General features: G+C 56.2%; 80 protein-coding genes, 1 tRNA gene and 1 pseudogene (1 of these 82 running past the window's edge). 49 read left to right on the top strand and 33 right to left on the bottom strand.

Annotated elements, in window-relative coordinates:
• The 5 genes from LC417_RS16340 to hisP all read left to right on the top strand — a co-directional run.
• Positions 1-383 carry the 3' portion of a UbiX family flavin prenyltransferase gene (locus LC417_RS16340; protein ID WP_010258003.1) on the top strand. Its footprint begins 187 nt before the window's first position, so the window shows 383 of its 570 coding nt (coding positions 188-570); the start codon falls outside the window, past its left edge; the stop codon is at positions 381-383.
• 259 nt (positions 384-642) lie between these two features.
• A complete protein-coding gene (argT, locus tag LC417_RS16335) occupies positions 643-1425 on the top strand; it encodes a lysine/arginine/ornithine ABC transporter substrate-binding protein ArgT (RefSeq protein ID WP_010258004.1) in 783 nt (260 codons plus the stop codon).
• Between the two features lie 179 nt (positions 1426-1604).
• A complete protein-coding gene (locus LC417_RS16330; protein WP_010258006.1) occupies positions 1605-2294 on the top strand; it encodes a histidine ABC transporter permease HisQ in 690 nt (229 codons plus the stop codon).
• The gene (locus tag LC417_RS16325) at positions 2287-3003 is read left to right on the top strand and encodes an ABC transporter permease (protein WP_010258010.1); all 717 of its coding nucleotides are present in this window, start codon (positions 2287-2289) and stop codon (positions 3001-3003) included. The genes LC417_RS16330 and LC417_RS16325 overlap by 8 nt, the downstream gene beginning before the upstream one ends.
• Before the next feature lie 8 nt (positions 3004-3011).
• Positions 3012-3785 carry a histidine ABC transporter ATP-binding protein HisP gene (gene hisP, locus LC417_RS16320; RefSeq protein ID WP_010258014.1) on the top strand — a complete coding sequence of 258 codons (774 nt, stop codon included), beginning with the start codon at positions 3012-3014 and terminating at the stop codon, positions 3783-3785.
• Positions 3786-3920: 135 nt separating this feature from the next.
• Here hisP and LC417_RS16315 read toward each other — a convergent pair whose 3' ends face one another.
• The gene (locus LC417_RS16315) at positions 3921-4868 is read right to left on the bottom strand and encodes a sugar-binding transcriptional regulator (RefSeq protein ID WP_010258017.1); all 948 of its coding nucleotides are present in this window, start codon (positions 4866-4868) and stop codon (positions 3921-3923) included.
• A 195-nt stretch (positions 4869-5063) separates the two neighbouring features.
• Between LC417_RS16315 and dalD the strand changes: the two genes are divergently transcribed.
• Genes dalD through LC417_RS16300 form a run of 3 tightly spaced genes read left to right on the top strand, consistent with a single transcriptional unit; the run spans position 5064 to position 9232 of the window.
• A complete protein-coding gene (gene dalD, locus LC417_RS16310) occupies positions 5064-6452 on the top strand; it encodes a D-arabinitol 4-dehydrogenase (protein ID WP_010671449.1) in 1389 nt (462 codons plus the stop codon).
• A 2-nt stretch (positions 6453-6454) separates the two neighbouring features.
• Positions 6455-7924 (top strand): xylulokinase, encoded by a 1470-nt coding sequence (gene xylB / locus LC417_RS16305; protein WP_033758495.1) that lies wholly within the window; start codon positions 6455-6457, stop codon positions 7922-7924.
• Positions 7925-7951: 27 nt separating this feature from the next.
• Positions 7952-9232 (top strand): MFS transporter, encoded by a 1281-nt coding sequence (locus tag LC417_RS16300; RefSeq protein ID WP_010258025.1) that lies wholly within the window; start codon positions 7952-7954, stop codon positions 9230-9232.
• A 33-nt stretch (positions 9233-9265) separates the two neighbouring features.
• Here LC417_RS16300 and LC417_RS16295 read toward each other — a convergent pair whose 3' ends face one another.
• On the bottom strand, positions 9266-10162 hold the full coding sequence (locus LC417_RS16295) for a TIGR01777 family oxidoreductase (protein WP_060680640.1): 897 nt from the start codon (positions 10160-10162) through the stop codon (positions 9266-9268).
• A 182-nt stretch (positions 10163-10344) separates the two neighbouring features.
• Here LC417_RS16295 and yfcF point away from each other — a divergent pair, with 182 nt between their 5' ends.
• Positions 10345-10986 carry a glutathione transferase gene (yfcF, locus tag LC417_RS16290; protein ID WP_010258032.1) on the top strand — a complete coding sequence of 214 codons (642 nt, stop codon included), beginning with the start codon at positions 10345-10347 and terminating at the stop codon, positions 10984-10986.
• A 108-nt stretch (positions 10987-11094) separates the two neighbouring features.
• The gene (yfcD, locus tag LC417_RS16285; protein ID WP_010258035.1) at positions 11095-11619 is read left to right on the top strand and encodes an NUDIX hydrolase YfcD; all 525 of its coding nucleotides are present in this window, start codon (positions 11095-11097) and stop codon (positions 11617-11619) included.
• A gap of 109 nt (positions 11620-11728) precedes the next feature.
• On the opposite strand, the gene pta is transcribed toward yfcD, so the two are convergent.
• Both pta and ackA read right to left on the bottom strand, forming a co-directional pair.
• The gene (gene pta, locus LC417_RS16280) at positions 11729-13861 is read right to left on the bottom strand and encodes a phosphate acetyltransferase (RefSeq protein ID WP_031292718.1); all 2133 of its coding nucleotides are present in this window, start codon (positions 13859-13861) and stop codon (positions 11729-11731) included.
• Between the two features lie 85 nt (positions 13862-13946).
• A complete protein-coding gene (ackA, locus tag LC417_RS16275; RefSeq protein ID WP_010258040.1) occupies positions 13947-15149 on the bottom strand; it encodes an acetate kinase in 1203 nt (400 codons plus the stop codon).
• Positions 15150-15486: 337 nt separating this feature from the next.
• Between ackA and yfbV the strand changes: the two genes are divergently transcribed.
• The 3 genes from yfbV to LC417_RS16260 all read left to right on the top strand — a co-directional run bounded on the left by yfbV (position 15487) and on the right by LC417_RS16260 (position 17252).
• A complete protein-coding gene (gene yfbV, locus LC417_RS16270) occupies positions 15487-15939 on the top strand; it encodes a terminus macrodomain insulation protein YfbV (RefSeq protein WP_010258042.1) in 453 nt (150 codons plus the stop codon).
• Positions 15940-16084: 145 nt separating this feature from the next.
• The gene (locus LC417_RS16265) at positions 16085-16579 is read left to right on the top strand and encodes a YfbU family protein (protein WP_010671451.1); all 495 of its coding nucleotides are present in this window, start codon (positions 16085-16087) and stop codon (positions 16577-16579) included.
• A 13-nt stretch (positions 16580-16592) separates the two neighbouring features.
• Entirely contained in the window at positions 16593-17252 is a 660-nt protein-coding gene (locus LC417_RS16260) for a sugar phosphatase (RefSeq protein WP_045139799.1), read from the top strand.
• A gap of 29 nt (positions 17253-17281) precedes the next feature.
• On the opposite strand, the gene yfbR is transcribed toward LC417_RS16260, so the two are convergent.
• A complete protein-coding gene (gene yfbR / locus LC417_RS16255) occupies positions 17282-17881 on the bottom strand; it encodes a 5'-deoxynucleotidase (protein ID WP_010258048.1) in 600 nt (199 codons plus the stop codon).
• 75 nt (positions 17882-17956) lie between these two features.
• Positions 17957-19174, bottom strand: coding sequence for a pyridoxal phosphate-dependent aminotransferase (locus LC417_RS16250; RefSeq protein ID WP_010258051.1), 1218 nt, complete (start codon positions 19172-19174; stop codon positions 17957-17959).
• Positions 19175-20152: 978 nt separating this feature from the next.
• Here LC417_RS16250 and lrhA point away from each other — a divergent pair.
• From lrhA to LC417_RS16175, 15 genes are all read left to right on the top strand, one after another.
• Positions 20153-21076 carry a transcriptional regulator LrhA gene (gene lrhA / locus LC417_RS16245; protein ID WP_010258055.1) on the top strand — a complete coding sequence of 308 codons (924 nt, stop codon included), beginning with the start codon at positions 20153-20155 and terminating at the stop codon, positions 21074-21076.
• Between the two features lie 639 nt (positions 21077-21715).
• A complete protein-coding gene (locus LC417_RS16240) occupies positions 21716-22159 on the top strand; it encodes an NADH-quinone oxidoreductase subunit A (RefSeq protein ID WP_010258058.1) in 444 nt (147 codons plus the stop codon).
• 15 nt (positions 22160-22174) lie between these two features.
• Positions 22175-22852, top strand: coding sequence for an NADH-quinone oxidoreductase subunit B family protein (locus LC417_RS16235; RefSeq protein ID WP_003854245.1), 678 nt, complete (start codon positions 22175-22177; stop codon positions 22850-22852).
• 113 nt (positions 22853-22965) lie between these two features.
• Positions 22966-24765, top strand: coding sequence for an NADH-quinone oxidoreductase subunit C/D (nuoC, locus tag LC417_RS16230; RefSeq protein WP_010258063.1), 1800 nt, complete (start codon positions 22966-22968; stop codon positions 24763-24765).
• Positions 24766-24767: 2 nt separating this feature from the next.
• A complete protein-coding gene (gene nuoE, locus LC417_RS16225) occupies positions 24768-25283 on the top strand; it encodes an NADH-quinone oxidoreductase subunit NuoE (protein WP_010258066.1) in 516 nt (171 codons plus the stop codon).
• Positions 25284-25285: 2 nt separating this feature from the next.
• Positions 25286-26626 carry an NADH-quinone oxidoreductase subunit NuoF gene (nuoF, locus tag LC417_RS16220; protein ID WP_029519446.1) on the top strand — a complete coding sequence of 447 codons (1341 nt, stop codon included), beginning with the start codon at positions 25286-25288 and terminating at the stop codon, positions 26624-26626.
• A 112-nt stretch (positions 26627-26738) separates the two neighbouring features.
• A complete protein-coding gene (nuoG, locus tag LC417_RS16215; RefSeq protein WP_010258072.1) occupies positions 26739-29462 on the top strand; it encodes an NADH-quinone oxidoreductase subunit NuoG in 2724 nt (907 codons plus the stop codon).
• On the top strand, positions 29459-30436 hold the full coding sequence (gene nuoH / locus LC417_RS16210; RefSeq protein WP_003854240.1) for an NADH-quinone oxidoreductase subunit NuoH: 978 nt from the start codon (positions 29459-29461) through the stop codon (positions 30434-30436). The genes nuoG and nuoH overlap by 4 nt, the downstream gene beginning before the upstream one ends.
• A gap of 11 nt (positions 30437-30447) precedes the next feature.
• Entirely contained in the window at positions 30448-30990 is a 543-nt protein-coding gene (gene nuoI, locus LC417_RS16205; RefSeq protein WP_003854239.1) for an NADH-quinone oxidoreductase subunit NuoI, read from the top strand.
• Between the two features lie 10 nt (positions 30991-31000).
• Positions 31001-31552 carry an NADH-quinone oxidoreductase subunit J gene (gene nuoJ, locus LC417_RS16200; protein WP_010258075.1) on the top strand — a complete coding sequence of 184 codons (552 nt, stop codon included), beginning with the start codon at positions 31001-31003 and terminating at the stop codon, positions 31550-31552.
• Positions 31549-31851 carry an NADH-quinone oxidoreductase subunit NuoK gene (gene nuoK / locus LC417_RS16195; RefSeq protein WP_003854236.1) on the top strand — a complete coding sequence of 101 codons (303 nt, stop codon included), beginning with the start codon at positions 31549-31551 and terminating at the stop codon, positions 31849-31851. The genes nuoJ and nuoK overlap by 4 nt, the downstream gene beginning before the upstream one ends.
• A complete protein-coding gene (gene nuoL / locus LC417_RS16190; RefSeq protein WP_010258078.1) occupies positions 31848-33683 on the top strand; it encodes an NADH-quinone oxidoreductase subunit L in 1836 nt (611 codons plus the stop codon). The genes nuoK and nuoL overlap by 4 nt, the downstream gene beginning before the upstream one ends.
• Positions 33684-33893: 210 nt before the next feature.
• On the top strand, positions 33894-35414 hold the full coding sequence (nuoM, locus tag LC417_RS16185) for an NADH-quinone oxidoreductase subunit M (protein ID WP_010258081.1): 1521 nt from the start codon (positions 33894-33896) through the stop codon (positions 35412-35414).
• A gap of 6 nt (positions 35415-35420) precedes the next feature.
• Positions 35421-36878, top strand: coding sequence for an NADH-quinone oxidoreductase subunit NuoN (gene nuoN / locus LC417_RS16180; RefSeq protein WP_010258083.1), 1458 nt, complete (start codon positions 35421-35423; stop codon positions 36876-36878).
• A gap of 123 nt (positions 36879-37001) precedes the next feature.
• The gene (locus LC417_RS16175) at positions 37002-37460 is read left to right on the top strand and encodes a GNAT family N-acetyltransferase (protein ID WP_010258085.1); all 459 of its coding nucleotides are present in this window, start codon (positions 37002-37004) and stop codon (positions 37458-37460) included.
• A gap of 33 nt (positions 37461-37493) precedes the next feature.
• Here LC417_RS16175 and LC417_RS16170 read toward each other — a convergent pair whose 3' ends face one another.
• Positions 37494-39152, bottom strand: coding sequence for a glucan biosynthesis protein D (locus tag LC417_RS16170; protein ID WP_029519710.1), 1659 nt, complete (start codon positions 39150-39152; stop codon positions 37494-37496).
• 335 nt (positions 39153-39487) lie between these two features.
• Between LC417_RS16170 and elaB the strand changes: the two genes are divergently transcribed.
• Entirely contained in the window at positions 39488-39799 is a 312-nt protein-coding gene (gene elaB, locus LC417_RS16165) for a stress response protein ElaB (RefSeq protein WP_010258091.1), read from the top strand.
• A 239-nt stretch (positions 39800-40038) separates the two neighbouring features.
• The gene (locus LC417_RS16160; protein ID WP_010671458.1) at positions 40039-41235 is read left to right on the top strand and encodes a nicotinamide mononucleotide deamidase-related protein YfaY; all 1197 of its coding nucleotides are present in this window, start codon (positions 40039-40041) and stop codon (positions 41233-41235) included.
• Positions 41236-41570: 335 nt separating this feature from the next.
• Here LC417_RS16160 and yfaE read toward each other — a convergent pair whose 3' ends face one another.
• From yfaE to ubiG, 4 genes are all read right to left on the bottom strand, one after another.
• A complete protein-coding gene (gene yfaE, locus LC417_RS16155) occupies positions 41571-41831 on the bottom strand; it encodes a class I ribonucleotide reductase maintenance protein YfaE (RefSeq protein WP_010258095.1) in 261 nt (86 codons plus the stop codon).
• 2 nt (positions 41832-41833) lie between these two features.
• Entirely contained in the window at positions 41834-42964 is a 1131-nt protein-coding gene (nrdB, locus tag LC417_RS16150) for a class Ia ribonucleoside-diphosphate reductase subunit beta (protein WP_010258096.1), read from the bottom strand.
• Between the two features lie 72 nt (positions 42965-43036).
• Positions 43037-45322: a class 1a ribonucleoside-diphosphate reductase subunit alpha gene (gene nrdA, locus LC417_RS16145; protein ID WP_010258098.1), complete on the bottom strand. Its 2286-nt coding sequence runs from the start codon at positions 45320-45322 to the stop codon at positions 43037-43039.
• A gap of 526 nt (positions 45323-45848) precedes the next feature.
• Entirely contained in the window at positions 45849-46574 is a 726-nt protein-coding gene (ubiG, locus tag LC417_RS16140; protein WP_010671459.1) for a bifunctional 2-polyprenyl-6-hydroxyphenol methylase/3-demethylubiquinol 3-O-methyltransferase UbiG, read from the bottom strand.
• Positions 46575-46751: 177 nt separating this feature from the next.
• Between ubiG and gyrA the strand changes: the two genes are divergently transcribed.
• Positions 46752-49424, top strand: coding sequence for a DNA topoisomerase (ATP-hydrolyzing) subunit A (gene gyrA, locus LC417_RS16135; RefSeq protein WP_022625068.1), 2673 nt, complete (start codon positions 46752-46754; stop codon positions 49422-49424).
• Between the two features lie 477 nt (positions 49425-49901).
• Positions 49902-52754 carry a two-component system sensor histidine kinase RcsC gene (rcsC, locus tag LC417_RS16130; protein ID WP_022625067.1) on the top strand — a complete coding sequence of 951 codons (2853 nt, stop codon included), beginning with the start codon at positions 49902-49904 and terminating at the stop codon, positions 52752-52754.
• 54 nt (positions 52755-52808) lie between these two features.
• Here the strand turns inward: rcsC and rcsB are convergent, their stop codons facing one another.
• The 3 genes from rcsB to LC417_RS16115 are packed head-to-tail and all read right to left on the bottom strand — an operon-like array spanning position 52809 to position 57292.
• Entirely contained in the window at positions 52809-53459 is a 651-nt protein-coding gene (gene rcsB / locus LC417_RS16125) for a response regulator transcription factor RcsB (RefSeq protein WP_009089068.1), read from the bottom strand.
• Position 53460: 1 nt separating this feature from the next.
• Positions 53461-56118: a phosphotransferase RcsD gene (gene rcsD, locus LC417_RS16120; protein ID WP_010248389.1), complete on the bottom strand. Its 2658-nt coding sequence runs from the start codon at positions 56116-56118 to the stop codon at positions 53461-53463.
• A gap of 19 nt (positions 56119-56137) precedes the next feature.
• Entirely contained in the window at positions 56138-57292 is a 1155-nt protein-coding gene (locus tag LC417_RS16115; protein WP_050680391.1) for an MFS transporter, read from the bottom strand.
• 738 nt (positions 57293-58030) lie between these two features.
• On the opposite strand from LC417_RS16115, the gene LC417_RS16110 reads away from it, so the two are divergent.
• From LC417_RS16110 to ompC, 6 genes are all read left to right on the top strand, one after another.
• Positions 58031-76033, top strand: coding sequence for an Ig-like domain-containing protein (locus tag LC417_RS16110; RefSeq protein WP_223566142.1), 18003 nt, complete (start codon positions 58031-58033; stop codon positions 76031-76033).
• 347 nt (positions 76034-76380) lie between these two features.
• Positions 76381-78324 carry an Ig-like domain-containing protein gene (locus LC417_RS16105; protein WP_223566141.1) on the top strand — a complete coding sequence of 648 codons (1944 nt, stop codon included), beginning with the start codon at positions 76381-76383 and terminating at the stop codon, positions 78322-78324.
• Positions 78325-78628: 304 nt separating this feature from the next.
• Positions 78629-79984, top strand: a complete 1356-nt coding sequence (locus LC417_RS16100) for a TolC family outer membrane protein (RefSeq protein WP_010671027.1) — start codon at positions 78629-78631, stop codon at positions 79982-79984.
• 16 nt (positions 79985-80000) lie between these two features.
• Positions 80001-82154: a type I secretion system permease/ATPase gene (locus LC417_RS16095; protein ID WP_010248371.1), complete on the top strand. Its 2154-nt coding sequence runs from the start codon at positions 80001-80003 to the stop codon at positions 82152-82154.
• Entirely contained in the window at positions 82151-83320 is a 1170-nt protein-coding gene (locus LC417_RS16090) for an HlyD family efflux transporter periplasmic adaptor subunit (RefSeq protein ID WP_010248368.1), read from the top strand. Before LC417_RS16095 ends, LC417_RS16090 begins: the two co-directional genes overlap by 4 nt.
• A 598-nt stretch (positions 83321-83918) precedes the next feature.
• Positions 83919-85037 (top strand): porin OmpC, encoded by a 1119-nt coding sequence (ompC, locus tag LC417_RS16085; RefSeq protein ID WP_010248366.1) that lies wholly within the window; start codon positions 83919-83921, stop codon positions 85035-85037.
• A gap of 17 nt (positions 85038-85054) precedes the next feature.
• Here the strand turns inward: ompC and LC417_RS16080 are convergent, their stop codons facing one another.
• Both LC417_RS16080 and LC417_RS16075 read right to left on the bottom strand, forming a co-directional pair.
• A complete protein-coding gene (locus LC417_RS16080) occupies positions 85055-85249 on the bottom strand; it encodes a hypothetical protein (RefSeq protein ID WP_223566140.1) in 195 nt (64 codons plus the stop codon).
• 149 nt (positions 85250-85398) lie between these two features.
• A complete protein-coding gene (locus tag LC417_RS16075) occupies positions 85399-85509 on the bottom strand; it encodes a hypothetical protein (protein WP_010248361.1) in 111 nt (36 codons plus the stop codon).
• A 171-nt stretch (positions 85510-85680) separates the two neighbouring features.
• Here LC417_RS16075 and apbE point away from each other — a divergent pair, with 171 nt between their 5' ends.
• The 3 genes from apbE (at position 85681) to LC417_RS16060 (ending at position 89117) form a co-directional block, all read left to right on the top strand.
• The gene (gene apbE, locus LC417_RS16070; protein WP_223566139.1) at positions 85681-86727 is read left to right on the top strand and encodes an FAD:protein FMN transferase ApbE; all 1047 of its coding nucleotides are present in this window, start codon (positions 85681-85683) and stop codon (positions 86725-86727) included.
• Positions 86727-87368 (top strand): DNA oxidative demethylase AlkB, encoded by a 642-nt coding sequence (alkB, locus tag LC417_RS16065; RefSeq protein WP_223566138.1) that lies wholly within the window; start codon positions 86727-86729, stop codon positions 87366-87368. The genes apbE and alkB overlap by 1 nt, the downstream gene beginning before the upstream one ends.
• A 96-nt stretch (positions 87369-87464) precedes the next feature.
• On the top strand, positions 87465-89117 hold the full coding sequence (locus LC417_RS16060; RefSeq protein ID WP_223566137.1) for a multidrug ABC transporter permease/ATP-binding protein: 1653 nt from the start codon (positions 87465-87467) through the stop codon (positions 89115-89117).
• Between the two features lie 170 nt (positions 89118-89287).
• Here LC417_RS16060 and LC417_RS16055 read toward each other — a convergent pair whose 3' ends face one another.
• From LC417_RS16055 to LC417_RS16030, 5 genes are all read right to left on the bottom strand, one after another.
• Positions 89288-90004 (bottom strand): 4'-phosphopantetheinyl transferase, encoded by a 717-nt coding sequence (locus LC417_RS16055; protein ID WP_033767435.1) that lies wholly within the window; start codon positions 90002-90004, stop codon positions 89288-89290.
• A gap of 71 nt (positions 90005-90075) precedes the next feature.
• On the bottom strand, positions 90076-90279 hold the full coding sequence (locus LC417_RS16050; RefSeq protein WP_003854174.1) for a hypothetical protein: 204 nt from the start codon (positions 90277-90279) through the stop codon (positions 90076-90078).
• 440 nt (positions 90280-90719) lie between these two features.
• Positions 90720-90796: transfer RNA gene (locus LC417_RS16040), tRNA-Pro, on the bottom strand.
• 73 nt (positions 90797-90869) lie between these two features.
• Positions 90870-92624, bottom strand: a complete 1755-nt coding sequence (yejM, locus tag LC417_RS16035; protein ID WP_022625056.1) for an LPS biosynthesis-modulating metalloenzyme YejM — start codon at positions 92622-92624, stop codon at positions 90870-90872.
• Positions 92625-92646: 22 nt separating this feature from the next.
• Positions 92647-92874, bottom strand: coding sequence for a YejL family protein (locus LC417_RS16030; RefSeq protein WP_010248348.1), 228 nt, complete (start codon positions 92872-92874; stop codon positions 92647-92649).
• Between the two features lie 158 nt (positions 92875-93032).
• Between LC417_RS16030 and yejK the strand changes: the two genes are divergently transcribed.
• Complete coding sequence (yejK, locus tag LC417_RS16025) at positions 93033-94037, top strand: nucleoid-associated protein YejK (RefSeq protein ID WP_010248346.1); 1005 nt, start codon at positions 93033-93035, stop codon at positions 94035-94037.
• A gap of 118 nt (positions 94038-94155) precedes the next feature.
• Here the strand turns inward: yejK and rplY are convergent, their stop codons facing one another.
• On the bottom strand, positions 94156-94440 hold the full coding sequence (rplY, locus tag LC417_RS16020; protein ID WP_003854168.1) for a 50S ribosomal protein L25: 285 nt from the start codon (positions 94438-94440) through the stop codon (positions 94156-94158).
• 176 nt (positions 94441-94616) lie between these two features.
• The gene (locus LC417_RS16015) at positions 94617-96371 is read right to left on the bottom strand and encodes a DEAD/DEAH box helicase (RefSeq protein ID WP_031292692.1); all 1755 of its coding nucleotides are present in this window, start codon (positions 96369-96371) and stop codon (positions 94617-94619) included.
• A 155-nt stretch (positions 96372-96526) separates the two neighbouring features.
• On the opposite strand from LC417_RS16015, the gene rsuA reads away from it, so the two are divergent.
• From rsuA to LC417_RS16000, 3 genes are all read left to right on the top strand, one after another.
• Positions 96527-97246, top strand: coding sequence for a 16S rRNA pseudouridine(516) synthase RsuA (rsuA, locus tag LC417_RS16010; protein WP_010248342.1), 720 nt, complete (start codon positions 96527-96529; stop codon positions 97244-97246).
• Positions 97247-97295: 49 nt separating this feature from the next.
• A complete protein-coding gene (locus tag LC417_RS16005; protein WP_010248339.1) occupies positions 97296-98492 on the top strand; it encodes a Bcr/CflA family multidrug efflux MFS transporter in 1197 nt (398 codons plus the stop codon).
• Between the two features lie 294 nt (positions 98493-98786).
• Complete coding sequence (locus tag LC417_RS16000) at positions 98787-99107, top strand: hypothetical protein (RefSeq protein ID WP_010248336.1); 321 nt, start codon at positions 98787-98789, stop codon at positions 99105-99107.
• Here the strand turns inward: LC417_RS16000 and yejF are convergent.
• The 9 genes from yejF to yeiP form a co-directional block, all read right to left on the bottom strand.
• Entirely contained in the window at positions 99094-100698 is a 1605-nt protein-coding gene (gene yejF, locus LC417_RS15995) for a microcin C ABC transporter ATP-binding protein YejF (RefSeq protein ID WP_223566136.1), read from the bottom strand. The two genes, LC417_RS16000 and yejF, sit on opposite strands and share 14 nt — an antisense overlap.
• Positions 100699-101721, bottom strand: a complete 1023-nt coding sequence (locus LC417_RS15990) for an ABC transporter permease (RefSeq protein ID WP_010248329.1) — start codon at positions 101719-101721, stop codon at positions 100699-100701.
• Positions 101718-102812, bottom strand: coding sequence for a microcin C ABC transporter permease YejB (locus LC417_RS15985; protein WP_223566135.1), 1095 nt, complete (start codon positions 102810-102812; stop codon positions 101718-101720). The genes LC417_RS15990 and LC417_RS15985 overlap by 4 nt, the downstream gene beginning before the upstream one ends.
• 11 nt (positions 102813-102823) lie before the next feature.
• A complete protein-coding gene (locus LC417_RS15980; RefSeq protein ID WP_223566134.1) occupies positions 102824-104632 on the bottom strand; it encodes an extracellular solute-binding protein in 1809 nt (602 codons plus the stop codon).
• 44 nt (positions 104633-104676) lie between these two features.
• Complete coding sequence (locus tag LC417_RS15975; RefSeq protein WP_223566133.1) at positions 104677-106239, bottom strand: cyclic di-GMP phosphodiesterase; 1563 nt, start codon at positions 106237-106239, stop codon at positions 104677-104679.
• 222 nt (positions 106240-106461) lie between these two features.
• Entirely contained in the window at positions 106462-107037 is a 576-nt protein-coding gene (gene mepS, locus LC417_RS15970; RefSeq protein WP_010248316.1) for a bifunctional murein DD-endopeptidase/murein LD-carboxypeptidase, read from the bottom strand.
• A gap of 512 nt (positions 107038-107549) precedes the next feature.
• The gene (locus LC417_RS15965) at positions 107550-108257 is read right to left on the bottom strand and encodes a phosphatase PAP2 family protein (protein WP_010671014.1); all 708 of its coding nucleotides are present in this window, start codon (positions 108255-108257) and stop codon (positions 107550-107552) included.
• Positions 108258-108302: 45 nt separating this feature from the next.
• Positions 108303-109271, bottom strand: a complete 969-nt coding sequence (locus LC417_RS15960; RefSeq protein ID WP_223566132.1) for a GTP-binding protein — start codon at positions 109269-109271, stop codon at positions 108303-108305.
• Positions 109272-109347: 76 nt separating this feature from the next.
• A complete protein-coding gene (gene yeiP, locus LC417_RS15955) occupies positions 109348-109920 on the bottom strand; it encodes an elongation factor P-like protein YeiP (RefSeq protein ID WP_003854146.1) in 573 nt (190 codons plus the stop codon).
• A 343-nt stretch (positions 109921-110263) separates the two neighbouring features.
• Here yeiP and LC417_RS15950 point away from each other — a divergent pair, with 343 nt between their 5' ends.
• Positions 110264-110518: a YkgJ family cysteine cluster protein gene (locus LC417_RS15950; protein ID WP_031292689.1), complete on the top strand. Its 255-nt coding sequence runs from the start codon at positions 110264-110266 to the stop codon at positions 110516-110518.
• Between the two features lie 39 nt (positions 110519-110557).
• On the opposite strand, the pseudogene LC417_RS15945 reads toward LC417_RS15950, so the two are convergent.
• Positions 110558-110794 (bottom strand): annotated as a pseudogene (locus LC417_RS15945) (type II toxin-antitoxin system VapC family toxin); the annotation flags it as partial.
• Between the two features lie 312 nt (positions 110795-111106).
• On the opposite strand from LC417_RS15945, the gene fruB reads away from it, so the two are divergent.
• The 3 genes from fruB to fruA are packed head-to-tail and all read left to right on the top strand — an operon-like array spanning position 111107 to position 114901.
• The gene (gene fruB, locus LC417_RS15940) at positions 111107-112237 is read left to right on the top strand and encodes a fused PTS fructose transporter subunit IIA/HPr protein (protein WP_089413992.1); all 1131 of its coding nucleotides are present in this window, start codon (positions 111107-111109) and stop codon (positions 112235-112237) included.
• The gene (gene fruK, locus LC417_RS15935) at positions 112234-113172 is read left to right on the top strand and encodes a 1-phosphofructokinase (RefSeq protein ID WP_010248301.1); all 939 of its coding nucleotides are present in this window, start codon (positions 112234-112236) and stop codon (positions 113170-113172) included. Before fruB ends, fruK begins: the two co-directional genes overlap by 4 nt.
• Before the next feature lie 16 nt (positions 113173-113188).
• Positions 113189-114901 carry a PTS fructose transporter subunit IIBC gene (fruA, locus tag LC417_RS15930; RefSeq protein WP_159226595.1) on the top strand — a complete coding sequence of 571 codons (1713 nt, stop codon included), beginning with the start codon at positions 113189-113191 and terminating at the stop codon, positions 114899-114901.
• The last annotated feature ends 442 nt before the right edge of the window (positions 114902-115343 follow it).

Here is a 115343-nt window from a genome sequence, read left to right as displayed (position 1 = left end):
ATGACGTGCGCGATATTGCAGCAAATATCTCATCTGGATCGTTTAAAACGCTGGGCATGGCGATTTTACCCTGCTCAATGAAAACGCTCTCTGGCATCGTCCACAGTTACAGTGACTCGTTGCTGACCCGTGCGGCTGACGTGGTGTTAAAAGAGCAGCGTAAGCTGGTGCTGTGCGTGCGCGAAACCCCGCTGCATGTTGGCCATCTGCGAATGATGACCACTGCCGCAGAGCTGGGTGCCATTATTATGCCACCCGTGCCGGCATTCTATCATCGGCCTGAAACGATCGATCAGCTGATCGATCAGACCGTTAACCGGGTGATCGACCAGTTTGATATCGAATTATCGGAAGATCTCTTCACGCGCTGGCAGGGTGCATAAAGTTCCGCTGGCGCACTTATTTAGTGCATAAGCGCGCCTCGGATCACTCTTCGTGCATTTGACGCACCAAAAGTTAACAACGTCGCTTTTTCTCTTTTACTTCACTGCTATATTCCCCTCACAAACACAGCGTTTTCGCCTGTCTGACATCACGCTAACAGCGTGGTTAACTTGCAGAACTGGCATGAAACATGCTAATTACTTTGCGCAAACACATCACGAACCACATAACAAAAAGCACTTCACTTGAGGGTAATCTATGAAAAAGCGTGTTCTGGCTCTTTCCCTGATGCTGGGCTTATCCAGTGCTGCCAGCGTCTTCGCGGCGGTTCCGGGTTCAATCCGTATCGGCACAGATCCAACTTACCCACCGTTTGAGTCGAAAAACGCGCAAGGCAAGTTAGTGGGCTTCGATATCGACCTCGCTAACGAAATCTGTAAACGTATTCATACCCAATGTACCTATGTTGAGAGCGACTTTGATGCGCTGATCCCTTCGCTGAAAGCGAAGAAAATTGATGCCATCATCTCCTCACTTTCCATCACAGCGAAACGTCAGGAAGAGATCGCCTTCTCGGAAAAACTCTACGCCGCTAACGCGCGTTTAGTCGCGCCGAAGGGGTCGAAAATTGAGCCGACCATTGAGTCCCTGAAAGGCAAAAACATCGGTCTGCTGCAGGGCACCACCCAGGAAACTTACGCCAATCAGAACTGGCGGCCAAAAGGGGTGAACGTCACACCTTATGCAAACCAGGATCTGGTCTATCAGGATCTGAATGCCGGTCGTATTGATGCTGCCTTCCAGGATGAAGTGCAGGCCAGCGAAGGGTTCCTGAAGCAGCCGGTCGGTAAAAATTACGCCTTCGCCGGTCCGGCCGTGAAAGATGACAAGATTTTTGGCGTCGGTACCGGCATGGGACTGCGTAAAGATGACAGCGAACTGAAAGCCGCCATCGACAAAGCCTTTGCTGACATGCGTAAAGATGGCACCTACGACAAGATTGCGAAGAAATACTTCGATTTCAACGTGTACGGCGACTAACCATCCTGTCGCTTTACCCTCTGTGTCCGTTTTGCCGGGTCTGAGCCGGTTCTGCCAGGTGCAGAATCGGGTTCTTTTCCGCTAATGGCGGATGGCATCTGCAACAGAGAGGTAAAGCTAAACTGCCCGTCTCGCTTGCGGGCAGCGTTTCGTTTTCACCCCACGACAGGACCCTCTCGATGCTGTATGGCTATTCTGATGTAATTCTTCGGGGCACGCTGGTGACGCTGGAACTGGCGCTCACTTCCGTCGTGCTGGCAGTGCTGCTGGGCCTGATTGGCGCAGGCGCGAAACTGTCGCGCAGCCGGCCACTGGCGATGATTTTTGAAGGCTACACCACGCTGATTCGTGGCGTGCCAGACCTTGTACTGATGCTGCTGATCTTCTACGGTCTGCAGATTGTCCTCAACCAGATAACCGATGCGCTGGGTATGGCGCAGTTTGATATCGACCCGATGGTCGCCGGTATCATCACGCTCGGCTTTATCTATGGTGCCTACTTCACCGAAACGTTCCGCGGCGCCTTTATGGCCGTGCCTCAGGGGCAGATTGAAGCAGCAACCGCGTTTGGCTTTACCGGCGCGCAGGTGTTCCGCCGCATTCTGTTTCCGGCCATGATGCGCTACGCGCTGCCAGGCATCGGCAACAACTGGCAGGTGATTCTGAAAGCCACTGCGCTGGTCTCGCTGCTGGGGCTGGAAGATGTGGTGAAGGCGACGCAGCTGGCAGGAAAAAGTACCTGGCAGCCGTTCTACTTCGCCATTGTGGCCGGTGTGATTTATCTGGTATTTACCACGCTGTCAAACGGTGTGCTGTGGTGGCTCAACCGGCGCTATACGGTAGGTGTAAAGAGGGCGAGTTATGATTGATATTATTCAGGAATACTGGAAATCGCTGCTCTGGACTGACGGTTATCGTTTTACCGGTGTAGCTATCACCCTGTGGCTGCTGATCCTCTCGGTCACCATTGGCGGATGTCTGGCAATCCTGCTGGCGATAGCGCGGGTTTCCCCTAACCGGTTTATCAGCTTTCCGGTCTGGCTCTTCACCTACGTCTTTCGCGGCACGCCGCTCTATGTGCAGCTGCTGGTGTTCTACTCCGGCATGTACACGCTGGAGATTGTGAAAGGCACTGAACTGCTGAATGCCTTTTTCCGCAGTGGTCTGAACTGTACGCTGCTCGCCTTTACCCTCAACACCTGCGCCTACACCACGGAAATTTTTGCCGGTGCGATTCGCTCGGTGCCACACGGTGAAATTGAGGCGGCACGGGCGTACGGCTTCTCTACTTTTAAACTCTATCGCTGCATTATCCTGCCATCGGCGCTGCGAACGGCACTGCCGGCCTACAGCAACGAAGTGATTCTGATGCTGCACTCCACGGCGCTGGCCTTCACCGCCACCGTGCCGGATCTGCTGAAAATCGCGCGGGATATTAACTCGGCGACCTATCAGCCGTTTACCGCCTTTGGTCTGGCGGCTGTGTTGTACCTGATTATCTCTTACGTGTTGATCAGCCTGTTCCGCCTGGCGGAACGTCGCTGGCTGGCCCACGTGAAACCCTCTTCATCGCATTGAGTAGAACTATGGCTGACAATAAATTAAGCGTCACCGAATTGCATAAGCGTTACGGTGAACATGAAGTGCTGAAAGGGGTCTCGTTAACTGCTAAAGCGGGCGATGTGATCAGTATCATTGGATCGTCCGGCTCAGGGAAAAGTACCTTTTTACGCTGCATCAACTTCCTCGAAAAACCGAGTGAAGGCAGCATCATGGTGAATAACCAACAAATCACCTTAGTCCGTGACAAAGATGGTCAGCTCAAAGTGGCTGACAAAGAGCAGCTGCGCGCGTTACGTACCAGCCTGACCATGGTGTTCCAGCACTTTAATCTGTGGAGTCACATGACCGTGCTGGAAAACGTGATGGAAGCGCCGATTCAGGTGCTGGGGCTGAGTAAAGCGGCGGCGCGTGAGCGTGCCATCAAATACCTCGATAAAGTCGGAATTGATGCGCGGGCACAGGCAAAATATCCGGTTCACCTCTCCGGCGGTCAGCAGCAGCGTGTGTCGATTGCGCGCGCGCTGGCGATGGAGCCAGAGGTGTTGCTGTTTGACGAACCCACTTCGGCGCTTGATCCGGAGCTGGTCGGGGAAGTACTGCGCATCATGCAGAAGCTGGCTGAGGAGGGCAAAACCATGGTGGTCGTGACCCACGAGATGGAATTTGCCCGTCACGTCTCCAGTCATGTCATTTTCCTGCATCAGGGTAAAATCGAAGAGCAGGGACCGCCTGCGGAACTGTTCGGCAGTCCGAAAAGCCCGCGTTTACAGCAGTTCCTCAAGGGATCGCTGAAGTAACGGTTAGATGTTAGTTAAGGCGAGGGAATCAGGGCACCGGCGTAACGTGCCCTGCGCAGAATAAGTGCGAGCCGCGTTTGAGATTTTGCGTCATCTCTGCGTTCTGCCCTCGCACTCTGCATCCATGCTGAGATATCACTTTTGCAGTAGCTTCAGCGCCGTATCCTCATCGGTCACCAGTCCCGATACCCAGCCGCCCTGTAATGCGGCACGGATTGCTGGATACTTGCGCTCGCTACCCGCAAAGCCAATAATTTTACGCTGAGTCCGGCTTTCCAGTCGCACGCTGGTCAGTAGCTCATCCGTTTCGCCCCATACCCGCTCACCCTGCTGATTGAAAAAGTGACCGAGCATTTCGCCCACCACGCCGCGCCCATTTAGCGCCTCGACCTGCGCATCTGTGATGAATCCCTCGGCATTCAAAGGACAGCCCGGCATCACTTCGCCAATACCCACAAAAGCCACGTCCGCCTGTAATGCGCGATCAATGACGCGCTGGTAAACCTTATGCTGAACCCACATCGCTTTATCCTCTGGGGTGTCGGCGTATAAGGGCGCAGGGATAAAGAAATACTTACCTTGCATCTTTTCGGCCATCTTCAACGGTACGTCATAGCGTGTACCGGAATCATCCCGCGCGATGGCACCGATCATGGAAACGCAATGATGCTGCGGGCGATCAACCCAGGGTAGCGCATCGATCATTGAGCGCAGGGTTTTACCGGAACCAATACCGAACACCTGAGGCGTTTCCTCATTGATGAATTGTGTCATCACCGCCGCGCCTTCAACTGCCAGCATTTGTTGAATAGCCTCATCATTCAGACTGGCCGATGGCACAACGCGGCACAAATCCAGACCAAACTTCGCCTGTACCTCACGCGCCAGCTGCAGACAGTGTGTGACGGGATGATCAATTTTTACGTTCACCATGCCCATTTCACGTGCACTGGATACCAGCCGCTGCGCTACCTGTCGTGACAAACCCAATGCCTGCGCAATCTCCTGCTGTGTCACGCCTGCGACGTAATACATCCATGCAGCACGTGCGGCCAGCTCCTGCTTTTTTTCTTCTCTGCTCATCACGATGTTCCGTCGAATTTGAGGGGACATCTTAACGCCGTGCGGGTCGAAAAGCACTAACTGAGCAAAAGCCCTTAAAAAGAGCAAAAGTATTATTTGTGACTCGGCTCGCAGAAGGATCTTCGTAATAGGCACTATGCTACAGGTCATCGGGCAAATGCCCTTAGGTGTGGCAAATGTTTAAATGAGGCGATTATGAACAACCAATCAGTGTGGATGCACATCGGCGCGGGATCTTTTCATCGTGCACATCAGGCGTGGTATCTGCATAAACTGCGTGAGCAGGGTGATGAAAGCTGGAGCATCGCGCTCGGCAATATCCGTAATGACGCAGTGCCGCTGCTCAATCAGCTCGCGGCGCAGCAGGGAGAATATGTGCTGGAAACCGTGACGCCTGAAGGTAAGCGCGACTACGAAACCATCACTTCGCTGCGCAAAATTTTGCCCTGGGACAGTGATATCAGTGCGTTGATCGAGCAGGGGGCCAGCGCGGAAACACGTGTGATTAGCTTTACCGTGACCGAAGCGGGTTACTACCTGACGCCCGCGTTTACCCTGGATCTCAATCAGGCAGATGTGAAGGCCGATCTGGGTGGAGATATCCGCACCCTCTACGGCGCACTCAGCCATATTCTGACACAGCGTGTTGCGCAAGGCGGTCCGCCTGTTACGCTGCTGAACTGCGATAATCTGCGGCACAATGGTGAGCGTTTCCGTGACGCCTTCCTGGCGTTTCTTACGGCCAAAGGCGATACCGCGCTGGCCGACTGGGTGCGCACGCAAACCCGTTCACCGAATACCATGGTTGATCGCATTACACCCCGTCCTACTCCGGAGGTGGCAGAACGCGTGCAGGCGGCGACCGGCAAACAGGATGGCGCAGCAGTAATGGCCGAATCTTTTATTCAGTGGGTCATTGAGGATGATTTTATTGCCGGGCGCCCGGCGCTGGAAAAGGTCGGTGTTGAACTAGTGGAATCGGTACTGCCGTGGGAAGAGGCGAAAATTCGCATCCTCAATGCGACACATGCTGCGATTGCCTGGGCGGGCACACTGATTGGTCTGAACTATATCGATGAGAGCACCAGCCATCCGGCGATTTATCAACTGGCTCACGACTATGTGACCCAGGATGTCATTCCTTCTCTGTCTCCCAGCCCGCTTGATTTAGCGGATTATCGTGACGTGGTGCTGGCCCGCTTCAGTAATCCTTACATTAAAGATACCAATCAGCGCGTCGGTGCCGATGGTTTATCCAAAATTCCCGGCATGGTGACGCCAACCCTGCAACAGTGCTACCAGCGCGGTGCGCAGCCCACCGCAACGGCGGTGATTCCGGCACTGTTCTTCCTGTTTATGCAGCGATGGGCCGATGACAATTTACCCTATTGCTATCAGGACGGTGCGCTACAGGTCGATACGCTACGTAAGCAGTTCGCCAGCGCCGATCCGCTCCATGCATACCTGAGTGATAGCGCGCTGTTTGCGGAACTGGCATCTGATAAGGCGTTTCATGAGTTAGTCACCCGCCGTGTTGCGAGTTTGCAGCAGTGGCTGAAACAGCCTGAACTGGCGGCGGTGTAATTATGTATCTCGGCATTGATATTGGTACCTCAGAGCTTAAAGCGCTGATCATTAATACGCACGGTGAGATTGTTGCGGCTCAGCACGCCACGCTAAGTGTGCAGCGTCCCCATCCCCACTGGGCTGAACAGGATCCTGAATGCTGGTGGCAAGCCTGCAGCGAGGTTCTGGCGGGATTACGTCATCAGTTTCCTCTGGCATGGGCCGCGATTCGCGCTATTGGATTATCGGGACAGATGCACGGGGCCGTGTTGCTGGATGCCGGGGGGAAGGTGCTGCGTCCGTGTATCCTCTGGAACGACACGCGCAGTGCACCGCAGTGTGAAAGGCTACGGAAGAGCAATCCCCGGATAATGGAAATTAGCGGCAATATGATTATGCCCGGCTTCACTTTGCCGAAACTGCACTGGGTCGCGGAAAATGAGCCAGAAATTTTCAGCCGCATCGATAAGGTCCTGCTGCCGAAAGATTACCTGCGCTGGCGTCTTACCGGGCGCTTTGTCAGTGAGCCTTCGGATGCTGCCGGAACGCTGTGGCTCGATGTCTCCCGGCGTGACTGGTCGGAAGAACTGCTGGCCATCACCGGACTGAAGCGTGCCCAAATGCCTGAACTGGTAGAAGGCAGTGCCATAAGTGGACGCCTGCAGCCGACGCTGGCGAGCGAGTGGGGTTTATCTACTGCGGTTACTGTCGCGGGAGGCGGCGGTGACAATGCCGCATCGGCAGTCGGTGTGGGGGCGGTGAATCCCGGTGATGCGTTTATCTCATTGGGTACCTCCGGTGTGATTTTTGTCGTAAACGACCGCTTACGGGCTGACCCTCAATGCGGGGTGCACGCCTTTTGCCATGCGTTACCGGGCCGCTGGCACCAGATGAGTGTGATGCTTAGCGCCGCCAGTTGTCTGCGCTGGTTGTGCAATCTGCTGTCGGTCAGTGAAAGCCAGCTGATGGAGGAGATGGTCCAGCTCAGTGATGAGCAAGTGCGTAGCGCCCCGGTTTTCCTGCCCTATCTGTCTGGTGAACGCACACCACATAACGATCCTGACGCATCCGGTTCTTTCTTCAATCTGCGCCATGAAACCCCGCGCGCCTTGCTGGGCTATGCGGTGGTTGAAGGCGTGGCATTTGGGCTGGCTGATGGGTTGAGTGTGCTCGGCGATGCCAGGCATCACATTCAGCAGTGCAGCCTGACCGGTGGTGGCGCACGTAGCACATTGTGGGCTCAATTGATTGCCGATGTGCTGCAACTGCCCATTGTTACCCATCCCGCCAGCGCATCTGGCGCGCTGGGTGCGGCACGCTTAGCGTGGCTGGCTGATGGCGGCCTTGAGCATGAGGTGTGTCTGAAGCCGGCTGTGCAGGCACGCTACCAACCGGACGAGACGCGCGGTGCCGTGCTGCAAAAGCGGCTATGTCTGTTCCGGGAACTCTACATCCAGCAACAACAGGTGCGCAGTTTGCTGCCTGCATAACGACTAACCAGACAGAAGGTAATTGTGATGCAATCGAACGAATACTGGTTTGGCTTACCGAAAAAGATGTTCTGGGGTTTCCTCGCTATCGCAATCTTTATGGCGGGTGATGGCTTTGAAATGGCGTTTCTGTCGCGCCATATCACCGATATGGGCTTTACGCCCGCGCAGTCTGCAGTCGTATTCACCTTCTATGGCTTAGCGGCAGCCCTGGCGGCCTGGGCATCTGGCGTGGTAGCCGAGTTGATCACACCGCAGCGCGCGATGATGATTGGCTTTGTGTTATGGATCGTGATGCATACGCTGTTTATGTCGCTGGGGCTTGGCCTGCGCAACTATCCGCTGATGGTGCTGTTCTACGGCATTCGCGGGCTGGCTTATCCGCTGTTTATCTACTCTTTCATGATGATGCTGGTGCAGGTCTTACCGCGCGAAAAACTGGCGGCGGCGACCGGCTGGTTCTGGGCGATGTATTCTGTCGGCATCGGGGTGATTGGCAGCTATCTGCCAAGTCTCACCATTCCGATGCTGGGGGAAACGGGGACGCTGTGGCTGGCTATTATCTGGGTGGCCTGTGGTGGGATCCTCGCATACTTCAGCCTGCGCAAGGTACCGGTGGATCGCTCTCGTGTGAATTTGCCGATGCGTGACAAGATGACAGAGATGGCGCGTGCCGTGACCATCCTGTTCACCAATCAGAATGTGTTTTATGCCTGCCTGATTCGCATCATCAACACGCTGTCGCTGTTTGGTTTCGCCATTATCATGCCACTGCTGTTTGTCGATCGTCTCGGCTTTACCATCTCTGAATGGCTACAAATCTGGGCGGTGTTCTTCTTTGTCACTATATTTACGAATATCTTCTGGGGCCTCACGGGAGAGAAGCTGGGCTGGATCCGTCAGGTGCGCTGGTTTGGTTGCCTGGGGATGGCCATCTCCAGCCTGACCTTTTATTATCTGCCGCTGTATGCGGGTCATAACTTCTGGGTCGCATTAATCCCTGCGGTAATGCTGGGCATTTTTGTCGCCGCGTTTGTACCGATGACCGCTGTATTTCCCACGCTGGAACCGCATCATAAAGGCGCTGCGGTCTCTATTTACAACCTCTCCGCAGGACTCAGTAACTTTGTGGCACCGGCTATCGCCTCAGTCATGCTGCCGTTCTTCGACATTGTCGGTGTGGTATGGGCCTATACCGGGCTATACGTGTTCGCTGGCGTGCTGACCTTTATTATTCGTGTGCCACAACCGGGGCATACGCGTGAAGAGAAGGTAGTGAAGTCGCGTGTAGCAGAGCAGCGTAACTAACGAAACATACGGCGGCCCAGGGCCGCCGTATGTTTATCCTGCGACATCCTGCAGCGCTTCCTGCAAATCGTACCAGCGGAAACCAAAGCCTGAGGCTTCCAGCCGTTTTGGCAGCACATGCTGTCCTCCCAGCACCAGCACCGACGATTCGCCCATCATCAGTTTAATGGCGCTGGCAGGCGTGCGCATAAAGGCCGGACGATGCATCACCCGGCCCAGGGTGGCGGCAAACTGCTCGTTACGCACCGCGTAGGGAGCGACCATATTGAACGGACCCCGCAGATCATCATGCTCCAGCAGCCAGATAATGGCGTTTAGCATGTCATCAATGTGAATCCACGGCATGTACTGTTTACCACTGCCAATCGGCCCGCCGATGCCGAGTTTAAAGGGCAGCTTCATTTTGCTGAGTGCGCCGCCCTCAGACGCCAGCACCACGCCGGTTCGCAGCAGGCAGACGCGGGTGCGTTCGCTTTCAGCCGCGAGCGCCAGCTGCTCCCAGCGGGCGCAGAGCTGATGAGTAAACTCATCCTGACCCTGATCCTCTTCAGTCAGCACCAGATCGCCGGTGTTGCCATAAAAGCCGGTTGCCGAACCTGAGATCAACACGGACGGTGGCGTGGCGCTGGCGTTGATTAGTGAGACGACCTGCTCGGTTATCTGCCAGCGGCTTTCACACAGCTGCTGTTTATGCGGCTCCGTCCAGCGTTTGTCGGCAATAGGTTCTCCCGCCAGATTAATGACCGCATCGATCGTATCCAGGTTCGACTGTTGCGCCAGCCCTGACCAGAGCGCGACCTCTTCGCCCAGTTTTTCACGCGCGCTGACCACGTCACGCGTCACCACACTGATCTGATGCCCCAGCTGTTGCAGGCGCGGAATCAGGTGACGGCCAATCAGTCCCGTGCCACCGGTAATAAGAATGTGCATGTTGCGGCTCCCTTGATGTTTTTGTTATTTGCATCTTTCAGCATAGAAGAGTCGAGCCACTCTATCGTGAGTCGCGTCGCGCTTTCTTATTCCGGAGGCAGAGATCGGATCAGCTCAGCGTTGCCTTCCCAAATAAAAATCGGTAAACATGATGCAACCCTGACAGCCAATTGAGGTAACCGATGAATTATCCGTCCATCACCCTGTGGTCAGATTCATCATTTTTCAGTCCTTACGCCATGTCGGCCTATGTTGCTCTTACCGAAAAAGGGATCCCTTTCCAGCTGAAGCGCGTCGATTTGTCGCAGAATCAGCAATACGCCGCGGCTTACCGCGAGCTGTCGCTGACCTGCCGGGTTCCGACCCTGCAGATTGATGCGTTCCTGTTAAGCGAATCCTCGGCGATTACCGAATATCTTGAAGAGCGCTTTCCGGCGCCCGAATTTGAGCGCCTCTATCCCCGCGACCGCGAGAAGCGTGCCCGCGCCAGAGAGATCCAGGCCTGGCTGCGCAGTGACTTCCTGTGGATACGTCAGGAGCGTCCCACAGAAGTGCTGTTTGCCGGTGAGCGCTTTGCGCCGCTGACCGCATCAGCGCAGCAGGCGGTGGATAAACTGGTTATGGCCGTTGATCGCCTGCTGCCGGACGGGCAACAGAACCTGTTTGGCGAGTGGTCAATTGCGGATACCGATCTGGCGGTGATGCTTAACCGGCTGGTATTGCATGGCGATCCTTTGCCCGCGCGTCTGCGGGATTATGCTGAGTTTCAGTGGCAGCGAGCCTCAGTACAGCTGTGGTTAGCAGAAAGTGGTAAAAATCGGTAACAGCCAGGGCTTGCTCAGGCTGCCGGAAGTGATTACCTTACGCCACATAAAAATAAAGACGTGGCAAACTGCGTACCCAAGTGTACGCCAAACAGGAAAGGGTTACGGATGGTGGATCAAACTGCGGGTGACGGCATCGAGTGGGTCGATATCGTAAACGAAGAGAATGAAGTTGTTGCTCAGGCAACACGTGCGCAGATGCGCGCTGAGTGCCTGCGTCACCGCGCTACCTATATTGTGGTTCATGACGGTATGGGCAAGATTCTGGTGCAGCGTCGCACAGAGATAAAAGATTTTATGCCGGGCAAACTGGACGCAACCGCAGGCGGCGTGGTGCAGAGCGGTGAAGATATGCTGGAGTCTGCGCGACGTGAAGCGGAAGAGGAGTTAGGAATTGCCGCGGTGCCGTTTGCTGAGCATGGCAAATTCTACTTCGAAGATCAGCACTGTCGCGTCTGGGGCGGACTGTTCAGTTGTGTGTCACATGGGCCATTCGCCATGCAGGAATCGGAAGTCGATGAGATTATCTGGATGACGCCCGATGAGATCACCGCACGTTGTGATGAGTTCACTGACGATTCGCTTAAAGCGCTCTCTCTGTGGATGAGCCGCAACGGCGATAACCGGGCCTGAAAACGGGCGCTTTAACGCGTCTCAGCGATCCGCATTAAAGCCTCCGGCTCTGTTACCGGCAAAAAAAAGGCATGCCCTGGGGCATGCCTTTTGCGTTCTTACCTGACGCTTAGCCTTGTTCAGCCTGCTGAGACTGAATAGCGGTTAAGGCGATGGTATAGACGATGTCATCAACCAGCGCACCGCGCGACAGGTCGTTAACCGGCTTACGCATACCCTGCAGCATCGGCCCGATTGAGATCAGATCGGCTGAACGCTGTACCGCTTTATACGTGGTGTTACCGGTGTTCAGATCCGGGAAGATAAAGACGGTGGCGCGACCGGCAACCTGTGAATCTGGCGCTTTCGACTTCGCCACATCTTCCATGATCGCGGCGTCATACTGCAGCGGACCATCAATGACCAGATCAGGACGTTTTTCCTGCGCGATACGCGTTGCTTCACGCACTTTTTCAACGTCGCTGCCTGCACCTGACGTGCCGGTAGAGTAGGAGATCATCGCAACACGTGGATCGATACCAAAGGCTTTAGCAGAGTCGGCTGACTGAATTGCGATCTCAGCCAGCTGCTCAGCGGTGGGATCCGGGTTAATTGCGCAGTCACCGTAAACCAGCACCTGCTCCGGCAGCAGCATAAAGAACACCGATGAAACCAGTGAGCTGTTAGGCGCTGTTTTGATCAGCTGCAGAGGCGGACGAATGGTGTTGGCGGTGGTGTGAACCGCACCTGAAACCAGGCCATCCACTTCGCCACTTTCCAGCATCATGGTGCCCAGCACCACGTTATCTTCCAGTTGTTCCTGGGCGACCACTTCGGTCATGCCTTTGCTCTTACGTAGCTCAACCAGACGCGGCACGTAGTTTTCACGCACCTGTTCCGGATCAACAATCTCAACCCCTTTGCCCAGTTCGACACCCTGAGCCGCAGCAACACGCTGAATCTCATCCGGGTTGCCTAACAGTACGCAGGTAGCGATACCGCGTTCAGCACAGATAGCGGCCGCTTTAACCGTACGCGGCTCGTCACCCTCTGGCAGCACGACGCGTTTGCCCGCTTTGCGCGCCAGCTCAGTCAGCTGATAGCGGAAGGCCGGTGGCGACAGGCGACGGCTGCGCTCTGACGTGGCGGTCAGTGACTCAATCCAGTCAGCATTAATGTAGCTGGCAACATATTCCTGCACTTTCTCGATGCGCTGCGTGTCGTCAGCGGGCACTTCAAGATTAAAGCTCTGCAGGCTCAGAGAAGTCTGCCAGGTATTGGTTTTCACCATGAACACCGGCAGGCCGGTCTGGAAGGCACGGTCACAGAGGCGCGCGATACGATCGTCAATCTCGTAGTTACCGGTCAGCAGGATAGCGCCAATCTCAATGCCGTTCATGGCGGCCAGACAGGCGGCGACCAGTACATCCGGGCGGTCTGCGGAAGTCACCAGCAGTGAGCCTGGACGGAAATGCTCCAGCATGTGCGGGATACTACGGGCGCAGAAGGTGACCGATTTAACCCGGCGGGTCTGAATCTCACCTTCGTTGATGATGCGCGCATCCAGGTGGCGGCACATATCGATTGCGCGGGTGGCGATCAGATCAAAGCTCCATGGCACGCAGCCCAGCACCGGCAGCGGGCTGTCTGAGAACAGCTGCTTAGGATCGATATTGGCGATGCTGGCTTTTGACGAGTCATCAAAAATTTCTGACAGGTCAGGGCGGGTACGCCCCTGATCATCGACCGGCGCGTTGAGTTTATTGATGATCACGCCAGTGATATTTTTATTCTTCTGACCGCCGAAGCTGCTCTGCGTCAGTTCAATGCGCTCTTTCAGCTGGGCCGGAGAGTCATTGCCCAGCGCCATCACGAAGACGATTTCCGCATTCAGGGTTTTCGCGATTTCATAGTTCAGCGCGTTGGCGAACTGATGCTTACGGGTAGGGACCAGACCTTCAACCAGTACCACTTCCGCATTCTGCGTGTTGGCATGGTAACGGGAGATGATCTCTTCCATCAGCACATCCTGCTGGTTCGATCCCAGCAGTGATTCAACACGTGACATCTGCAGCGGTTCAGCGGCAGGAATCGAAGAGTTCTTACGGATAATAGTGGTGGTTTGATCCGGCGTATCGCCGCCGGTACGCGGCTGAGCAATCGGCTTAAAGACGCTGAGCCGAACGCCTTTGCGCTCCATGGCGCGGATAACGCCGAGGCTGACGCTGGTCAGGCCGACGCTGGTGCCGGTCGGAATGAGCATAATTGTACGTGACACGTTTGAACCTCTCAGTAATGGCAGGGTGTCAAAAACAACTCCGTCAGCCTGAGCTGACGGAGAGAAGTGTTTACGCAGTCAGACGCGCGGCGTCCTGGGCGATGACCAGCTCTTCGTTGGTCGGGATCACCAGCGCCGGGCGGGTGCCTTCTTTATTGATGTAACCAGACTTGCCGAAACGGGCCGCCAGGTTGCGATCGTGATCGACGTCAAAGCCCAGCAGTGCCAGTTTTTTCAGTGAGAGTTCACGAACCATCGCGGCGTTTTCACCGATGCCGCCAGTAAATACCACGGCGTCCAGGCGGCCATCCATCAGCGCAGTGTAGCTGCCGATATATTTCGCCAGGCGATGACAGAAGACATCCATTGCGCGCTTCGCATCTTCTTTGGTGGTGTAGTTATCTTCCACGTAGCGGCAGTCGCTGGTGACTTCAGTCAGACCTAACAGGCCAGACTCTTTGGTCAGCAGTTTATTGATGGCATCGACGCTCATACCCAGCGTATCGTGCAGGAAGAAGATAATTGCCGGGTCGATGTCGCCACTGCGGGTACCCATCACCAGGCCTTCCAGTGGGGTCAGGCCCATTGAGGTGTCCACACACTCGCCGTTGCGAATGGCAGAGACAGAACCGCCGTTACCGAGGTGGCAGGTAATAATATTCAGTGACTCAAGCGGCTTGTTGAGCATTTTGGCCGCTTCATGGGTCACATAGAAGTGGCTGGTACCATGCGCGCCATAGCGACGAACGCCATGCTCTTTATACAATTTGTACGGCAGCGCATAGAGATAAGACTCTTCCGGCATTGTCTGATGGAAAGCGGTGTCAAATACCGCGACATTCTTATCTGACAGGTGCGGGAAGTTTTTCATCGCTTCATCAATACCGATCAGATGAGCCGGATTGTGCAGCGGTGCAAAAGAAGAGGCGTCTTTGATGCCCTGTACCACTTCTTCAGTGATGATGACTGACTGAGTCAGCTTCTCGCCGCCATGAACGATACGATGGCCGATTGCAGCAATTTGTGCCGAAAGCTCAGGTTTTTGTGCCAGAATGGTTTTAACGATAAAGTTCAGCGCTTCACTATGCGCTGCGCCAGCACCCAGAGGCGCTTCCTGTTTTTCGCCTTCCAGCTTCCATTTGATGCGGGCTTCAGGAAGGTGGAAACATTCCGCCAGGCCAGACAGGAATTCTTCACCGCTGGCAGGGTTGAGGATGGCAAACTTAAGGGAAGAGCTGCCACAGTTCAGAACCAGAACTAACTTACTCGACATGGAAGTACCTATTTTTTGAGAGTGGCTAAATAAAACGCAATCAGACTAACAGCGTAGCCCATGAAAGCTGGTAGATTAATGACAAACATCATGCGGTAGACAGAATTCTGCATTTCCGCAAAAAATTTCGGCAATCTTACGCGAAAATTTGAAGATTGCCTCGTCTGAACCTGGCTCAGGCCTCTTCCCAAAAGCGCAATCCGCTTCCGGAAAGGGGGTAAAACGGCGTCAGAATAGCTGGAGTCACCTTTAAAGACAAAAATAATTGAAGGATGTCACGTAAAGTTGTGTAGTTATAACTATTTTTTAATTTTTACAGTATTAGTTGAGGTGAGCCATGGCGAATGAATCTGGCAGTACCAATTGGTTTCGGATGTTTCAGCGCGGCCAACACTATATGAAGACCTGGCCGGCTGATAAGCGCCTGGCACCTATGTTCCCGGAAAACCGTGTTTCATCGGCAACGCGTTTTGCTATTCGCTTTATGCCCCCTTTGGCGATTTTTACGCTGACCTGGCAGATCGCGATGGGCGGTCAGTTAGGCCCGGCCGTGGCGACCGCGCTGTTTGCCTGTACCCTGCCGATGCAGGGATTATGGTGGCTGGGAAAGCGTTCTGTGACGCCGCTGCCGCCGACGCTGCTTAACTGGTTTCATGAAGTTCGTGCCCGGCTGGAAGAAGCGGGGCAGGCGACAGCGCCAGTAGAAGGCAAGCCGACCTATCAGGCGCTGGCCGATCTGCTAAAGCGGGCGTTCAAACAACTCGACCGCACTTTCCTCGACGATCTCTGACCTATCCCGGGCTGGCGGTAAAATATTTACCGCTAACCTGCGGCCAAATCAAAGAATGGTGATACGGCGATTTCCGTGTCGCTAACGCTGTGCAATGATTTCTCCATTGTCGATTAACTGAGCGGTCTCTGACCGGGAGTAAATGATGGAAATGACCCATGCGCAGCGTTTGATTCTCACTAATCAGTACAAAATGATGGCCATGCTTGAGCCGGAAAATGCGGAGCGTTTTCGCCGTTACCAGACCATCATCGAGCGCGGTTATGCGCTGCAGATGCGGGAGCTGGACAAAGAGTTTGGCGAACTCAGCGAAGCGATCTGCCGGACGGTGATCGATATTATGGAAATGCATCACGCTCTCCACGTCTCCTGGTCGAACCTTAAAGAGAAAGGTGAGCTTGAAGAGCGGCGTCTGGCCTTTCTGGGCTTCGATGCGGCAACGGAAGCGCGCCTGCTGGGTTATGTCCGTTTTATGGTCAATACAGAAGGGCGTTATACCCACTTCGATTCCGGCACCCATGGTTTTAATGCGCAGACCCCAATGTGGGAAAAGTATCAACGGATGTTAGCTTTGTGGCAGACTTGTCCGCGCCAGTACCATTTAAGTGCAAACGAAATTGCGCAAGTGATTAATGCCTGATGAGGAGTAGCGCGTGACCTACAGAGGTTTTCTATTTGATTTAGACGGCACGCTGGTGGATTCACTGCCAGCGGTTGAACGAGCCTGGAGCCAGTGGGGTGCCCGTCATGGCATCGCGGCTGATGAGATTCTGGATTTCATTCATGGCAAACAGGCGATCACCTCTCTGCGTCATTTCATGGCAGGCCAGTCGGAAGAGGCTATTCAGGCGGAGTTTGTTGCGCTGGAGCAGGCTGAAGCGGCGGACACCGACGGTGTGCAGGCGCTGCCAGGGGCCAACGCGTTGCTGAACCGGCTGAACGAACTGCAGATTCCCTGGGCGATTGTCACTTCCGGTTCAGTGCCGGTCGCACATGCACGTCATAAAGCCGCAGGCTTACCGAAGCCTGCCGTGTTTATTACCGCTGAACAGGTGACTAAGGGCAAACCGGAGCCCGATCCCTACCTGCTTGGCGCGGAGAAGCTGGGATTAGCGGCGACATCGTGCGTGGTTGCAGAAGATGCACCTGCCGGAATCTTATCCGGCCTGAATGCTGGCTGTGCGGTGATTGCCATCAATGCGCCGGCGGAGACACCCCGGCTGGATGAGGTAGCGCTTCAGCTCGACTCACTGGCATCACTGGTGATAACCCGCGAGTCTGACGGCAGCTTTACCTTCCGTCAGCAGGCTTAAAGGCTGGCCCGGCGGCCAGACCGCCGGGCTTAGAGTGGCGTATCCTGCGAGATTTCATCCAGTGACAGGCTGAAGCTCGGAATAAACACCTCAACGAAGTAATCCATCTCCGGTGAACGCCGAAGTGCCAGGGTCTTTTCCAGCCGCGCTTTGGCCAGTAAAAATTCGTTGTTCCCGGCAGACAACTCCTCAAGACATTTTACATATGCACAGAGCGCATCCGCCTGTTTCACAACCGCCTGCTCCTCTTCGCTGTGCAGATGCTCATCGATCAGCGGGCGATAGATCGCCTGAAACTCTTCAGGCAGCATCTCAATCAGCTTCTGCTGAGCAATCTTCTCGATTTTCTTATATTCGTGGGCGATCTGCGCGTTGTAATACTTTACCGGAGTCGGTAAATCGCCGGTGAGCACTTCACTGGCATCGTGGTAAAGCGCCAGCATGGCAATGTGATCGGCATTAAGCGACCCGTTGAATTTAAGGTTTTTGATCACGGCCAGGGCATGCGCCACCATAGCGACCTGCAGACTGTGTTCGGAGACATTTTCGGTGCGCACATTGCGCATCAGCGGCCAGCGATTGATCAGCTTAAGACGGGAGAGATGAGCAAAGAAGTGGCTTTGTGTCATGAGCGTTCCTGTTGGCTGGCGGGGGAGAGACAGGCTCTGGCTCTCCCCAAATAGCGTCAGTATACGCGGGCCCGATTATTGACGATAGCCTTGCAGGAAACGGCCAAATTTATTGATCGCCATCTCAAGATCATCCACACGTGGCAGCGTAACAATGCGCAGGTGATCGGGCCATGGCCAGTTAAAGGCACTGCCCTGAACCAGTAGCACCTTCTCCTGTAACAGAAAATCCAGCACCATCTTCTGATCGTCGAAAATGTTGAATTTTTTGGCATCGATTTTCGGGAACATATAAAGCGCGCCCTGCGGCTTCACACAGCTGACGCCTGGGATATCATTAATCAACTCCCAGGCGCGCTGCCGCTGCTCGTAGAGACGACCACCCGGCATGATAAATTCGCTAATGCTCTGGTAGCCGCCCAGCGCCGTCTGAATCGCATGCTGCGCCGGTACGTTGGCACACAGGCGCATCGAGGCGAGCATCTCCAGTCCTTCTATATAGCCTTTAGCATGTTTCTTTGGCCCGTTCAGTACCATCCAGCCCTGACGGAAACCGGCAACGCGATAGGTTTTAGAAAGGCCATTAAAGGTAACAGTCAGCAGATCGGGTGCCAGCGCTGCGATGCAGTGATGCTGTGCATCGTCATAGAGGATCTTGTCGTAGATCTCATCGGCGAAAATAATCAGGTTATGCTGACGCGCAATTTCAACCACCTCTAACAGCAGCTCTTTGCTGTAGACCGCGCCAGTGGGGTTATTCGGGTTGATAATCACGATGCCGCGGGTACGAGGCGTTATCTTGCTGCGGATATCATCGAGGTCAGGGAACCAGCCTGCTGATTCGTCACAGAGATAGTGCACTGCTTTACCGCTGGAGAGGGAAACCGCAGCCGTCCATAACGGATAGTCGGGTGCCGGCACCAGCATTTCGTCGCCGCTGTTCAGTAACGCCTGCATCGCCTGCACGATGAGTTCTGAAACACCGTTGCCAATGTAGATATCTTCTACGGTGACATCGCGCATGTCGCGCGCCTGGTAGTGCTGCATGATCGCTTTACGGGCGGAATAGAGACCCTTGGAGTCACAATAGCCCTGAGAGCTGGGAAGGTTACGAATAACATCGACCAGTATCTCATCCGGTGCTTCAAAACCAAACGGCGCCGGATTGCCAATGTTCAGCTTCAGAACTTTGTTACCTTCTTCTTCGAGGCGCTTAGCCTCTTTCAGTACCGGGCCACGGATGTCATAGCAGACGTTATCGAGTTTTCCGGATTTATCAATTTGAAAAGTCATTGTTACCGCCTTAATGGGCAGAATCCTTTTGGCTGCCACAGAAATCCAACCAGCACAATGTACTCTCCTGACAGTCACAAAAGAAGGGTGCCGCCCCGTTTTGGCGGGTTCAACAACTTTTTGCCCGGTGCGCAGCGTAAAAAATATTTGTTGTCGCGTAAACTGGCTAATAAAACCATAAATTGGCATTAATGCAGGATTTTAACGCGTCCAAAGCGCTGCTGAACCGACATATGGCTTTAGCATCATGAACGCTATCTGGAAGTTATTGAAATGGAACTTTTCTTTGCACCTGAAATATACACTTAGAGAAATAGTTAAAGGATATTTTATAAATGTTCAAATTATGGACGATTTTAGAACGTGCCTAATGATTACGCCTTAACGCTGCTTAAGAGTGGCGCGTTTAAGGCCTTGTGTTCGCCGGAAAAGTGCCAAAAGCAGAGCTTCATATGGCACCTTTATTGCAGGATTGTGAGCCGTACTTAACACTTCCTCTCTAAATTTCAGAACGCTGAAGGCTTAAAAAGTGATCAATAATGTGGCATAAGGGTCTGGAAATGCCTTTAGCACAAAATTTACAGCGCTTTTCACAAAATCATTTCCATTTTGAAGTCAAAAATGATTAAGTATAATTTATTATTTAGTGCACTTTGCCGCTTCGCTTGGATAGCCCGTAAAGTGCGCTTTCTATCCCGCACGATTCTTTCTGGTGGGAATAAGACAACTACGCAGCTTCCTGCATTTGCGCACCCAGCGCCATCGGTTCAGAAGTTGTATCTGTCTTGAATAGTACTATGGCTTGAATAGCGCTATGGCCCTTTCAGGGGAGTCAACAGTGCAGGATCCACATAAACTTTTTTTGTGTCAGTCTTCACACAGGACTGTCATTGAGCACCATTACTGCTTATCACTTTGATAAGCTTGTGATAACACCAGGGTAGTAGTTCGTAAAAATCTTATAAGTGAAGAAAAAACATGACTAATGCAAATCGTCCGATACTGAATCTCGACCTCGATCTGCTGAGAACCTTCGTTGCCGTTGCGGATTTGAATACCTTTGCAGCTGCTGCTGCAGCGGTCTGCAGAACCCAGTCAGCAGTCAGTCAGCAGATGCAGCGTCTGGAACAATTGGTAGGTAAAGAGCTGTTTGCCAGACATGGACGTAATAAGCTTCTGACAGAGCACGGTATCCAGCTTTTAGGCTATGCGAGAAAAATTCTTCGTTTTAACGACGAAGCCTGCACATCTCTGATGTACAGCAACATTCAGGGCGTGCTGACTATTGGCGCCTCTGATGACACCTCTGACACTATTCTGCCGTTCCTGCTAAACCGGGTGACCTCGGTTTATCCGAAACTGGCAATCGATGTGCGGGTTAAACGTAATCCGTTTATGATGGAAATGCTCAATCAGGGTGAAGTGGACCTGGTTGTGACCACTTCCAGCCCGGGCAATTTTACCTATCAGGTACTGCGTACTTCACCTACCTTGTGGTACTGCGCAGCGGATTATATCTTCCAGCGTGGCGAAGCCATTCCACTGGTATTGCTGGATGAGCCAAGTCCTTATCGTGATATGGCTATCGATCATCTCAACGAAGCGGGCATCCCGTGGCGTATCTCTTATGTCGCTTCCACACTGGCTGCAGTACGCGCAGCGGTGAAAGCGGGACTGGGTGTGACGGCACGTCCGGTCGAGATGATGAGCCCGGAACTGCGTGTTATGGGTGCAGCTGAAGGACTGCCGGTACTGCCTGATACGCAATATCTGCTGTGCCGTAATCCAGACAGCGATAATGAACTGGCGCTGGCTATCTTCAATGCCATGCAGTCCACCAATGATCCTTATAACCTGAGCAATAATCCCGACGGTTCACTGTTGCTGGATGATGAAGAGTAATTTCGCTAACGTGTTGTACTCAATACCTGCGTGATTGCCTTAATAAACGCTTATAAATAAGCCTCTCCTTCCCTGAAAAGAACGAGAGGCTTTTTTGTGCCTGACCCCCGCCCGATGTCCCTTACTGACTCATCTGCCTCTTCAGACCCGACTAAAAAAATTTCACCACCTGCTTAATTGAAATTTCCAGACCAAAAAACCGAACGCTTTGTTCCGAATCACCGTTTCAGGTGGGGAAAATTAACGCATAAAGGGCAAAAGTGTGTTCTGGATCAAAAAAATAGCCCTGGAAAGGGGAGGGAAAATTCAGTGATACCTGTCAAAATATGTTTGTTAAATGCACGATCCATGCATGTGAATACCCGCTACACTAAAATTAACCCTACAGACTGAAGCGATTTAGCTGGAAAGCGGGGCATCATTTGTTAATAATATGATGCAGGTGTGAAATAATGTTTGGATACTTTTGTCAAAGTTGACAAAAGGTTATAGAAAGGAGTAAAAAACCCCATAAAATAGCTGCTTATTACGTAATAACAGCGACATTTGAAAGGTTTTTATCCTTCCCTTGAATCGATGTGGTCAGTTTGCTGCGGGAAACGCGTGCAGGATGCCAGCGCCACTTTTGATGAGTAAGCAATGAGTATGTCAACTACCACCGAAATCATCGCTCAGCACTGGGCGTTTATCGTATTTATCGTTATTGCCTTTGGCCTGTGTGCTTTCATGCTGACCGGAGGATGGCTGCTTGGCGGCAGAGCGCGCGCCCGCTACAAAGACACGCCATTCGAATCGGGCATTGAATCCGTTGGTGATACCCATATCCGCCTGTCGGCGAAATTTTATCTGGTTGCGATGTTTTTCGTCATCTTCGACGTCGAAGCCCTCTTTTTATACGCATGGGCGACTTCAATCCGTGAAAGCGGTTGGATCGGCTTTGTGGAAGCCGCAATTTTCATTTTGGTGCTCCTGGCGGGTCTGGTCTATCTGGTACGCATTGGCGCACTGGACTGGGCTCCAGCTCGCCGTCGCGTGGTGGTCAAAACCACTACGGTCAGCCACACCAATCCTCATAAGCAGTAAAAGAGAGGCAATAAGATGGACTATACGCTCACCCGCATAGACCCGAACGGTGGTGAGAACGACCGTTATCCTCTGCAAAAGCAGGAAATCGTCAGCGATCCGCTGGAGCAGCACGTTCATCGCAGCGTTTATATGGGCAAGCTCGAAAATGCCCTGCATGACATGGTGAACTGGGGGCGTAAAAACTCCCTCTGGCCTTATAACTTTGGCCTGTCCTGTTGTTACGTTGAGATGACAACATCGTTCACCGCGGTCCACGACGTGGCACGTTTTGGCGCCGAAGTTATGCGCGCTTCGCCACGTCAGGCCGATTTCATGGTCATTGCCGGTACGCCGTTCACCAAAATGGCCCCGGTTATTCAGCGTTTGTACGATCAGATGCTGGAACCAAAATGGGTGATTTCCATGGGTGCCTGCGCCAACTCTGGCGGCATGTATGACATCTATTCCGTGGTGCAGGGTGTCGATAAATTCCTGCCGGTCGATGTTTATATTCCTGGCTGTCCGCCACGTCCTGAAGCGTATATGCAGGCACTGCTGCTGTTGCAGGAGTCGATCGGCAAAGAGCGCCGTCCGCTCTCATGGGTGGTTGGCGATCAGGGCGTTTATCGCGCCAACATGCCATCTGAGCGTGAAAGAAAACGCGGCGAGCGCATTGCAGTCACAAACCTGCGCAGCCCGGACGAAGTTTAAAACCGTATGGATGGAAAACAGCGCCTGCAGCAGAACATCACAATTTAATGCATGGCCCCATCCTGACGCCTTCATTTGAGTGCCTGAGACCAGGCCGGAATGGTGAGTAACGTATGACAGATTTGACCACGCAAGATCTCGCTCAGCCTTCATGGCAAACCCGTGATCACCTTGATGACCCGGTGATCGGCGAGTTGCGTAACCGTTTTGGGCCGGATGCCTTCACTGTTCAGCCAACCCGTACCGGTATTCCGGTGGTGTGGGTGAAGCGTGAACAGATACTGGAAATTATCGAGTTCCTGCGTAAATTACCCAAGCCTTACGTCATGCTGTATGACCTGCATGGCGTGGATGAGCGTTTACGTACCCACCGTGCAGGCCTGCCTGCGGCGGATTTTTCCGTTTTCTACCACCTGCTGTCGATTGAACGCAACCGCGACATCATGCTCAAGGTGGCACTCTCTGAAAACGATATGCATCTGCCGACCATCACCCGCCTTTTCCCTAATGCCAACTGGTATGAGCGTGAAACCTGGGAGATGTTTGGTATCACCTTTGATGGCCACCCGCATCTGACGCGCATCATGATGCCGTCGACCTGGGAAGGCCATCCGCTGCGTAAAGATTACCCGGCGCGCGCCACCGAATTCGATCCGTTTACGCTGACCAAACAGAAAGAAGATCTGGAGATGGAAGCGCTGACCTTTAAGCCTGAAGACTGGGGCATGAAGCGCAGCACCACCAACGAAGACTTCATGTTCCTGAACCTCGGGCCTAACCACCCGTCGGCGCACGGTGCGTTCCGCATCATTCTGCAGCTGGATGGTGAAGAGATTGTCGACTGCGTGCCTGACATCGGCTATCACCATCGTGGTGCCGAAAAGATGGGCGAGCGTCAGTCGTGGCACAGCTACATTCCTTACACTGACCGCATCGAGTACCTCGGCGGCTGCGTAAACGAAATGCCGTACGTACTGGCGGTGGAGAAACTGGCCGGTATCGTGGTGCCCGATCGCGTTAATGTGATCCGCGTGATGCTCTCTGAGCTGTTCCGCATCAACAGCCACCTGCTTTATATCTCCACCTTTATTCAGGACGTCGGGGCCATGACGCCGGTGTTCTTTGCCTTTACCGACCGTCAGAAAATCTATGACGTGGTTGAGGCGATTACTGGTTTCCGTATGCACCCGGCGTGGTTCCGCATCGGTGGTGTCGCGCATGACCTGCCGCGAGGCTGGGAACGTCTGCTGCGTGACTTCCTCGACTGGATGCCAAAACGTCTTAAAGAGTATGACAAAGCGGCACTGCGCAACAGCGTACTGATTGGCCGTTCCAAAGGCGTTGCCGCTTACAATATGGAAGAGGCGCTGGCGTGGGGCACTACCGGTGCCGGTCTGCGTGCTACCGGTCTCGACTTTGACGTACGTAAATGGCGTCCCTACTCCGGCTACGAAAACTTCGATTTTGAAATCCCGGTCGGCGACGGCATCAGCGATGCTTACAGCCGCGTCATGCTGAAAATGGAAGAGATGTGGCAGTCGCTGCGCATTCTTGAGCAGTGTCTCAACAACATGCCAGAGGGTCCGTTTAAAGCTGATCATCCGCTGACCACACCGCCACCGAAAGAGCGCACGCTGCAGCACATTGAAACGCTGATCACGCACTTCCTGCAGGTTTCATGGGGGCCGGTGATGCCAGCCAATGAGTCGTTCCAGATGATTGAAGCGACGAAAGGGATCAACAGCTACTACCTGACCAGCGATGGCAGCACCATGAGCTACCGCACCCGCGTGCGTACGCCGAGCTTCCCGCATCTGCAGCAGATTCCTTCAGTAATCCGTGGCAGCCTGGTATCCGACCTGATCGTATATCTGGGTAGTATCGATTTTGTTATGTCAGACGTGGACCGCTAATTATGCACGATCAACACATTGCCATTAAAACGATCGACCCTAACGAGGTCTTCGTGCTGAGCGCGGAAGAGCATCACGCCATTGAGCACGAAAAACACCACTATGAAGATGCGCGTGCAGCCTCGATTGAAGCGCTGAAGATCGTGCAGAAACAGCGCGGATGGGTGCCGGACGGCGCCATCAATGCGATTGCCGAGGTTCTGGGTATCCCGGCGAGTGATGTTGAAGGTGTGGCGACATTTTACAGCCAGATCTTCCGTCAGCCGGTTGGCCGTCATGTGATCCGTTACTGTGACAGCGTGGTCTGTCATATCACCGGTTATCAGGGCATCCAGTCAGCACTGGAACAGCAACTGAATATCAAACCGGGTCAGACCACTGCCGATGGCCGCTTTACACTGCTGCCAACCTGCTGTCTGGGTAACTGCGATAAGGGGCCAACGATGATGGTGGATGAAGACACGCATGTGCATCTGACGCCGGAAGGCATCCCTGGTTTGCTGGAGCAGTATCAATGACAATTAAACAGATCATTCGCACTGCAGAAACTCATCCGCTGACCTGGCGGATGCGTGACGACAAGCAACCTGTCTGGCTTGACGAATATCGCAGTAAAAACGGCTATGCCGGTGCGGAAAAAGCGCTGAAAAGCATGTCGCAGGATGAAATCGTTGCGGCAGTCAAAGATTCAGGCCTGAAAGGGCGCGGCGGTGCGGGCTTCTCCACCGGGCTGAAGTGGAGCCTGATGCCGAAAGATGAGTCGATGAACATCCGTTACCTGCTGTGTAACGCCGATGAGATGGAGCCGGGCACCTATAAAGACCGCCTGCTGATGGAGCAGATGCCTCACCAGCTGGTGGAAGGAATGCTGATCAGCGCCTTTGCGCTGAAGGCTTACCGTGGCTATATCTTCTTACGTGGCGAATACATTGAAGCCGCGGTGCATCTGCGTCGTGCGATTGCTGAAGCGACGGAAGCGGGCTATATCGGTAAAAATATTCTCGGTACCGGCTTTGACTTTGAGTTGATTGTCCACACCGGCGCAGGTCGTTATATCTGCGGCGAAGAGACGGCACTGATTAACTCACTGGAAGGCCGTCGTGCCAATCCGCGTTCGAAACCGCCATTCCCGGCGAGTGCGGGCGCGTGGGGCAAACCGACCTGCGTGAACAACGTGGAAACCCTCTCCAACGTTCCGGCGATTCTGGCCAACGGCGTGGAGTGGTACAAAAACATCTCTAAAAGCGAAGATGCCGGTACCAAAATGATGGGCTTCTCCGGACGGGTTAAAAATCCCGGCGTCTGGGAACTGCCATTTGGTATCACCGCACGTGAAATCCTTGAAGATTATGCGGGCGGCATGCGTGACGGACTGAAGTTCAAAGCCTGGCAGCCCGGCGGGGCAGGGACTGACTTCCTGACCGACCAGCACCTGGATCTGCCCATGGAATTTGCCAGCATCGGCAAAGCGGGCAGCCGTCTGGGTACGGCGCTGGCGATGGCGGTCGATCACGAGATCAACATGGTCTCGCTGGTGCGTAACCTGGAAGAGTTCTTTGCACGTGAGTCGTGCGGCTGGTGTACACCGTGTCGCGATGGCCTGCCGTGGAGCGTCAAAATTCTGCGCGCGCTGGAGCAGAAGCAGGGTCAGCCAGGCGATATCGAAACCTTACTGCAACTCTGCCGTCAGCTTGGCCCGGGTAAAACCTTCTGTGCGCATGCGCCGGGTGCGGTTGAGCCACTGCAGAGTGCGATTAAATATTTCCGTGAAGAGTTTGAAGCCGGCATGGCACCGCAGGTGTTTGGCAATACCCGCGCCATTGGCGGGATCCAGCCAAACCTGCTGAAAGCGCGCTGGTAATTCGCCGAAGAACACGGAACAGGCCTGGTGCCGCCGCCCCGACAATGTCGTGCGTCGGGGCAAGAATATGATTAACGCTCGTCTCTGACGAGCCTTACGGAAGCATGTCACTATGGCTACAATTCATGTAGACGGTAAAGAGTATGATGTGAACGGAGCGGACAACCTGCTACAGGCATGTCTCTCTCTGGGCCTTGATATTCCTTACTTTTGCTGGCATCCGGCGCTGGGAAGCGTTGGGGCCTGCCGCCAGTGTGCGGTAAAGCAATTCCAGAATGCCGAAGATACCCGCGGCCGTCTTGTCATGTCCTGCATGACGCCGGCCTCTGACGGCACATTCATCTCCATCGATGATGGCGAAGCAAAAGAATTCCGCGAAAGCGTGGTGGAGTGGCTGATGACCAACCACCCGCACGACTGTCCGGTGTGTGAAGAGGGCGGTAACTGTCACCTGCAGGATATGACAGTAATGACCGGCCACAGCTTCCGCCGCTATCGCTTCACCAAACGTACCCACCGTAATCAGGATCTCGGCCCGTTCATCTCCCATGAGATGAACCGCTGTATTGCCTGTTATCGCTGCGTGCGTTACTACAAAGATTATGCCGATGGCAAGGATCTGGGTGTCTACGGCGCGCACGACAACGTATACTTCGGTCGTCCGGAAGATGGCACGCTGGAGAGCGAATTCTCCGGTAACCTGGTTGAAATCTGCCCGACCGGCGTCTTCACCGATAAAACGCACTCCGAACGCTATAACCGTAAATGGGATATGCAGTTTGCGCCGAGCATCTGCCAGCAGTGCAGTGTGGGCTGTAACACCAGCCCGGGTGAGCGTTATGGTGAGTTACGCCGTATCGAAAACCGTTATAACGGCACCGTAAACCACTATTTCCTGTGTGACCGTGGCCGCTTTGGCTATGGCTACGTGAACCGTAAAGATCGCCCACGCCAGCCGATGCTGCTGCGCGGCAACGACTGGGTGACGCTGAACGCAGAGCAGGCGGTCAATGCCGGTGCAGATTTGCTGCGTCAGGCGAAAAAAGTGATCGGTATCGGCTCGCCGCGCGCCAGCATCGAAAGTAACTTCGCGCTGCGTGAACTGGTCGGTGCAGAGAACTTCTCTACCGGCATGCCAGCGGGCGAGCAGGCCCGGCTTGAACTGATGCTGAAAGTTCTGCGTGAGGGCGGTATCTATACGCCATCGCTGCGTGAAATTGAAAGCTACGATGCGGTGCTGGTGCTGGGCGAAGATCTGACCCAGGTTGGCGCACGCGTGGCGCTGTCAGTGCGTCAGGCCGTGAAAGGCAAAGCGCGCGACATGGCTGCCGCTCAGAAAGTAGCAGACTGGCAGATCGCCGCGATCCTGAACATCGGACAGAATGCGAAACATCCGCTGTTTATCACCAACGTCGATGAAACCCGTCTGGATGATATCGCGGCATGGAGCTATCGCGCACCGGTTGAAGATCAGGCGCGTCTCGGTTTCGCTATCGCCAGTGCGCTGGATGAAACCGCTCCGGCAGTGACCGATTTCGACAGCAAACTGAACGGCAAAATGGATGTCATCGTGCAGGCGCTGGCCGGCGCGAAAAAACCGTTAATTATTTCCGGGACCCATTCCGGCAGCAGCGCGATGATCGAAGCGGCTGCCAACGTGGCCAAAGCGCTCAAAGCGCGCGGTGCCGACGTCGGGATTACGCTGCTGGCGGGACACGCCAACAGCGTGGGTCTTGGCCTGATGGGCGGCAATCCTCTGGAAAGCGCGCTGGAGCAACTGAGCAACGGTGAAGCCGATGCGCTGGTGGTACTGGAAAATGACCTCTATCGCCATGCACCGAAAGCGCTGGTTGATGCGGCGCTGGCCCAGACCACTAACGTGATTGTGGTTGATCATCAGCGCACCGCGACGCTTGAGAAAGCGGGTCTGGTGTTATCAACCGCCAGCTTCGCCGAAAGTGATGGCACCTCGATCAACCATGAAGGCCGCGCACAGCGTTTCTTCCAGGTTTACGATCCTTCTTACTATGACAACAACGTAGTGATGCTGGAGAGCTGGCGCTGGCTGCATTCGCTGCACAGCACGCTGGAAAGCCGTCACGTCGACTGGACGCAGCTGGACCACGTGATCGATGCGGTGGTCAGTCATCTGCCACAGCTGGCCGGAATCAAGGATGCGGCACCGGATGCCAGCTTCCGTATTCGTGGACAGAAACTGTCGCGTTCACCGCACCGTGCCAGTGGCCGTACCGCGGCGCGCGCCAATATCAGCGTGCACGAACCGCGTCAGCCGCAGGATCAGGACACGATGTTCGCCTTCTCAATGGAAGGGAACAACCAGCCAGGCGCACCGCGTTCGCAGATTCCGTTTGCCTGGGCACCGGGCTGGAACTCACCGCAGGCGTGGAACAAGTTCCAGGTTGAAGTGGGCGGCAAACTGCGTAATGGCGATCCGGGTGTACGGCTGTTTGAAGCCAGCGCAGCCAGTCTGCCCTGGTTCAGCAACGTTCCGGCGGCATTCGTCAGTGAAGCGCAGTGGCGCGTGGCCCCTCTCTACCAGCTGTTTGGTAGTGAAGAGATGTCACAGCGTTCACCGGTCTTCCAGCAGCGTATGGCACCGCCTGCACTGGTGATTAACCCGGAAGATGCAGCGAAGCTGGGCGTCAACAATGGCGCGGCGGTTGAGTTCATCTGTGCCGGTGAGACAGTGCGTCTGCCGGTCCGTTTCTCGGCGTCACTGCAGGCGGGACAGATTGGTCTGCCGCTGGGCATGCCGGGCGTTCCGCCATTCCTGGCGAACGGTAAAATCGACACTCTGCAGGAGGCGGCGCAATGAGCTGGTTAACACCGGACGTTATCGACATTCTGCTGGCCATTGTTAAAGCCATCGTGATTCTGCTGGTGGTTGTGGCCTGCGGCGCGTTCATGAGCTTCGCCGAGCGTCGTCTGCTCGGCCTGTTCCAGAACCGTTACGGACCAAACCGCGTAGGCTGGGGCGGCTCGCTCCAGCTGGTAGCGGACATGATCAAAATGTTCTTTAAAGAGGACTGGGTTCCGCCGTTTACCGACCGCTTTATCTTTACCCTTGCGCCGGTTATCGCCTTTGTTTCACTGCTGCTGGCCTTTGCTATCGTGCCGGTTTCGCCAACCTGGATGGTGACAGACCTGAATATCGGTCTGCTGTTCTTCCTGATGATGGCGGGCCTTGCGGTCTACGCGGTGCTGTTTGCCGGCTGGTCGAGTAATAACAAATACTCGCTGCTGGGTGCGATGCGCGCCTCGGCGCAGACCCTGAGCTACGAAGTGTTCCTGGGTCTGTCGCTGATGGGTGTGGTAGCGCAGGCGGGCTCGTTCAATATGAACGATATCGTCAACAGCCAGACGCACCTGTGGAACATCATTCCGCAGTTCTTCGGTTTCGTGACCTTCTGTATTGCTGGCGTAGCGGTGTGTCACCGTCATCCGTTTGACCAGCCAGAAGCGGAGCAGGAACTGGCGGACGGTTATCACATCGAATATGCCGGTATGAAGTTCGGCCTGTTCTTTGTCGGCGAATATGTGGCGATCACCACCGTTTCAGCGCTGATTGTGACGCTGTTCTTTGGTGGCTGGCATGGCCCATTCCTGCCGCCGTTCATCTGGTTCGCCCTGAAAACGGCGTTCTTTATGATGATGTTCATCCTGATTCGTGCTGCGCTTCCGCGCCCACGCTACGACCAGGTGCTGTCATTCGGCTGGAAAGTGTGTCTGCCGTTGACGCTGTTGAACCTGCTGGCGACTGCCGCAGTGATTCTCTACACAGCGCCGTAAGGGGTTAACAAATGACTTTGAAAGATATTGTCGTAGGCTTTGGCACGACAGTTCGCAGTATCTGGCTGATCGGGCTGCACGCCTTCGCCAAACGTGAAACTCAGATGTATCCGGAAGAGCCGGTTTATCTGCCACCACGCTATCGTGGCCGTATCGTGTTAACCCGCGATCCGGATGGTCAGGAGCGTTGTGTCGCCTGTAACCTGTGTGCGGTTGCCTGTCCGGTTGGCTGTATCTCGCTGCAGAAAGCTGAAACCAAAGATGGCCGCTGGTACCCGGAGTTCTTCCGTATCAACTTCTCACGCTGCATCTTCTGCGGCATGTGTGAGGAAGCCTGTCCGACCACTGCGATTCAGCTGACCCCCGATTTCGAACTGGGTGAGTTTAAGCGTCAGGATCTGGTGTATGAGAAGGACGATCTGCTGATTTCGGGGCCGGGTAAATATCCGGAGTACAACTTCTACCGCATGGCAGGTATGGCGATTGACGGTAAAGATAAGGGCGAAGCAGAAAACGAAGCGAAGCCTATCGACGTCAAAGGCTTATTACCTTAAGGAGCAAGGCATGGAATTTGCGTTTTATCTTTGCGGGCTGGTGGCGGTGCTGACGACGTTGCGCGTCATTACTCACACTAATCCGGTACATGCGTTGCTGTACCTGATCGTTTCGCTGTTATCGATCGCGGGCGTCTTCTTCTCTATGGGAGCCTATTTTGCCGGTGCGCTGGAGATCATCGTCTACGCCGGTGCCATTATGGTGTTGTTCGTCTTCGTGGTCATGATGCTGAACTTAGGCAAGCAGACCGAGAAGCAGGAGCGTGAGTGGCTCAGCCCGTCACTGTGGATTGGCCCGGGTATCGTCTCGTTGCTGCTGCTGGTCGTAATGGTCTACGCCATCCTGACCGCCAACGATCAGGGCATCGATGGCACCATCATCGACGCCAAAGCGGTCGGCATCAGCCTGTTTGGTCCTTACGTACTGGCGGTTGAACTGGCCTCAATGCTGCTGCTGGCGGGTCTGGTCGTGGCGTTCCATATCGGTCGTGAAGAGCGTCAGGGCGAAGTCCTGAGTAACCGTAATGCTGATGCCGCTCAGGTGAAAAAGGAGAACGCATGATCCCGTTACAACATGGATTGATTCTTGCTGCCGTGCTGTTTGTCCTTGGACTGACGTCGCTGGTAATACGCCGCAATCTGCTGTTTATGCTGATCGGCCTTGAAATCATGATCAACGCCGCCGCCTTAGCCCTGGTGGTTGCCGGGAGCTATTGGGGTCAGGCCGATGGACAGGTGATGTATATCCTGGCGATCAGCCTGGCGGCAGCGGAAGCCAGTATTGGTCTGGCACTGCTGCTTCAGCTCTATCGTCGTCGTCAGACGCTGAACATTGATACTGTGAGCGAGATGCGCGGATGAATCTTCTCTATTTAACTGTCTTGTTTCCGCTGATCGGCTTTCTGCTGTTAGCGTTTTCGCGCGGTCGCTGGTCAGAGAACCTGTCGGCCACGATTGGTATGGGATCGGTGGGTCTGGCGGCCCTGACCACGGCTATGGTCGGTTTTGACTTCTTCGCCAACGGCCAGCAAGCCTACACGCAGGCGCTCTGGACCTGGATGCATGTCGGCAACTTCGACATGAAGGTGAACCTGACGCTGGATGGCCTGTCGTTGACCATGCTGTCTGTCGTAACCGGTGTCGGTTTCTTCATTCACATGTTCGCCTCCTGGTACATGCGTGGAGAAGAGGGCTACTCCCGCTTCTTCGCCTATACCAACCTGTTTATCGCCAGCATGGTTGTTCTGGTGCTGGCCGATAACCTGATGCTGATGTATCTGGGCTGGGAAGGGGTAGGCCTCTGCTCTTATCTGCTGATCGGTTTCTACTACAGCAATCCGGAAAACGGCAAAGCGGCGATGAAAGCGTTCATCATTACCCGCGTGGGCGACGTCTTCCTGGCATTTGGTCTGTTCATCCTCTACAACGAGCTGGGCACGCTGAACTTCCGCGAGATGATGGAGCTGGCACCTGCGCACTTTGCCGCAGATAACCATATGCTGCAGTGGGCAACGCTGATGCTGCTGGGTGGCGCGGTCGGTAAATCGGCTCAGCTGCCGTTACAGACCTGGCTGGCAGATGCGATGGCCGGTCCGACACCGGTTTCGGCACTGATCCACGCCGCGACCATGGTGACAGCCGGTGTCTACCTGATTGCCCGTAGCCACGGTCTCTTCCTGCTGACGCCGGAAGTGCTGCATCTGGTCGGGATTATCGGGGCGATAACCCTGGTGCTGGCAGGCTTTGCCGCGCTGGTACAGACCGACATCAAACGTGTTCTCGCTTACTCCACCATGAGCCAGATTGGCTACATGTTCCTGGCGCTGGGTGTTCAGGCGTGGGATGCGGCGATTTTCCATCTGATGACGCACGCCTTCTTTAAAGCGTTGCTGTTCCTCTCTTCGGGTTCAGTGATTCTGGCCTGCCATCACGAGCAGAACATTTTCAAAATGGGCGGCCTGCGTAAGAGCATTCCGCTGGTCTACACCTGCTTCCTGGTGGGCGGCGCGGCGCTGGCGGCACTGCCGCTGATTACGGCGGGCTTCTACAGTAAAGATGAGATCCTGTTTGGCGCACTGGCTAATGGTCACATCAACCTGATGGTTGCGGGTCTGGTGGGGGCGTTCCTGACCTCTATCTATACCTTCCGTATGATCTTCATCGTGTTCCACGGCGAAGAGAAAATTCATGCGCACGCCGGTAAGGGTATTACCCATCATCTGCCGCTGATTGTGCTGCTGCTGCTCTCTACCTTTATTGGTGCGCTGATCACGCCGCCGCTGGCAGGGGTACTGCCAGCCAATGAGTTCGGTGAAGCGGGCAAAGTGGGACTTGAAATCACCTCGGGCGTCGTAGCGATTGTCGGCATTCTGATCGCTGCCGCGCTGTGGCTGGGCAAACGTGAGCTGGTTACCCGTATCGCAAACAGTGCACCAGGCCGTTTCTTCGGCACCTGGTGGTTTGCGGCCTGGGGCTTCGACTGGCTCTACGATAAAGTGTTCGTCAAACCTTATCTGGGTATTGCGTGGCTGCTGAAGCGCGACCCACTGAATGGCCTGATGAACCTGCCTGCGCTGCTGTCACGTATTGCCAACAAAGGCCTGGTAGTCAGTGAGAATGGCTACCTGCGCTGGTACGTTGCGTCAATGAGCGTGGGCGCCGTGCTGGTGCTGGCTCTGCTGCTGGTGATTTAAAGATTGATGAGCGGGGCAGGTTAGCTAATCTGCCCATTGAGAATGTCAAAAATTGTCCTGAGCAAGGGCGTTATCGTCGCGGCCAGTTTGGTTACCGCCAGCGCACAGCAACCGGAGCATACCGAGGTATGTGAGGATTGCGAGCACTGCCGGGAGCCAAAATGGCAAGTAAGATAGCCCGAACTAAGACAAAGAAAAGGGAAGTGTGCCGTGTTATTACCTTGGCTAATTATCATACCCTTCGTCGGTGGTCTGATCTGCTGGCTCACTGAGCGCCTTGGTGCGAAGGTGCCACGCTGGATCGCACTGATCACTATGGGGCTGACGTTGGCGCTTTCACTGCAACTCTGGTTGCAGGGAGGCTATTCACTGACGCAGGCAGCGGGCATTCCGCAGTGGCAGTCAAGTTTCTCCGTTCCGTGGATCCCACGCTTCGGCATCAGCTTCCATTTAGCCATTGATGGCCTGTCGCTGCTGATGGTGGTGCTGACCGGCTTGCTCGGTCTGATGGCGGTGCTCTGTTCCTGGAATGAGATTTCAAAGTATCAGGGCTTCTTCCACCTGAACCTGATGTGGATCCTGGGCGGCGTAATCGGTGTTTTCCTCTCCATCGACCTGTTCCTGTTCTTCTTCTTCTGGGAAATGATGCTGGTGCCGATGTACTTCCTCATCGCGCTCTGGGGTCATAAAGCATCGGACGGCAAAACCCGTATTTCCGCCGCGACCAAATTCTTCATCTACACCCAGGCTTCAGGTCTGGTGATGCTGATTGCGATTCTGGGCCTGGTGTTTGTCCACTACAACGCGACTGGCGTCTGGACATTCAACTACGAACAGCTGCTGCAGACCCCAATGTCGAGCGGTGTTGAATATCTGCTGATGCTGGGCTTCTTTATCGCCTTTGCGGTGAAGATGCCGGTGGTACCGTTGCACGGCTGGCTGCCGGATGCGCACAGTCAGGCACCAACGGCTGGTTCTGTCGACCTGGCGGGTATCCTGCTGAAAACCGCAGCTTACGGTTTACTGCGTTTCAGTCTGCCGCTGTTCCCGAATGCGTCAGCCGAGTTTGCGCCAATCGCCATGTGGTTAGGCATCATCGGTATCTTCTACGGTGCCTGGATGGCCTTCTCGCAGACTGATATCAAACGTCTGATTGCTTACACCTCGATTTCGCACATGGGCTTTGTGCTGATTGCCATCTATACCGGCAGCCAGCTGGCGCTGCAGGGCGCGGTGATTCAGATGATTGCGCACGGTCTCTCCGCTGCAGCACTCTTCATTCTGTGTGGTCAGCTGTATGAACGTCTGCATACTCGTGATATGCGTCAGATGGGTGGCCTGTGGTCGCGCATCAAATGGATTCCGGGTCTGTCGCTGTTCTTTGCTGTTGCCAACCTCGGTATGCCAGGCACCGGTAACTTCGTCGGCGAATTTATGATTCTGACCGGCAGCTTCCAGGTGGTGCCGATGATTATCATCATCGCGACCTTTGGTCTGGTGTTTGCCTCGATTTACTCGCTGGTGATGATGCAGCGCGCTTATTACGGCGAAGCGAAATCGAAAGATCCGCTGCCAGGCATGTCACCGCGTGAGTTTATGACCATCGGTGTTCTGGTGGTGCTGCTGGTGCTGCTGGGCGTCTATCCACAGCCGATTCTGGATACTTCGCACGCTGCCATGAGCAATATTCAGCAGTGGTTTACCGCTTCAATTTCAACTACAAGGCCGTAATTCGCCATGACAATAACTCCTCACCAATTGATTGCGTTGCTACCGCTGTTAATCGTCGGATTGACGGTGGTGGTTGTGATGCTGTCCATTGCCTGGCGACGCAACCACTTCGTTAACGCCACGCTAACGGTAGTTGGCCTGAACCTGGCGCTGCTCTCGCTCTACTTTGTCGGTCAGGTCGGGGCGATGGATGTCACGCCGCTGCTGCGCGTCGATGGCTATTCGATGTTCTATACCGCGCTGGTCATGCTGGCGAGTCTGGCGACCTGTACCTTTGCCTATCCATGGCTGGCGGGCTTCCCGGACAACAAAGATGAGTTCTACCTGCTGGTGCTGATTGCGGCACTTGGTGGCATCGTGCTGGCCAGTGCTAACCATCTGGCTTCGCTGTTCATCGGCATTGAACTGCTGTCGCTGCCGCTGTTTGGTCTGATTGGTTACGCCTTCCGCCAGAAACGTTCACTGGAAGCCGCACTGAAGTACACCATTCTTTCGGCGGCGGCCTCGTCGTTCCTGCTGTTTGGTATTGCGCTGATCTACGCCGACTCCGGTAACCTGAGCTTTGTGGCGCTGGGCCAGAGCCTGACTGACAGCATGATCCACGAGCCACTGCTGCTGGTGGGTCTGGGTATGATGATTATCGGTCTGGGCTTTAAGCTCTCACTGGTTCCGTTCCACCTCTGGACCCCCGATGTTTATCAGGGTGCGCCTGCGCCGGTTTCAACCTTCCTGGCCACCGCCAGCAAGATTGCTATCTTCGGTGTCATCATGCGTCTGTTTATGTATGCGCCGGTGACCGACAGCGAAGCGGTGCGCACAGTGCTGGCCATGATCGCCTTTGTGTCGATTCTGTTCGGTAACCTGATGGCGATTTCGCAGAGCAACATCAAGCGTCTGCTGGGTTACTCCTCTATCGCCCACCTCGGATATCTGCTGGTGGCACTGATTGCGGTGAAAGATCATCAGCTGTCGCTGGAAACGTCGGGCGTTTACCTGGCCGGTTATCTGTTCAGCAGCCTGGGTGCCTTTGGTGTTGTGAGTCTGATGTCCAGCCCATATCGTGGCCCGGATGCTGACTCGCTCTACTCCTACCGCGGTCTGTTCTGGCATCGACCTATTCTGTCAGCGGTGATGACGGTGATGATGCTGTCACTGGCGGGTATCCCGATGACGCTGGGCTTTATCGGTAAATTCTACGTTATCGCTTCAGGCGTCAGTGCGCACCTGTGGTGGCTGACCGGTGCTGTAGTCGCGGGTAGTGCGATTGGCCTCTACTACTATCTGCGCGTGACGGTGAGTCTCTACCTCAGCCCGCCGGAACTGCATACCCGTGATACCCCGGCTAACTGGGCATTTACGGCCGGTGGTGTGGTGGTACTGATCTCTGCCATTCTGGTGCTGCTGTTAGGGGTTTACCCGCAGCCGCTGATCAGACTGGTGCAGATGGCTCAGCCGCTGATGTAAGCGCGTTGCTGCGACTGACGAATCAGGCCTCCGGGCCTGATTTTTTTTGCCTGTAAAAGAGTGTCACCAGCAGGTGCTGGCGACACCGCGCTGATGTAGAGTGTGTGGTTTAAAGGAGAGACCATGGACATTAACTGGCAGGATAAACACCATAGCGAACTGACCCCCTCACAGCTCTATGCCCTGCTGGCGTTGCGAAGTGCCGTGTTTGTGGTGGAACAGCAGTGCGCTTACCTTGATGTGGATGGCAAAGATTTGCAGGCGGAAAACCGGCATCTGCTGGGAATGGCGGATGACCAGCTGGTGGCCTATGCGCGACTGCTCTCCCCGGAGGATGAGACCAGCCCGGTGAAAATCGGACGGGTGATTGTTTCAGATCGAGTTCGTGGTGCGCGGCTGGGGAATCGTCTGATGGAGCAGGCAATCAACAGTTGTCAGCAGCACTGGCCGGGCCGCGATCTGTTTCTCTCCGCGCAGGCGCATCTGGAAAGTTTCTATGGGCAGCATGGCTTTGTCGCGGTGGGGGAGAACTACCTGGAAGATGGGATCCCTCACGTCGATATGCTGAAGAACGCGCCATAAAAAAGGCGAGGCCTGAGCCTCGCCTTTTTTACATCAACCCACAGTCATCTGGCGGTCATCGACATATTTACGCTGATCCGGCGCAGGCGGGAAATATTGATAGAGCCAGGTTTCACTCAGCGTCTCATCTTTGCTGCGCAGGAACAGACGCATCTCTACCGGCTCGGTGGAATCGCTGTTCGGATACCAGTCAAACAGGATGCGATAGCCCTTAAGCGGATCGACATACAGAATCTCAACCTGCTTCACGCTGCCGGATGAAACGGTAATCACCGGCTCAATCCCTTTCGGCGCAGCAGCCTGCAGATCACCACCAATAAAATCAATGGCGAAGCGGCGGCACCAGGTTTCCGGGAAGTGTTCGCCAGGCGCCCAGCCTTCCGGGAAACCACCGATACCGGTACGGGTTGCATCCACGCGTGCCAGACCGCTACGCACCGGCGGCAGACCACTCCAGTAAAGCTTGTAGGAGAAGTTCAGCTCGCTGCCCGCTTTGACCGGCTCAGCCGGTTGCCAGAAGCAGACCACGTTATCCAGCGTTTCACCCGTGGTCGGGATCTCCATCAGGTTAATCGCGCCTTTGCCCCACTTACCGACCGGCTCAACCCACAGGCTGGGACGTTTGTCATACCAGCCAATCACATCCTGATAATCTTTGAAGTCGTGATTAAGCTGCAGCAGGCCAAATCCACGTGGATTCTCATCTTCATAGGCGTTGAACTGCAGACGCTGAGGATTATTCAGCGGACGGGCAATCCATTCACCTTTACCGGTCCACATCGCCAGGCGATCGGAGTCATGGATCTGCGGATGGTAAGTGTTACACATACGGCGTTCGTTGGTGCCGCAGCTGAACATACTGGTCATTGGCGAGATGCCAATCTGACGGATCTCTTTACGGGCAAACAGGTGGTTTTCCACCTCCATCACCACGCGTTTCTCTTCGCAATGGATGATGAATTTATAAGCACCGGTGACGCTGGCACCATCCAGCAGGGCGTAGCAGGTAAAGGTGGTATCTTCCGCTTTTGGCGTTTCAAACCAGAAGGCGGTGAAATCGGGAAACTCCTCCTGGCCATTGCTGAAGGTGTTGATCGCTACGCCACGCGCCGAGAGGCCGTACTGGAAAGTATCGTCAACGGCACGGAAGTAGCTTGCGCCAAGGAAGGAGACGATGTCGCGACGGGCCAGTTCCGGTTTTTTAAAGGCGCGGAAACCGGCGAAGCCGAGGTCAGTTTTGCCCTCCAGCTGCTTCGTATCAACTTTGGCGTCGTTGTAGTTGAACAATTCGGGACGGAAGTGAATTTCGCGCGCTTCGCGACTCTCGCCGTCAACAGAGAACATGCGGATGCGCCGCTTGAAGCCCATACCGACATGGAAGAACTGAACGTCCAGTTGACGATCGGGCAGGTTGTTCCAGAGTGAGTGGTTGGCGTCATACTGAATTTCGTTGTACGCCTGCGGGGTCAATGTGGCCAGCGTCTCCGGCAGCGCGCCCGGTGCTCCGCCCCAGGGTTTTTTCGCCAGTGCAGCCGCGTTTTTCTTCAATACGTCGAAATCGAAGCGTACGGCGGTTCCGTCAGCAATGCCATCTTCTGCCCATGCGGATTGCGCAAACAGCGTTGACAGGCCGGTCATGCCGCTGACGGCGGAGAAGGCCATTGACGCTTTCATAAACATTCTTCGATTCATGCCAGAGATTATTCCTTAGCTGTTCGAGGGTGTCGTGACTGTCGTGCAAAATGCACTTTCATGGCCCGATAATCACAGGCAACAGAGGGGTACGACAGTAGGGTTACTGGAAAATTCAGTCACGACAAAATTTATCAGATTAATCAAAGAAGCGAAGCGAAATTCCGCGGTTGCCGCTGCGTCTTACACTTCTTTGCGTAGCGAAACGGCGCACAGCCTGCACTGAGCAAGATTAACAGATGAAAAATCAGGTGATTCCTGGAGCAGGAAATCAGCAGAGCGCCAGATTATGACTATAGTTAATGAACTGCTTTGCAATTCACACGGAGGAAACGATGGTAAATCAGACAAATCAATTCGAAACGGGCCTCGATGACGATATTGCGTTACTGACTGAAACGCTGGAAGAAGTTCTTAAGGCATCAGGTGATCCGGCCGATCAGAAGTACATTGAGCTTAAGAGCAAAGCCGAACAGGCGCTGAACGATGTGAAATCCCGTGTCAGCCAGGCGTCCGATAGCTACTACTATCGCGCTAAACAAGCGGCTTACCGTGCAGACGACTACGTGCACGAAAAACCGTGGCAGGGTGTCGGTATCGGTGCAACAGCCGGTCTGGTACTTGGTCTGCTGCTGGCGCGTCGTTAATCGCGATTCGCTGACCCAGTTGTAGCAGACAACTGTACTAAAAAAGCGGCGGGGTAATCCCGCCGTTTTTATTGGTTTTTAACTCCCTGAACACCTTCACCTCCCTTGTTCCTGCTTCACTCTCGCTATCTTTATGCGCAACGTGCCTGAGACGCAATGGTCACAATCCCTGGTGATGCCGATTGTGTCTGGCGGGAGGAGTTCGTACAGTAAAGCAAACGTGAAAAGGAGAACTCAACGTGATTAGAGTAGAGATGCTGTCGACCGGGGATGAGGTGCTGCATGGCCAAATCGTCGATACCAACGCAGCCTGGCTGGCGGATATGTTGTTCCAGCAAGGGTTGCCTATGACCAGCCGTACCACGGTAGGAGATTCACTCGAATCGCTAATCGCCACGCTACAGGCGCGCAGCCATGAGGCAGATGTGCTGATTGTGAATGGCGGTCTGGGGCCGACCAGTGACGATCTCAGTGCGCTGGCAGCCGCCAGAGCCTGTGGCGTTGAGCTTGAGGTGCAGCAGGAGTGGCTGGAACAGATGGAAGCCTGGTTCGCCAGCCGGGGACGCGTGATGGCGGCCAGCAATCGCAAGCAGGCGGAAATCCCGGCCAATGCGGAGCTGATTGATAATCCGGTCGGTACCGCCTGTGGCTTTGCCCTGCAACTCAATCGCTGCTGGATGTTCTTCACGCCTGGTGTGCCGTCTGAATTTAAAGTGATGGTGGAGCAGCAGATCATACCCCGTCTGAAAGCGAAATTTTCGCCGCCCGAGCCACCGATTTGTCTGCGGCTGACCACCTTTGGTCGCGGTGAAAGCGATATTGCCGCCGAACTGGAGCCGCTGGCGCTGCCTGAAGGCGTGGTCATGGGATATCGCTCGTCCATGCCGATCATTGAGATCAAGCTCACCGGCCCGGCCAGTCAGCGGGTGGCGATGGAGCAGGTGTGGCAGCAGGTGCGTCTGCAACTGGCGGAGTGCACCATTTTCGAAGGCACCGAAGGCTTACCGGCGCTGCTGGCACGTGAGCTGGAGCAGCGCGGTGAGCAGCTGGCAATCAGTGAGCAATACACCGCCGGACTGCTCTACTGGCAGTTGGCTGGCGCCAGCGTGCCGCTGCGTGGGGCTGACATCCTGCCATCCCGGCAGGAGACGCTGGAGCAGCAGGTGATCCGCACCCGCGAACTTGCTGCACAGCAGCAGGCCGCGCTGGCGCTCTCTGTTGGCAGCCTGGAGCAGGAAGAGATTTCGGTGGCGCTGCATACGCCGGATGGCAGCTTTGGTCAGCGCGTGAAGTTCAGTACTGGTCGCCATAATCTGGAGACGCGGCAGAAGGTGGTGGCGATGATGGCGATGAATATGCTGCGCCGCTGGTTACACGGCAGCGAAGTGAGCACCGGTCACGGCTGGATTGATGTGGTTGAAACTGTCAGACAGTAATATCAGTGAAAATAAAACGGGCGCCTGAGGCGCCCGTCTTGTATGTGACTGCGAATTAATCCCATACAGCGTCATTCTCGCAGCAATAAATTAGCTCAAAGCGCAGGGAACACGGGCAGAGGAGGAAAGCGTCCCGCGCCTGGGACAAAAACGCCGGGAGCGTTTTTGAACAACGCAACGCGTTGGCCCGGCTACGGGCGCACCTCAGGGATGAGGTGCGTAATCGCGCGGGCCGAGCTGTCAGGGATGACGCTTTTTGCGTCTTTCCGATCTGACCGTGTTCCCTAAGCTGACTCGATCTCACAGCAAATCAAGCCAGACTTATTCCACCTCAGTTATAACTCCAGCTCAATCTCGCCTTTGGCTTTGCAGCAGCAGGGCAGGATCTCATCCTGCTGCACAAAGGCCAGCGGCCGCTGTGGGTAATGCACTTCGCCTTTCAGCAGCCGCATCCGGCAGGAGCCGCAATAACCTTCGCGGCACTGAAACTCCACGCAGAGATTGTTGGCTTCCAGCAGCGTCAGCAGATTGGTATGTTCGTCTGTGCATTCCAGCCGGGTGCCGGAACTGCGCAGAATAACAACGTCGCGGCTCATAATTAAAGCTGGAAGTCGTCGAAGTCGTTAGCGCCTACTTCAGAATCGATCTGACCCACCAGATAGGAGCTCACTTCCACTTCCTGTGGCGCAACCTGAACGTTGTCAGAGACCAGCCAGGAGTTAATCCATGGGATTGGGTTTGAGCGCGTCTGGAACGGCAAATCAAGGCCAACAGCCTGCATACGGATATTGGTGATGTACTCAATGTACTGGCAGAGAATATCTTTGTTCAGGCCGATCATTGAGCCGCCGCTGAACAGATATTCTGCCCACTCTTTCTCCTGCAGCGCTGCTTTCTTAAACAGCTCGAAGCACTCTTCACGGCACTCTGCCGCAATCTCTTTCATCTCCGGATCGTCTTCACCGCTGCGCAGCAGGTTCAGCATGTGCTGAGTGCCGGTCAGGTGCAGCGCTTCATCGCGGGCAATCAGCTTGATGATTTTGGCATTGCCTTCCATCAGCTCGCGCTCAGCGAACGCGAATGAACAGGCGAAGCTGACATAGAAACGGATCGCTTCCAGCGCATTGACGCTCATCAGGCAGATATAGAGCTGCTTCTTCAGGGCGCGCAGGCTGACGACAACCGGTTTGCCATTGACCTGATGCGTGCCTTCACCCAGCTGATGCCAGTAGTTGGTCATCTCAATCAGATCGTCGTAATAGCGTGAGATATCCTGAGCACGCGCCAGAATCTGCTCATTGGTGACGATATCGTCAAACACCACTGCCGGATCGTTAACGATATTACGGATGATGTGGGTGTAAGAACGGGAGTGAATCGTCTCTGAGAACGCCCAGGTTTCAATCCAGGTTTCCAGTTCAGGAATCGAGATCAGCGGCAGCAGCGCGACGTTCGGGCTGCGGCCCTGAATCGAATCCAGCAGCGTCTGATATTTCAGGTTGCTGATAAAGATATGTTTTTCGTGGTCCGGCAGCGCCTGGTAATCGATGCGATCGCGTGAAACGTCGACCTCTTCCGGACGCCAGAAGAAGGAGAGCTGCTTTTCGATCAGCTTTTCAAAGATGTCATATTTTTGCTGGTCGAAGCGCGCCACGTTTACGGACTGACCGAAAAACATCGGCTCTTTCAGCTGATCATTTTTGTTCTGTGAGAAAGTGGAGTAAGCCATAAAAGTTGTCCAAAAGTAGACGAAGCCAGGCCTCGTGAAATGAATGAGGCGGGAGATTCTCCCGCCTGACCATTAGATCTTACAGGCGCCGCTCTCGCAGCCATCATCCTGGATAGAAGGTGCCAGGTCATCCTGCGCATCTTCAGCACCGTCACGGGTGTTTTGATAGTAGAGCGTTTTCACGCCGAACTTATACGCCGTCAGCAGATCTTTCAGCAGCTGTTTCATCGGCACTTTACCGTTGGTGAAGCGCGACGGATCGTAGTTGGTGTTGGACGAAATCGCCTGGTCGATGAATTTCTGCATCAGACCCACCAGTTGCAGGTAGCCGTCGTTGTTCGGCATTTCCCACAGCAGTTCGTACTGATCTTTCAGACGCTCATACTCCGGCACGACCTGACGCAGGATGCCATCTTTCGACGCTTTGATGCTGATGTGGCCGCGTGGAGGCTCAATACCATTGGTGGCATTGGAGATCTGCGACGAGGTTTCAGACGGCATCAGCGCAGACAGGGTCGAGTTGCGCAGGCCGTGCGTTTTAATCTCTTCACGCAGGCTTTCCCAGTCGAGATGCAGCGGTTCGTTGCTGATCGCGTCCAGATCTTTCTTGTAGGTGTCGATAGGCAGAATGCCCTGTGCATAGGTGGTTTCATTGAACCACGGGCAGGCACCTTGCTCTTTCGCCAGCTCGTTTGAGGCTTTCAGCAGGTAATACTGAATCGCTTCAAAGGTCTTGTGCGTCAGGCCATTGGCGCTGCCATCGGAGTAGCGCACACCATGCTTCGCCAGATAATAGGCGTAGTTGATGACGCCGATACCCAGAGTACGACGACCCATCGCGCCACGCTGGGCAGCCGGGATCGGGTAGTCCTGATAGTCGAGCAGCGCATCAAGCGCACGTACTGCCAGGGTAGCCAGCTCTTCCAGATCGTCGAGGCTTTCGATGGCGCCGAGGTTGAACGCAGAGAGCGTACACAGGGCAATCTCACCGTTTTCGTCGTTAACATCTTCCAGCGGTTTGGTCGGCAGGGCGATTTCCAGGCAGAGGTTAGACTGGCGAACCGGCGCGATGCTCGGGTCAAACGGGCTGTGGGTGTTGCAGTGATCGACGTTCTGAATGTAGATACGGCCAGTAGAGGCGCGTTCCTGCATCATCAGTGAGAAGAGATCGACCGCTTTAACACGCTGCTTGCGGATGCTCTGATCCTGCTCATATTTGGTATAGAGGCGCTCAAACTCATCCTGATTGGCGAAGAATGCGTCATACAGGCCAGGCACGTCAGACGGGCTGAACAGGGTGATATCTTCGCCTTTCAGCAGGCGCTGATACATCAGCTTGTTGAGCTGTACACCATAGTCCATGTGACGCACGCGGTTGCCTTCAACACCACGGTTGTTCTTCAGCACCAGCAGGCTTTCGATTTCCAGATGCCACATCGGGTAGAACAGGGTGGCTGCGCCGCCACGAACGCCGCCCTGAGAACAGGACTTCACCGCGGTCTGGAAATGCTTGTAGAACGGGATACAGCCGGTATGGAACGCTTCACCGCCGCGAATCGGGCTGCCCAGCGCACGGATACGACCGGCGTTGATACCGATGCCGGCACGCTGAGAGACATATTTCACAATCGCGCTGGAGGTGGCGTTGATGGAGTCCAGGCTGTCGCCGCACTCGATCAGCACACAGGAGCTGAACTGACGTGTTGGGGTGCGTACGCCAGACATGATTGGCGTCGGCAGGGAGATTTTAAACGTCGAGATCGCATCATAGAAACGCTTGATGTAATCCATACGCGTGTCGCGCGGGTAGCCGGAGAAGAGGCAGGCGGCGACCAGAATGTAGAGGAACTGCGCGCTTTCGTAGATTTCACCCGAAACGCGGTTCTGCACCAGATATTTGCCTTCCAGCTGCTTCACAGCGGCATAGGAGAAGTTCATGTCACGCCAGTGGTCGAGGAACTCGTCCATCTGCGCAAACTCTTCCTGGCTGTAATCTTCCAGCAGGTGACGATCATATTTGCCCATGTCGACCATCTTAACGACCTGGTCATAGAGCTTTGGCGGCTCAAACTGACCATACGCTTTTTTGCGCAGGTGGAAGATCGCCAGGCGGGCAGCCAGGTACTGATAGTCAGGGGCATCGCGGGAGATGAGGTCTGCTGCGGCCTTGATGATGGTCTCATGAATGTCAGAGGTTCTGATGCCATCATAGAACTGAATGTGAGAGCGCAGCTCAACCTGTGAAACTGAGACGTTGTTCAGCCCTTCAGCTGCCCAGTCCAGCACACGGTGAATTTTGTCGAGATCAATGCGCTCCTGGCGGCCATCGCGTTTAGTAACGAGCAGACTCTGGTTCATGTCGCGTTTTTACCTTTGCGTGAGTATCCAAAAATTAAAAGAAATCCCGGTTTATACACAGCCTATTCATTGTGAATAATGTGTGGATAAACACTACATCTAGGGGGTGATGGGAAAAGCCATAACTACATGGGGGCATATTTTAGTATTTTACGGCCGCTTAACAAGAGCAAAAAATGATGGCTGGAGGGGTTGTAATTCTTGCGAAATTTCTTAGCCCACGCCTTGTAAGGCCTGGCATCATGTCAACCAGATCACACTTTTTTTTCTTATTATGATCGGGCGCGTGTTTCTTATTCAATCCTCAGGATTCAGCAGGAAAAGGGATGAAAAATGGCTAAAAGCCGCTAGCGGGTTGCTGGTCAGCAGAGAATCGGATGCGGTAACGCTGAAGAGGATGGAGCCGGGATGATGTAACCTATTGGCAGACATCAGAATGCCTCTGGCGCGGTGAGTGCTGTGACCGGCACAGGGAGAACGGGCGCAGAAGAGGAGATGCCCGCCCTGATTCAGGCGGGCGGGTCACTCAGACGGCGCGGTGGGTGTGCACCATATAATTCACGTCAGTACCGGGAGCCAGTTTGAAGCGGTTGGTCACCGGGTTGTAATGCAGGCCAATGATGTGGCGTTCACGCAGGGCCGTTTCATCGACCCAGCCCAGCAGTTCGGAAGGACGGATAAATTTCTTCACGTCGTGGGTGCCGCGCGGCAGCATGCGCAACACATATTCCGCACCAAATATCGCCAGCAGCCAGGCTTTTGGATTGCGGTTCAGCGTAGAGAAAAAGACTTCGCCGCCGGGTTTGACCAGCTTCGCACAGGCGTGAACCACTGAGCGCGGATCCGGCACGTGCTCCAGCATCTCCATGCAGGTCACCACATCATATTTTCCGGCGTGCTGCTCCGCATGCTCTTCAACGGTCTGCTGCACGTAGTCCAGCGTCACTCCGCTCTCCAGGGCATGCAGGCGCGCCACGGCCAGCGGTTCCGCGCCCATGTCCAGACCCGTGACCACGGCGCCTTCGCGCGCCATGCTTTCGGCTAAGATGCCGCCGCCGCATCCGACGTCGAGCACGGTTTTACCGAACAAGCCGTTGCTATGCTGCGCGATATAGCCCAGGCGCAGCGGGTTAATGCGGTGCAACGGTTTAAATTCACCCTCCAGATCCCACCAGCGCGAGGCAACGGCCTCAAACTTGGCAATTTCCTGCGCATCGACGTTCTGCTGATGATTCTGCGGTTGTGCATTCATTGAATCGTAACTCCTGACAAAATGTGCCCACAGTATAAACGCTTAACCGCAGATGGCACACCTTTCAGGCGCAAGGAAAAGCGGGTGAAATCGGTGGTTAGCGTTCACCAGAGCATTGCAGTGTGATATACTTTCGCACCTTTAAAATCCGGGATTAAGTAGAGGGATAGCGGCTCCATGAGCGACCTTGCGAGAGAAATTACACCGGTCAATATCGAAGAAGAATTAAAAAATTCTTACCTCGGTTACGCCATGTCGGTCATCGTTGGCCGAGCTTTACCCGATGTGCGTGATGGCCTGAAGCCGGTTCATCGTCGCGTACTTTTTGCGATGAGTGTACTGGGTAACGACTGGAACAAACCCTATAAAAAATCTGCCCGCGTCGTCGGTGACGTTATCGGTAAATATCACCCGCATGGTGATTCCGCCGTTTACGACACCATTGTACGTATGGCCCAGCCTTTCTCCCTGCGTTACATGCTGGTGGACGGACAAGGCAACTTCGGTTCCATCGACGGCGACTCCGCCGCGGCGATGCGTTATACCGAAATTCGCATGTCGAAAATCGCCCACGACCTGTTAGCTGACCTGGAAAAAGATACCGTCGATTTCGTACCGAACTACGACGGCACTGAGCAGATCCCTGAAGTTCTGCCGACCAAAATCCCTAACCTGCTGGTGAACGGCTCTTCCGGTATCGCCGTAGGTATGGCAACCAACATTCCGCCGCATAACCTGCGTGAAGTGATTAACGGCTGTCTGGCTTACATTGAAAATGAAGACATCAGCATTGAAGAGCTGATGGAGCACATTCCGGGGCCTGATTTCCCGACCGCCGCTATCATCAATGGTCGCCGTGGCATCGAAGAAGCGTACCGCACCGGACGCGGTAAAATTTATATTCGTGCGCGTGGCGAAGTGGAAGCCGATGCTAAAACGGGCCGCGAGACCATCATCATTCATGAGCTGCCGTATCAGGTTAACAAGGCACGCCTGATTGAGAAGATTGCGGAGCTGGTGAAAGAGAAGCGTGTCGAAGGCATCAGCGCACTGCGCGATGAGTCTGATAAAGACGGCATGCGTATCGTGATTGAGATCAAGCGCGATGCGGTCGGCGAAGTCGTGCTGAATAATCTCTATTCACTGACCCAGTTGCAGACCTCGTTTGGTATCAACATGGTCGCTCTGCATCAGGGTCAGCCGAAGATCATGGCGCTGAAGGAGATTCTGGACGCCTTTGTTCGCCATCGTCGTGAAGTTGTGACGCGTCGTACTATCTTTGAACTGCGTAAAGCACGCGATCGTGCGCATATCCTGGAAGGTCTGGCGATTGCGCTGGCGAATATCGATCCTATCATCGAGCTGATTCGTCGTGCACCAAACCCGGCAGAAGCGAAAGCGGGTCTGATTGCGCAGTCGTGGGATCTCGGTAACGTGTCAGCGATGCTGGAGCGTGCCGGTGATGACGCCGCGCGTCCGGAATGGCTGGATCCACAATATGGCATCCGTGATGGTCAATACTATCTGACCGAGCAGCAGGCTCAGGCAATTCTGGATCTGCGTCTGCAGAAACTGACCGGCCTAGAGCACGAGAAGCTGCTGGATGAGTATAAAGCGCTGCTGGAGCAGATCGCTGAGCTGCTGCGCATTCTGTCGAACGCGGACCGTCTGATGGAAGTGATCCGCGAAGAGCTGGAGCTGATGCGTGATCAGTTCGGTGATGAGCGTCGCACAGAGATTACCGCCAACACGGCTGACATTAATATCGAAGACCTGATCAATCAGGAAGATGTTGTGGTGACATTGTCGCATCAGGGCTATGTGAAGTATCAGCCGCTGACCGACTATGAAGCGCAGCGTCGTGGTGGTAAGGGCAAGTCAGCCGCACGTATCAAAGAAGAGGATTTCATTGATCGTCTGCTGGTCGCCAATACGCATGACACGATTCTTTGCTTCTCCAGCCGTGGCCGTCTCTACTGGATGAAGGTTTATCAGCTGCCGGAAGCAAGCCGTGGCGCACGTGGACGTCCAATCGTCAACCTGCTGCCGCTGGAAGCCAACGAGCGTATTACGGCGATTCTGCCGGTACGTGAGTATACCGAAGGCTTTAATATCTTTATGGCGACCGCGCTCGGTACCGTGAAGAAGACCGCACTGAAAGAGTTCAGCCGTCCACGCAGCGCGGGCATTATTGCCGTGAATCTGCGTGACGACGATGAGCTGATCGGTGTGGCGCTGACCAACGGTAACGATGAAGCGATGCTGTTCTCAGCGGCCGGTAAAGTGGTGCGCTTTGCAGAAACCGCAGTCCGTGCGATGGGTCGTACCGCCTCTGGCGTACGCGGCATCAGGCTGGCTGAAGGCGATCGCGTTGTGTCATTGATTGTGCCGCGTGAAGAGGGTGCAATTATGACCGTGACGCAGAATGGTTACGGCAAGCGTACGGCCAACAGCGAATACCCGACCAAGTCGCGTGCGACTCAGGGTGTTATTTCAATCAAAGTGACCGAACGTAATGGTCCGGTGATTGGCGCCGTTCAGGTCGTTGATGGCGATCAGATTATGATGATCACCGATGCCGGTACGCTGGTGCGTACCCGCGTTTCAGAAGTCAGCGTCGTGGGTCGTAATACCCAGGGTGTGATTCTGATTCGTACCGCAGAGGATGAGAACGTCGTGGGTCTGCAGCGTGTTGCCGAGCCGGTTGAAGAAGAAGAGCTGGATTCAATCGACGGTAGCGTGGCGGAAGGCGAGGAAGATATCGCGCCGGAAGCAGAGAACGACGATGAAGAGATTGCGCCGGAAGCGGATGCAGAAGACGAAGACGACGCGGCTGAAGACGAAGAGTAATTTGTCTGGCGTGAGCTGAGGTTCGTTGCAGAAACGGCAGGTCAGGGGAAACCCGGCCTGCCGTTTTTTTTTGTGTGATGGGGAAGGAGCAGGGAGCTTAGGGCTGGTGGCTGGGAGCTGGGTGCTGATGGCTGTGAGTCGGGAGCTGCCGAAAGGCCTGCTATGCCCGATCGCAAAGGATTCCCGCATCCATGCGGATCGGCCACGCCATCGCGGGCCAGACGCTTTGCTCTTCGGGCACAGCAGGCCTTTCTTGTTGGGGTTATGGTGTCGCTTTAAGGAGATGTGTGCGTGCATTTGTTTGAGGGGGAGAGACGGCGACTTCTTCTTAAGATAAAGATGTTGCTTTGGCTGTCTTAAAAGATTCCCAAACCGCCCGCTAAGCCTGCGGCTGGCTGGCTTTTTACGCCCGATAAAGCTAGTGTATGGGCATTAAAAATCGATGATGCGACTAACCTTGCCAACTGCGAGTTACCTTTGAAATATCCTGTCTCTTTCCGCACTACGCTTCGCATCTCGCGCTATCTTTTCCGCGCGCTGGCGCTGCTAATCTGGACGCTGGGTGCCGTTCTTACTGCGTTTTACATTATCAGCGTGCTGCACAATAAAGAGACGCAGGTTCGGCAGGAGTTTGCCAGCAACTACGGCACGATACAGTGGTATGTGCGCCATTCGGCGGACATGATGCGTGAGCTGAAATATATCACCGAGAACCGCTTAACCAACGCCAGCAGCGGTCTGGATGTGCTGACCGGTATGATGCCAGGCAAAACATCTCAGCCGCAGTTTACGCCCCTGTTTTCGGATGGCGACTGTACCTCGATGAGCAATACCTGGCGCAACTCGCTCGATTCACTCAGTTACTACATCAATTACTGGAAAAGTAACTTCGCCTCATCGTATGAGCTGAATCGGGTGTTCTTTATCGGTGGCGAGAGTCAGTGTCTGGCCGACTTCACGATTGGCAGCAGCAATGCTGACCGGGAACGCAGCCTGAAATCGCTGCGTGAGAATGTGCTGCGCTATCGCAACAGCAGCGAAGAAGATCGCCGCAATCCGATGTACTGGATTAACAGCAGTGCTCAGCCAGGCGTCGGAACCTTCTTTATGGTGGTGCCCGTCTACGTTGCTAATAAGTTACAGGCGCTGCTTGGCGTCGAACAGAATATCCGTCTGGATGAGTTTATTCAGCCGGGCAGCCTGCCGATTATCGCCTCCATTACCGATGAAAATTATCGTCCACTGCTAAATTCGCGGCGCGGCGGGCTGGGCTTCTCGCTCGATAGTCTTCCTGATGATAAAACCTGGTTCGGATACCTGAATGGTTATCGTCAGCTGGTTCTGAAAAAGCCGCTGCCGCCTTCCGATCTTAACGTGGTGTGGTCGATATCTACCGACGTGATGGTGGATCAGCTCAAGCTGATGATCATTAATGCGCTGCTGCTCAATATTTTCAGCGCTGTCATTCTGTTTACCCTCGCCTGGCTGTTTGAGCGCCGGATGTTCCTGCCGGCGGAGGAGAACGCGCACCGGCTGGAAGAGCATGAGCAGTTTAACCGTAAGATTGTCGCCTCTGCGCCGGTCGGGATCTGTATTTTACGCACCAGCGACGGCACCAATATTCTGAGTAACGAGCTGGCGCACAATTATCTGACGTTGCTGACGCAGGAAGATCGCCTGCGGCTGAATGAGATTATTGGCGGGCAGCAGGTCAACTTTGTCGATGTGCTCACCGGCAGTAATACCAACCTGCAAATCAGCTTTGTGCATTCGCGCTATCGTAATGAGAACGTGGCGATTTGTGTGCTGGTCGATGTCTCGGCGCGCGTGCGGATGGAGCAGTCGCTGCAGGAGATGGCCCACGCGGCAGAGCAGGCGAGCCAGTCAAAATCGATGTTCCTTGCCACGGTCAGTCACGAACTGCGCACGCCGCTTTATGGCATTATTGGTAATCTCGATCTGCTGCAGACCAAAGAGCTGCCCAGCGGTATCGACTCGCTGGTGACGGCGATGAACAACTCCTCCAGCCTGCTGCTGAAAATCATCAGCGATATTCTCGACTTCTCAAAAATCGAGTCAGAGCAGCTGAAAATTGAGCCGCGTCCGTTTGCACCTCGTGAAATCGTGACCCACATCGTCGGCAACTATCTGTCGCTGGTGGTGAAGAAGCGGCTTACGCTCTACTGCTTTATTGAGCATGACGTTCCGCAGGTGCTGGACGGCGATCCGCTGCGTCTGCAGCAGGTGATCTCTAACCTGCTGAATAACGCGATTAAGTTCACGCATACGGGCTGTATTATCCTCCACGCTTACGTTGCGCAGGGCTATCTGGCATTCCGCGTCCGTGATACTGGCGTCGGCATTCCGGCGAAAGAGCTGCCACGCCTGTTTGATCCTTTCTTCCAGGTGGGAAATGGCGTGCAGCGTAATTTCCAGGGCACCGGGCTGGGACTGGCGATCTGTGAAAAGCTGATCAATATGATGGATGGCGACATTGAGGTCGACTCAGAGCCAGGCATGGGCAGCCAGTTTATTGTGCGTATTCCAATCTACAAAGGGCAGAAGCCGTCACTGATGCTGCTGGAGGATTTACAGGATAAGAAAATCTGGCTGGCGATGCGCAACGAGTACCTCGCGGAATTTATCACGCGTCAGATTCAGCAGCAGGGCATTCAGGTCGCAGAATATAACGGTAAGCCCGGCCACGACGATGTGGTGATGACCGATTACGAACTGGATATTGATGTTCCGCTGCGGGCGCTGGTCACTTTCGATGGATCGCATGTGGATATGCCGCGTGAACGTCAGCCCGGCCGCTGGATCCACTCTACCGCCACGCTGCACGAGGTTCCGGCGCTGCTGGCGCGCATCTATCGGATCGCACTCGGCAACGACGCCGCAGATGCGCTGTTGCTGGCCGCGCCGGTAGAAGAGAAAGTGCATAACGATGACATCATGGTGCTGATTGTCGATGACCATCCGATTAACCGCATGCTGCTGTCGGAACAGCTCGGCACGCTGGGCTATCAGGTGAAGACTGCGCAGGATGGCGTTGATGCACTTAATGTACTGAGTCGTAATGAGATTGATATCGTACTCACCGACGTGAACATGCCGAATATGGATGGTTATCGCCTGACGCAGCGGTTGCGTCAGCTGGGCCATCTCTTCCCGGTGGTTGGCGTGACGGCGAATGCGCTGGCGGAAGAGAAACAGCGTTGCATGGATGCGGGCATGGATAACTGCCTGTCGAAACCGGTGACGTTAGATGTGCTGAAAGTGACGCTGGCAATCTATGCTGATCGGGTACGTAAAACGCGGATGGGATAGGGCAGGAAAGGGCAGAGGCGAGGCGATGCAGGCTGCACCGCCTCAGGAAGTAACTTAGTCTCTTTCGACCTGAGTCTGGCTGACAGACGACAGGTAGTTCAGCAGTGCGATATCGTTATCCACGCCCAGTTTCATCATCGCTGATTTCTTCTGGCTACTGATGGTTTTGATACTGCGGTTCAGCTTCTTGGCAATCTCGGTGACCAGGAAACCTTCTGCAAACAGACGCAGCACTTCGCTCTCTTTCGGTGACAGGCGTTTGTCGCCATAACCACCCGCGCTGATTTTCTCCAGCAGTTTCGCAACGCTTTCCGGCGTATATTTCTTGCCTTTCTGCAGTGCAGCCAGTGCCTTTGGCAAATCGGTAGGCGCGCCCTGTTTCAGTACAATCCCTTCGATATCGAGATCAAGCACTGAACTCAGAATCGCCGGGTTATTGTTCATGGTCAGAACAATAATCGAGAGATCCGGGTAGTGGCGTTTAATATATTTAATCAGCGTAATACCATCGCCATACTTCTCACCTGGCATAGAGAGGTCGGTGATCAGGACGTTGGCGTCAAGCTTGGACAGATTATTGATCAGTGCTGTTGAGTCTTCGAACTCACCTACAACGTTAACCCATTCAATTTGTTCCAGAGATTTTCGGATACCGAAAAGGACAATTGGATGGTCATCGGCAATAATTACGTTTAAGTTATTCATCTTATTGGTTACCTTGCTGCAGCAGTTGATTGACGTAAGCGTCAATATCACTGGTGGTATTTGTAATGTTTGAATCGTCACACGCTTTAATGTGGTGTTCTAACTCTTCACAAAGCTGTTTGCCGGGAGTCAGATTGAGCATGGCAAACACGCCCTTTAGGCGATGCGCTGTCTGAGCAAGCGAGGCGTAGTCCTTTTCCGCCGACTCAGTATACAGCCTCTTCACATCAACCGGTACTGTCTCCGTAAACAGCTGGAAATAGCCGCCGCTCATCAATGGCGTGGCCGCGTCGTCTTCCGTGTCGTTATCCATCACATCATGCGACAGTTGCTTCTCTATCAGTGCCAGCAATGCATCCAGCAGCGCATTACTGAGATTGAAATTGACCCGATACTGCTGGTCGTTCAGTGCATGGTGCCCCAGTTCATCTTCCGCCAGCAGCAGTGCCCAGCCGCTAAGCTTTGATGGATCGTCGGTCACCAGCACATCGTGATCCTGACCGGAAATGCGCTCGTCGGGTGTCAGACAACGCGCTCCCCAGTTTTCCAGATGGCGGCAGACAATTTTATGCACGTCCTCCACGGTGATCTCCACCAGCGCGGTAACGCCATCCAGAATTTTTTCCTCTTCTTCTTCGCGCTTCTGCTCCAGCACCAGCGGCAACTGCATGTTGTAGCGCGTGCCGATATCCGCTTTTGCCACGATATCCAGGCTGCCACCCATCTGCTTGCAGAGCTGCTTACAGAGGAAGAACGCCATGCCAGAAGCCTGTCCGTAGCGATCCTGACTGGTATCACCCAGGAACGGGAAGTCGACATTGGCCAGTTCATCCACCGTCAGGCCCGCACCGGTATCCACCAGTTCGATAATCAATCTATCGGCCTGCTTGTCCGCAGCCTTAACTTCCAGGGTGATTTTCCCCCAGCGGGTGGTGGTCAGGGCGTAGTGCATCAGCGTGGTCAGCACCTTACGCAGGGCGCGACGGTCGCCAAAGCGCGTCTCATCATTAGCCAGGTGATTATTCACCACCAGCGACAGCCCTTTGCGGCGCATCAGCGGCAGGCTTTCCAGTGCGATCTCATCCAGCAGTTCCTGCAGGTTAAAGACGGTCGCATCGGGTGACCAGTCGTGCGCCTCAAGCCGGTTCAGCAGCACAATATCATCCACCAGCCGCGCCAGCCCCTGACTCTCATCGAGCAGGTCCAGCACGGTCTCATCGGCATCACGCTGGCTGAGCTGTACCAGCTGCGTCACCATCTTCTCCAGGGGTTGATTCAGCGCATGGCCCAGATTGTGCAGCAGCTGCTGTCGCATCTGATGGTTACGATCCAGCACCTGCTGCGCTTTTTGCAGCTTCTTATTCACCAGCAGCTCGCGATCCTGGTCACGCATCATAAACAGCTGGGTATGCGGCGACAGCACGCTGCGGGCGTGGCGAATCTCATACACTTCGTTATTGATGGTGGCCTGCAGCACGCCCTGATGCTGGTCGGACATATTAATGATCTTCTGCAGATTGAGGTGAGGCAAAAGATGTTCAGCAATCTTATTGCTCAGCAGGGTGCGGTTGCTGGCAAAGTCATACACCAGCAGACCGACCGGCAGACTGGCCACAATCTCTTCATTCAATACCCGCAGCGAATCGAGTTCAGCGCTCTGGTTTTCGCTGGGACGCAGCGACTGCTGGCGCAGCAGCACGATACCCGCCAGTGAAAGCAGGAACAGCAGCAGGTTGATCAGCAGCGGCCAGAGCAGATTGTGCAGGGTGTCGATAATCAGACGGCCAATCGGCACCTGATAAACCAGCTGCAGCGAGGTGCTGGGCAGAGTGGCCGTAATCTCGATATTGGGATTAACCAGTGAGATGCGGGTATTTTCCACCTCCTGCTGTTCACTGCTGCTGGCAGGCATTGAGCTGTCCTGACGCAGCTGGAAATTTTCCAGCGGCATGTTCTGCGGAACAATATCGTTAACCGGCAGATCAAAGGCGACCACCGTGGCCAGATGGCCTGGCTGGTTAAAGGTGGTACGCAGCGTGAAATAGTGATCGTTCTGGAAGGCGAGGTGGCGCAGCGGTGAGAAACTCTCGCGCTCATCGAGCGCATTCGCCTGCTGCAACATCTCAGCACGACGGCCATCAACCATTGAACTGATGGCACTCTCTTTATAACGCGTCGCCATATCTTTCAGCGGCAGGGTCGAGATCATAATCAGGCTATTGTCCTGACCATTTAAAAAGTACATCGACCAGGTGGGATTTTCTGCGCCCCACAGCGTGTCGAGATAGTTCGACATCCGCATGGTCATATCCAGCGTGCTGCTGTCATGTGAGCCGAAAATCAGCGCTTCCGTTTTACGCCGGGTTTTTTCCAGGTAGTAGACGTCGGGACGCAGTCGCGTCTCCTGCAGGTTACTGCCGGGTGTTGCACCTGCCGCACTGGTAGAGAGGTTTTCATAGATCTGCCAGGTGGCAAAGCGATAGGCATCAATGCGCTTCTGAACGTCACGAGCCAGATCGTCCATGGCATAGCGCTTCCCGGTCAGCCAGGCATTCACCGAGTTATGCACCATAAAGCCCAGCGCCAGCAGGAGCACCAGATTGAAAACCACAAAAAAGCGGGTGACGTTGCCGGAGGTCAGTGGAAACTTATACAACATAGCGTGTCAGGTACCTGAATTATTGCGCAACTTTTCGCGCACTGGCGGCTACCGCTAACAGCAACAGGGCGATCGCTAAAAATGCGCCGCTGAGGCTGATCCATTGCGAAATGAATCCGATTAAAGCCGGACCTGAGAGAATACCCGCATATCCCAGCGTTGTCATGGCAGAAATCGCCAGGTTCGCAGGCATATCCTGTTGATTCCCGGCAGCATTGAACAACATCGGCACCGTGTTAGATAAACCAAAGCCGACCAGCAGGAAAGCCAGCAGGGCGATCTCCGGCCACGGCAGCCAGACGGCCAGACTCATGCCCGCGGCGGCGGTCAGCGCGCCGGTCAGCATCACCGGGTAGCGACCAAAACGCTGGATGATCTTATCGCCGCTAAAACGGCCCAGCGTCATCGCCACGGAAAACACCGCATAGCCCAGTCCGGCCCAGGCGGGTGACATCTCCGGGTTCTGCAGCAACAGCAGCGCGCCCCAGTCCAGCACGGCCCCTTCCGCCAGGAACAGAATAAAGCAGAGCAGGCCAAGAAACGCGACCCAGCCGCGTGGGATCACCAGCCAGGGTTGATCGGGCTGATGCAGGCGTTCATTCATTAAGACCGGCAGTCGCCACAGCAACAGCAATAACATCACTGCCATCACCACCAGCGTGGCGGCCAGGGGTGTAAAAGACTGGCTCAGCAACAGGCTGACCGTGCCCGCACCCAGAATCCCGCCAAGACTGAAGAAGCCATGGAAGCCGGACATCATCGGTTTATCCGCCGCCTGCTCAACCTGAACCGCCTGATAATTCATCGCCACATCCAGCATGCCCAGCCCGGCGCCAAACAGCATCAGCGCAGCCGCCATAACCAGATGAGAATCAGCCGTGGCCAGTAGCGGCATCATCATCAGCACTAACAGGGTAGAGAAGCACATCACCCGACGGCAGCCAAACCGCGCCACCAGTGTGCCGGTCACCGGCATCGCGGTCAGCGAACCAATACCCAGACAGAGCAGTAACGCGCCCAGTGATGCGCCGCTGAGCTGCAGACGATCGCGGGCAAACGGCACCAGCGGAGCCCAGGCTGACATTCCTAAGCCATTGATCAAAAAGATGGTGCGCGTGCCCCAGTTCAGGCGGCTCTGATGTTTGTTTTGTTGTGCAGCGTCCAGTGCGGTCATAGGTCAGATTCATCAATGGTAAAGCGGAAAAGTGTAGCACTGGCCGTGAGTCAGTGGTCGTTGCGCCTCTTATCAGGAAGGGGATTGCAACATGGCATAAATGACAAAACCGGGAGTTTACCGACTTTTGTCGCGCTGCGAATTTTTTCCAGAACTTTCCTGGCATGACCACCGCCCCGCAGAATGACTTAACTCAAATTTCACTGTCGTTTTTCAACGACTTGCTGCTGAAAAATCGGATCAGGTCCACTGATAAATGATGGCTGAATCGCTTAATGAACAAATTTTTTTTACAGCCCTGATGTTCCGGTAGTGGTGGTTTTTTAACCTTTCCGCATCATTTCCGGAAACAGTCAGCAATAAATTGACATGTAAAAACAAAGGCAAAGCGGATTTTATGAAACCCTTTTTTCAAGGGAGGCTTATGTAATGAAGATTAAACCATAATGAAATCTGTACATTGAAATTGTTTTTTAACACGGCTACGCTAAAACTTAATCTGTCAGAAACGTTACATTTTGCGTGAGTCTGTACAAGTAAAACTAACAATAATAGCGTCACTCGCCACTCTGATTAGGGACGTGTGACCAGCTTTGGCTTTGCCGTTTCGACATGCACCAGGTTAAGACATCTTCTGATCTTCAGAAGGTGAAACTATGTGTGAACACTGTAAGCATAAAATAATTTTATGTTTATGGATTCAGTATATTAGCTAATCTGGTGGAGTAGAGGTTACAAATGGCAGAACTCACGCAAGGCCGTGTAGACATTATCTCGCGCGAAAACGGCACACTCATCTCGCAGTCCGTCAGCGGTTCGTCACAATCCATTAACCTCACCGAGCCCAGCGTCGTGCGCATCAGCGGCACCCGCGACATGGTGACGCAGTATGAGCGCCAGGGTAACGATCTGGTGCTGCATATGCGCGACGGCAAGACTGTCCGCTATCAGAAATTCTTCCTCGACGACGCCGATGGCCAGCACAGCGAACTGGTGTTCGATGATGGCGTCAACCCACCGGAACACGCGCTCTTTCCCCAGACCGCAGAAGGGGCTGAACTCGCTTCCACGTCGGTCACGCCAACCTATGAATCACTCGACAGCGTAGAGCCGCTGCTGCTGGCAGATAACGCCAACACCTCGATGGGTGTGATAACGGCGGGCGGTCTGGGTGTGCTCGGCTTAGCCGGTCTGGCCGTTGGCGTCGGCGGTGGTGGTGGTGGCGGCGGGGGTAACGGTGGCGGCAATGACGGTGGCACCGATCCCGGAACACCGGTCACGCCGGGGACGCCTGCCATCACGCTCAATGCGTTCGCTGGCGATGATGTCCTGGATAACGCGGAAAAAAGCAGCGATCAGGTACTGAGCGGCACCACCAGTAATGTCGAAGCGGGTCAGATTGTCACTGTCACGCTGGGCGGCCAGACCTACAACGCCGCTGTCGGTGCTGACGGCAGCTGGAGCGTTACTATCCCTGCTGCCGCGCTGGCGGGACTCGCCGCAGGCACCACCACCATCGACGTCAGCGTCACTAACGCGGCGGGCACGACGACCACCGGCAGCCTGCCCATTACCGTCGCGGCCGCCGATCCCGGCACACCGGCTGCGCCGTCCATTAGCCTGAACCCGTTTGCGGGCGATAATCTGCTGGATAACAGCGAAAAAACCACGCCACAAACGTTGTCCGGCAGCACCAGCAATGTCGAAGCGGGCCAGCAGGTCAGTGTGACATTGGGCGGACAGAGCTATAACGCCACTGTGGGGGCGGATGGCAGCTGGAGCGTCTCAATTCCGGCTGCCGCACTCTCGGCGCTGGCTGCAGGCAGCAGCACCATTTCGGTCAGTGTGACCAGCGCCGCGGGCACGGCGGCTTCCGCCAGCCTGGGTATCCAGGTGCAGGCACCTGACACCACCCCTGGCGTGCCAGCCCTGACAATCGCCCCGTTTACCGGCGACGACGTGCTGAGCAACGCAGAAAAAACCAGCGATCAGATTCTTAGCGGCAGCACCACCAACGTCGAAGCCGGGCAGATCGTCACGGTTACACTGGGCGGCCAGAGCTACAGCGGCAGCGTGGCAGGCGACGGTAGCTGGAGCATTACCGTGCCTGCAGATGCGCTGACCGCACTGGCATCCGGCACCACCACGGTGACTGCCACCGTTGCTAACCAGGCAGGAACCGCCGCCAGCGGTAGCCTAACCGTAAACGTAGAACCACCACTGACTCAGCCGGGTACGCCCGTTATCACCATCGATCAGTTTGCCGGTGATGACATTCTCAGCAATGCCGAGAAAAGCAGCGATCAGGTACTTAGCGGCACCACCACCAATGTGGAAGCGGGCCAGATTGTCACCATCACGCTGGGCGATCAGACCTACAGCGCAGTAGTGGATGCGCAGGGCAACTGGAGCGTCACGCTCTCGCCTGCGGCACTGAATGCGCTGGCAGCCGGTTCGGTGGCGATTTCCGCGGTCGTCACCAGCCAGGCTGGCATTGAAGCCAGTGAAAACCGCGCGATCAGCATTGATACGCCGGTCGTTCCGGGCCCGCCATCCGTCACGCTGGATAATTTTGCCGGGGACAATGTGCTGAGTAATGGGGAGAAAGCCACCGATCAGACACTCACCGGCAGCACCAGCAATGTTGAACCCGGTCAGCTGGTAACCGTCACCCTGGGCGGCCAGACTTACAGCGGCAGCGTTGATGCGCAGGGCAACTGGAGCGTTACTTTGCCATCGGCGGCCCTGAGCGCCCTGGCGGCAGGTGAAACGACGCTGACGGTTTCAGTCAGCAATGTGGCCGGTGATACCGTGACCGGCACGCTGCCCATCACCGTGGAAGCGCCTGTCACACTGCCGGGCGAACCCACCGTCACCATTGGTCAGTTTGCCGGGGATGATATCCTCAGCAACGATGAAAAAGGGACGGCCCAGACGCTCTCCGGCTCCACCACCAACATCGAAGCGGGCCAGACGGTGACAGTCACCTTCGGTGGCCAGACTTACCTCGGCACCGTCGATGGCAGTGGTAACTGGAGTGTAATTGTTCCGGCAGCCGCGCTGGGTAATCTGCCTGCGGGAGCTAATACCATCAGCGTTACCGTCAGCAATGCCGATGGCGTTAGCACTACCGAAATCCGCGATATCGCGGTTGAGACGCCAGTAACGGAACCGGGTGTGCCGTCTCTGATCCTGAATGATTTCGCCGGCGACAACCTTCTGAGCAACGACGAAAAAGCGGTCGATCAGCTTGTCAGCGGTAGCACCAGTAATGTCGAAACCGGGCAGATCGTGACGGTTACCCTGGGCGGTCAGACCTACAGTGCCAGCGTGCAGGGTGATGGCAGCTGGAGCGTCGCCGTGCCGTCAGCCGCGCTGAATGCGCTGGCAGCAGGCACCACCACACTGACCGTCTCGGTCAGTAATGCAGCGGGCGACACAGTCACTTCAACGCAGCCAGTCACTGTCGAAGCCCCGGTAACGCAGCCGGGTGAAGCCACCGTAACCATCGACGCCTTTGCCGGGGATGACATCCTCAGCAACAGCGAGAAAGCCAGCGATCAGCTGCTGAGCGGCACCACCACTAATATCGGCGAAGGCCAGCAGGTCACTGTCACTCTGAACGGAGAGACTTTTACCGCCACGGTCGGTGCGGATGGCAGCTGGAGCGTGTCGATTCCTGCCAGTTCGCTGGCGGCGCTGACAGCCGGTAGCGCAGCCCTGAATGTGACGGTGACAGATCAGCTTGGTACACAGGTCACTGAAACCCGCGACTTCCTGGTGGAGTCCTCGGGCACCGGGCCAGGCACCCCGACGCTAACCCTCAATGCCTTTGCTGACGACAACATCCTGAGCAACGATGAGAAGCTGGAAGCGCAGGCGGTCTCAGGCAGCACCACCAACGTCGAGGCGGGCCAGATTGTCACGGTGACGCTGGGCGGCCAGAGCTACAGCGGAACGGTTGGCGCCGACGGCAGCTGGAACATTGCCATTCCGGCTGATGCACTCGGTGCGCTGGCAGCCGGTTCTGCCTCGCTGGTGGTCACGGCCAGCAATGCGGCAGGCACCACCGTGAGTGACACGCTGCCGATCACGGTTGAGCCGCCGGTTACCGGGCCGGGCCAGCCCACTATCACGCTCGATCAGTTCGCCGTGGATGACGTGCTGAGCAACGATGAGAAAACCAGCGATCAGCTGCTGAGCGGCAGCTCAACCAATGTCGAGGCGGGTCAGGTCGTGACCGTTACGCTGGGCGACCAGACTTACAGCGCCACGGTCGGCGCGGATGGCAGCTGGAGCCTGAGCGTCCCGGCCAGCGCGCTGGCGGCACTGACGGCGGGCAACGCAACTATCGCGGCGACAGTCACCAATCAGGCGGGCGTAACAGTCAGCGAAGATCGGGTGATTGCGGTGGAAGCGCCAGCGGAACCGGGTACGCCGACGGTGACGATCGCCCTGTTTGCCGGTGACGATCTGCTGGATAACAGCGAAAAAGCGCTGGACCAGACGCTGTCCGGCAGCACCAGCAACGTGGAGGCGGGCCAGACGGTCACCATTACCCTGGGCGGCCAAAATTACACTGCGCTGGTCAACGCGGATGGCAACTGGAGTACGCAGATCCCCTCTGCGGCGCTCAGCGCACTGGCGGCGGGCAGCAGCACCATCGCGGTCAGCGTCACAACGGCGGCAGGCGCCTCAGCTACCGACACCCGCGACATTAACGTCGCCCCGGCGGCAGGCGAACCTGGCGTGGTTTCCATTAGTGAACCTGTCAGCCTTGATGGTTTCCTGAATCAGCAGGAGCTGAGCAGCGATCTCATTATCAGCGGTTCTGCGGTAGGCGTTAACCCGGGCCAGGCGGTGCAGGTTAACTTTAACGGCAATAATTACAGCGCGCTGATCGGCGACAATGGCTTCTGGAGCGTCACTGTTCCGGCAGGCGATCTCACCACTATCACCGACGGCGTAAAACTGATTTCGGTCACCACCACCGACGCCACCGGCGCACTGCTGACCGACTCCGCTCAACTGAATGTAGTCGCAGCCACGCTGCCGCAAATCACGCTGGAGGAGAGCGCAATCACCGATGGCCTTCTCAACCGGGTGGAAGCGGGCAGCGATCTGCTGATCGGCGGCAGCACCGGCAAAGCCGTGCCGGGCCAGCAGGTTGAACTGGAACTTAACGGTAAAACCTACAGCACCACGGTCAATGCAGACGGCAGCTGGAGCCTGGCGCTGCCGGCCGCCGATCTCGCCTTACTGCCACAGGGCGCCAACAGCCTGATCATTACCGCGATTGATGAAGCAGGCAACCGCGTGGATGAGACGCTCAACTTCAGCGTCGACACGCTGCCACCGAATCTGATTGTGGCAGAGGTCGCAGGCGGCGATGGCATTCTCAACAGCAGTGAAGTGGCTGCCGGTCTGCCGGTCAGCGGTTCAGGTGCGTTGCCGGGCGAAGTGGTGTCTGTCTCGCTGAATAACGAGAGTTACAGCGCCACCGTAGATGGGCAGGGCAACTGGACGGTGGATCTGCCGCCAGCGGCGCTGCAGGCCCTGTCAGATGGCAGCAGCTATACGCTGGTAGTTACGCTGACTGATGCCAGCGGTAACACCACCACGCAGACGCAGCCCCTGGCGGTCAGCACGCAGCCTCCGGTTGCAACCGTTACCGCTCCGGGCGGTGATGGCGTCCTGACCAACAACGAACTCACTACGCCGCTGCAAATCAGCGGAACCGGCACCCCGGGCGACAGCGTGACGGTGGAATTAAACGGTAAGTCCTACACCGCCATTGTTGACGAAAACAGTAACTGGAGTGCATCCGTCCCGGTGGCCGATCTCGGCACGCTGACCAATCAGACCTATCCGGTGACCGTCACCGTGACCGATCCGGCCGGTAACATCAGCACTCAGAATACGGAACTGCGGGTGGCTACCGCGGTGCCCGCTCTGACGCTCAACGATCTCAGCGATGATGGCGTGATCAACGTCAGCGACGCGCAGCAGCCGCTAATCGTCAGCGGAACCGGCGACGAAGGCGACATCATCCGCGTCACGCTGAATAACGTGGCCTACAGCGCCGTGGTGGCGCAGGGTGGCAGCTGGAGTGTCACCGTTCCGGCATCCGACCTGGCAAATGTGCCCAACGGTACCCAACCGGTATCGGTAGTGGCGACAGACGCCGATGGTAATACCACGCCAGCCAGCAGTTCACTGATTTTCGCCACCACACCGCCGTTGCTGGAAGTCTCCACGCCGGGCAGTGATGGTTATATCAATATCGCTGAACACACTCAGGATCTCACACTCGACGGACGCGGGGGGGCCCAGGGCGACACCGTCACGGTGAGTTTCAATGGCGAGACCTACACCGCCATCGTGGATACCGATGGCGCGTGGAGTGTTACGGTGCCCGCCGCGATTATCAGCCAGCTGGGTGACGCAACCTATCCGGTGGATGTGGTACTCAGCGATGCTTATGGCAACAGCAGCACCGTACCGACCAGCGTCACTGTGCTGGCGGCAACGTCGCCGGCGCTGACCATTAATCCCGTGACCGGCGATAATCAGGTCGACAGCGCTGAACAGCTCACCGACATTCTGGTCACCGGTAACGTCACCGGCGTACCGGCAGGTCAGCCGGTATTGCTGACCATCAATGGCCAGTCTTACGATGGCGTAGTACAGGCGAACGGTAGCTGGAGTGTGTCGCTGCCAGCCGGATCGCTGGGCGGTGCAGGCGATAAAACCTTCACCGTGGCGATTACCGATGTGGCCGGTAACCCGGCGCTGCCTGCTGAAGGGCAGTTCAGCGTGGTTACTTCGCCCGTACCGTCGCTGTCGATTGCCCCAATCAGTGATGACAATGCGCTGAATGCCCTGGAGGCGCAGAGCGATCTTATCCTCAGCGGCGGTTCAGCGAACCTGCCGGCTAACAGCCCGATCAGCGTAACGCTGGTGACTGGCGGCACCGTCTACACCACCACAACCGATGAAACCGGTGCGTGGACCCTGACCGTGCCGGCTGCCGATCTGGCGACGCTGCCGCAGGGCACGACCACCGTTACCGTCTCTTCGGGTGATGTGCAGAACAGCCTGCCGCTGCTGGTGGCGACCGCGCCGCTGGCAGACCCGCAAATCAACACGCCATTCACTGACGGCATACTCAATACCGATGAAGCCAGCGCGGCGCAGACGCTGACCGGCACAGTCCTGCCAGGCCAGGCGGTCAGCGTGACCCTGGGCGGTACCAGCTATCCGGCCACTGTAGACGCGAATGGTGAATGGAGCGTGACGATACCCGCAGACAGACTGCAGGCACTTGCGCAGGGCAGCAATCCGATTACCGTGACGGTGAGTGATGAAGCGGGTAACAGCACCAGCATCAGCGAGCCGCTGATTGTTGATACCGGCGTACCGGCGCTGACCGTTAACCCGATTGCCACCGATGGCACGATTAATGAGGCTGAAACCGCCACCGATCTGACCCTCAGCGGCACCGTTACGCCAGGTAGTAGCGTCAGCCTTGCGCTGAATGGCCAGACCTATGACGCAGTGGTTGCCGCCGATGGCAGCTGGACCGCCACCGTGCCTGCTGCGAATCTGCAACAGTTGCCAGATGGCCGTTACGATCTCAACGTGACCGTCACCACCGTCAGCGGCAACGTCGCCACTACGCCAGTGTCGGTTACCGTGGATACCACGGCACCAGACTTCAGTATCGCTGCGCCCGCGGGTGATGGCGTGCTGAATATCGCTGAGCAGGCGGCAGGGTTCAGTTTCAGCGGCGCAGGCAGTGAAGGCGACCGCGTCAGTGTGACGCTGAATGGCGTGACCTACACCGGCACCGTTGATGGTGACGGAAACTGGGCGCTGGCTGTTCCGCCAGCGGCGCTTGCCGGTCTGACCAATGGCAGCAGCTATCCGGTGGTGGTCACCGTCACCGACGCAGCCGGTAACAGCAGCAGCCAGAACAGTGCCCTGACGGTTGCGACTACGCCGCCTCCGCTGGTCGTCGCGCCGGTCAGCGGTGATAACGCGCTGAACGTCGGGGAACTGGCAGAGCCGCTGGTGGTAAGTGGCAGTGGTCAGAATGGTGACGTGGTCACAGTCCAGCTCAATGACCAGCTCTACAGCACCACCGTTGGCGTTAACGGCCAGTGGACGCTGCAGATCGCCCCTGAAGCGCTGGCGGCACTGCCTCCAGGCAGTAATCTGGTGACGGTGACGGAAACCAGTGCTAACGGGAATCAGAGCAGCCAGGTGGTTGATCTGAATGTGGCAACCGCGCCGGACGTGCAACCTGTACTGACCATCGACAGCAGCACCTTCGCCGGTGACGGCATCGTCACGGCAGCGGAGCAGCTGCAGCCGATAACGGTGCGCGGCAGCAGCACGAATGTCGAACCGGGCCAGCAGGTGATCATCTCCCTGAATGGCATCGAATACAGCGGTGTGGTTGAGGCCAGCGGCAACTGGAGCATTATTCTGCCTGCGGGCGCCCTGGCTGAACTGGGAGAAGGCAACCAGACACTGAACGTCAGCGTCATCAACGCCGTGGGTAACACCGCCAGCAGCCCGCTTGACTTCAGTGTGGACAACACCCTGCCGTCGATCGCGCTGGCACCCGTCAGTGACGACAACTACCTCAATGCGCAGGAATTGGGTGGCGCCGTTGTAGTCAGCGGCAGCACCAGCGGTCTGCCTGACGGCAGCATTGTCACCGTGCTGGCCAACGGCACCACGGTCAGCACCACCGTGACGGCAGATGGAAGCTGGAGCCTGACCTTACCGGCAGGCACCTTTACCGGAACGGCAGATGGCCCGCAGACCATCACCGCCACCGCCAGCGACGCTAACGGACAGCCGCTGGCGACCAGCGACGCTACCCTGACGGTGATCGCCAGCGCATTGCCGGTGGCGACCCCGGGCGTGGCCTTTGATGATGGCATTCTGAACGGTGAGGAAGCCGCCGCCGGTGGCACGATCACCGGTAACACGGGCGTGACCGGCGACGGCCAGACCGTCGTCGTGACGCTGGGCGGCAACAACTACAGCGGCACGGTCGATGCCGCAGGCAACTGGCAGGTCGCCGTTCCGGCCGATGTCTTGTCTGCGCTGCCACAGGGCAATAGTGGCTACACCGTGGTCGTCAGTGATGTGGCGGGCAACAACAGCCAGGCGGATGGCAACCTCGTGGTGGATACGCTGCCTCCGGTGCTGAACTTCATTACGCCATCCGATGGCATCATTAACGCCGCTGAAAGTCAGCAGCCGCTGACGCTGACCGGCAGCAGTGAAGCTAACGCCCTGATTGTGGCCAGTTTTAACGGCACCACCCTGAGCACCACCGCTGACGTCAACGGCGTCTGGTCGCTGGATCTGCCCGCCACGGTTTACACCGGGCTGGGCAACGGCAGCTATCCGCTGACCGTGACCGCCAGCGATGCGGCAGGAAATGCCACCACCACCAGCCGCGACCTGGCGCTGAAAGTGGAGCCAGGCACACTGCCGACCCTGACGCTGGATGCCTTTGCCGGTAACAACGTGGTCGATGGCGCGGAGCGCCTCACCGATCAACGTCTCTCCGGCACCACCACCAACGTCGAAGCGGGTCAGCTGGTTACCGTCACCGTTGACGGCACAGTCTACAGCGCCGCCGTGCAGGCGAGCGGGGCATGGAGCATGATCGTGCCAGCCGGTGCGCTGGCCGCGATTAATGATGGCAGCGCCAGTTTTACCGTGGCGGTCAGCGATGTGGCGGGCAACACCACCACCAGCAATCTCACCTTTGACGTCAACAGCAATGCCTCTGGCCTGGCGATGGATGCCATCAGCGAAGACAACTACCTGAATGCGCAGGAGCTGGGTCAGGCCCTGATCGTCACCGGTACGTCGGTGAACGTGACAGAGGGCAGCACGGTCACGTTGCTGTTTAACAACATCAGCTACACCGCGCAGGTCTCGGCCAGCGGCCGCTGGACAGTGATCGTTCCGGCTGAGGCACTGACGGCGCTCGCCGATGGGCCTTACACTCTGACGGTCACCGCAACGGACAGCGGCGGGGCGACCCTGAGCAGCGAGGCAGCGCTCAGCGTGCTGGCGACGCTGCCAGCACCGCAGATCGTCTCGGCCTTTGGCGATGGCCTGCTCAACAGCAGCGAGATCGCCACAGCACAAACCCTGAGCGGCACCACCGGCATAACCGGTGACGGCCAGACGGTGAGCGTGCTGCTGAATGGCGCAACCTACAACGGCACCGTCGACGGCAATGGCAACTGGCAGATCAGCGTGCCGGCTTCCGCGCTGGCCGGTCTGCCGGAAGATCTACTGAATTACACCGTCACAGTCCAGGATGCGGCGGGTAACACCGGCAGCAGCCAGGGCAGCGTGACGGTGGATCTGACGCCACCGACCCTGACACTGAATACGGTTGCGGGCGATAACAGTATCAATATTGCCGAAAGCACCGCGCCGATAGTTCTCAGCGGCAACAGCAATGCCGAAGCCGGACAGCAGGTCACCATTACCCTGAACAACCAGACCTGGACCACCACGGTTGACCAGAACGGCGAGTGGAATCTGACGCTGCCTGCGGGTTCGCTGGCCGGCATTCCGGCCGGGGCGTACATTCTGACCGTGACGGTCAGCGATGCGGCGGGTAACCCGGTAACCGAAACCCGTGAAATCACCGTGGCAACGGCGTCGCTGGCCGTCAGCATAGACACCCCGTTTGGCGATGGTTATCTGAACCTGGCGGAACAGGGAGTCGGTCAGACGCTGACCGGCAGCACCGGTGTAGCGGGCAACGGCCAGACCGTCAGCGTGACGCTGGGCGGGAACGATTATTCCGCCACGGTGGATGCGCAGGGTAACTGGACGCTGAACTTATCAGCAGATCAGGTGCAGTCGCTGGGCGAGGGGGTTACTACGCTGGTGGTCAATGCCAGCGATGCCGCCGGTAACAGTGGTTCGCTGACCAGCGCCGTTACGGTCGATCTCACGCCGCCTGTGCTGACCGTCAATGCCATCGGCGGCGACAACATTATCAATTCGGTAGAGGTGCTGGAAGCGGTCGCTATCAGCGGCAGTGCGTCGGTAGCGGATGCCGGACAGACGGTCACCGTCAGCTTCCAGAATGTCGATTACACCACTCAGGTGCTCTCTGACGGCACCTGGGAGGTGACACTGCCAGCCAGCGTCGTGCAGGGGCTGGCAGACGGCAGCTACACCGTTGCTGTCTCGATGACCGATGCGGCGGGGAACCCGGCCACGGCCACCCAGACCCTGACGCGTGATGCTGACACTCTGAACCTGCCAACCCTGACCATCGGGACCATCAGTGACGATAACTTCCTTAACCAGGCGGAGTCGCTACAGGATCTGAACATCGGCGGCACCAGTAACAACCTGGTGGAAGGCCAGCTGGTGACGGTGACGCTGAATAACATTCAGTACAGCGGCACGGTGGCAGCCGACGGCAGCTGGACGGTGACCGTTCCGGCCGCCGATCTGGGTAATCTGCCGGATGGCGATCAGCTGCTGGTCGTGGTCTCAGCGGATACGTCTGGCAATCCGGCCAGCGCCAGCACCAGCCTGGTCGTGCTGGCCAGCGAGCAGGTTCAGCCGACGCTGACCATGAACGTGGTAGCCGGCGATGATGTGATTAACGCCACCGAGGCCACAGCGGATGTCGCGGTCAGCGGCAGCAGCACCCTGCTGGCAGCGGGTACGCTGGTGACGGTGTCGTTTAACGGCACTGACTACAGCACCACGCTCGACGCTGACGGCAACTGGACGGTGAATGTCCCGTCAGCTGCCTTTACCAGCGTGGCTCCGGGCAGCACGCAAATCTTTACCGTGACCGCCACTGATGTCGCAGGCAATCCGGTGACCGCCACTCAGGAGGTTAGTTTCATTACCACACCGCCTGCGCTGACGAATATCACGGTCGATGCGGGAGATACCCTTAACCTGGCGGAGTCGCTGCAGGATCTCACCATCAGCGGCAGCACCACGGGCGCATTGCCGGTGACGGTGACGCTGAATAACGTCAGCTATACCACCACGGCAGATGCCGACGGTAACTGGTCACTTACTATTCCGACCGCTGACCTGCAGCAGCTGGCGGACGGCCCCAATGCGATTACCGTTTCGGTCACCGACGCGGCGGGCAATATCACCACGGATAGCACCACGACACTGGACGTAGCGTTTAATACCCTGCCAGCGCTGACGCTGAATACGCCGTTTGGCGATGCGCTGATCAGTGCGGCAGATGCGGAAGGGGCGTTAACGCTGAGTGGTGACAGTACCAATCTGCCGGAAGGCAGCGTGGTGAACATCTCTGTAGGCGGGCAGAACTTCAGCACCACCACGGATGTCAGCGGTAACTGGACGCTGAACCTGGCACCGGGCGCGCTGACGGGCCTGGCCGATGGATTGACACAGGTGGTGGTCAGCGCCGCGGATGGTGCCGGTAATCCGGCGCAGGTTACCGCAGGCGTTGAGATCCTGCAGAGTGATCCTGTTTCAGCCGCCTTCGACACGACACTGTTCGGCGATAACATCATTAATATCAGCGAAGCAGGCTCCGTTCAGCTGGTCACCGGCACCTCCACCGTCGTGCCGGGCCAGACCCTGAGCGTCACGGTAGGCGATGACAATATCCCGCTGGCGGTGACGGTCGATGCCAATGGCAACTGGACTGCCAGCCTGCCCCCAGAGTTCATTGCCAGCCTGGGAACCGGTGAACATACCCTGACCCTCACCACCACGGATCGGGCCGGTAACAGCATTGAAACGACCAAAACGTTCGTCGCTGCGATTACGCCGATTGCTAATCCAACGCTGGATACGCCATTTATTGATGGCCGTATCAATGCTGAAGAGGCCGCCTCAGGCGGATCCCTGACCGGTGCGGTGAATATTAATAACGCTGCGTCGGTCACGGTGACCGTTAATGGTACGGTCTATTCCGCTACGCTCAGTGCGGATGGTTCGCGCTGGTCGCTGGATCTGCCACCTTCTGTATTGCAGTCATTGCCGGATGGCAACTGGCCGGTGAGCGTGACGGTTACCGATGCGAACGGCAACGTCGGCAGCACCAGCGGCACGATACTTGTAGCCGTTAACGCGCTGCCGGATGTCACCCTGAACCTGCCGTTTGGCGACGGTGCGCTGAACGCAGCAGAGGCGGCCGATGAACAGATCCTCAGTGGCACAACCGGCATTACCGGTGCCGGACAGACGGTAACGGTGCTCATCTCCGGCTTTAACAACGGTCAGCCGCTGGCAGCCACGGTGCAGACCGATGGCAGCTGGTCTCTGGCCCTGTCGCCAGCGCAGTTAGCCACCTTCACCAGCGGCACCCACACCATTACCGTGACGGCGACCGATATCGCGGGTAACAGCGACGCGACGGCGCAGAACGTGGTGACAGAGGTGGCGCTGCCTGTGCCGACCTTCAACCCAGGCGCATTTGGCGGCGACAACCTGCTGAACATCAGTGAAGCCGCGGCAGGGGTGACCCTGACCGGCACCACCGGCAGTGTCGGGGCGAACCAGGCGGTCAGCATTACCGTGAATGTCAACGGCAGCCTCTATTCTGGCACCGTGGCGAGCAACGGTAACTGGACTGTTAACATTCCTGCCAACGCCCTGAGCTCACTGGGTGACGGTGCGCAATCACTGACGGTTAACGTCGTGGATGCGGCGGGCAACAGCGCATCGGCGCAGCTGCCGTTCACCGCAGATCTCAGCGCGCCGCAGCCTGCGGTCAATCCGGAATTCCTTGGCAGTTATGTGAATGGCGGCGATGTGGCCGCGGGAGTAACGCTGAGCGGAACCACCGGTGAGGCGGGCGCGAATCAGACTGTGCAGCTTACGCTTGGCGGCACAACCTATTCCGCGACAGTGGATGCCAATGGGAACTGGACGGTGCCACTGACAACGGCGGAGCTTTCACTTCTGCCGGATGCCACCTATCCGGTTACCGTGACGGCAACCGATGCGGCGGGCAACAGCACCACCATTAACAGCTCGCTGGTGCTCGACACCACACCGCCGGTGCTTAATGTTGCCGCCTTTACCGGTGACAATGCGCTGAACTACACCGAGAGCATTCAGCCGCAGAGTCTCAGCGGCACCGCAGCGGGAGCCGAGCCGGGATCAGTGGTTTCGATCTCACTGAATGACACGCTGCTTGGCACCGCGATAGTGACAGCCAACGGCAACTGGAGTGTAACGCTGACGCCAGAACAGATGGCCACCTTTGGTCCATCGACGACCCTGGCGCTGGCAGTGACCGATCTGGCAGGCAATACCGCCAACGGCACGGTTGCGCTGACGGTAGATCTTACCCCACCGCCAGGGCCGCTGGTTACGCTGGGCACGGTGTCGGGCGACAACATCATCAGCACCCAGGATGTGGCGGGTGGTGTGGTAGTGAGTGGCACCTCCGCTAACCTCGGCGCGGGTGGGGTAGTGACGGTGTCGATCAATGGTCAGGAGTACGCGACTACGCTGGATGGGTCGGGCAACTGGTCAACGGCGGCATTGCCGGTCAGCGCCTTTGGCAATGCGGACGGCAGCGTCGCCATCACGGTGAATGCTACCGACGGCACTAACCCTGTGACCACCAGCGGTAACGTGCTGATCGACCTTACGCCACCGGCACTGACTCTCAATCCATTTACCGGTGACAACCAGGTCAATGGCAATGAAAGTGCCACCAGCCAGGCCATCAGTGGCACCGCCGATCTCAGCGAAGTGGGTCGCACGGTGGTGGTGACCTTCAATAATCAGACCTACAACGCCGTGGTGCAGAGCAACGGCACCTGGTCCACAACGGTTCCTGCCAGCGCGATGCAGGCTCTTCCCGATGGCAGCTCGCCGGTGATCACCGCGCAGCTGGCGGATGCGGCCGGTAACGTGACGACGACCACCCAGACGGTGACGGTCGATACCGCCGCGCCGCTGGTCCTGGTCGACGCGTTCCTCGGCGACAACGTGATCAACGCCGCTGACCTGGTGCTAAGCCAGGTGCTGACCGGCAGCGCGCAGGGAGCAGAAGGCCAGACCATCGGGCTCTATCTGGGCGATGCCGCGCCGATCGCCACCGCAACGGTGGGTGCTGACGGACGCTGGAGCATCGATCTCGCGCCGGATGTTCTGTCGAGTCTCACTGACGGTGCGCTGGTGTTTGGCGTGCGGGTCAATGACGGTGCGGGCAACCAGACCGACGCCACGCTGACGGTCAACAAAGTGGTCAACAGTGCCCTGACGCTGGTGGTCGATTCGGTGTTCGGCGACGGCACGCTCAGCGCGCTGGATACTACGGTGGCGCAGACTATCTCCGGGGTTGCGACCTCGGCGGGCGTGGGTGCCACGGTATCGGTGGTGCTGGGCGGCACAACGCTCTCTGCGTCAGTGGGCCAGGATGGTAAATGGGCCATCGTGGTGCCGCCTTCGGTGCTGGGTCTGTTGAGCGATGGCAATCTTGCGCTTGATGTCACCCTGACCGATGCCGCAGGCAACACCCGTACCGTCGGTGAAACCGTCACCGCGATTGTCGATGCGGTGCCGGTGGTTGGCGCGCTCACCGGGCTGTTTGGCGGTGATAACCTGCTGAACATTGCGGAAGCCGCTGCCGGACAGCTCGTCAGTGGCGTGATAGAAAATGCGGCTGTGGGTTCCCAGGTAACGGTCACCTTTGGCAGCAAGAGTTACAGCACGACGGTGCAGGCGGGTGGAGTGTGGAGCGTTAACCTGCCGGGCAGCGATCTGACCTCTCTGCTGGATGGCAATCTGACGCTGGGTGTCAGCGTCAGAGACGTGGCGGGCAATGTCGCCTCCAGCAGCGCATCCATCGGCATCTTTACTCAGACGCCATCAATCTCGCTGACCTCACTGTTTGGTGATGGGGTGCTGAACCTGGCTGATATCGCCACCGGACAGGTGATCAGCGGGGTGGTGAACAACGTCGCGCAGGGCAGTGTGGTGACGCTCTCGGTTGGCAATAGCCAGGTGACCGCCACCGTGGGTGCGGGCGGGGCGTTCAGCGCCACGGTGACGCCAGATATTCTGGGCACGCTGGCGCAGGGCAACCTTACGGTGGGCGCGTCGGTAACGGATGCGGCGGGCAATACCGCCAGCACCAGCGCCGGTATCCGGGTCGATACGCTGCTGCCGACCATCACCGTGAATCCGCTGTTTGGCGACGGTCTGCTGAACGTGGCGGATTCGCTGGTCACCCAGGTGATCGGTGGGGTGATTGGCGGCGCGGAAGCGGGATCGCGCGTGGTGGTGTCGGTAGGTTCACAGCAGTTGGTGACGGCGACCGATGCCAATGGCAACTTTAACGTCTCGCTGACGCCAGCGCTGTTGCAGGGGATTGCAGATGGCAATCTGACCGTGGGCATCAGCGTCACCGACAGCGCGGGTAACACCAACAGCACCACGGCCGGGGCACTGGTCGGTATTCACAACCTGCCGAAAGTCACCCTCAATCCGCTGTTTGGCGACGGCGTGCTGAACCTGGCGGAGTCGCTGGTGACTCAGACCATCAGCGGCACGGTCTCCGGGCTGGCTGCGGGTAGCAGCGTCAGGCTGGCAATTGGCAACACCATCGTCAACGCGCAGGTCAACGCAGATGGCAGTTTCTCAACCGCCGTCTCGCCAGCGATTCTGTCAACGCTGCTGAACGGTAACTTCACCGTCAGCGCGGCCGTCACCGATCCGGTCGGAAACGTCAGCAGCACCAGCGCGGGCGTGTCACTGGGACTGTTCCAGCCGACTCTGTCGGTGAATACGGTGTTTGGCGATGGTGTGCTGAGCGCCGCGGATCTGGCCTCTAACCAGACCCTGAGCGGGACGTCCAGCCTCTCTGCCGGTTCAACCGTCAGCGCCACGCTGAATGGCCTGACTTACACCACCAAAGTGGTCAGCGGCGGCAACTGGAGTATTACCGTCCCGAAAGCGGATCTGGTTGCTATCACTGACGGCAGTAAAACCGTCACGGTCACCGGCACCGATGCTTACGGTAACGTGGCAAACAGCAGCGGAACGCTGAGCGTCATCAGTCAGTCGACGCCGGTGGTCGCCATTACCTCGCTGTTTGGTGACAGTGCGCTGAGTGCGGCAGATGTCAAAACGGCGCAGACTATTAGCGGCACCGCCAGCAACGCCGAGGGATCGGTCGTGCGCGTCACGCTGGGCGGCCAGACTTACAGCACCACGGTGAGCAGCAACGGCAACTGGAGCCTCTCTGTTCCGGCGGCTAACCTTGCTGCCATTACTGACGGTCTGCAGACCGTCACCGCCAGCGTGACCAACGGTGCGGGCAGCATTGGCAACACCTCGGCGTCGCTGGGTGTGGTCAGTCACACCACGCCGACGGTCAGCGTCAACAGCTTCTTTGGCGGCGATGGCTACCTCAATATTGCGGAAGCCAACAGTACTGAAACCATCAGAGGAACCAGCACCAACGCGGCGGGCGGCACGGTGACGGTGAACGTGGCGGGTAATATCCTTACCACGACCATTGGTGCGAATGGCGCATGGAGCATCAGCGTGCCGTCAGCGACGCTGAAAGGGATCGCCGATGGCAGCCATCCACTCACCGTTACGGTGGCGGACATTGGCGGCAACACCGCAACCAGTACCAGCAGCTTTACCGCGCTGTCGCACAATCAGCCGCTGGTCGGAGTCGATCCGGTGCTGAGCATCGTCGGTTCCTTACTGGCGGGTCTGGTGGTGCAGGGGGGATCGCTGAATGCCGCGCAGGGCTCGAAAGTGAGCGTTACGCTGCTGCTCTCCAACGGCAACAACGGCCCGACGCTAAACACCACGACCGATGCGCTGGGGCGTTACGCAGTTAACTTCTCACCTTCACTGCTGTCGGTGGGTGGCCTGCTGCTGTCGCTGGGAACGCTGGCGAAAGTCACGATTACCGACGCGGCCGGTAACAGCTACTCGACCACCAATACCCTGTTACTGGGTGCCGTGCTACCGGTGACGCTGGCGGCAAACGAATCGGTTGCGCTGTTCTCGGTGGCGGATGACAGCGCTACTGTCGCCAGCGCGGAGACGCAGCATAACAGCAGCACCAGCAGCGACGAGAGCAGCGCCCATGTGGCGGTGGCTTCCACGCTGATCACCGAAGCGGATACCGTGACACCCGTCGGCAGCAGTGAAAACGCGGCGGCAAATGACGCCGCGGTGGCAGCGGCACCGGCAGAGGAGGCGGGGTACACCATCGGCGGCGTCGTGATTACGCTGGCCGATGGCAGCACCATTGAGGGGGCGACAGTGACCGGCAGCAGCGGGGCGGATATCGTGACGGTCAGTGACCTTAACTTTACCCATATTGATGGCGGCGCAGGCACCGATACCCTGGTGCTGAATGGTGAGCATCTCAGTCTGGATCTCACCGCGCTGGGCCTGAAGGTCGAACACATTGAGGTGCTCGATTTGGGTAAAACCGGAACCAACTCCGTGAAGCTCGATCTCAATGAAGCACTCAATATCACGGATAAACAGAGTGACGATTTGCTGATCAAAGGCGCAGATGGCAGCCAGGTGACACTGGCTAACAGCAACGGCGGAATCTGGGAAGTGACGGGCGAGCGTACCGTTGAGGGCAGAGTCTTTGAGATCTACCACAACTCGGCGCTGACCAGTGATAACACCCTGGGCGATGTGCTGGTGCAGCAGAACCTGCAGGTTCATGTTGTGTAGTGACTGAAAGGTCTGTTCAGAAGATGAATAGAGCGGGTGCGAAAGCACCCGCTTTTTTTGTTTTAGTCACGTGATAATTGCATTTTCCAGATTATCGCCACTATTCATTAGCAGAATGAAAGATTAGGGTAGGCGCAACAAACGGCGTCACGCCGTAAAATCAGCATTCTGACTCTATTTGGCGCTTTTATTAGCGTCCTGTTTATCAATCCTTGTTACCTGCGGGTAACCGGTTCCGACCAGCGGAAACGGGCAGCTTCAGCTGTCCCACTACCATGTCGTCAGACTAAACGATCGGTTTATCCGATGGTTTTTGTCTGCGTTTCTGTTCTGAACTGAGGTTACCTATGTCATCACCCGATACGCTTCGTACCATCCGGCTCGAATCCATTTTCCAGACGGCGGTAAGCGACTTTGCCGTTGCCGATAGCGCTGTGCCCGCCATTGCGCCAGCCGCCACGCAAAGTCTGAGCCTTCCTTTCGCCACGTCGGGACAGAGCCTGCCGATCACTACGCTCTCCACCGAGTCACTGCATAGCAGCCCGCTCAACGACAGCACACTGGCTGTCAGCGCGGTCAAAAGTTCGCCGCCCGCTATGCTGCGACCCTATGAACCGATCGCCAGTGATGGCGTGATCGCCGGCTGGGAAGCGCAAAAGCCGGTGCATCTGCGCGGCCGTGCGGAAGGAGAAGCGGGATCCACCGTAACGCTGACCTTCAACGATCAAAGCTGGCACAGCACCGTCAATAAGTGGGGCTACTGGAACGCCTCAATGCCGGCTGATGCGCTGAAAGGCGTAGCGGATGGCAACCACACGCTGACGCTGACCATTACCGATAAAGCAGGGCAAAGCACGGCAACCACCGTAGATTTTGGTCTCTATACCGACCGCACGATCAAACCTACGCTGACCGTGGACACGGTCAGTGGTGATAACGCAGTGAGTATTGCTGAGAGCATTTATGGCGTTGAGATCAGCGGCAGCGCAACGCATTTGCCGGTGGGGTCGGTGCTGAAACTGACGCTGGGGACGCAAACCACCACCGCCAGCATGGGAAACGACGGTAAGTGGTATGGCACATTTCATGAAAGCGATATGCAGGCGCTGAAAGACGGGGTCTACAGCCTGAAAGTCACGGCGACCGATCCCAATGGAAAAACCGCCACCGAATATCACGATCTGACGCTGATCACCCATCTGAGTAGCCTGCCAAAAATTAGCTTCGATAAGGTCACTGCGGACGATGTGATAAACCTGGCAGAAAGCCAGCAGGATCTGCTACTGAGCGGCATGCTCTCCACCGTCATGCCGGGCCATCGGCTGGTGATCACGGGTGCCAACCAGAAAGATTATGCCGCCACCATAGGCGATGATGGACACTGGCAGGTGGTGATCCCGGCAGCGGATGTGCACGCCTTTATCAACGTTGGGGAAATCCGCGCCTGGTCGATCGACGGGGCCAAAAACTACATCGACGTCACGCATGAGCTGAATATCCACACCGGCTTTATTCCGATCTACACCGAAATGGATATCGGCGGTGACATGACGCTCAACTATCAGGAGGCGCAGCACGATCTGAGCTTCTACGTTGAAGGCGCCAACACCCTGGAGATCAACGGTAAAACCTACCAGCCCGACGCCAAAGGTATGGTAACACTGACCTCCAGCGAGCTGCTGGCACTGCCGGATGGCCCGGTCGCCGCCACCTTTCACCGCTGGGATGAATATGGCAACAGCGACACCCAGACCAGCGATAAACTGTTTACCGTAGCCGTGCACCAGCGGCCGACGCTGACCCTGGACACGGCTTTTGGTGATAACAAAATTGATGCTGCCGATGTCAACAGCTGGCATCTGATTCAGGGCAGCTCCAGTCATCTGCAACCGGGCAGCCTGGTGGAATTAACGCTGGGCGATCAGCACTACAGCGCCAGTGTAAAAGCCGATGGCGGCTGGGCGCTGACCATTCTGGCCGGGCAGCTGGCACCGCTGGACGATGGTGAGTACCAGATGACAGTCAGCGGCAAAGACAGCGCCGGTAATCTGGCCAGTGCCAGCCAGACGGTGCAGGTGGCCTCACATACCGAAAGTGCCAACCCGCTGGAGGGTCAGACGGTGGACCAGTTGCTGGAGACGGTCAGCCTGACCCAGCAGGCGGAGACGGCGCACGTGGCGCAGACATCTACTGCCGCCGCCGCACCGCAGGAAAGTCATCTGTTCTCCGATATTCCTTATACGCTCGCCGACCACCTGCTGCAGCATCCTGCGGCACACCCCCTGGTCTGACGCTGACACATTAGTAAACGCACTGCCTTCCGGACAGGTCTGTTAAGCCTGTCTGGATTGGCGCGAGCTCGCTCAGTGGTTGCTTTTCGTTCGTTCAGTAGAAATATTAACGATTTCATCTGTTTTTAGCAGGAATAAGCGCGGGATCTGATCTAATAATGTTAAAGGTCGTTTAGCGTCTCGCTTGCGAACCATAAATAAAATAACGCAGTAAATCTGTCAGACGCTGAGTAGCACCCCTTTTTGCTCGCTTTGTTCACCAGGAAAAACACCATGATGATAAGAACCCCTGTTGGTATGGATAATGAACAAAGCGCGATTAACTTTTTTGTTGTGCGCCCTGAGTGGCGCTGCAGTGCACGCGGCTTTTGCCGCACCGTTACCTAAAGCCGAATTTAACTGGCGCGCCGCGCCCACCGAAGAGCAGATTGCCAGCTTAACGCTGCGCGACGCCATTCTTCGGGCCTTCGCCCGCAATCCGAAAATCTCGGAAGCGGCGGCACAGATCCACATCGGTGAGGGGGATCTTGATGCCGCCCGCAGCGCCTGGTATCCGCAGATCTCACTGCAGGGCGCGGCGGGACGCTCTCATCAGACCGACTCCGCCGGGAGCCTGAACAATAACGGCTCCGGCGGTATCACACTCAGCCAGCTGCTCTACGACTTTGGCCGCACCGGCAGCGCCATCGATGAGCAGCACGCGCTGTCGGATGCTTATCGTTACAGCCTGTTCGACTCGATGACCACCGTGGCGGAAGATACGCTGCAGGCCTACCTCGAAGTCAAACGTTACCAGGCGCTGGCAGAAACGGCGCATACCAATATTGCCTCGCTGAAGCGCGTGCGGGATATCGCGAAACTGCGCGCCGATGCCGGCCTCAATTCCCAGTCCGACGTTCTGCAGGCAGAAACCCGCATCGCCGCGATGCAGGCCACGCTGGAGCAATATCGTGCCCAGCATCGTTCCGCCACCGCGCAACTGACCGTGCTGACCGGCGTGGTTCCCGCCACGCTGCCTGAACTGCCCCAGGCGCTGCTTAAGCAGCAGATCACCCTCGACAAAATCGCCTATGAAAGCAGCGCGGCGGTGCGCAGTGCGCAGTCGAAGCAGGAAGCCGCTCGTGAACGGGTGCGCCAGGCAGAGTCCGGTCACTGGCCGACGATTAAAGTGCAGGCGGGCCGGACCCGCTATGAAAACGATCGTCAATCTTACTGGGATGATGAAGTGCAGCTGCAGGTGGAAGCACCGCTTTATCAGGGCGGCCTGGTGAATGCGAAAACCCAGTCAGCAGAGGGCGATCGTGAAGCGGCGCAGGCCGCTATTCAGCAGGCCAAGCTCGCCATCAATCAAAACGCTTCTACCGCCTATGCCGACATGATTGGCGCGCAGCAGCGGCAGGCTGCCGGGGAAGTGCAGCTGGCCAGCGCCGACCATACCCGTAATGTCTACGCCGATGAATATCGCCTGAGTAAGCGCAGCCTGAACGATCTGCTTAGCGTGGAACAGGATGTGTTTCAGGCTGACAGCTCACGTATCACCGCGCTTTACGATGGCTGGGACGCCACCGTGCGTTATGCCGCCGCGGTAGACAATCTGCTCGATATCATGGGTATCGATCGCCAGCAAAGCAGCGGCGATCTCCTTCCTTCGCTGCAATAGCGATAAGGCATTAATAATGAGTACATCAACCCTGAATACCGATAACTGGATTGCCGCCATGCTGCGCGTAGCCGCGCGATTCGGTAAACCTGCCGATGGCAAAACCCTGCGTCAGCAGATGCGCTGGTTTGAACATCTGCCGGTGTCACAGCAGCTGGAACGACTCTCCGGCCTGCTGGGACTGCATCTGACCATGGTGCCGCAGAACAAACTGCGCTGGCGTCAGGAGATCACCCCGGTGGTGCTGGTGCTGGAGAATGCCAGCGTGGCGGTGCTGGAGAGCATCGATTCAGACAACAGCGCGCGCTACTGGCTCAGTGAGGGCGGCGATGTGGTGCGTGAAAGCGCGTTATCAGAACTGCTGGCACGCGCCCAGGGCGATGTCGGCGTGATTGGCGTAGCGGCGCGTGGCCGTGATGCGCGCATCGACGAATTCGTTCAGCCTTATGAGCCACACTGGTTCTGGAAAAATTTTCGCGGTATGGGCCGCCGTATCACGGAAATTTCGCTGGCCTCGGTGATCAGTAATGTGCTGGCACTGGCCGGTATTCTCTTTTCGATGCAGGTCTACGATCGGGTCATTCCGGCCCAGTCGCAGTCCACGCTGTGGGTACTGTTTGTCGGCGTGCTGATCGCTGCGGCCATTGAGTATCTGATCCGGCTGATGCGGACCCAGGTGTCAGACTTAATGGGCAAACGCATCGACCTGAAAGTCTCGGCCATGCTGTTTGCCCGGGCGATGAGCATACGTAATGAGGCGCGTCCGAAGTCGACCGGTTCGTTTATCTCGCAGCTGCGTGAGATCGACCAGGTGCGTGAGCTGCTCACCTCGACCACGGTAGGCGCAGCGGCCGATCTGCCGTTTGTTATCCTGTTCCTGTTTATTATGTCGTTTGTTGGCGGCTGGCTGGTGCTGATTCCGCTGGCGGCGATCCCGCTGATCGTCATTCCCGGTCTGCTGGTGCAGATCCCGATGGCGCGGCTGGCCAAAGAGGGGCTGCGCGAGGGCGCGCTGCGCAATGCGGTGCTGGTAGAGACCATTGAAGGGATTGAGGATATCAAGGCGCTGCAGGCGGAACCCTATTTTCAGCGTCAGTGGGAGCAGACGCACGAAGTCAGCGCCTCAATCAGTAACCAGCAGCGGTTGTGGGGCGCGCGTCTCACCGGCTGGGCCTCGACTGTGCAGCAGCTCACCTATGCGGGCATGCTGGTATTTGGTGTCTATCTGGTGCTCGATTCGCAAATCACTACCGGTACGCTGGTTGCCTGCAGCCTGCTCTCATCACGCACCATCGCCCCGCTGATGCAGCTGACCATGGTCTTCTCGCGCTGGCAGCACGCCAAAATGGCGATGAAAGGGCTGGACGAGTTGCTGAAAAAGCCGCTTGATCAGCCTGAAGCGACGACGCTGGCACACTGCCCGACGCTCACCGGCCAGTACGATCTGCGCAATGTGCACTACAGCTATGACGAAGAGAATGAAAAGAATGTGCTCAACGTTCAGCAGCTGCAGATTAAGCCCGGCGAGAAGATTGCCATTCTGGGCAAAGTTGGGGCAGGGAAATCGACGCTGCTGAAGATCCTCGCCGGTCAGGCGCTGGCTACCCAGGGCAAAGTGATTGTCGATGGCGTCGATATTGAGCGTATCGATCCCACCGATTTACGTCGTCAGCTCGGCTGGCTGTCGCACGACTCCCGCCTCTTTTTTGGCACGCTGCGGCAGAATCTGATGCTGGGCAATCCCCATGCCAGCGAACAGGAAATGCTGCAGGCGCTGCGCATCAGCGGCGCGCTGTCGCTGGTCCAGCAGGATGCCGCCAGCCTGGACCGCATTATCAATGAAGGCGGGCGCGGGCTGTCGGGCGGCCAGCGTCAGATGGTGATGCTGAGCCGGTTGATTCTGCGTCAGCCGCAGGTGGTGTTGCTGGATGAACCCACCGCGGCGATGGATGAACAGCTGGAGGAGCATGTGATCCGTCAGCTACAGGGCTGGATTAGCGGCCGGACGCTGGTGCTGGTGACGCACCGTCCGGCGCTGCTGAAGATGGTCGATCGTATAGTGGTGATGGATAACGGCCGGATTGTGGCCGACGGCCCGCGCGACGAGATCCTGCGCCGTGCGACGACACCCGCGTCGGCACCGTCGCCAGGTAAAGGAGACACCGCATGAGTCTGGTTATTGTTGATAAAGATCTTGCCCGTCATGAGCGCCGGACATCTGCGATTATCTGGCTCTGCACCGCCGCGCTGGCGATTTTTCTCATCTGGGCGCACTTTGCCATTCTGGATGAGGTCACGGTCGGCACCGGTAAAGTCACCCCTTCCAGCCGCGCGCAGGTGATCGACAGCCTGGATGGCGGCATCGTCAAACAGCTTAACGTGCATGAGGGCGACATTGTCGAAAAAGGGCAGGTGCTGGCGACCCTCGATCCGACACGCTTCCAGTCGAACTTCGGCGAGGCGCAGGCCAAAGTGCGCACCCTGCGCGCCTCGTCCGAGCGGCTGGAGGCGGAGCTGTCGGGCACGCCGCTGACATTCAGCGCCGAAACGCTGAAGGAGCCGAACCTGGTGACGCGCGAACGGCAGCTCTACGAGTCGCGACGCCGTAATCTCACCGAAACCATCAGTAATCTGCAGCAGTCGCTGCGACTGGTGCAGGATGAACTGCGCCTGACGGAACCGCTGGTTGCCAAAGGCGCAGCAGGGCAGGTCGAGGTGATTCGACTGCGTCGTCAGGTCAGCGATCTGCGCGGCAAAATCGATGAGGCGCGCAATGACTATCTGGTGCGCGCCCACGAAGAGCAGGTGAAAAACAATGCCGAACTGGATGCGCAACTGCAGGTTGCTGCAGGCAAAGAGGATCAGCTGACGCGTGCCACGCTCTATTCACCGGTGCGCGGCATTGTTAAAGATATTCAGGTCACCACGGTCGGTGGGGTACTGGAGCCTGGCGGCAAACTGATGGAAATCGTCCCGCTGGAGGATCAACTGCTGATTGAGACGCGCATCAATCCACGCGATATCGCTTATATCCGGCCCGGTCTGGCGGCTACCGTCAAAGTGACCGCCTATGACTCCTCTATCTATGGCGATCTGCACGGCGAAGTTGAAACGGTGTCGCCAGATACCCTGCAGGATGAGGTAAAACGTGATCAATATTACTATCGTGTTTATGTTCGTACCCAGAAAGCCGAGCTGACTAACCGTGCCGGACGAAAATTCCCGATCGTGCCCGGTATGGTGGCCAATGTAGAGATTAAAACCGGTCAGAAATCGGTTATGGATTATCTGATTAAGCCCCTGAATAAAGTCAAAGAATCGATGCGCGAGCGCTGAAAATCCGCACCAGCTAAAATATCCGCCTGCTTAATTACGGTGATAAATTAACATGGCGGATATTTGGGCAGTCAGGGCGCAAAGTGTGCGTATTTAAACAATATGTGCGGAAACAGGCCGTAGTTAATTTAACCCGGTTAAGAAAGTTTACGAAGATATAACGGAACGGCAAACAGCAGGCAAAAAAATGCCGGACAACTTGTCCGGCGGGAAATAATAAGTTGTACATCTCATTCGGGGAGAATGAAGGTAATAATGGAATAAATGATGATAGCGGGGTCTATTCTATTACCAGATGCCGTATAAGTTTTATCATTCAGTGCTTCGGAATACTCTGATGTAACCTGTTGATAACATAGCTCTCTGAATCGGTTTATCGATTTGTGCGCCATTTTTTATCGATCCGTGCTGGTTATTAGTTCCCCGTTATTTACATTATGAAATAACTGTTTCGACGTATGAAACACTTTTGGAAATTTAGTAGCATTTTCCTGGTGGATTATTGCCCGTTATAAAACAACAATGGCCTGCCGGCTGAATTTTTAATCATTCAGTTAGCAGTGGCAAATAATAAAGGCACATAACAGAGGGTAATAAAATGAAACGTCGCGTTCTCTCCCTGATGATCCCTGCGTTGCTGGTTGCAGCAGGATCAGCAAACGCAGCTGAAATCTATAACAAAGACGGCAACAAATTAGATCTCTTTGGTAAAGTTGACGGTCTGCACTACTTCTCTGATAACGATGGTTCTGATGGCGATCAGTCTTACGTTCGCTTCGGCTTTAAGGGCGAAACCGAAATCAGCAATGAGCTGACCGGTTACGGCCAGTGGGAATACCAGGCCGCGCTGAACAACGCCGAGTCTGAAGGTACGGCTGACAGCTACACCCGTGTTGGTTTTGCCGGTGTGAAATTTGGTGATGCAGGCTCATTCGACTACGGTCGTAACTACGGCGTAGCTTATGACATCGGCGCATGGACCGACGTGCTGCCAGAGTTCGGCGGCGATACCTACGGCGCAGATAACTTTATGTATCAGCGCGGTAACGGCATGGCGACCTACCGTAACAATAACTTCTTCGGTCTGGTGGATGGCTGGAACTTTGCAGTCCAGTATCAGGGCAAGAATGGCAACAGCACCGAGTCTCCGAATGGCCGTGACGTACTGGGTCAGAATGGCGACGGCTGGGGTCTGAGCACAACTTACGATCTGGGTTCAGGCTTCGGCATTGGTGCGGCTGCCTTCCAGTCTGACCGTACCAACGACCAGAACAGCGCAACATCAGGCATCCTCGGGAGTGGCGATAAAGCGGAAGTCTATACTGGCGGTCTGAAATATGACGCGAACAACGTCTATCTGGCGGCTATGTACTCACGCTCGTACAATGCGACCCGCTTCGGTGACAGCACCAACGACTCTTCAGCTTATGGCTATGCGGATAAAGCGGACAACTGGGAACTGGTTGCGCAGTATCAGTTCGACTTTGGCCTGCGTCCATCCCTGGCGTACGTCACCTCACGCGGCACCGATGTTCAGAACTGGGGTAAACAGAATCTGAAAAAATATATCGATGTTGGCGCGACCTACTACTTCAACAAAAACATGTCCACCTATGTTGATTACCAGATCAACCTGCTGGACGACAACGCTTTCACCGACGCAGCCGGTATCAATACCGACGACGTGGTGGCACTGGGTCTGGTTTACCAGTTCTGAGTTGTACGGGAGCGCAGTTACCGCTGCGCTCCTGCGTCACCTTTCGGGCTGAGCGCTTCAGCCTTTCGCCACTTCGTGGCTTCCGGCGCGGTTGTCACTGACGACATCACGCTGCCGAATCGCGCGCCTTCAAATGCCACGCCTGCCAGGGTGAAGGCTGAAAAGCTCAGCCAGTGATGCCATGCTGACTGCCACTTCTGTGAACTTTTCATTCTGCACCTCTCAGAGATAAACACTGTTTCAACAGTGCAGAATTCATGCCAGCTTTACCGCTCTCATAGCCACAGACCTCGCGCGCACTTTGGTACACTTGCCGCGCGCGTCAGGGCGATCTTGCCCCAATCAGGTGCAGTTAAGCCTGTTATTGACGCGGGCGTGAGGGTGTCATGTGACGATGACGACGCTGATGCAAGACTTTATAGCTACTGAAGATAAACAGCCCCAGGGCAATGACGAGAATCAGATAGATCATCTGCCGCTCCTTACTTTGATTAACGTTAGTCGCCTGATAAAAGGCGGATACAGGGTAGATGACCGGTGAATACTGATAGGTTTCAGAGAAATATTCAACTCTCTTTAAGCGTCTTTACCCGAAGTTTATGCTTTGTAGCAGAGCTGAATAAAGTGTTACAAGTGAGGAAAGATGCGTTATCAGATTAATCTGCTGTTTATAGCGATGTTAACGTTGATGTTAACGGCCTGTGATAAGCCAGCGACCACATCCGCGCTGGTGCTGGAAGGAAAAACCATGGGAACCGTCTGGCGTGTGAGCCTGGCCGGTGTGGCGAGTGAGCGCAGAGCGGAACTGCAACAGCGGATTCAGCAGCAGCTGGATGCGGACGATGCGGAACTCTCTACCTGGAAGCCAGACTCCGCCTTATCGCGCTTCAACCAAAGCCGTGACCTGTCACCGCAGCCGGTAAGTGAAAACATGGCAGATATTGTCACGACCTCACTGCGGATTGGCCGTAAAACCGGCGGGGCGATGGATATTACCGTCGGGCCACTGGTCAACTTATGGGGCTTTGGCCCGACGAAGCAGCCCGGCCATACGCCGGATGCGGCACAAATCGCCGCCGCCCGGGCGCAGACCGGATTGCAGCATCTGCGGGTGGTGCAGGGCGCAGATGGACAGTGGCTGCAGAAAGATCTGCCAGGTCTCTATGTCGATCTCTCGACGGTGGGCGAGGGCTTCGCCACCGATCATCTGGCGCGACTGATGGAGCAGCTCGGCATCAATAACTATCTGGTGTCTGTGGGCGGCGCCGTGCTGAGCCGTGGCCTTAATGCGCAGCAGCAGCCGTGGCGGGTGGCGATTCAGAAACCGACCGATCGTGAGAATGCGGTTCAGGCGCGCGTTAATCTGCAGGGACACGGCATCAGTACCTCCGGCAGCTATCGCAACTATTATGAACTGGACGGCAAACGCATTTCTCATGTGATCGATCCCGTTACCGGACGGCCAATTGAGCATAAACTGGTTTCCGCCACGGTGATCGCCACCACGGCGCTGGAAGCCGATGGCTGGGATACCGGACTGATGGTACTTGGCACGGAAAAAGCCCAGGCGCTGGCGATTGAACAGCATCTGGCGGTCTATCTGATCAGCAAGCAGGGCGATAAATTTGTCAGCTGGATGTCGCCGCAGTTCGCTGCTTTCCTGATCCCCGCTGAATCCGGAGAACCCTGATGTTAGATCTGTTTAGTGAAGAACAACCCTGGCAGGAGACGCTGGCTGAGGGCGCGGTGATCCTGCGGCGTCGCGCACGTGAGGATGCAGAGGCGCTTTATCAGCAAATAATGGCAATTGCGGAGCAGAATCCGTTTGCCCATCGCATTACGCCCGTCGGCCATCGCATGTCGGTGGCGATGACCAACTGTGGCGATTTCGGCTGGTCGGTGGATTCACGCGGCTACCAGTATCAGCAGCAGGACAACCTGAACGGGCGTAAATGGCCGGCTATGCCGCCGCTGTTTCGTACTCTGGCGCAGCAGGCGGCGTCTGAGGCGGGGTTCCCTGGCTTTAATCCGGATGCCTGCCTGCTTAATCGCTATGAGCCGGGCGCGAAGCTGACGCTGCATCAGGATAAAGATGAGAAAGATCTGCGTCAGCCTATCGTTTCGGTGTCGCTGGGTTTACCGGCGGTCTTTCAGTTTGGCGGCTTCGAACGGGGTGACAGTACCCAGCGTGTGCTGCTGGAACATGGCGACATTGTGGTGTGGGGCGGGCCGTCGCGCCTGCGTTACCACGGCATCCTGCCACTTAAGCCAGGCGTTCATCCGCTGGTGGGTGCCTGGCGTTATAACCTGACGTTTCGACGCGCTTTCTGACCCACCACGCCGGTTACGGCGTGGTACGAATAACTATTGCTATCATTTTGCATCCCATTACACTGCAGGCTGTTTTTTGACTGCTGGATTGCCTGCATGACGTTGCTAAGCGTTGTTTTTCGCCAGTTCCGCTGGCCTTTTATCGGGGTGATTGCGCTCACGTTGTTAAGCGCCGTGCTGGGTATCGGCATGATCGCCTTTATCAATCGCGAAATGATTGTCGCCATCAACACCTCATTTGCGGTACTGCCGCAGTTTCTGTTGCAGCTGGTGGTGCTGATGGCGGTGACACTGGCCTCGCAGCTGGCGCTGACCATGCTTGGCCATCAGTTTGTCTGGCGACTGCGCGGCGAATTTATCAAGCGTATCCTCGATACCCGCATTGAACGCATCGAGCAACTCGGCAGTGCGCAGCTGCTGGCGGGACTGACCAGCGACGTGCGGGCCATTACTCTGGCCTTTGTGCGTCTGCCGGAGCTCTTTCAGGGCGTGATTATTACGCTTGGCTCGGCGATCTATCTCGCGTGGCTGTCGCCTAAAATGCTGCTGGTAACCACTGTCTGGCTGGGTGTCACGCTGGTTGGCGGCTGGCTGCTGGTCTCGCGGGTTTACCAGCACATGGCAAAGCTGCGGGAAATCGAAGATAACCTCTATCGTGATTATCAGACGGTGATTGAAGGGCGCAAAGAGCTACAGCTTAACCGCTCACGCGCTCAGCAGGTTTACGACACGGTTTATCAGGAAGATGCCCGCGCCTGGCGACACCACATTGTCCGCGCCGATACTTACCATCTTAGTGCGGTCAACTGGTCAAATATCATGACGTTAGGCGCTATCGGCATGGTCTTTTTTATGGCCAACAGCCTGGGCTGGGCCAATACCGCCGTCGCCGCTACCTTTTCCCTGACGCTGCTGTTTTTACGCACGCCGCTGCTCTCCGCGGTGGGCGCGTTACCGACGTTGCTCAGTGCCCAGGTCGCATTCCGTAAGCTCAATGCCTTTGACCTCGCTCCTTATCAGTCAGGATTCCACTCCGCCTCCACGTCCTCAGACTGGCAAACGCTGGAGTTGCGCGACGTCTCTTTTCACTATGGCGATAACGGCTTCCAGGTCGGGCCGGTTAACCTGACGCTGCGCCGGGGCGAACTGGTCTTTCTGATTGGCGGCAACGGCAGCGGAAAATCGACGCTGGCGATGCTGCTGACCGGGCTGTATCAGCCTCAGTCCGGCACGCTGCTGCTGGATGGCAAGCCGATAACGGCGGATGAGCTTGATGTGTGGCGCAGTCAGTTCTCGGCGGTCTTTACCGACTTACACCTGTTTGACCGGTTAATGGGGCGGGAAGGGGTTGCAGCCAACCCGGCGCTGGTTCAGCTCTGGCTTGAGAGACTGAAGATGCAGGATAAGCTGAAGATTGAAGGCAACAAAGTGCTGAATCTGCAGCTTTCTAAAGGACAGAGTAAGCGACTGGCACTGCTGTTGGCGGTGGCAGAAGAGCGCGATGTGCTGCTACTGGATGAGTGGGCGGCGGATCAGGATCCTCACTTCCGACGTATCTTCTATCGCGAGCTGCTGCCGTGGCTACAGCAGGCGGGTAAAACGGTGTTTGCTATCAGCCATGACGATCACTACTTCATACATGCCGATCGGTTGCTGGAGATGCGTGAAGGCAAGTTGACGGAGCTGACCGGTAATGAGCGCGATCTTGCCACGCTCGACTCGGTAAAACGCACCGACACCGGCCTTTAACGGCAGCTGGCAAAGCTTAGCAAAAAAGCGTAGTGGCGTGTTTCGCCTGAACCAGGCTACGTTAGCGATCAGCAGAAACTCCGGTTTCTGCCATTCTGAACCTTTTCTTTCGTCTGTGTTACCCCCGGCTAAACCGCAAAGTTTTAACGCGTATTGTTTAGCCGGTTTTTTTAAAGCCGATGTGTGATTAGCGTGATTACCTGAGTATCCCGCCACACAAAGCTTGCCTCCAGTAACGTTCCCATCGCAAAACACCCGCTGAAGTGCTGAGTCAGTCGCAACGTCGCCCGCTGCTGCGCGAAATCTACCGACACCAGTTCCGCATCCGGAAAGTCCATCGGCTGAAGCAGTTGCGGCCAGATGGCTTTATAAACGCTCTCTTTGAGGGAGAAGAGCAGGGTAGCGGCAGCGCGAAAAGAGACGGGCAGCGTCCGTAACAGGTGTTGTTCCTGCTCGTTCATCAGCAACTCAGCCGTTTCATGCGCCGTCGTCTCCGACATGAACTGCTCGACATCCACCCCAACAGCGCAGGGCTGACGGGTTGCCGCTACCACAACGATGCCTGCACTGTGCGACAGTGACGCCTGAATGCCAGCGGGCCAGCAGGGGGATCGATCAGCTGCATTGGTCAGAATAAAATCAGCAATACCCAGTTCTGCCATCACTGACCGGACCAGCAGACGGCTGGCGAGGTATTCAGCACGCCGTTTACTGACAGCCTGCTGCAGTCGGGCGGGCAGCGGAATATCCCATTCGACAGCCAGCCCGTCATGATACTTTTGCGGATCGAAGTGACTCACCGCCAGCAAAGGATCGCTGCGGTTAAGGTGCCGGGAAAGGATAAAGCCGCCTGCAACAGGCGGCAGCGGCAGGTCGGGATAGCGCATGCGGGACCATCATCAAAACCAAAAAGGCATTAAATCAGGCGCGATGGATCAGGGCAAGCAGCCCGCCGGAATCAGTCGTTGGGAGGAATGGCAAAACTCTTCAGAGAAACAACGAAATGGTGGTGACCCCTGCTGATGCGTGCACCTCGGTCGCACCAGTGGCTTGCCAGACGAAAGAAATCGTCGCTGCCAATGTCATACGCCAGTTCCACTTTGCTAATGCCTGAATGCAGCAACGCTTCTGCATCCTTCAGGCTTTTCGCTTTGATCGCCATAAAAATTATCCGTCAATTTCTGGGGATTTCAGGGTAGGCATTTTCTGTGACATTTTTGTTTCAGTTTGATGAATAAGCGCAGCCGGTAGCCGATTTTGTGAAGCAGATCAGATTATAATGCAACTGTTAACCTGCTGATTGTAAGAGGAATGTTAACTGCCATACGGGACTATTCTGAATGTTAAACGGAGAGGTAAGCTGAGATAGAAAGGCCGCGTCAGACGCGGCCCCGTGGGTTACTTCTGGTCTGGCGGGGAAGGTTGCTTATCGCCTGACTCGGGTGCTTCTGTTGGATCGTCTTTTTCAATATATGTCATGAACTCTCCTCTTGTTACCCACACGCAGTTAAGTATAGAACGGATTGCGGAAGGTGCGAGGAAAGTGAAGGTTTGATGACAGAAACGAAAAAAGCAGCCTTTAAGGCTGCTTTTCAGGGAATTTGGTCGGCACGAGAGGATTTGAACCTCCGACCCCGGACACCCCATGACCGTGCGCTACCAGGCTGCGCTACGTGCCGAACACTGGAGGATTAGTCTACTGGTTATCACCATTAATGCAAGATACCTGCCGGCTATTTGCCTGATTATTAATCAGTTAGCGATAAACCGCTTCTCTTCAGTTAATACCTGCAACAGCAGCGCCAGTTCTGGCTTGTGATCTTTCAGGGCATTGCCCTGCGCATCATAAGCGCGATAGCTGCCGTTGTTGTTGAGTACCAGCGTCACCTGCGGCGTGGTAATCACCAGCTTATTCTCTTCGCTGCTGACGACCCAGTCATGGCGACGGCGCGCAGCAAACAGATCTTCACCCTGAGAGTAGTTCACTGGATTGGTCCGCACATGCAGCAGTCGCTGCATCAGCGTCGACATCACATCCTGATGATCAGAAAGGCGATCAACGGTCTGCGCGGGCGTATCAGGCCAGTGAATCACTAACGGCACCTGCAGCGTCTGGCGGTTTCCGGCGCTGTCAGGATTGCCATCCAGTGCCAGTCCACGCTGCGCCGTAATCACCACCACCGTGTTCTTCAGTAAATCACGCGCCTGCAGGCTGCTGAGCACCGCGTGGATCTGCTCATCAACGGCAGGAGCCTGGCGCAGATAGCTGCGCTGACGCGCTTTTGCACTGTCGCCGGTGACGTCCGGGCCGTTCAGGGCAATCCATGAGAACCACGGCGCCTGTGAACCGTTCTGTTTCTCCAGCCAGTTCTGCCATTGCGCCACAGTACTGGCGTTGGGCTGGCTGGTCGTTGCAGGCAGTGAATAATCAGTCAGCAACGCCTGCCGGTAGAGCGGCGGATTAAAACCTTCTGAGGAGAAGAGGCCAAACTGGTAACCTTGGGTGCTAAGCGCGCCCAGCAGCGCCGACGGCGTTCGGGATGCCAGAATACCGTTCATGTAGCTGGATGAGATCCCATAGAACAGGCCAAACAACCCTTTCTCCGGCGTATCACCCGCGCTGTAGTGCTGGGTAAAACGCACGTTCTCGCTGGCGAACTGATTAAGCTCCGGCAGCGCTTTGGCCAGCGTGGCGTTGTTCAGACCATCGACCGTCAGCACCAGCAGGTTATTGCGTGTGCCGGCATCACGGAAAGTAATCTCGCTCAGCGGATACTCCACCGCCACTGCTTCCGGGTCGCCCTGCTGAATCAGCCGACGCTGATACTCCTGGGCATCCAGCAGACCATGACGCTCAAGGAAGCGGCGGGCAGTCATCGGGTAGGAGAGCGGCAGGTTGGCACGCTGCATGGTAATCGGGCGATAGAAATTCGCATCGGCCCAGATATACATCAGGTGGCTGGCAAAGAAGGCGCTGATAAACAGGGCGGCGACAGGCTTGCCAAATGAACGGCGATTCAGGCTGCGAAGCTTCTGCCAGCTCCAGGTCGCAAACAGCATCTCAACCAGGAAAATCAGCGGCACGCTGATAAACATCAGCTGCCAGTCGCGCGCCATCTCGCTCTGATCAGGGTTAATGACCAGCTCCCACACCACCGGATTCAGGTGCAGGTGGAAGCGGCTGAACACTGCACTGTCGACCATCACCAGCGTCAGCCCGGCGGTAGCGACCACCGCGGACAACACCCGCATCAGCCGTTGCGACATCACCACAAAGGTCAGCGGGAAGATAATCAGCAGATAGGCGGCAAAAACAACAAAACTGAAGTGGCCAACCCAGCTGGTATAGGCGTAGATGCGCCCCGCCAGCGAAGAAGGCCAGTCGGCGACCAACAGGTAGCGACTGCCTAAAATCAGCGCGAATAAGATGTTAAACAGAGCAAACCAGTGACCCCAACTGATCATCTGGGAAACTTTTTCGCGGTAGCGCTGCCGGTTGGTTACCATATTATGAAGTCAAATCAGCCAATTAATGGGCGTTATCGTCACGCACAGACGCCTGAAGGGCATCGGCGAAAGATCGTGCCAGTGAACGACGTTGCGCCGGAGCGACATCGCTGTTAATTAAGTTGGTCACCATATTTCCCAGAACCATCAGGGAGAGATCGGTGGGGGCCTTGTCCTTGTGCAGGATTTGGGCCATTTCCGCGAGGAGTTGTTCCACGCGTTCGTCACTGTAACGGGATGATTGTGCCATATCGTCGTCTAAGCTCATTTCAAAAGGCGATATATTACCGGAACAGCGCACTTTTTACCGCAATTTTATCGAAAGCAGCGCGTTCGCTATACGCATGGAGTTGAAAGCCGATGCTGGCGGTGTTTGAATACGCGCCTGTGCTAAAAGGAGAGTCTACCATGAGTCTGGATATCGACCAGATTGCCCTGCATCAGTTAATTAAACGCGATGAAAACCAGCTTGAACTGGCGCTGCGCGATTCGCTGCTGCCTGCCACCAACACGGTCAACGCGATGGTGGAGGAGTTACACCGGGTTTATAGCGCAAAAAGCAAAGCCTATGGCCTGTTCAATGCAGAGAGTGAACTGGCAGAAGCGCTGCGTAATTGTCGTAAGGGCAACGATGATTTTCTCGCTTTTAGCCGTGCCGCGACCGGTCGTCTGCGCGATGAGCTTGCAAAATACCCCTTCGCTGAAGGCGGCGTGGTGCTGTTTATTCACTACCGCTATCTGGCGGTGGAATACCTGCTGATTGCGGTGCTGAACAGCCAGTCCAGCATGCGCGTCAACGAGCAGATGGATATCAGCAGCACCCACTATCTTGACATCAATCATGCCGACATCGTGGCACGCATCGATTTAACCGAGTGGGAAACTAACCCGGAATCGACTCGTTACCTGACTTTCCTGCGTGGCCGGGTCGGACGTAAAGTGGCTGACTTCTTTATGGACTTCCTGGGTGCCGAAGTGGGATTAGACACCAAGGCGCAGAACCGCGGTCTGTTGCAGGCGGTAGATGACTACTGCAACGAATCGGAACTGGATAAGCAGGAGCGGCAGAACTATCGCCAGCAGGTCTACAGCTACTGCAACGAGCAGTTGCAGGCGGGCGAGGAGATTGCGCTGGAAGAGTTGTCGAGCGAACTGCCACCACTGGGTGAAAAAACGTTCCAGGCCTTTACCCAGGAGCAGGGGTATGAACTGGAAGAGAGCTTCCCGGCGGATCGCAGTACTCTGCGCCAGCTGACGAAGTTTGCCGGAAGCGGCGGGGGCCTGACCCTGAACTTCGATGCGATGTTGCTGGGCGAACGCATTTTCTGGGATCCGGCAACGGACACCCTGACGATTAAGGGCACACCACCCAATCTGCGCGATCAGCTGCAGCGCCGTACCAGCAGCAAATAAAAAAGCCGGGCTTAGCCCGGCTTTCATTCCCTGCACGCGGCGATCATTTCACCGGGCAGCGCCAAAAGAAAAGGGCCGGTTTCGCAACCGGCCCTTCTGCTTTCAACGAAGTTCGCGATTAAGCGCGAACGAAGTCGATGTGGAACAGTTTTGGCTTGAACGGGTGACGCTGAACAGCCTGAACTTTCACTTTAGTTTCTTTACCGTCAACTGACAGGGTCAGCACTTCGTCGTAGAAACCTGGCTTAGATTGCAGGTTCATTACGGAGTCGTGATCCAGGTCGATGGCAACAGCCGCTTCAGAACCACCGTAGATGATGGCCGGGAAACGGTTTGCTGTACGCAGGCGGCGGCTCGCACCCTTACCCTGCTCTTTACGTTCTACTGCATTGATAGTGAGCATTAATATATCTCTTTATTTAATTCCTGCTACAGGCGACCCAGTAACAGGCTGGTTATTCAATACCGCTGATGCACATGCAAAAGCGGGCGGCAGTATAGCCGTTATGCCGGGTGGTAGCAAACGATATACCCGCCAGCCGGGTTCGGCATCCGGTTAGCCGGACCCATTAGCGCTCATTAGCGCAGCTCATTGGCACGGCGATAGCGACCCTGATAATCAAACATTTTTTCGCGGATCTGCCAGAACTGACCTTTGGCCCGCGCCACCACAAAGTCGGGATGACGCAGCAGCGGCTGCAGCGCCAGCACGTCTGCGGCGCTCTGCCAGCCCAGCGGCACGCCGGGCGCGCGCTGATGCGGGCGCATAAAGAGTTGTTCAAACGCTTTGCGCTGGGCCGGTGTCTGCAGACGAAACCGTTCGCTGACGCTGGTACCTTCCTCGTCATAATAGGTCGCCTTGAGCCATTCACCTTTGGCGTCACGGCCCTGTTCCAGCGTCATGCCGCCACAGCGCAGCACCAGCGCATCTTTAAGTTTCAGCGCCGCTTTGAGCATATCGTCAGGATCGACCAGAATTTTGTCGCACTGGTGACAGCGCCGGGCGGCAATATCATTCTCTGCGCCGCAGTCGGGGCAGCTTTTAAAGCGGAAGCGGAAGTCACACTGTTCGCGCTCGCCCTCATCATCTTCCAGCACGCCCTGACAGCGTCGGCCAAAATGTTCGATAACCATGCCATCTTCGGTCGCCTTGCCCCAGAAGGTGTTGGCGAAACCGCAGGCGGGACAAAAAACCTGTACCGGCTGATTGTCGCTGGCCCCTTTGGGGGCGCCGACTTCGGGCGTAAAGAGATCGTGCGGATTACCGGCATAATCGAGAATCAGACAGTCGGTTTTACCGGGCGAGAGCCGCAGGCCGCGTCCGACGATTTGCTGATAGAGGCTGACCGACTCGGTCGGGCGCAGAATCGCAATCAGATCAACGTGCGGAGCATCAAACCCGGTGGTCAGCACCGCCACGTTAACCAGGAATTTCAGCTGCTGCGCCTTAAAGGCCAGAATCAGAGCATCGCGCTCTCTGGCAGGCGTTTCGGCTGACACCAGCGCGCTGTTAGCGGGCAGCAGCCGCAAAATTTCATGCGCATGCTCCACCGTTGAAGCAAAAATCATCACCCCCAGCCGATCTTCAGCGAACTCCACGATCTGACGGATAATATGGGGCGTCACGCGCTGCTGCTGTTTCAGTTCACGATTAAGATCGGCTTCGCTGAACAAGCCGCTGCTTTGTGCCGTCAGGCGGCTGAAGTCATACTGCACCACCGGCATATCCAGTCGCTCCGGCGGCACCAGAAACTGATGTTTGATCATGTAGCGCAGCGGCAGTTCATAGATACAGTCGCGAAACAGCGATTTTTCGTCGCCACGCACCATGCCGTGATAGTGGAACTGATAAATCCAGCCCTTACCCAGCCGGAAAGGCGTGGCGGTCAGGCCCAGTAAACGCAGTTGCGGATTATGCTGACGCAGATGATTGAAAATCTGCTGATACTGACTCTCTTTATCATCACCGATACGGTGGCACTCATCGACAATCACCAGTGAAAAGGCGCTGTCGAACTGGTCGAGGTTACGCGCCACTGACTGCACGCTGCCAAACACCACTTTGCGCTGACTCTCTTTACGCTGAAGTCCGGCGGCAAAGATATCCGCCTCCAGCCCGTAAGCCTGATATTTACTGTGGTTCTGCGCTACCAGCTCTTTGACGTGCGCCAGCACCAGCACCCGGCCACGCGCCAGCCGTGCCAGCTCGGCAATGACCAGGCTCTTTCCGGCACCGGTCGGCAGCACAATGACTGCAGGCTGATGATGACGACGGAAATGCGCCACGGTGGCATTCACCGCATCCTGTTGATAGGGGCGTAAGGTAAAAGACATGATGCTCACTTTTGCAAAACTGGGGGTAATTATGCCATGAAAGTGCGGTAAACGCGCTGTCAGGCTGGCGCGGATCACGTTATACTTCCCGCACATTTTCAACGGTTAACCAGGCCGTTTCAGATTCCCTCCGCAGTAACAGGCAAAACGAATTCATGCGACTCGACAAATTCATCTCTCAGCAACTGGAAATCAGCCGCGCCATCGCCCATCGCGAGATCCGTGGCCAGCGTGTCACCGTTAACGGGGAAATCGTACGCGATACCGCGTTTAAACTGCTGCCCGACCACGAAGTCGTCTATGACGGCAACGTACTGCAGATGCAGACCGGTCCACGCTACTTTATGCTGAACAAACCGCAGGGTTACGTCTGCTCAACCGACGATCCCGATCATCCCACCATCATCTATTTCATTGAAGAACCGATGTCATTCAAGCTGCACGCGGCGGGGCGTCTTGATATCGACACCACCGGACTGGTGCTGCTGACAGATGATGGCCAGTGGTCACACCGTATTACCTCGCCACGTCATCACTGCGAGAAAACCTACCGTGTGACCCTGGAATCACCGGTCAGTGACGATACCGCCGCGCAGTTTACGGCGGGCGTGCAGCTGCACAATGAGAAGAGCCTGACTAAACCGGCACAGCTGGAGGTGATCACCCCGACAGACGTCCGGCTGACACTGAGCGAAGGCCGTTATCATCAGGTAAAACGGATGTTTGCGGCAGTAGGCAATCGGGTCCTTGAGCTGCATCGCGAGCGCATCGGTGACATCGTACTGGACGCCGATCTGGAACCGGGCGAATATCGTGCGCTGACAGAAGAAGAGATCGCCAGCATCGGTCTGCCGAAAGAGCTGCAGACAAAATAACCGGACGGGCCCGGCGGCCCGCATCACGACCATAAGGGCAGGAGAGGGTGTGCGTAAGGAAAAGAATTCGCCAACAGGACTGGTGGTCATCCTCGGTCTGTTAGCCATGCTGATGCCGTTGTCGATCGACATGTATCTGCCCGCCATGCCGCAGATTGCACGCGAATTTGGCGTTTCAGCCGGTAGCGTGCAGATGTCGCTCAACCTCTACATTCTTGGCTTCGCGATTGGGCAGCTGATCTATGGGCCGCTGGCAGACAGCTATGGGCGTAAGCCGGTGATTGCGCTCGGCACCCTGATCTTTGCCTGCGCCGCCGCGGCCTGTGCGCTGTCGCAAACCATCGATCAGCTGATTACGATGCGCTTTCTGCATGGGCTGTCGGCTGCCGCAGCCAGTGTAGTGATCAATGCGTTAATGCGTGACAGTTACTCGAAAGAGGACTTCTCCCGCATGATGTCCTTTGTGATGCTGATTACCACCATTGCGCCGCTGCTGGCGCCGATCATCGGCGGCTGGCTGCTGGTGCTCTGGAGCTGGCACGCCATCTTCTGGGCGCTCGCGGGCGCGGCATTAGTGACGACCGTGCTGGTGACCACGCAGATCCGTGAAACCCTGAAGCCGGAGCAGCGACAGCGCTTTCATCTGCGTACTACGCTCGGCAATTTCGTAACGCTGTTTCGCCACAAGCGCGCGTTCAGTTACATGCTGTCGAGCGGTTTCTCCTTTGCCGGGCTGTTTACCTTTCTCAATGCCGGTCCCTTTGTTTACATCGAACTGAATCACGTTTCACCGCAAAACTTTGGCTACTACTTTGGCCTCAATGTGGTGTTTCTGTTTGTCCTGACGCTGATTAACAGCCGCGCCGTGCGCCGCTTTGGCCCGGTGGCGATGTTCCGGATGGGACTGCTGATACAGTTCTGTATGGGGATCTGGCTGCTGCTGGTCAGCGCCTTCAGCCTCGGCTTTTTGCCGCTGGTGATGGGGATCGCGATGTTTATCGGTTGCGTATCGATGGTCTCATCGAATGCGATGGCGGTGATTCTGGATGAGTTTCCACATATGGCGGGTACGGCATCGTCGCTGGCGGGCACCCTGCGTTTTGGCGTCGGGGCATTTGTTGGCGCACTGCTGTCGCTGGTGAGTTTCAACAGCGCCTGGCCAATGGTCGGCACGATTGCACTGTGCGCGACAATCTCTCTGCTGCTCTTTTTCTACGCTTCACGTCCCCGCACTGCGTCCCGGTAATCGGGCGCAGTGATTTCCCTCTGCAATGACGTGCCGACTTGCACGCCTCCTGACTTTGTTTCGATATTGTGAAAATATTTAGTTAAAAAAGTAATCACAATGCAGCTAAAATGATTGTTAACGGCGTGTGAACGCGGTACATATAGGCTGAAGTGCGATGTGAGTCGCAAAAAATGCGCTTCTGCAATCCACACGGACGGGCCATTAAACCCTGTCCGGACTCAGCGGTTATCAGGCCGCTTCCAGCTGGGCTGCTTTGTGTTGCGACATAAACTCATCCGGGGAGAGTAAACTATGCTGCAACTTTCGATTGTGCATCGTCTGCCACAGCATTTTCGCTGGGCCAGCGATCACCACAGTGCTATCGAATCCGATGACACCACGCTGGACGAGCAGGATTTCGTTGCGCTGCGCTTGATCAGCCATGACGGCATTCCGGCGTGGGAGATCCTTCAGCAGCTAAAAGAGGTTCTGGCGGATATTCAGGTCGATTGTAAAGTGGCCGAGTGCGAAGGACAGCCCTGCCTGTTCATTCAGCGTCGTGACGAAAGCGCCACCAACTGCTGCCTGAAAAATCAGGGCGTAGCGATTGCCGAAACCTTTATCGCAGGTTGAGTTGCGCCGACTGCAGCAGCTCGCGGGTATACCCGGCCGCGGGTGAAGCAAACAACCTTTCACACTCTCCCTGTTCCACCACTTCTCCCTGACGTAGCACAATAAGCTGGTGGCACAGGGCGCGCACCACATCCAGATCGTGACTGATAAACAGATAGCTGAGCTGCCGCTGCTGCTGTAAGCGGCGCAACAGCGTCAGAATCTGCTTCTGCACCGTGCGATCCAGCGATGAGGTCGGTTCATCCAGCACCAGCAACTCCGGTTCCAGAATCAGTGCACGCGCAATGGCAATACGCTGTCGCTGACCGCCCGAAAATTCGGCCGGATAACGGTGGCGACTTTCCGCTTCAAGCCCCACCTCCGCCATCACCGCGATGACCCGCTGCTCCTGTTGCGCACGGCTAAGTTCGGGCTGATGCACCGCCAGGCCTTCCGCAATGATCTGCTGCACTGTCATACGCGGATTCAGTGAAGAGTTAGGATCCTGAAAAACCACCTGAATGCGCTGACGCAGCGGCAATAACTGACGACGTGACAGCTGATGCAGCGGCTGGCCGTCAAACCAGACTTCGCCGCGTGAGGCAATCAGCCGCAGCAGTGCCAGCCCGGTAGTGCTTTTACCTGATCCGGACTCGCCGACCAGCCCCAGACTTTCGCCGCGCCGCAGGCTAAAGCTCAGGCCGGAGAGCACCTGTTTTTCACCACTCTGCCGGCGGAACAGCCCGCGCCGCAGCGGAAAGCTGACCTGAAGATTATCGACCCGAAGAATGACCGGCGCGTCTGCGGGCAGCGGCAGCGCTTTTCCTTCCGGTTCGGCGGCCAGCAACTGCTGGCTGTAAGGGTGTTGCGGCTGATTCAGAAGGACCTGGCAGCGGTTCTGTTCGACGATGTGACCATTGCGCATCACGCTGACGTTATCCGCCAGCTGACGCACGATATTCAGGTTATGGGTGATAAACAGCATGCCCATATTCAGCTCCCGCTGCAGTTCACGGAGCAGCGTCAGGATTTGCGCCTGCACCGTCACATCCAGCGCGGTGGTTGGCTCATCGGCAATCAGCAGCTGAGGCTCGGTCAGCAGCGCCATGGCGATCATCACCCGCTGACGTTCCCCACCCGAGAGCTGGTGGGGGAAATCATTGAGCCGGGTGGCGGGCTGTCGTATTCCGACCCGATCAAGCACGCTGAGAATTTCACCGCGTGCCGCCAGACGACGCAACCCGCGATGCAGCGACAGCACTTCATACAGCTGCTTCTCCACGGTGTGCAGCGGATTAAGCGATACCATCGGCTCCTGAAAAATCATCGCGATCTGGTTGCCGCGAATCCCGCGCAGGCGCTGCTCGCGCGCGCGCAGCAGATCTTCACCGTTAAACAGAATCTCCCCGCTGGGATAAGCCACCGCAGCCTCATGCAGCAGTCGCATCACCGACAGTGCTGTGACGCTCTTACCGGAACCCGACTCGCCCACCAGCGCCAGCGTTTCGCCCGCGTCGATGCGCAGTGAAACGTCATTCACCACCTGGCGAAGCGTCTCGCCCTGACGAAAGGCGACCGAGAGATGATTGATGGCAAGCAATGGCGTGTTCATTCAGGCTCCTTTGCCCGGATCAAAAGCGTCGCGTACCGCTTCGCCAATAAAAATCAGCAGCGAAAGCAGGATCGCCAGGGTGAAAAAGCCCGCCAGGCCTAACCAGGGTGCCTGCAGGTTATTTTTGCCCTGCAGCAGTAACTCGCCCAGCGAGGGCGAACCCAGCGGCAGGCCAAAGCCGAGAAAGTCGAGTGAGGTCAGCGTGGTAATCGATCCGCACAGAATAAACGGCAGAAAGGTCAGGGTGGCGACCATGGCATTTGGCAGCATGTGGCGCAGCATAATCCGGCCGTCGCTGACCCCCAGCGCCTGCGCCGCACGGATGTAATCAAAGTTTCGGGTACGCAGAAACTCTGCCCGGACCACGCTGACCAGGCTCATCCAGCCGAAAGCCACGGTGACCAGCAGCAGCCACCAGAAACCCGGCTGGATCACGCTGGAGAGGAGAATCAGCAGAAACAGCGCAGGCATGCCGGACCAGACTTCAATCAGCCGCTGCCCAATCAGGTCAATCCTGCCGCCGAAATAGCCCTGCACCGCGCCGACTACAATCCCGATGACGCTGGAGAAGAGCGTCAGCATCAGTCCGAACAGCAGAGAAATGCGCGTGCCATAGAGCAGGCGTGCCATCACGTCGCCGCCGTTGGCATCCGTGCCGAGCCAGTTCTGCGCAGAGGGCGGAGAGGGGAAGGGCACTTCGGTAGCAAAATTGATGGTGCTGTCGCTGAAACGAATCGGTGCCCATATGGCCCAGCCATTCTGCTCAATGCGCTGCCGCAGCCAGGGATCCTGATAATCCGCCGCTGTCGCCAGTACGCCGCCATAGTCGGTTTCGCTGTAGTCAAACAGCAGCGGCACTGTCCAGCGCTGCTGGTAACGCACCAGCAGTGGCTTGTCATTGGCAATCAGTTCGGCACCCATCGACAGCAGAAAGATGATCAGAAAGATCCACAGCGACCAGTAGCCGCGCCGGTTATGACGAAAGCGCTGCCAGCGCTGTTGATTCAGCGGAGAGAGCGTCATGAGCGGCTCCCGAAATCGATGCGCGGATCGACCAGCGTATAGGTGAGATCACTGAGAATATTCATCAGCAAACCTATCAGCGTAAAAATATAGAGCGTGCCAAACATCACCGGATAGTCGCGTTGGAGAGTCGCATCATAGCCGAGCAGCCCGAGTCCGTTGAGCGAGAACATGACCTCGATCAGCACTGAACTGGTAAAGAACATGCTGATGAAGGTGGCGGGGAAGCTGGCGATCACCAGCAGCATCGCATTGCGAAACACATGGTGATAGAGAATACGGCGCTCCGGCACCCCTTTGGCGCGCGCAGTCACCACATAGAGCTTGCGGATCTCATCCAGAAACGCGTTTTTCGTCAGCATGGTCAGCGTGGCGAAGCCGCCGATCACTGTCGCCAGCACCGGCAGGGCGATATGCCAGAAGTAGTCCAGCACTTTGCCATACCAGGGCAGTGTGTCGTGCTGCGCAGAGGTGAGCCCGCGCAGCGGAAACCAGTCCAGATAGCTGCCTCCCGCAAACAGCACGATTAACATGATGCCAAACAGAAAAGCCGGGATGGAGTAGCCAATGATAATAAAAGCGCTGCTCCAGACATCAAAAGCGCTGCCATTGCGCACCGCTTTGCGGATCCCCAGCGGAATCGACACAAGGTAGAGGATCAGTGTGCTCCATAATCCCAGACTGATCGAAACCGGCAGGCTCTCTTTGATCAGCCCGATCACCGAGGCACTGCGAAACAGGCTGTCGCCAAAATCCAGACGCAGGTAATTCCACAGCATCTCGCCGTAACGCTGCCAGAGAGGTTTATCGAAACCATAACGCTGTTTAATCTCAGCAATCACTTCGGGATCCAGCCCGCGTGCGCCACGATACTGATTATCGGCCGGATTGAGATGACTGACGCTGGCGCGTGAACCGGCGCTGTCTGCGCCACTGCCGGGCAGACCGGTTGTCTGACCAAACTGAATGTTAGCCAGCGCCTGATCGACCGGTCCGCCGGGCGCGATTTGCACGATAAAAAAATTAAGCGTGATGATCGCCCATAACGTTGGGATGATCAGCAGCAATCTGCGCAGAAAGTAAGCGGCCAACGGTGATCTCCTTAGCGTTTGCTGGCCGGCAGGCGTCCGGCTTTGTTTGTGTCGTACCACCAGTTTTCCAGTCCGACGCTGTAGGCTGGCTTGCGGGCAGGGTGAGAAAACTTATCCCAGTACGCCAGCCGCTGCTCTGCGTTGTACCACATCGGGATCATATACGCATTCCACAGCAGCACCCGGTCCAGCGCCTGGGCCAGCGGCCGCAGCGCGGCGGGATCACCCTGATGCGCCACAATCTGTTTCACGAAATGATCGACTAAAGGCTCTTTGACCCGCGCGGTATTCCACGACGAGGCGATAAAGTCAGACTGCCACAGGCTCTGCAGACTGGAGGTCGGGATCGGCATTGCCCCATAGACCGTGGCAATCATGTCATAGTCGCCTTCGCGCCAGCGCCGCAGATACTGCGAGTTGTCGATCTGCCGCAGGTTCAGCGTAATGCCAAGCCGGGAAAGATTGTGCTGGAATGGTAACGCCCAGTCGGTATTGGTGCCACCGCGCAGCAGGAGTTCAATGGTAAACGGCTGACCAGTTTTATCATTGACCAGACGGCGATTTTTTATCTGCCAGCCCGCCTGTTTCAGCAGGTCAGACGCTTTTAACAGGCTGGCGCGGTCATAGCCGCTGCCGTCGGTTTTATGTGGCTGATAAGGCTGGCTGAACAGCTCAGGTGGCAGTTGCGCGCGCCAGGGTTCAAGCAGGGCCTGCTGCTGTGCATCCGGCACGCCGCTGGCCGCATACGCCGTGTTCTGGAAATAGCTGCTGGCGCGCTGCCAGGCACCGTAATAGAGCGCCTTGTTCATCCACTCGAAATCGAACATCAGTGACAGCGCCTGACGCACGCGGCGATCCTGGAACAGCGGTTTTTCATTGTTGAATGCCAGCCAGCGGGTATCGATAGCGGCATCGTTAGGCGTGGTCTCTTTAACGATGCTGCCATCGTCAAAATTGCGGCCGCGATACTGGGTAGCCCATTTCTTTGCCGATGTCTCTTCACGCAGATCGTAAGCACCCGCCTTGAAGGCTTCAAATGCCACATTGTCATCCAGATAGTAGTCATAGCGCATTCGATCAAAATTAAAGCGTCCGCGATTGACCAGCAGATCAGCGGCCCAGTAATCTTTTACCCGGCTGAACTCAATAAACTGTCCCAGCTTCCAGCGAGTGATGCGATAGGGTCCGCTCGACAAGGGTGGCTCGCTTAACGGCTCATTAAACTTCTTATCGCGCCAGAACGACTCTGCGATAACCGGCAGCGTCAGTAAGCCAAGCAGCAGATCTTTATCCGGCTTCTGTGCCTCGATGCGCACAGTGAGATCGTTCAGCGCTTTAACGGTCACGCCACGGTAGGCGACGCGAAATTGAGGCACGCCCTCGGTCATGAATTTCTGATAGGTGAACGCCACGTCGCGGGCGGTGATGGGTGTGCCATTCTGAAAACGGGCGCGGGGATTAAGGCGGATCTCAATCCACGTAAAATCGCTGGCGTAGCGCGCTGACTCGGCAATCAGCGGATAATAACTGCCAGGCTCATCGTCTGAGCTGGTGTAAAGCCCATCATAAAGCGTGCCGGTGTTAATGCCCGGATTACCGCGTGAAGCGTAGCGGTTGAAGTTGTCGTAAGTGCCCACCACCGCCATGGTGATACTGCCGCCTTTGGGGGCGCGGGGATCGGCGTAGTCGTAATGGCTGAAGCCAGGCGGATATTTCGCTTCACCGGCCTGGGTGAACACGTAGCTTTGCTGGACAGAGGCTGCCAGCAGCGGGGCGCTGAGCAGGCTGCACAGCAGCAGAAGTCCGGAACGAAACAGCATGCACTCTCCTGTCAGATGTCTGGCGCGATTCGGGCCAGGTAGTGTCAGGCGTTATGACGCCGGAAATAGTCTATCAGCGTTTCCGGCCGCAGCGGACGGCTAAAGATGTAACCCTGCAGATGGGTCACACCGCGGTTAATCAGCCAGGCAGCCTGCTCGCCGGTTTCTACCCCTTCGGCCACACTTTTCAGGTTCAGCTTCTTCGCCAGCTGCAGCACGGTATCGAGCACCGGCGAGGTCAGGCTATCCGTACCGATGCTCTGAACAAAGCCGCGATCAATTTTCAGATAATCAAAGTCATAACGTTCCAGATAGATCAGCGCGCTGTGACCGGTACCGAAATCATCAATGGCGATATGGATCTGCTGCTGATGCAGCCAGTCAAACAGTTCTCCAACGTTTTCGTCGCGCACCATGGCTCGCTCGGTGATCTCAAACACGTAAGTAAAGTGGTCCGCAGGCATGGTATCAAGCCAGCGCAGCACATCCTGACGGAAACCGCTGTCAGCCAGATGCAGGGGCGAAATGTTGAGGCTGAGGCAGGCATGACGGGGAATGGTATGACACAGCAGGTGGGCATCACGGGAAACCAGCTGAAACAGATGTCGGGTCAGGGGAATAATCAGGTTCTGCGCCTCGGCATAGTGAATAAACACATCGGGCGGAATCGGGCCTTTCGTCGGGTGGGTCCAGCGCAGTAACGCTTCCATCCCATACGGCTGACCATCATGGGAGGTGACCAGCGGCTGATATTCGACGTGAAATTCACCGCGCTTCATGCCCCGAATCAGCTCTTTACCAGGGCGCTGATAAACCGACAACAGCAGCCAGCAAGCGCCTGAAACCAGCAGCGACAGTAGCAGACAACTCAGCAGGATATTCTGATAATCGCTGAACGCCAGAGTGGAACCGTACAACACAAACTGCAGCGGATAGCCTGTCAGCGCCTGCCGGTGCAGCGGTGTCGGCAGGTTTTTATTCTGCATGACGACGGACTGCCAGCTGGTTAAGGCGCTGCGTTGTGCCACCAGTGCTATACCGGTAATTTCCGGATGCCCGGACGCCAGCAGCTGATAGGGTGCCAGTGTAATATTCAGCGTCGCGAAAACGCCTGACTGCACGCTGCCGGGATTTTTGATCCACAACGCCAGCGCCGGTTTATTGGGCTGCAACGGCGTGCCCGGCATCAGCTGCAGATCGATATCACGCGAAATATCACTCAGGGGCGCAATCACATTGAGCGGCAGATTAAAACTGCCGGTGGCCGAGGAGCAAAAGGCATTACCTTCTTTAACCAGCAGGATGGCACGAAGATTTCCGGCAAAGGCGGCGCGTGAGGTGAGTTCACGATTGATGGTATTGCAGGCAGTGTGGGTAAACGGAATCAGGGGACTGAGAGTACTGTTAATCAGGCTGGAGAGCGTTTGCTGCAATGCCGTGCGGCTGTTCTCCAGCAGTTGCTGATGCTGTCGTTCGCGCTTCTGCCAGGTCTGGTGAAGCGAGAGTGCAGCAAATAACAGAAAGAATAGGCCGCCAGCCATCGCACTACTCCATGCGATACGGCGAGGATAGGTGGCATGGCGCCGTAGCGCCCCCGACAGTGGCATGAGGAGCTTCCCCTAATCAAATTATTATTATGTTATTGCGCACGACGGCTTCGGTTTAAGCGACCGAGAATATAACGAGACGGCGGGAAATGTCTTGCTATTAATCTGAATCAGAATGCTTTTATCTTATATAACTGCTGGTAAAAATGATTAAAGGCGAAAAAAAACGCTGCATAAGCAGCGTTTCATGTTCTCTGGCTGAGAGAAGATCGAAAGTGGTTATCAGGTCGGGTTACGACTTAATACACGGCGTCCTTCACGGTAGCGCTTTTTCCAGTAATCATCATTCAGACTGGAGATCATCACGCCACTGCTGGTCGAGGCATGAACGAAGTTATCGTTGCCAAGATAGATGCCAACGTGACGGCCCGTAGAGCCTGCACGGAACATCACCAGATCGCCGGGACGCAGTTTACTGCGGGTAATCTCTTTACCGGTGTCCTGCTGCTGAGAGGTAGAACGCGGTAATTCTAAGCCAAACTGATCGCGGAAGGTGCGTTGTACAAAGGCGGAACAATCGATCCCGCGTTTAGTATCGCCACCGAGGCGATAGCGCACACCTTTCCAGACGGCGTATTGTTCCATGATGCGCGACTTAACGTCGACATTACGCACCATTTCTTCAAACTCATCCTGAGACGCCTGAAGTAAAAAACCATTGTGGTTGTTAACTTCATGATTCTCGTTATTCGCGTTTTGACTGCTATGGGTACTGCTACAAGCTGAGAGGAGTGTTGCCAGCGCCACTGCGGGCACGATCCGCAAGATATATCTCAGTATTGGTTGAGACTTGACCATTATTCGGGTTTTCCTTCGATTTCCTTACGACAAGATTGTCGCCAGCCAGATGACAAAACAGGGAGATTAATAAGCGAAACAGACTAAGACAAATCCTTAATTACTAAAATGTGTTAATGGACACATTTTAACGGTAAAAAATCCGAATTTTCTGCCGCTTTTGCCTCACTGCGACTGAGGTTAACTGATTACAGACGCCGTGGCGAGTGCTTTTAATCAATTTCATATAGGTTTTTTTGATGTGAAATCAAACCGTAACACACTGACTACTTTAGCTACAATTGTGGTCAAATGATGGTGAGAACAGGGAGTTAAAGGGGGGCTAATTCGGGGCATAGCCGCTATTTTTAGAGTTTTCTTTATTGACAGAGGATATTGGCGACTATTTGACCTGCCAGCAGGGTCATAACCTTTTCTTTTCGTGAATTTAATTAGCAGGCTAATAGTGGTGAGGTGTTTTTTATAAGCGCGGGCGGTTCAAACCAGGGGTTTAAATCGTCCGCGCTTAACATTTACGTCACGGGCTTATATTTACCCGGCAATTTGCGATAAAACCAGTTAACCAATACGTCACTGGCTGGCGTTAATAGCCACCAGCTCAGACCCACTAATACCACCGACATTGAACCGACGGCAACATCGGTAAACCAGTGCGCACCGGCCATGATGCGTGGCAGTGAAAATATCACCACAATAGCCGTGGCAATTAAAAAGCGGCTGAAACCAAAGTAACGCCAGATAAAGCAGGCGAAAATGATCAGCATCATACCGTGGTCGCCGGGGAAGCTATCTTTTGAAGCATCTTTAGCGGGAATACCGGTCAGTTCACTGACGCGATGCACGTTTTCGAAGAACAGTGTCGGACTGGAGTGTTTAACCGGCAATAAATGGCCCAGCTGATTGAGAACGACGGCGGTCAGCAGCATGGTGATGCCGATTGCCAGCATCCGGCGCTGCGCCTGTGGCGTTTCACGCCGCCAGATCGACAGGTAAAGCAGACCCATCGCCAGCAATGACACCGCATCAAAACCACGGTAATTCGTGATAGCGACGATCAGCGCGAACAGCGGATGGGTCACCATCTGGCTATTGAAGCCAAAGAAAATAGATTTATCGACGCCGAACCAGAAGCCATGTTCCGGGGGCAGATACCATGACAGAAATAGCACCACGCCCAGTGCATTAAGCAGCAGGATAGTAATAAGGCGAGTTACGCGCATAGTTAAACTCATTATTATTAAAAATAACCGCCGACAATACCTCTGTCAGCGTAAACGGCACTTCAACAATGCCGATTGTAGTCGATTCCAGTCAGCCTGTTGAGAATGAATGATCTCAATGCGGCTATCGGATGGCGGTGAGGGGAGTGTTTCACTCTGCAGCTCATTTGCCTGGCGATTGATACGCAGAGCGCCTTCTTTCGTGCGCATCACTCCTTTAACGCGATCTACCGGCGCCTGCCGAACCCATTCCAGCAGCGTGCCGCTGTCGAACAGCGTATCACCATCAAACAGCCAGCCGCAGGCGCTATAGCCCTGTCCGTGGTTCAGCGCCCGACGCCAGCGCGCCTCGCCATTCAGTCGCAACGCCGCCAGACCGCTGGTGGGACCCGACGAATGATGATGCTGCGGCACGGGAAGCTCGCGCGGCTGCCGGGGTGTATCCAGCAGGGAAAGGGGGATCTGACCAAATTCTGTCTCTATCAGAGGGCGCGCAGGCTGCATCTGCTGCTGCCAGTCAGCCAGGCGCTGACGATCCGCCTGATCCCAGCAGTCGCGCTTATTAGCGATAATAAGGTCGGCGGCAGCCAGCTGATCGCGGAAGTTTTCATTGGCAACGATACGAGGATTGGCCAGCTGACGCGCATCCAGCAGCGTTAGTGTGGCATTCAGTTGCAGCCACGACTGATAGACGGGCGCACTCAACATCTCCAGCACCTGACGAGGATGGCCCAGGCCGGTTGGCTCGATCAGCAGCCGATCGGGTTTACTCTTCAGCAGCATATTCAGCCCGACCTGCATCGGCAGGCCATTAACACAGCACAGGCAGCCGCCGGGGATCTCTTTCAGCGTGGCACCGCGATCGGCCAGCAGGGCGCCGTCGATCCCGATCTCGCCAAATTCATTAACCAGCACCGCCCAGTTTTCCCCGGACGGCCTGGCAGCCAGCAGATGGCAGAGCAGCGTGGTTTTGCCGCTGCCCAAAAAACCAGTAATCAGATTAACGCGTGTCATGGGAGTGACTCCTGCCGGGGGATAACGTGATAATGTAATAATATAACACTATCACGATCGGCAGCAGGCTTCTGATTTAGTCTGCGCGGCCCATATAGCGGCGTTCAGCAATGTGGATGCGGATGCGGTCACCGTTGCTGAGGTATTCCGGTACCTGGATCGAGAGGCCTGTACTCATACCGGCGGGTTTGGTACGGGCGCTGGCGGAAGCACCTTTAATGCCTGGTGAGGTATCAACAATCTCCATATCCACGGTTTGTGGCAGTTCCAGCGCCAGCACCTGACCTTCCATCGTCAGCACGTGAATGCCAGGGATACCGCCTTCAGGGATAAACAGCAGCTCTTCTTCAATCTGCTCCTGTTTAAAGGAGTAGGGGGTATAATCCTCATCATCCATAAAAATATATTCGTCACCATCTATATAAGAGAAGGTCACGCTGCGACGGCTGAGCGAAATTGCATCAATAATCTCGTCGCCTTTAAAGCGCTCTTCCACTTTTAAACCGGTGCGAACATCGGTAAAGCGCATTTTATACAGGGTGGCGGCACCGCGTGCGCTGGGGCTCTGGACATCAATATCTTTAACCAGCAGCAGTTTACCGTTGTGCGTGACGGCCATCCCTTTTTTGATTTCATTGGCTTTTGGCATTGCTGTTCTCGCTATCTTGAAAGTGAAGTGCGCGCAACGTTACTCGCGCCGATGAAAACTGGCAATATCACCGGCGTGAAATTTTGTCTCAGGCCGCGGCTTTCATGGCAATTGCCGCCCCGGACTGCTATTGTCGCCGCGACTTTCTCTGCCTGATCACAGCATGCAATGCCGTAGCCAGGGCGGTGCCTGTTGTACAGCGCCCTCTATCTTTTCACCGATTTCTGGCATGGGTGACAGTGAACGATTTAAGCAGGAAGTTAAGAGCTGAAGGGTGTGGTGTCGCTCCCTCTGAGGTTCTGTTACTGTCTGTTGTATCCTGAAGGTCGCGTAAGAGGTGTTAATGCAGTGTCGTATTGATTGTGGAGCCTGCTGCATCGCGCCGTCAATCTCCAGCCCCATCCCCGGAATGCCGCAGGGTAAACCCGCGAATGTCCGATGCATTCAGTTATCGGATGAAAATTTGTGCATGATTTTCGGTTCAGATTTAAGGCCGAAAGTATGCGGAAGTCTGCAACCTTCAGTTGATATGTGTCTTACAGACCGTACATCAGCCATGACCTACCTGATTGAGCTTGAAGCCAGCACTCGTGCCTGAGAACCCTCCCACCGCTTAGATTTAATCCCGCGTCAGCGGTTAGCTGACCCACTCTTCCAGCTGCAATCCGGGTACCCGTTCAAACTCGCGTGTGTTATTGGTCACCAGAATAGCCCTGGCCGCAATGGCATGCCCGGCAATCGCGGTGTCGTTGGGACCAATGGGCGTTCTGGCAGCAGCCAGCGCCGCTTTGATTTCAGTAGTTGCATCTACCGCTGCGCGATCCCATGAAAGCACAGCATCAAGACGTGCGCAGAATGCATCTACCAATTGCAAACGTATCTGCTGCAAACCGAAGCGGATACCGCGCCATCAGGCGCTGACGCTGCTGAAGTTTTTCGGTCCACCCATTCTCACTTTACAGCAGCAGCGTCAGCCTGTTCGTCCGCTAATCCGCTAAACCTGCCCGAAATGTGCGTAACGTCAAAAATCTGCTACGCCGTTTGCGCATTTTCTTGCCTGGTGAAAGCGGCTGTACCACAATCCCTGAAACGTTTCAGCGGTGACTGCGCCACCTGTTTTCCTCAGCATGGCGTAAAAACTTTCACACTAGCTGAAACGATTCAATCTCAGCAAGCGAGGAGAATTATGTTCCAGCTCGAATTGCAGGCCATCCATACCGGAGCCAGCGCCCAGAATAAAGAAGAGGCCATTCGTCAGGTTGCTGCCGCGTTAACCGCGGCGGGCAATGTGACCGAAGGGTACGTCAACGGCATGCTGGCGCGCGAACAGCAGACCTCAACCTTTCTTGGCAACGGCATCGCAATCCCTCATGGCACCACCGATACCCGCGATCTGGTGCTGAAAACCGGCGTTCAGGTATTCCAGTTTCCGCAGGGCATCGCCTGGGGTGACGATCAGACAGCCTATGTTGCCATCGGGATTGCCGCTAAGTCGGATGAACATCTGGCGCTGCTGCGTCAGCTGACCCATGTGCTGAGCGATGACACCATTGCAGAACAGCTAAAAACCGCCTCTGCTGAAGATCTTCGTGCGTTGCTGATGGGCGAGAAACAAGCCGCTGAATTCAGCTTCGACACCTCATTAATCACGCTCAACGTGGCTGCCAGTGATCTGATCACCTTACAGGCGATGAACGCCGGTCGGCTGCAGTCCGCTGGTGTGGTGGATGCCAGCTACGTCGCGGACGTGGTTTCAACGCCTCCGCTGAATCTGGGGCAGGGTATCTGGCTCAGCGACAGCAGCCTCGGCAACCTGCGCAGCGGCGTGGCTATCAGCCGCGCTGAACATGCCTTCGACCATCAGGGCGAATCGGCTGCGATGTTAATCAGCGTTTCGGCGACCGATGAACGTCCGCTGGAAGTGCTGTGTTACCTCAGCGCATTGCTGCAGCAGGGCAAAGCGGATCGTCTGTTGAAAGCGGATGCTGCAGGCGTTTACGCACTGCTCACCAGCGAAGTCGATGAGCAGGCTGACGTGCTGACGGCTGAATTTACCATTCGCAACGAACACGGCCTGCACGCCCGTCCGGGCACGGCGCTGGTCAGCGTGATCAAGCAGTTCAACAGCGACATTACCGTGACCAATCTCGACGGCAGCGGCAAACCCGCTAATGGCCGTAGCCTGATGAAAGTGGTTGCGCTGGGCGTGAAGAAAGGCCATCGCCTGCGCTTCACCGCCAGCGGTGAAGATGCACAGCAGGCGCTGAACGCGATTGAAGAAGCGATCACCAGTGGTCTGGGTGAGGGGGCATCATGAGCAGACGCGTCGCCACCATTACGCTGAACCCGGCGTATGACCTGGTGGGTTATACCCCTGAAATTGAACGTGGCGAAGTTAACCTGGTGAAAACCACCGGGCTGCATGCTGCGGGCAAGGGCATCAACGTAGCCAAAGTACTTAAGGATCTGGGTATCGATGTCACCGTCGGTGGCTTCATGGGGAAAGAGAATCAGGACGGTTTCCAGCAGTTGTTCAGTGAGCTGGGCATAGCCAACCGTTTCCATGTCGTGCCTGGCCGTACCCGTATCAACGTTAAACTCACTGAACAGACCGGTGACGTCACCGATCTGAATTTCTCCGGTTTTCAGGTGACGGCGCAGGACTGGGATCGTTTTACTACCGATTCTCTGACCTGGCTGGGCCAGTTCGATATGGTCTGCGTCAGCGGTAGCCTGCCTGAGGGCGTCGACCACGATGCCTTTACCCGCTGGATGACCGAACTTCGCACCCACTGCCCATGCATCATCTTTGACAGCAGCCGCGAGGCGCTGGTGGCAGGACTGAAGGCGGCACCGTGGCTGGTTAAACCTAACCGACGTGAGCTGGAAATCTGGGCCGGTCGCAAACTGCCAACCCTGCAGGATGTGATTGGCGCTGCGCACGAACTGCGCGAGCAGGGTATCGCCCATGTGGTGATTTCGCTGGGCGCAGAAGGTGCTCTGTGGGTCAACGCTTCTGGCGAATGGATCGCTAAACCGCCGGTGTGCGAAGTGGTCAGCACCGTGGGTGCAGGCGACTCAATGGTTGGTGGCCTGATTTATGGCCTGCTGATGCGCGAATCCAGCGAACACACGCTGCGTCTTGCGACTGCCGTGGCGGCGATGGCCGTCAGCCAGAGCAATGTTGGCGTTTCCGATCGTACTCAGTTGGCCGCAATGATGGCGCGCGTCGACTTACAACCCGTTAACTGACAGCAGGAGAGCGATAATGAAAACGCTGCTGATTAAAGACCCTACACTGGGACTGGCTTCCGCATATATGGCACAACAGCGTCTGGCGGCTGCCGCCGCTGCGGCGGGCCTGACCCTGACTGATAATCCTGCCGACGCTGAGCTGGCGATTGTGCTGGGCAAAAACGTGCCGGACGATGCGGCGCTGAACGGCAAAGCGGTCTGGCTGGGCGATATCCAGCTGGCAGTACGTGAGCCAGAAACCTTCCTGAACCGCGCGAAAGCAGAAGCGAAAACCTGGCAGGCACCGGCTGCGGTAGCAACACCTGAAGCAGGCGCACCTGCTGCACCGGCTCAGGCTGGCGCGCAGAAACGCGTCGTCGCGGTTACCGCCTGTCCGACCGGCGTGGCGCACACCTTTATGGCTGCCGAGGCCATTCAGGCTGAAGCGACCCGTCGCGGCTGGTGGGTGAAAGTTGAAACCCGTGGTTCAGTGGGTGCCGGTAATGCGATCACTCCGGAAGAAGTCGCTGCCGCCGATCTGGTGATCGTCGCAGCTGATATCGAAGTCGACCTGGCGAAATTTGCCGGTAAGCCGATGTACCGTACCTCAACCGGTCTGGCGCTGAAGAAAACCGCGCAGGAGCTGGATAAAGCGGTAGCAGAAGCGAAGCCGTATAAAGCGGCGGCTGGCGGACAGAACAATAGCAGTGAAGAAGAGAAGAAAGGCGGAGCAGGGGCTTATCGTCACCTGCTGACCGGTGTTTCTTACATGCTGCCGATGGTGGTCGCAGGTGGTCTGAGCATCGCGCTGTCGTTTGCCTTTGGTATCACGGCGTTTAAAGAGCAGGGCACGCTGGCTGCGGCGCTGATGCAAATTGGTGGTGGCAGCGCCTTTGCCCTGATGGTGCCGGTGCTGGCGGGCTTTATCGCCTTCTCCATCGCTGATCGTCCGGGTCTGACGCCGGGTCTGATTGGCGGTATGATCGCCACCAGCATTAACGCAGGTTTCTTAGGCGGTATTATCGCGGGCTTTATTGCCGGTTATGCGGCGAAGCTGATCAGCGGCAAAGTTAAACTGCCGCAGAGTATGGAAGCGCTGAAACCGATACTGATTATTCCCCTGTTCGCCAGTCTGATCACCGGTCTGCTGATGATCTACGTAGTGGGTAAACCGGTTGCTGGCATCATGAACGGCCTGACGCACTGGCTGGCCAACATGGGAACGGCGAATGCGGTCCTGCTGGGTGCCATTCTGGGCGGCATGATGTGTACCGATATGGGCGGTCCGGTAAACAAAGTGGCTTACGCGTTTGGCGTCGGGTTACTGAGTTCGCAGACCTATGCGCCAATGGCAGCCATTATGGCAGCCGGTATGGTGCCACCGCTGGCGATGGGGCTGGCGACGCTGGTTGCCCGTCGTAAATTCAATAAAGGTCAGCAGGAAGGTGGTAAAGCAGCACTGGTTCTGGGTCTCTGCTTTATCTCTGAAGGCGCGATTCCGTTCGCTGCCCGTGACCCGATGCGCGTTCTGCCTTGCTGTATCGTTGGCGGTGCAACCACCGGCGCGATCTCCATGGCGATTGGCGCAAAACTGATGGCTCCGCACGGTGGACTGTTCGTGCTGCTGATCCCTGGCGCGATTACCCCGGTTATCGGCTATCTGATGGCGATTATCATCGGCACCGCGATTGCGGGTCTGAGCTATGCGGTACTGAAACGTCCGGAAGAGCAGCTGGCGAAAGCCTGATTTGCAGAAGTGCATAATCTGCTGAAGTGAAAATAACAGGGAGCCGGATGGCTCCCTGTTTGCTTTTACAGACGGTTCCCGAAGTCAAAGCGACGGGAGCATACGACTGGAGTAAAGCATCGCGGGCCATGGACAAAAAGCCGGGAGCGTTTTTGAACAACGCAAAGCGTTGGCCCGGCTGCGGGCGCACCTCAGGGATGAGGTGCGTAATCGCCCGCGCTGCGCCTGCCAGGGATGGCGTTTTTTTGCGTCTTTACGGAAGGCGTATGCTCCCTGAGCCAGCGTTCTCTCTAAACGAAAAGGGAGCATGCCAGCCAGTTAAGCGACAGGTGATAACGCAGTCTGGTGCCGCTCAGGGGCTGGCGGTCCTCGCGCCGCTGCGCGGTTCCTTCACTTCATTCGCCTGCCTGACGGACCGCCGGGGATGGCACATCCTGTGCCG

Origin of the sequence: Pantoea sp. OVA07A (assembly GCF_019969975.1) — a bacterium.
Classification (GTDB): domain Bacteria; phylum Pseudomonadota; class Gammaproteobacteria; order Enterobacterales; family Enterobacteriaceae; genus Pantoea; species Pantoea agglomerans.
The sequence above is the reverse complement of the archived record's forward strand: the minus strand, read 5'-3'. Positions and strand labels throughout refer to the sequence as shown.

What these genes read in the sequence shown, in the direction of transcription:
- nuoK (WP_003854236.1), top strand. Translation starts at nt 31,549, where the DNA reads ATGATCCCGTTACAACATGGATTGATTCTTGCTGCCGTGCTGTTTGTC.
- LC417_RS16015 (WP_031292692.1), bottom strand. Translation starts at nt 96,371, where the DNA reads ATGTCTTTTACCTTACGCCCCTATCAACAGGATGCGGTGAATGCCACC.
- LC417_RS16315 (WP_010258017.1), bottom strand. Translation starts at nt 4,868, where the DNA reads ATGAGCAGAGAAGAAAAAAAGCAGGAGCTGGCCGCACGTGCTGCATGG.
- LC417_RS16055 (WP_033767435.1), bottom strand. Translation starts at nt 90,004, where the DNA reads ATGCGCTATCCCGACCTGCCGCTGCCGCCTGTTGCAGGCGGCTTTATC.
- LC417_RS16080 (WP_223566140.1), bottom strand. Translation starts at nt 85,249, where the DNA reads ATGAAAAGTTCACAGAAGTGGCAGTCAGCATGGCATCACTGGCTGAGC.
- lrhA (WP_010258055.1), top strand. Translation starts at nt 20,153, where the DNA reads ATGACTAATGCAAATCGTCCGATACTGAATCTCGACCTCGATCTGCTG.
- LC417_RS16050 (WP_003854174.1), bottom strand. Translation starts at nt 90,279, where the DNA reads ATGGCGATCAAAGCGAAAAGCCTGAAGGATGCAGAAGCGTTGCTGCAT.
- gyrA (WP_022625068.1), top strand. Translation starts at nt 46,752, where the DNA reads ATGAGCGACCTTGCGAGAGAAATTACACCGGTCAATATCGAAGAAGAA.
- fruA (WP_159226595.1), top strand. Translation starts at nt 113,189, where the DNA reads ATGAAAACGCTGCTGATTAAAGACCCTACACTGGGACTGGCTTCCGCA.
- LC417_RS15975 (WP_223566133.1), bottom strand. Translation starts at nt 106,239, where the DNA reads ATGCCACTGTCGGGGGCGCTACGGCGCCATGCCACCTATCCTCGCCGT.
- hisP (WP_010258014.1), top strand. Translation starts at nt 3,012, where the DNA reads ATGGCTGACAATAAATTAAGCGTCACCGAATTGCATAAGCGTTACGGT.
- yejM (WP_022625056.1), bottom strand. Translation starts at nt 92,624, where the DNA reads ATGGTAACCAACCGGCAGCGCTACCGCGAAAAAGTTTCCCAGATGATC.
- pta (WP_031292718.1), bottom strand. Translation starts at nt 13,861, where the DNA reads ATGCTCATTCCGACCGGCACCAGCGTCGGCCTGACCAGCGTCAGCCTC.
- nuoH (WP_003854240.1), top strand. Translation starts at nt 29,459, where the DNA reads ATGAGCTGGTTAACACCGGACGTTATCGACATTCTGCTGGCCATTGTT.
- LC417_RS16075 (WP_010248361.1), bottom strand. Translation starts at nt 85,509, where the DNA reads ATGATCTATCTGATTCTCGTCATTGCCCTGGGGCTGTTTATCTTCAGT.
- fruK (WP_010248301.1), top strand. Translation starts at nt 112,234, where the DNA reads ATGAGCAGACGCGTCGCCACCATTACGCTGAACCCGGCGTATGACCTG.
- rsuA (WP_010248342.1), top strand. Translation starts at nt 96,527, where the DNA reads ATGCGACTCGACAAATTCATCTCTCAGCAACTGGAAATCAGCCGCGCC.
- dalD (WP_010671449.1), top strand. Translation starts at nt 5,064, where the DNA reads ATGAACAACCAATCAGTGTGGATGCACATCGGCGCGGGATCTTTTCAT.
- LC417_RS16095 (WP_010248371.1), top strand. Translation starts at nt 80,001, where the DNA reads ATGAGTACATCAACCCTGAATACCGATAACTGGATTGCCGCCATGCTG.
- ubiG (WP_010671459.1), bottom strand. Translation starts at nt 46,574, where the DNA reads ATGAATGCACAACCGCAGAATCATCAGCAGAACGTCGATGCGCAGGAA.
- yfbV (WP_010258042.1), top strand. Translation starts at nt 15,487, where the DNA reads ATGGCGAATGAATCTGGCAGTACCAATTGGTTTCGGATGTTTCAGCGC.
- nuoG (WP_010258072.1), top strand. Translation starts at nt 26,739, where the DNA reads ATGGCTACAATTCATGTAGACGGTAAAGAGTATGATGTGAACGGAGCG.
- nrdA (WP_010258098.1), bottom strand. Translation starts at nt 45,322, where the DNA reads ATGAACCAGAGTCTGCTCGTTACTAAACGCGATGGCCGCCAGGAGCGC.
- apbE (WP_223566139.1), top strand. Translation starts at nt 85,681, where the DNA reads ATGCGTTATCAGATTAATCTGCTGTTTATAGCGATGTTAACGTTGATG.
- nrdB (WP_010258096.1), bottom strand. Translation starts at nt 42,964, where the DNA reads ATGGCTTACTCCACTTTCTCACAGAACAAAAATGATCAGCTGAAAGAG.
- LC417_RS16235 (WP_003854245.1), top strand. Translation starts at nt 22,175, where the DNA reads ATGGACTATACGCTCACCCGCATAGACCCGAACGGTGGTGAGAACGAC.
- ompC (WP_010248366.1), top strand. Translation starts at nt 83,919, where the DNA reads ATGAAACGTCGCGTTCTCTCCCTGATGATCCCTGCGTTGCTGGTTGCA.
- LC417_RS16265 (WP_010671451.1), top strand. Translation starts at nt 16,085, where the DNA reads ATGGAAATGACCCATGCGCAGCGTTTGATTCTCACTAATCAGTACAAA.
- LC417_RS16115 (WP_050680391.1), bottom strand. Translation starts at nt 57,292, where the DNA reads ATGACCGCACTGGACGCTGCACAACAAAACAAACATCAGAGCCGCCTG.
- LC417_RS16060 (WP_223566137.1), top strand. Translation starts at nt 87,465, where the DNA reads ATGACGTTGCTAAGCGTTGTTTTTCGCCAGTTCCGCTGGCCTTTTATC.
- nuoI (WP_003854239.1), top strand. Translation starts at nt 30,448, where the DNA reads ATGACTTTGAAAGATATTGTCGTAGGCTTTGGCACGACAGTTCGCAGT.
- nuoN (WP_010258083.1), top strand. Translation starts at nt 35,421, where the DNA reads ATGACAATAACTCCTCACCAATTGATTGCGTTGCTACCGCTGTTAATC.
- argT (WP_010258004.1), top strand. Translation starts at nt 643, where the DNA reads ATGAAAAAGCGTGTTCTGGCTCTTTCCCTGATGCTGGGCTTATCCAGT.
- LC417_RS15965 (WP_010671014.1), bottom strand. Translation starts at nt 108,257, where the DNA reads ATGCGCGTAACTCGCCTTATTACTATCCTGCTGCTTAATGCACTGGGC.
- yfbR (WP_010258048.1), bottom strand. Translation starts at nt 17,881, where the DNA reads ATGACACAAAGCCACTTCTTTGCTCATCTCTCCCGTCTTAAGCTGATC.
- rcsB (WP_009089068.1), bottom strand. Translation starts at nt 53,459, where the DNA reads ATGAATAACTTAAACGTAATTATTGCCGATGACCATCCAATTGTCCTT.
- yfaE (WP_010258095.1), bottom strand. Translation starts at nt 41,831, where the DNA reads ATGAGCCGCGACGTTGTTATTCTGCGCAGTTCCGGCACCCGGCTGGAA.
- LC417_RS15990 (WP_010248329.1), bottom strand. Translation starts at nt 101,721, where the DNA reads ATGACGCTCTCTCCGCTGAATCAACAGCGCTGGCAGCGCTTTCGTCAT.
- LC417_RS15950 (WP_031292689.1), top strand. Translation starts at nt 110,264, where the DNA reads ATGCAGTGTCGTATTGATTGTGGAGCCTGCTGCATCGCGCCGTCAATC.
- nuoL (WP_010258078.1), top strand. Translation starts at nt 31,848, where the DNA reads ATGAATCTTCTCTATTTAACTGTCTTGTTTCCGCTGATCGGCTTTCTG.
- LC417_RS16300 (WP_010258025.1), top strand. Translation starts at nt 7,952, where the DNA reads ATGCAATCGAACGAATACTGGTTTGGCTTACCGAAAAAGATGTTCTGG.
- LC417_RS16295 (WP_060680640.1), bottom strand. Translation starts at nt 10,162, where the DNA reads ATGCACATTCTTATTACCGGTGGCACGGGACTGATTGGCCGTCACCTG.
- nuoC (WP_010258063.1), top strand. Translation starts at nt 22,966, where the DNA reads ATGACAGATTTGACCACGCAAGATCTCGCTCAGCCTTCATGGCAAACC.
- ackA (WP_010258040.1), bottom strand. Translation starts at nt 15,149, where the DNA reads ATGTCGAGTAAGTTAGTTCTGGTTCTGAACTGTGGCAGCTCTTCCCTT.
- nuoJ (WP_010258075.1), top strand. Translation starts at nt 31,001, where the DNA reads ATGGAATTTGCGTTTTATCTTTGCGGGCTGGTGGCGGTGCTGACGACG.
- LC417_RS16240 (WP_010258058.1), top strand. Translation starts at nt 21,716, where the DNA reads ATGAGTATGTCAACTACCACCGAAATCATCGCTCAGCACTGGGCGTTT.
- mepS (WP_010248316.1), bottom strand. Translation starts at nt 107,037, where the DNA reads ATGGTCAAGTCTCAACCAATACTGAGATATATCTTGCGGATCGTGCCC.
- alkB (WP_223566138.1), top strand. Translation starts at nt 86,727, where the DNA reads ATGTTAGATCTGTTTAGTGAAGAACAACCCTGGCAGGAGACGCTGGCT.
- fruB (WP_089413992.1), top strand. Translation starts at nt 111,107, where the DNA reads ATGTTCCAGCTCGAATTGCAGGCCATCCATACCGGAGCCAGCGCCCAG.
- yeiP (WP_003854146.1), bottom strand. Translation starts at nt 109,920, where the DNA reads ATGCCAAAAGCCAATGAAATCAAAAAAGGGATGGCCGTCACGCACAAC.
- LC417_RS16100 (WP_010671027.1), top strand. Translation starts at nt 78,629, where the DNA reads ATGAACAAAGCGCGATTAACTTTTTTGTTGTGCGCCCTGAGTGGCGCT.
- LC417_RS16030 (WP_010248348.1), bottom strand. Translation starts at nt 92,874, where the DNA reads ATGGCACAATCATCCCGTTACAGTGACGAACGCGTGGAACAACTCCTC.
- LC417_RS16090 (WP_010248368.1), top strand. Translation starts at nt 82,151, where the DNA reads ATGAGTCTGGTTATTGTTGATAAAGATCTTGCCCGTCATGAGCGCCGG.
- LC417_RS16175 (WP_010258085.1), top strand. Translation starts at nt 37,002, where the DNA reads ATGGACATTAACTGGCAGGATAAACACCATAGCGAACTGACCCCCTCA.
- LC417_RS16250 (WP_010258051.1), bottom strand. Translation starts at nt 19,174, where the DNA reads ATGACTTTTCAAATTGATAAATCCGGAAAACTCGATAACGTCTGCTAT.
- LC417_RS16330 (WP_010258006.1), top strand. Translation starts at nt 1,605, where the DNA reads ATGCTGTATGGCTATTCTGATGTAATTCTTCGGGGCACGCTGGTGACG.
- LC417_RS16170 (WP_029519710.1), bottom strand. Translation starts at nt 39,152, where the DNA reads ATGAATCGAAGAATGTTTATGAAAGCGTCAATGGCCTTCTCCGCCGTC.
- LC417_RS16000 (WP_010248336.1), top strand. Translation starts at nt 98,787, where the DNA reads ATGCTGCAACTTTCGATTGTGCATCGTCTGCCACAGCATTTTCGCTGG.
- LC417_RS16110 (WP_223566142.1), top strand. Translation starts at nt 58,031, where the DNA reads ATGGCAGAACTCACGCAAGGCCGTGTAGACATTATCTCGCGCGAAAAC.
- yejF (WP_223566136.1), bottom strand. Translation starts at nt 100,698, where the DNA reads ATGAACACGCCATTGCTTGCCATCAATCATCTCTCGGTCGCCTTTCGT.
- LC417_RS15960 (WP_223566132.1), bottom strand. Translation starts at nt 109,271, where the DNA reads ATGACACGCGTTAATCTGATTACTGGTTTTTTGGGCAGCGGCAAAACC.
- yejK (WP_010248346.1), top strand. Translation starts at nt 93,033, where the DNA reads ATGAGTCTGGATATCGACCAGATTGCCCTGCATCAGTTAATTAAACGC.
- yfcF (WP_010258032.1), top strand. Translation starts at nt 10,345, where the DNA reads ATGAATTATCCGTCCATCACCCTGTGGTCAGATTCATCATTTTTCAGT.
- LC417_RS15980 (WP_223566134.1), bottom strand. Translation starts at nt 104,632, where the DNA reads ATGCTGTTTCGTTCCGGACTTCTGCTGCTGTGCAGCCTGCTCAGCGCC.
- nuoE (WP_010258066.1), top strand. Translation starts at nt 24,768, where the DNA reads ATGCACGATCAACACATTGCCATTAAAACGATCGACCCTAACGAGGTC.
- yfcD (WP_010258035.1), top strand. Translation starts at nt 11,095, where the DNA reads ATGGTGGATCAAACTGCGGGTGACGGCATCGAGTGGGTCGATATCGTA.
- xylB (WP_033758495.1), top strand. Translation starts at nt 6,455, where the DNA reads ATGTATCTCGGCATTGATATTGGTACCTCAGAGCTTAAAGCGCTGATC.
- rplY (WP_003854168.1), bottom strand. Translation starts at nt 94,440, where the DNA reads ATGCTCACTATCAATGCAGTAGAACGTAAAGAGCAGGGTAAGGGTGCG.
- LC417_RS16325 (WP_010258010.1), top strand. Translation starts at nt 2,287, where the DNA reads ATGATTGATATTATTCAGGAATACTGGAAATCGCTGCTCTGGACTGAC.
- rcsD (WP_010248389.1), bottom strand. Translation starts at nt 56,118, where the DNA reads ATGTTGTATAAGTTTCCACTGACCTCCGGCAACGTCACCCGCTTTTTT.
- elaB (WP_010258091.1), top strand. Translation starts at nt 39,488, where the DNA reads ATGGTAAATCAGACAAATCAATTCGAAACGGGCCTCGATGACGATATT.
- LC417_RS16105 (WP_223566141.1), top strand. Translation starts at nt 76,381, where the DNA reads ATGTCATCACCCGATACGCTTCGTACCATCCGGCTCGAATCCATTTTC.